The organism is Burkholderia sp. AU28863 (genome assembly GCF_002223195.1).
Taxonomy (GTDB): Bacteria; Pseudomonadota; Gammaproteobacteria; order Burkholderiales; family Burkholderiaceae; genus Burkholderia; species Burkholderia sola.
Map to the genome: position 1 here is coordinate 113,878 of NZ_NKFE01000006.1, position 111,971 is coordinate 225,848.

110 protein-coding genes and 1 pseudogene (2 of these 111 only partly in view) are annotated in these 111,971 nt (G+C 68.3%); 59 read left to right on the plus strand and 52 right to left on the minus strand.

The genetic code is table 11. The annotated features are described in order from the left end of the window. Nucleotides 1-413: the 5' end (the start) of a LysR family transcriptional regulator gene (locus CFB81_RS27085; protein ID WP_069621567.1), read on the minus strand. The gene continues 529 nt to the left of window position 1, outside the view; only the first 413 of its 942 coding nucleotides appear in the window; its start codon is at nt 411-413; its stop codon lies beyond the left edge, outside the window. A gap of 101 nt (nt 414-514) precedes the next feature. Between CFB81_RS27085 and CFB81_RS27090 the strand changes: the two genes are divergently transcribed. The 7 genes from CFB81_RS27090 to CFB81_RS27120 all read left to right on the plus strand — a co-directional run bounded on the left by CFB81_RS27090 (nt 515) and on the right by CFB81_RS27120 (nt 6,806). Further along, nucleotides 515-1,717 (plus strand): MFS transporter, encoded by a 1,203-nt coding sequence (locus tag CFB81_RS27090; protein ID WP_069621568.1) that lies wholly within the window; start codon nt 515-517, stop codon nt 1,715-1,717. Nucleotides 1,718-1,745: 28 nt separating this feature from the next. Then, on the plus strand, nt 1,746-2,069 hold the full coding sequence (locus CFB81_RS27095; protein WP_069621569.1) for an adenylate cyclase: 324 nt from the start codon (nt 1,746-1,748) through the stop codon (nt 2,067-2,069). Between the two features lie 13 nt (nt 2,070-2,082). Then, a complete protein-coding gene (locus CFB81_RS27100) occupies nt 2,083-3,033 on the plus strand; it encodes an LLM class oxidoreductase (protein WP_069621570.1) in 951 nt (316 codons plus the stop codon). A 148-nt stretch (nt 3,034-3,181) separates the two neighbouring features. Continuing rightward, nucleotides 3,182-3,988 (plus strand): 2,5-didehydrogluconate reductase DkgB, encoded by an 807-nt coding sequence (gene dkgB, locus CFB81_RS27105; protein WP_089437516.1) that lies wholly within the window; start codon nt 3,182-3,184, stop codon nt 3,986-3,988. Nucleotides 3,989-4,051: 63 nt separating this feature from the next. Then, entirely contained in the window at nt 4,052-5,167 is a 1,116-nt protein-coding gene (locus tag CFB81_RS27110) for an alkene reductase (RefSeq protein ID WP_069621571.1), read from the plus strand. A 19-nt stretch (nt 5,168-5,186) separates the two neighbouring features. After that, the gene (locus CFB81_RS27115) at nt 5,187-6,149 is read left to right on the plus strand and encodes a cyclase family protein (RefSeq protein WP_089437209.1); all 963 of its coding nucleotides are present in this window, start codon (nt 5,187-5,189) and stop codon (nt 6,147-6,149) included. Between the two features lie 138 nt (nt 6,150-6,287). Beyond that, a complete protein-coding gene (locus CFB81_RS27120) occupies nt 6,288-6,806 on the plus strand; it encodes a DUF3455 domain-containing protein (RefSeq protein WP_089437210.1) in 519 nt (172 codons plus the stop codon). Nucleotides 6,807-6,928: 122 nt separating this feature from the next. On the opposite strand, the gene CFB81_RS27125 is transcribed toward CFB81_RS27120, so the two are convergent. Next, nucleotides 6,929-7,594: an O-methyltransferase gene (locus CFB81_RS27125; protein ID WP_089437211.1), complete on the minus strand. Its 666-nt coding sequence runs from the start codon at nt 7,592-7,594 to the stop codon at nt 6,929-6,931. A 48-nt stretch (nt 7,595-7,642) separates the two neighbouring features. On the opposite strand from CFB81_RS27125, the gene CFB81_RS27130 reads away from it, so the two are divergent. The 3 genes from CFB81_RS27130 (at nt 7,643) to CFB81_RS27140 (ending at nt 10,987) form a co-directional block, all read left to right on the plus strand. Continuing rightward, nucleotides 7,643-8,320 carry a TetR family transcriptional regulator gene (locus CFB81_RS27130; RefSeq protein WP_089437212.1) on the plus strand — a complete coding sequence of 226 codons (678 nt, stop codon included), beginning with the start codon at nt 7,643-7,645 and terminating at the stop codon, nt 8,318-8,320. Nucleotides 8,321-8,790: 470 nt separating this feature from the next. Further along, nucleotides 8,791-10,179, plus strand: coding sequence for an NCS2 family permease (locus tag CFB81_RS27135; RefSeq protein WP_089437213.1), 1,389 nt, complete (start codon nt 8,791-8,793; stop codon nt 10,177-10,179). A 214-nt stretch (nt 10,180-10,393) separates the two neighbouring features. After that, complete coding sequence (locus tag CFB81_RS27140; RefSeq protein WP_069621577.1) at nt 10,394-10,987, plus strand: hypothetical protein; 594 nt, start codon at nt 10,394-10,396, stop codon at nt 10,985-10,987. A 10-nt stretch (nt 10,988-10,997) separates the two neighbouring features. On the opposite strand, the gene CFB81_RS27145 is transcribed toward CFB81_RS27140, so the two are convergent. Together CFB81_RS27145 and CFB81_RS27150 are read right to left on the minus strand one after the other, a co-directional pair. Beyond that, nucleotides 10,998-11,399, minus strand: coding sequence for a CopD family protein (locus CFB81_RS27145; RefSeq protein ID WP_089437214.1), 402 nt, complete (start codon nt 11,397-11,399; stop codon nt 10,998-11,000). Beyond that, nucleotides 11,396-11,704 (minus strand): DUF3817 domain-containing protein, encoded by a 309-nt coding sequence (locus tag CFB81_RS27150; protein ID WP_089437215.1) that lies wholly within the window; start codon nt 11,702-11,704, stop codon nt 11,396-11,398. The genes CFB81_RS27145 and CFB81_RS27150 overlap by 4 nt, the downstream gene beginning before the upstream one ends. Before the next feature lie 106 nt (nt 11,705-11,810). On the opposite strand from CFB81_RS27150, the gene CFB81_RS27155 reads away from it, so the two are divergent. The 4 genes from CFB81_RS27155 to CFB81_RS27170 all read left to right on the plus strand — a co-directional run bounded on the left by CFB81_RS27155 (nt 11,811) and on the right by CFB81_RS27170 (nt 16,089). Then, nucleotides 11,811-12,758, plus strand: coding sequence for a GlxA family transcriptional regulator (locus CFB81_RS27155; protein ID WP_089437216.1), 948 nt, complete (start codon nt 11,811-11,813; stop codon nt 12,756-12,758). A 60-nt stretch (nt 12,759-12,818) separates the two neighbouring features. Continuing rightward, nucleotides 12,819-13,739: a LysR family transcriptional regulator gene (locus CFB81_RS27160; protein WP_179236077.1), complete on the plus strand. Its 921-nt coding sequence runs from the start codon at nt 12,819-12,821 to the stop codon at nt 13,737-13,739. Between the two features lie 226 nt (nt 13,740-13,965). Then, nucleotides 13,966-14,748, plus strand: coding sequence for an ABC transporter substrate-binding protein (locus CFB81_RS27165; RefSeq protein WP_059581949.1), 783 nt, complete (start codon nt 13,966-13,968; stop codon nt 14,746-14,748). A gap of 225 nt (nt 14,749-14,973) precedes the next feature. Then, complete coding sequence (locus CFB81_RS27170; protein WP_089437217.1) at nt 14,974-16,089, plus strand: succinylglutamate desuccinylase/aspartoacylase family protein; 1,116 nt, start codon at nt 14,974-14,976, stop codon at nt 16,087-16,089. Between the two features lie 153 nt (nt 16,090-16,242). Here the strand turns inward: CFB81_RS27170 and CFB81_RS27175 are convergent, their stop codons facing one another. Beyond that, entirely contained in the window at nt 16,243-17,049 is an 807-nt protein-coding gene (locus tag CFB81_RS27175) for a MetQ/NlpA family ABC transporter substrate-binding protein (protein WP_089437218.1), read from the minus strand. A 593-nt stretch (nt 17,050-17,642) separates the two neighbouring features. Between CFB81_RS27175 and CFB81_RS27180 the strand changes: the two genes are divergently transcribed. The 10 genes from CFB81_RS27180 (at nt 17,643) to CFB81_RS27225 (ending at nt 27,215) form a co-directional block, all read left to right on the plus strand. Next, a complete protein-coding gene (locus CFB81_RS27180) occupies nt 17,643-18,803 on the plus strand; it encodes a porin (RefSeq protein WP_069621584.1) in 1,161 nt (386 codons plus the stop codon). 219 nt (nt 18,804-19,022) lie between these two features. Then, a complete protein-coding gene (locus tag CFB81_RS27185) occupies nt 19,023-19,283 on the plus strand; it encodes a DUF2866 domain-containing protein (protein WP_011548992.1) in 261 nt (86 codons plus the stop codon). 123 nt (nt 19,284-19,406) lie between these two features. Further along, a complete protein-coding gene (locus CFB81_RS27190; RefSeq protein WP_089437219.1) occupies nt 19,407-19,790 on the plus strand; it encodes a DUF6232 family protein in 384 nt (127 codons plus the stop codon). 187 nt (nt 19,791-19,977) lie between these two features. Next, a complete protein-coding gene (locus tag CFB81_RS27195; RefSeq protein ID WP_012339294.1) occupies nt 19,978-20,205 on the plus strand; it encodes a hypothetical protein in 228 nt (75 codons plus the stop codon). Between the two features lie 232 nt (nt 20,206-20,437). Continuing rightward, nucleotides 20,438-22,711, plus strand: a complete 2,274-nt coding sequence (locus tag CFB81_RS27200) for a TonB-dependent hemoglobin/transferrin/lactoferrin family receptor (protein WP_089437220.1) — start codon at nt 20,438-20,440, stop codon at nt 22,709-22,711. 49 nt (nt 22,712-22,760) lie between these two features. Then, nucleotides 22,761-23,852: a hemin-degrading factor gene (locus tag CFB81_RS27205; RefSeq protein WP_089437221.1), complete on the plus strand. Its 1,092-nt coding sequence runs from the start codon at nt 22,761-22,763 to the stop codon at nt 23,850-23,852. Next, complete coding sequence (locus CFB81_RS27210) at nt 23,849-24,766, plus strand: hemin ABC transporter substrate-binding protein (protein WP_089437222.1); 918 nt, start codon at nt 23,849-23,851, stop codon at nt 24,764-24,766. Before CFB81_RS27205 ends, CFB81_RS27210 begins: the two co-directional genes overlap by 4 nt. A 15-nt stretch (nt 24,767-24,781) precedes the next feature. After that, the gene (locus CFB81_RS27215; RefSeq protein ID WP_069621589.1) at nt 24,782-25,870 is read left to right on the plus strand and encodes an iron ABC transporter permease; all 1,089 of its coding nucleotides are present in this window, start codon (nt 24,782-24,784) and stop codon (nt 25,868-25,870) included. Nucleotides 25,871-25,889: 19 nt separating this feature from the next. After that, a complete protein-coding gene (locus CFB81_RS27220) occupies nt 25,890-26,720 on the plus strand; it encodes a heme ABC transporter ATP-binding protein (RefSeq protein WP_089437223.1) in 831 nt (276 codons plus the stop codon). A gap of 105 nt (nt 26,721-26,825) precedes the next feature. Further along, a complete protein-coding gene (locus tag CFB81_RS27225; RefSeq protein ID WP_179236079.1) occupies nt 26,826-27,215 on the plus strand; it encodes a VOC family protein in 390 nt (129 codons plus the stop codon). 31 nt (nt 27,216-27,246) lie between these two features. On the opposite strand, the gene CFB81_RS27230 is transcribed toward CFB81_RS27225, so the two are convergent. Beyond that, nucleotides 27,247-27,858: a trimeric intracellular cation channel family protein gene (locus CFB81_RS27230; protein WP_069621591.1), complete on the minus strand. Its 612-nt coding sequence runs from the start codon at nt 27,856-27,858 to the stop codon at nt 27,247-27,249. 8 nt (nt 27,859-27,866) lie between these two features. Next, a complete protein-coding gene (locus CFB81_RS27235) occupies nt 27,867-30,002 on the minus strand; it encodes a penicillin-binding protein 1A (RefSeq protein WP_089437225.1) in 2,136 nt (711 codons plus the stop codon). Between the two features lie 242 nt (nt 30,003-30,244). Between CFB81_RS27235 and CFB81_RS27240 the strand changes: the two genes are divergently transcribed. Both CFB81_RS27240 and CFB81_RS27245 read left to right on the plus strand, forming a co-directional pair. Beyond that, nucleotides 30,245-31,039, plus strand: a complete 795-nt coding sequence (locus CFB81_RS27240) for an aminoglycoside phosphotransferase family protein (RefSeq protein ID WP_089437226.1) — start codon at nt 30,245-30,247, stop codon at nt 31,037-31,039. A 148-nt stretch (nt 31,040-31,187) separates the two neighbouring features. Next, nucleotides 31,188-31,454, plus strand: a complete 267-nt coding sequence (locus CFB81_RS27245; protein ID WP_089437227.1) for a hypothetical protein — start codon at nt 31,188-31,190, stop codon at nt 31,452-31,454. A 73-nt stretch (nt 31,455-31,527) separates the two neighbouring features. Here the strand turns inward: CFB81_RS27245 and CFB81_RS27250 are convergent, their stop codons facing one another. The 4 genes from CFB81_RS27250 to CFB81_RS27265 form a co-directional block, all read right to left on the minus strand. Further along, nucleotides 31,528-32,220 carry an SDR family NAD(P)-dependent oxidoreductase gene (locus tag CFB81_RS27250; RefSeq protein WP_089437228.1) on the minus strand — a complete coding sequence of 231 codons (693 nt, stop codon included), beginning with the start codon at nt 32,218-32,220 and terminating at the stop codon, nt 31,528-31,530. Continuing rightward, nucleotides 32,217-32,669, minus strand: a complete 453-nt coding sequence (locus tag CFB81_RS27255; protein ID WP_084044525.1) for a DOPA 4,5-dioxygenase family protein — start codon at nt 32,667-32,669, stop codon at nt 32,217-32,219. The genes CFB81_RS27250 and CFB81_RS27255 overlap by 4 nt, the downstream gene beginning before the upstream one ends. 181 nt (nt 32,670-32,850) lie before the next feature. Further along, on the minus strand, nt 32,851-33,897 hold the full coding sequence (locus CFB81_RS27260; RefSeq protein ID WP_069621597.1) for an aldo/keto reductase: 1,047 nt from the start codon (nt 33,895-33,897) through the stop codon (nt 32,851-32,853). A gap of 92 nt (nt 33,898-33,989) precedes the next feature. Then, on the minus strand, nt 33,990-34,742 hold the full coding sequence (locus tag CFB81_RS27265; RefSeq protein WP_089437229.1) for an SDR family NAD(P)-dependent oxidoreductase: 753 nt from the start codon (nt 34,740-34,742) through the stop codon (nt 33,990-33,992). Nucleotides 34,743-34,907: 165 nt separating this feature from the next. On the opposite strand from CFB81_RS27265, the gene CFB81_RS27270 reads away from it, so the two are divergent. Together CFB81_RS27270 and CFB81_RS27275 are read left to right on the plus strand one after the other, a co-directional pair. Further along, nucleotides 34,908-35,483, plus strand: a complete 576-nt coding sequence (locus CFB81_RS27270) for a TetR/AcrR family transcriptional regulator (protein WP_212195511.1) — start codon at nt 34,908-34,910, stop codon at nt 35,481-35,483. 357 nt (nt 35,484-35,840) lie between these two features. Beyond that, nucleotides 35,841-36,254, plus strand: coding sequence for a hypothetical protein (locus CFB81_RS27275; RefSeq protein ID WP_089437231.1), 414 nt, complete (start codon nt 35,841-35,843; stop codon nt 36,252-36,254). A gap of 79 nt (nt 36,255-36,333) precedes the next feature. Here CFB81_RS27275 and CFB81_RS27280 read toward each other — a convergent pair whose 3' ends face one another. The 6 genes from CFB81_RS27280 to CFB81_RS27300 form a co-directional block, all read right to left on the minus strand. Then, complete coding sequence (locus CFB81_RS27280) at nt 36,334-37,170, minus strand: bifunctional allantoicase/(S)-ureidoglycine aminohydrolase (RefSeq protein ID WP_059581905.1); 837 nt, start codon at nt 37,168-37,170, stop codon at nt 36,334-36,336. 485 nt (nt 37,171-37,655) lie between these two features. Next, entirely contained in the window at nt 37,656-37,997 is a 342-nt protein-coding gene (locus CFB81_RS36285; protein WP_124503752.1) for a hypothetical protein, read from the minus strand. Between the two features lie 19 nt (nt 37,998-38,016). After that, the gene (locus CFB81_RS27290; RefSeq protein ID WP_050012159.1) at nt 38,017-38,454 is read right to left on the minus strand and encodes a hypothetical protein; all 438 of its coding nucleotides are present in this window, start codon (nt 38,452-38,454) and stop codon (nt 38,017-38,019) included. 379 nt (nt 38,455-38,833) lie between these two features. Then, a complete protein-coding gene (locus CFB81_RS27295) occupies nt 38,834-39,493 on the minus strand; it encodes an isoprenylcysteine carboxylmethyltransferase family protein (protein WP_089437233.1) in 660 nt (219 codons plus the stop codon). 156 nt (nt 39,494-39,649) lie between these two features. Further along, nucleotides 39,650-39,814 carry a hypothetical protein gene (locus CFB81_RS36290; protein ID WP_162838116.1) on the minus strand — a complete coding sequence of 55 codons (165 nt, stop codon included), beginning with the start codon at nt 39,812-39,814 and terminating at the stop codon, nt 39,650-39,652. Nucleotides 39,815-40,078: 264 nt separating this feature from the next. Next, on the minus strand, nt 40,079-40,498 hold the full coding sequence (locus tag CFB81_RS27300; RefSeq protein ID WP_089437234.1) for an HIT family protein: 420 nt from the start codon (nt 40,496-40,498) through the stop codon (nt 40,079-40,081). Between the two features lie 242 nt (nt 40,499-40,740). On the opposite strand from CFB81_RS27300, the gene CFB81_RS27305 reads away from it, so the two are divergent. Continuing rightward, the gene (locus tag CFB81_RS27305) at nt 40,741-42,162 is read left to right on the plus strand and encodes a serine hydrolase (protein WP_089437235.1); all 1,422 of its coding nucleotides are present in this window, start codon (nt 40,741-40,743) and stop codon (nt 42,160-42,162) included. Between the two features lie 77 nt (nt 42,163-42,239). Here the strand turns inward: CFB81_RS27305 and CFB81_RS27310 are convergent, their stop codons facing one another. From CFB81_RS27310 to CFB81_RS27335, 6 genes are all read right to left on the minus strand, one after another. After that, entirely contained in the window at nt 42,240-42,863 is a 624-nt protein-coding gene (locus CFB81_RS27310) for a glutathione S-transferase family protein (protein WP_069621605.1), read from the minus strand. 72 nt (nt 42,864-42,935) lie between these two features. After that, a complete protein-coding gene (locus CFB81_RS27315) occupies nt 42,936-44,435 on the minus strand; it encodes a TIGR01777 family oxidoreductase (RefSeq protein WP_089437236.1) in 1,500 nt (499 codons plus the stop codon). After that, nucleotides 44,432-45,301 (minus strand): thiol-disulfide oxidoreductase DCC family protein, encoded by an 870-nt coding sequence (locus CFB81_RS27320; protein ID WP_089437237.1) that lies wholly within the window; start codon nt 45,299-45,301, stop codon nt 44,432-44,434. Before CFB81_RS27320 ends, CFB81_RS27315 begins: the two co-directional genes overlap by 4 nt. A 94-nt stretch (nt 45,302-45,395) precedes the next feature. Beyond that, nucleotides 45,396-45,866 carry a DUF2269 domain-containing protein gene (locus CFB81_RS27325; RefSeq protein ID WP_069621608.1) on the minus strand — a complete coding sequence of 157 codons (471 nt, stop codon included), beginning with the start codon at nt 45,864-45,866 and terminating at the stop codon, nt 45,396-45,398. After that, complete coding sequence (locus CFB81_RS27330) at nt 45,863-47,182, minus strand: SDR family oxidoreductase (protein ID WP_089437518.1); 1,320 nt, start codon at nt 47,180-47,182, stop codon at nt 45,863-45,865. Before CFB81_RS27330 ends, CFB81_RS27325 begins: the two co-directional genes overlap by 4 nt. A gap of 87 nt (nt 47,183-47,269) precedes the next feature. After that, nucleotides 47,270-47,803: a GbsR/MarR family transcriptional regulator gene (locus CFB81_RS27335; protein ID WP_069621610.1), complete on the minus strand. Its 534-nt coding sequence runs from the start codon at nt 47,801-47,803 to the stop codon at nt 47,270-47,272. Nucleotides 47,804-47,965: 162 nt separating this feature from the next. On the opposite strand from CFB81_RS27335, the gene fabV reads away from it, so the two are divergent. Further along, nucleotides 47,966-49,168: an enoyl-ACP reductase FabV gene (gene fabV / locus CFB81_RS27340; RefSeq protein ID WP_089437238.1), complete on the plus strand. Its 1,203-nt coding sequence runs from the start codon at nt 47,966-47,968 to the stop codon at nt 49,166-49,168. Between the two features lie 58 nt (nt 49,169-49,226). Here fabV and CFB81_RS27345 read toward each other — a convergent pair whose 3' ends face one another. Further along, nucleotides 49,227-49,931 carry an SDR family oxidoreductase gene (locus CFB81_RS27345; protein WP_069621612.1) on the minus strand — a complete coding sequence of 235 codons (705 nt, stop codon included), beginning with the start codon at nt 49,929-49,931 and terminating at the stop codon, nt 49,227-49,229. Between the two features lie 335 nt (nt 49,932-50,266). Here CFB81_RS27345 and CFB81_RS27350 point away from each other — a divergent pair, with 335 nt between their 5' ends. Next, nucleotides 50,267-50,851 (plus strand): TetR/AcrR family transcriptional regulator, encoded by a 585-nt coding sequence (locus tag CFB81_RS27350; protein WP_069621613.1) that lies wholly within the window; start codon nt 50,267-50,269, stop codon nt 50,849-50,851. Nucleotides 50,852-50,893: 42 nt separating this feature from the next. On the opposite strand, the gene CFB81_RS27355 is transcribed toward CFB81_RS27350, so the two are convergent. Together CFB81_RS27355 and CFB81_RS27360 are read right to left on the minus strand one after the other, a co-directional pair. After that, on the minus strand, nt 50,894-51,472 hold the full coding sequence (locus CFB81_RS27355; RefSeq protein WP_089437239.1) for a hypothetical protein: 579 nt from the start codon (nt 51,470-51,472) through the stop codon (nt 50,894-50,896). A 25-nt stretch (nt 51,473-51,497) separates the two neighbouring features. Beyond that, nucleotides 51,498-52,028: a GNAT family N-acetyltransferase gene (locus CFB81_RS27360; protein WP_089437240.1), complete on the minus strand. Its 531-nt coding sequence runs from the start codon at nt 52,026-52,028 to the stop codon at nt 51,498-51,500. 199 nt (nt 52,029-52,227) lie between these two features. Here CFB81_RS27360 and CFB81_RS27365 point away from each other — a divergent pair, with 199 nt between their 5' ends. The 3 genes from CFB81_RS27365 to CFB81_RS27375 all read left to right on the plus strand — a co-directional run bounded on the left by CFB81_RS27365 (nt 52,228) and on the right by CFB81_RS27375 (nt 53,646). Beyond that, entirely contained in the window at nt 52,228-52,593 is a 366-nt protein-coding gene (locus CFB81_RS27365; RefSeq protein ID WP_089437241.1) for a helix-turn-helix transcriptional regulator, read from the plus strand. Beyond that, nucleotides 52,565-53,050: an SRPBCC family protein gene (locus CFB81_RS27370; protein ID WP_089437242.1), complete on the plus strand. Its 486-nt coding sequence runs from the start codon at nt 52,565-52,567 to the stop codon at nt 53,048-53,050. The genes CFB81_RS27365 and CFB81_RS27370 overlap by 29 nt, the downstream gene beginning before the upstream one ends. A 119-nt stretch (nt 53,051-53,169) precedes the next feature. After that, nucleotides 53,170-53,646, plus strand: a complete 477-nt coding sequence (locus CFB81_RS27375; RefSeq protein ID WP_069621743.1) for an SRPBCC family protein — start codon at nt 53,170-53,172, stop codon at nt 53,644-53,646. Nucleotides 53,647-53,661: 15 nt separating this feature from the next. Here the strand turns inward: CFB81_RS27375 and CFB81_RS27380 are convergent, their stop codons facing one another. The 4 genes from CFB81_RS27380 to CFB81_RS27395 all read right to left on the minus strand — a co-directional run bounded on the left by CFB81_RS27380 (nt 53,662) and on the right by CFB81_RS27395 (nt 58,444). Then, nucleotides 53,662-54,777 (minus strand): amidohydrolase, encoded by a 1,116-nt coding sequence (locus CFB81_RS27380; RefSeq protein WP_089437243.1) that lies wholly within the window; start codon nt 54,775-54,777, stop codon nt 53,662-53,664. Nucleotide 54,778: 1 nt separating this feature from the next. Beyond that, nucleotides 54,779-56,086 (minus strand): MFS transporter, encoded by a 1,308-nt coding sequence (locus tag CFB81_RS27385; RefSeq protein ID WP_089437244.1) that lies wholly within the window; start codon nt 56,084-56,086, stop codon nt 54,779-54,781. Between the two features lie 82 nt (nt 56,087-56,168). Beyond that, nucleotides 56,169-57,461: a CaiB/BaiF CoA-transferase family protein gene (locus CFB81_RS27390; protein WP_089437245.1), complete on the minus strand. Its 1,293-nt coding sequence runs from the start codon at nt 57,459-57,461 to the stop codon at nt 56,169-56,171. Further along, nucleotides 57,458-58,444, minus strand: a complete 987-nt coding sequence (locus CFB81_RS27395) for a hydroxymethylglutaryl-CoA lyase (RefSeq protein WP_089437246.1) — start codon at nt 58,442-58,444, stop codon at nt 57,458-57,460. The genes CFB81_RS27390 and CFB81_RS27395 overlap by 4 nt, the downstream gene beginning before the upstream one ends. A 172-nt stretch (nt 58,445-58,616) precedes the next feature. Between CFB81_RS27395 and CFB81_RS27400 the strand changes: the two genes are divergently transcribed. Further along, nucleotides 58,617-59,435 carry an IclR family transcriptional regulator gene (locus CFB81_RS27400; RefSeq protein ID WP_089437247.1) on the plus strand — a complete coding sequence of 273 codons (819 nt, stop codon included), beginning with the start codon at nt 58,617-58,619 and terminating at the stop codon, nt 59,433-59,435. A 144-nt stretch (nt 59,436-59,579) separates the two neighbouring features. Next, nucleotides 59,580-60,218 carry a 2-hydroxychromene-2-carboxylate isomerase gene (locus CFB81_RS27405; RefSeq protein WP_089437248.1) on the plus strand — a complete coding sequence of 213 codons (639 nt, stop codon included), beginning with the start codon at nt 59,580-59,582 and terminating at the stop codon, nt 60,216-60,218. A 30-nt stretch (nt 60,219-60,248) separates the two neighbouring features. On the opposite strand, the gene CFB81_RS27410 is transcribed toward CFB81_RS27405, so the two are convergent. Further along, the gene (locus CFB81_RS27410) at nt 60,249-61,232 is read right to left on the minus strand and encodes a LysR family transcriptional regulator (protein WP_084044526.1); all 984 of its coding nucleotides are present in this window, start codon (nt 61,230-61,232) and stop codon (nt 60,249-60,251) included. A gap of 101 nt (nt 61,233-61,333) precedes the next feature. On the opposite strand from CFB81_RS27410, the gene CFB81_RS27415 reads away from it, so the two are divergent. Both CFB81_RS27415 and CFB81_RS27420 read left to right on the plus strand, forming a co-directional pair. Continuing rightward, on the plus strand, nt 61,334-62,566 hold the full coding sequence (locus CFB81_RS27415) for an MFS transporter (protein ID WP_089437519.1): 1,233 nt from the start codon (nt 61,334-61,336) through the stop codon (nt 62,564-62,566). Nucleotides 62,567-62,991: 425 nt separating this feature from the next. Then, nucleotides 62,992-63,684: a phosphatase PAP2 family protein gene (locus tag CFB81_RS27420; RefSeq protein WP_089437520.1), complete on the plus strand. Its 693-nt coding sequence runs from the start codon at nt 62,992-62,994 to the stop codon at nt 63,682-63,684. Nucleotides 63,685-63,786: 102 nt separating this feature from the next. Here the strand turns inward: CFB81_RS27420 and CFB81_RS27425 are convergent, their stop codons facing one another. Next, the gene (locus tag CFB81_RS27425) at nt 63,787-64,446 is read right to left on the minus strand and encodes a glutathione S-transferase family protein (RefSeq protein ID WP_069621625.1); all 660 of its coding nucleotides are present in this window, start codon (nt 64,444-64,446) and stop codon (nt 63,787-63,789) included. A gap of 124 nt (nt 64,447-64,570) precedes the next feature. Then, nucleotides 64,571-65,641 (minus strand): rhodanese-like domain-containing protein, encoded by a 1,071-nt coding sequence (locus tag CFB81_RS27430; protein WP_089437249.1) that lies wholly within the window; start codon nt 65,639-65,641, stop codon nt 64,571-64,573. A 288-nt stretch (nt 65,642-65,929) separates the two neighbouring features. Here CFB81_RS27430 and CFB81_RS27435 point away from each other — a divergent pair, with 288 nt between their 5' ends. After that, the gene (locus tag CFB81_RS27435) at nt 65,930-66,835 is read left to right on the plus strand and encodes an HTH-type transcriptional regulator ArgP (RefSeq protein WP_089437250.1); all 906 of its coding nucleotides are present in this window, start codon (nt 65,930-65,932) and stop codon (nt 66,833-66,835) included. Between the two features lie 167 nt (nt 66,836-67,002). Continuing rightward, nucleotides 67,003-67,215 carry a DUF1059 domain-containing protein gene (locus CFB81_RS27440; RefSeq protein ID WP_069621628.1) on the plus strand — a complete coding sequence of 71 codons (213 nt, stop codon included), beginning with the start codon at nt 67,003-67,005 and terminating at the stop codon, nt 67,213-67,215. Nucleotides 67,216-67,314: 99 nt separating this feature from the next. Here CFB81_RS27440 and ltaE read toward each other — a convergent pair whose 3' ends face one another. Beyond that, nucleotides 67,315-68,328 (minus strand): low-specificity L-threonine aldolase, encoded by a 1,014-nt coding sequence (gene ltaE, locus CFB81_RS27445; RefSeq protein ID WP_069621629.1) that lies wholly within the window; start codon nt 68,326-68,328, stop codon nt 67,315-67,317. Nucleotides 68,329-68,714: 386 nt separating this feature from the next. On the opposite strand from ltaE, the gene CFB81_RS27450 reads away from it, so the two are divergent. The 3 genes from CFB81_RS27450 to CFB81_RS27460 are packed head-to-tail and all read left to right on the plus strand — an operon-like array spanning nt 68,715 to nt 71,315. Further along, a complete protein-coding gene (locus CFB81_RS27450; protein WP_012339265.1) occupies nt 68,715-70,127 on the plus strand; it encodes a cytochrome ubiquinol oxidase subunit I in 1,413 nt (470 codons plus the stop codon). Nucleotides 70,128-70,156: 29 nt separating this feature from the next. Next, nucleotides 70,157-71,164, plus strand: coding sequence for a cytochrome d ubiquinol oxidase subunit II (gene cydB / locus CFB81_RS27455; protein WP_069621630.1), 1,008 nt, complete (start codon nt 70,157-70,159; stop codon nt 71,162-71,164). Further along, nucleotides 71,136-71,315: a hypothetical protein gene (locus tag CFB81_RS27460; protein ID WP_050012191.1), complete on the plus strand. Its 180-nt coding sequence runs from the start codon at nt 71,136-71,138 to the stop codon at nt 71,313-71,315. The genes cydB and CFB81_RS27460 overlap by 29 nt, the downstream gene beginning before the upstream one ends. Before the next feature lie 121 nt (nt 71,316-71,436). Here the strand turns inward: CFB81_RS27460 and CFB81_RS27465 are convergent, their stop codons facing one another. Beyond that, nucleotides 71,437-71,631, minus strand: a complete 195-nt coding sequence (locus tag CFB81_RS27465) for a YqaE/Pmp3 family membrane protein (protein WP_034206306.1) — start codon at nt 71,629-71,631, stop codon at nt 71,437-71,439. 382 nt (nt 71,632-72,013) lie between these two features. Here CFB81_RS27465 and CFB81_RS27475 point away from each other — a divergent pair, with 382 nt between their 5' ends. Then, complete coding sequence (locus tag CFB81_RS27475; RefSeq protein ID WP_050012198.1) at nt 72,014-72,235, plus strand: hypothetical protein; 222 nt, start codon at nt 72,014-72,016, stop codon at nt 72,233-72,235. Between the two features lie 61 nt (nt 72,236-72,296). Here CFB81_RS27475 and CFB81_RS27480 read toward each other — a convergent pair whose 3' ends face one another. Together CFB81_RS27480 and CFB81_RS27485 are read right to left on the minus strand one after the other, a co-directional pair. Further along, complete coding sequence (locus tag CFB81_RS27480; RefSeq protein ID WP_089437252.1) at nt 72,297-76,130, minus strand: DUF748 domain-containing protein; 3,834 nt, start codon at nt 76,128-76,130, stop codon at nt 72,297-72,299. Nucleotides 76,131-76,282: 152 nt separating this feature from the next. After that, nucleotides 76,283-77,719 carry a DUF1254 domain-containing protein gene (locus CFB81_RS27485; protein WP_089437253.1) on the minus strand — a complete coding sequence of 479 codons (1,437 nt, stop codon included), beginning with the start codon at nt 77,717-77,719 and terminating at the stop codon, nt 76,283-76,285. Nucleotides 77,720-78,128: 409 nt separating this feature from the next. Between CFB81_RS27485 and CFB81_RS27490 the strand changes: the two genes are divergently transcribed. Further along, on the plus strand, nt 78,129-78,452 hold the full coding sequence (locus CFB81_RS27490) for a type II toxin-antitoxin system HicB family antitoxin (RefSeq protein ID WP_089437254.1): 324 nt from the start codon (nt 78,129-78,131) through the stop codon (nt 78,450-78,452). 189 nt (nt 78,453-78,641) lie between these two features. Next, on the plus strand, nt 78,642-81,725 hold the full coding sequence (locus CFB81_RS27495; RefSeq protein ID WP_089437255.1) for a heavy metal translocating P-type ATPase: 3,084 nt from the start codon (nt 78,642-78,644) through the stop codon (nt 81,723-81,725). A 143-nt stretch (nt 81,726-81,868) separates the two neighbouring features. Here CFB81_RS27495 and CFB81_RS27500 read toward each other — a convergent pair whose 3' ends face one another. From CFB81_RS27500 to CFB81_RS27510, 4 genes are all read right to left on the minus strand, one after another. Beyond that, nucleotides 81,869-82,348 carry a GNAT family N-acetyltransferase gene (locus CFB81_RS27500; RefSeq protein ID WP_089437256.1) on the minus strand — a complete coding sequence of 160 codons (480 nt, stop codon included), beginning with the start codon at nt 82,346-82,348 and terminating at the stop codon, nt 81,869-81,871. A gap of 150 nt (nt 82,349-82,498) precedes the next feature. Next, the gene (locus tag CFB81_RS36295; protein WP_174385615.1) at nt 82,499-82,654 is read right to left on the minus strand and encodes a hypothetical protein; all 156 of its coding nucleotides are present in this window, start codon (nt 82,652-82,654) and stop codon (nt 82,499-82,501) included. Nucleotides 82,655-82,829: 175 nt separating this feature from the next. Beyond that, the gene (locus CFB81_RS27505) at nt 82,830-84,200 is read right to left on the minus strand and encodes a flagellar hook-length control protein FliK (protein WP_089437257.1); all 1,371 of its coding nucleotides are present in this window, start codon (nt 84,198-84,200) and stop codon (nt 82,830-82,832) included. Between the two features lie 92 nt (nt 84,201-84,292). Beyond that, the gene (locus CFB81_RS27510; RefSeq protein ID WP_089437258.1) at nt 84,293-84,991 is read right to left on the minus strand and encodes an MgtC/SapB family protein; all 699 of its coding nucleotides are present in this window, start codon (nt 84,989-84,991) and stop codon (nt 84,293-84,295) included. 114 nt (nt 84,992-85,105) lie between these two features. Here CFB81_RS27510 and CFB81_RS27515 point away from each other — a divergent pair, with 114 nt between their 5' ends. Continuing rightward, nucleotides 85,106-86,215 (plus strand): AGE family epimerase/isomerase, encoded by a 1,110-nt coding sequence (locus tag CFB81_RS27515; protein ID WP_069621639.1) that lies wholly within the window; start codon nt 85,106-85,108, stop codon nt 86,213-86,215. Here CFB81_RS27515 and CFB81_RS27520 read toward each other — a convergent pair. Continuing rightward, on the minus strand, nt 86,188-87,807 hold the full coding sequence (locus tag CFB81_RS27520) for a methyl-accepting chemotaxis protein (RefSeq protein ID WP_089437259.1): 1,620 nt from the start codon (nt 87,805-87,807) through the stop codon (nt 86,188-86,190). The genes CFB81_RS27515 and CFB81_RS27520 overlap by 28 nt on opposite strands. Nucleotides 87,808-88,087: 280 nt before the next feature. On the opposite strand from CFB81_RS27520, the gene CFB81_RS27525 reads away from it, so the two are divergent. Then, nucleotides 88,088-88,531, plus strand: coding sequence for a PaaI family thioesterase (locus CFB81_RS27525; RefSeq protein ID WP_011353771.1), 444 nt, complete (start codon nt 88,088-88,090; stop codon nt 88,529-88,531). 40 nt (nt 88,532-88,571) lie between these two features. Here CFB81_RS27525 and CFB81_RS36835 read toward each other — a convergent pair. From CFB81_RS36835 to CFB81_RS27535, 3 genes and pseudogenes are all read right to left on the minus strand, one after another. After that, nucleotides 88,572-88,637: pseudogene (locus tag CFB81_RS36835) on the minus strand (addiction module antitoxin); the annotation flags it as partial. Nucleotides 88,638-88,678: 41 nt separating this feature from the next. Further along, on the minus strand, nt 88,679-89,731 hold the full coding sequence (locus CFB81_RS27530; protein WP_089437260.1) for a CaiB/BaiF CoA-transferase family protein: 1,053 nt from the start codon (nt 89,729-89,731) through the stop codon (nt 88,679-88,681). Nucleotides 89,732-89,817: 86 nt separating this feature from the next. Beyond that, nucleotides 89,818-90,585, minus strand: coding sequence for an IclR family transcriptional regulator (locus CFB81_RS27535; protein WP_089437261.1), 768 nt, complete (start codon nt 90,583-90,585; stop codon nt 89,818-89,820). A gap of 134 nt (nt 90,586-90,719) precedes the next feature. Between CFB81_RS27535 and CFB81_RS27540 the strand changes: the two genes are divergently transcribed. From CFB81_RS27540 to CFB81_RS27570, 7 genes are all read left to right on the plus strand, one after another. Then, nucleotides 90,720-91,502, plus strand: coding sequence for a crotonase/enoyl-CoA hydratase family protein (locus tag CFB81_RS27540; protein WP_089437262.1), 783 nt, complete (start codon nt 90,720-90,722; stop codon nt 91,500-91,502). A gap of 79 nt (nt 91,503-91,581) precedes the next feature. Then, the gene (locus CFB81_RS27545) at nt 91,582-92,802 is read left to right on the plus strand and encodes a CaiB/BaiF CoA-transferase family protein (RefSeq protein WP_089437521.1); all 1,221 of its coding nucleotides are present in this window, start codon (nt 91,582-91,584) and stop codon (nt 92,800-92,802) included. Further along, entirely contained in the window at nt 92,799-93,599 is an 801-nt protein-coding gene (locus tag CFB81_RS27550) for an enoyl-CoA hydratase/isomerase family protein (protein WP_089437263.1), read from the plus strand. Before CFB81_RS27545 ends, CFB81_RS27550 begins: the two co-directional genes overlap by 4 nt. 85 nt (nt 93,600-93,684) lie before the next feature. Next, nucleotides 93,685-94,737 carry a porin gene (locus CFB81_RS27555; protein ID WP_089437264.1) on the plus strand — a complete coding sequence of 351 codons (1,053 nt, stop codon included), beginning with the start codon at nt 93,685-93,687 and terminating at the stop codon, nt 94,735-94,737. A gap of 10 nt (nt 94,738-94,747) precedes the next feature. Continuing rightward, nucleotides 94,748-96,070, plus strand: coding sequence for an MFS transporter (locus CFB81_RS27560; protein ID WP_089437265.1), 1,323 nt, complete (start codon nt 94,748-94,750; stop codon nt 96,068-96,070). Between the two features lie 38 nt (nt 96,071-96,108). Continuing rightward, entirely contained in the window at nt 96,109-97,263 is a 1,155-nt protein-coding gene (locus CFB81_RS27565; RefSeq protein ID WP_089437266.1) for an acyl-CoA dehydrogenase family protein, read from the plus strand. 38 nt (nt 97,264-97,301) lie between these two features. After that, on the plus strand, nt 97,302-98,240 hold the full coding sequence (locus tag CFB81_RS27570; protein ID WP_089437267.1) for an alpha/beta hydrolase: 939 nt from the start codon (nt 97,302-97,304) through the stop codon (nt 98,238-98,240). 58 nt (nt 98,241-98,298) lie between these two features. Here CFB81_RS27570 and prpF read toward each other — a convergent pair whose 3' ends face one another. From prpF to prpB, 4 genes are all read right to left on the minus strand, one after another. Further along, nucleotides 98,299-99,492, minus strand: a complete 1,194-nt coding sequence (gene prpF, locus CFB81_RS27575; protein WP_069621644.1) for a 2-methylaconitate cis-trans isomerase PrpF — start codon at nt 99,490-99,492, stop codon at nt 98,299-98,301. A 26-nt stretch (nt 99,493-99,518) separates the two neighbouring features. Beyond that, nucleotides 99,519-102,113, minus strand: coding sequence for a Fe/S-dependent 2-methylisocitrate dehydratase AcnD (gene acnD, locus CFB81_RS27580; protein WP_089437268.1), 2,595 nt, complete (start codon nt 102,111-102,113; stop codon nt 99,519-99,521). Between the two features lie 82 nt (nt 102,114-102,195). Further along, on the minus strand, nt 102,196-103,368 hold the full coding sequence (prpC, locus tag CFB81_RS27585) for a 2-methylcitrate synthase (RefSeq protein WP_069621646.1): 1,173 nt from the start codon (nt 103,366-103,368) through the stop codon (nt 102,196-102,198). A gap of 40 nt (nt 103,369-103,408) precedes the next feature. Next, nucleotides 103,409-104,302 (minus strand): methylisocitrate lyase, encoded by an 894-nt coding sequence (gene prpB / locus CFB81_RS27590; RefSeq protein WP_006480320.1) that lies wholly within the window; start codon nt 104,300-104,302, stop codon nt 103,409-103,411. Nucleotides 104,303-104,472: 170 nt separating this feature from the next. Here prpB and prpR point away from each other — a divergent pair, with 170 nt between their 5' ends. Further along, on the plus strand, nt 104,473-106,455 hold the full coding sequence (gene prpR / locus CFB81_RS27595) for a propionate catabolism operon regulatory protein PrpR (RefSeq protein ID WP_089437269.1): 1,983 nt from the start codon (nt 104,473-104,475) through the stop codon (nt 106,453-106,455). A gap of 15 nt (nt 106,456-106,470) precedes the next feature. On the opposite strand, the gene CFB81_RS27600 is transcribed toward prpR, so the two are convergent. Next, nucleotides 106,471-107,130: an ABATE domain-containing protein gene (locus tag CFB81_RS27600; RefSeq protein WP_069621648.1), complete on the minus strand. Its 660-nt coding sequence runs from the start codon at nt 107,128-107,130 to the stop codon at nt 106,471-106,473. Between the two features lie 251 nt (nt 107,131-107,381). Between CFB81_RS27600 and CFB81_RS27605 the strand changes: the two genes are divergently transcribed. Continuing rightward, a complete protein-coding gene (locus CFB81_RS27605; protein ID WP_050013351.1) occupies nt 107,382-107,765 on the plus strand; it encodes a VOC family protein in 384 nt (127 codons plus the stop codon). Nucleotides 107,766-107,904: 139 nt separating this feature from the next. Here CFB81_RS27605 and CFB81_RS27610 read toward each other — a convergent pair whose 3' ends face one another. Continuing rightward, nucleotides 107,905-108,753 carry an ureidoglycolate lyase gene (locus CFB81_RS27610; RefSeq protein WP_069621649.1) on the minus strand — a complete coding sequence of 283 codons (849 nt, stop codon included), beginning with the start codon at nt 108,751-108,753 and terminating at the stop codon, nt 107,905-107,907. 648 nt (nt 108,754-109,401) lie between these two features. On the opposite strand from CFB81_RS27610, the gene CFB81_RS27620 reads away from it, so the two are divergent. Together CFB81_RS27620 and CFB81_RS27625 are read left to right on the plus strand one after the other, a co-directional pair. Then, nucleotides 109,402-110,223, plus strand: coding sequence for an IclR family transcriptional regulator (locus CFB81_RS27620; protein WP_069621650.1), 822 nt, complete (start codon nt 109,402-109,404; stop codon nt 110,221-110,223). A gap of 175 nt (nt 110,224-110,398) precedes the next feature. Further along, complete coding sequence (locus tag CFB81_RS27625; RefSeq protein WP_006480314.1) at nt 110,399-110,950, plus strand: hypothetical protein; 552 nt, start codon at nt 110,399-110,401, stop codon at nt 110,948-110,950. A gap of 651 nt (nt 110,951-111,601) precedes the next feature. On the opposite strand, the gene CFB81_RS27630 is transcribed toward CFB81_RS27625, so the two are convergent. After that, nucleotides 111,602-111,971: the 3' portion of a GNAT family N-acetyltransferase gene (locus CFB81_RS27630; protein ID WP_089437270.1), read on the minus strand. Its footprint extends 1,988 nt past the window's final position; 370 of the gene's 2,358 nt are visible here — the last part of the coding sequence; its start codon lies off the right edge, out of view — the gene reads right to left on this strand; its stop codon occupies nt 111,602-111,604.

The following is a 111,971-nucleotide window of genomic DNA, read 5'->3' on the forward strand; positions in this document are numbered from 1 at the left end:
CGCTCCAGCAGGTCGATGATGCCCTCGTTGCTGTTCAGCTCCAGCTCGACCTTCGGGAAGCGTTCGCGGTAGCCGCGCACGAGCGGCACGATCACGTGCAGCATGAACGGCGTCGCGGCGTCGACGCGCAGGCGCCCGGACGGCATCTCGCGCCGCGCGAGCATCTGCTCTTCCGCGTTCTCGACCGATTCGATGATCGCGCGCGCATCCTGCAGGAACGCGCGCCCTTCCTCCGTCAGTTCGAGCCGGCGCGTGGTCCGGCGCAGCAGCGTGGTCTTCAGTTTTTCCTCGAGCCGCGCGAGCGTGCGGCTCGTCGCCGACACGGTGAGGTCGAGCTGCAGGGCGGCGGCGGTGATCGAACCGGTGTCGACCACGGCGGCAAAGGCCTGGAGTTCATCGAGAGTGATCTTCATTGTTGATTTGAAATCAAAACAATTTGGTTTATAGACCAGTTTTTCCGCAAAAGTAAAGCCGGCACACTGCGATCCATTCCTACTGAAACCCGGATCCTGTCATGCCACTCGCGTTGCTTGCGCTGACCATCAGCGCCTTTGCCATCGGCACCACCGAATTCGTGATCGTCGGGCTGATCCCGACGATCGGCGCCGACCTCGGCGTCAGCCTGCCGTCCGCCGGCCTGCTCGTCAGCCTGTACGCGCTGAGCGTGGCCATCGGCGCGCCGCTCCTCACCGCGCTCACCGGCCGCGTGCCGCGCAAGGCGCTGCTCGCCGGGCTGATGGCGCTCTTCACCGTCGGCAACCTCGTCGCGTGGCAGGCGCCGGGCTACGAATCGCTGATCGTCGCGCGCGTGCTCACCGGCCTCGCGCACGGCGTGTTCTTCTCGGTCGGCTCGATCATCGCGACCACGCTCGTGCCGAAGGACAAGGCCGCCAGCGCGATCGCGACGATGTTCAGCGGGATGACCGTCGCGTTCGTCGCGGGCATTCCGCTCGGCACCTTCATCGGCCAGCACTTCGGCTGGCGCGCGACGTTCCTGATCGTCGCGCTGTTCGGCCTCGTCGCGTTCCTCGGCGCGGTCGCGTTCGTGCCGCGCGGGCTGCCGCAGACGCCGCCCGCTCCGCTCGCCCGCCAACTGCGCGTGCTGGCCCAGCCGCGCCTGCTGCTCGTCTATGCGATGACGGCGGTCGGCTACGGCGGCTCGCTGATCGCGTTCACGTACATGGCGCCGCTGCTCGAACAGATCGCCGGCTTCACGCCGTCGCAGGTCAGCCTCGTGCTCGTCGGCTACGGCGTATCGGTCGCGGTCGGCAACGTATGGGGCGGCAAGCTCGCGGACGCCGTCGGCCCCGTGAAGGCGCTCAAGCGGATCTTCCTGCTGCTCGCGATCGTGCTGCTCGCGCTGACCTTCACGATCCATGTGAAATGGCTCGCGGTGCTGACGATGCTCGCGTGGGGTGCCGTGGCGTTCGGCAACGTGCCGGGGCTGCAGGTGTACGTCGTCAAGCAGGCGCGCCACTTCGCGCCGGACGCCACCGACGTCGCGTCGGGCTTCAACATCGCCGCCTTCAACCTCGGCGTGGCCGGCGGATCGTCGCTCGGCGGCCTGATCGTCGCGAACGTCGGCCTCGGCCACACGCCGTGGATCGCCGCCGTCGTCACGCTCGGCGCGTTTGCCCTCACCGCGCTGAGCGGCCGTCTCGACGGCCGTCAGGGCCTGCCGGAACGCACGGCCGAACCCGTCGAACTCGCGCATTGAACGTCATCTTTTTGCAGGAGCCATCAGCATGAACGCATCGACCCAACGTCCGCCGTTCGCCGGCAAGACTTTCGAAGTCCGTTACGACGGCCTCACCGCGCTCAACGCGTACGACGAAGACGGCCTCCACATGCGCTACGAGATCACCGAAGGCCCGTACGCGGGCGCGCAGGGCGAAGTCGAATACACGTGGCAGCCGATCGCCGGCGACACCTACGCGATCTCGTGGCAGGAAGCCGATCGCGCCACCGTCGTGCATATCGACGATTTCGCCGCGGGCACGTCGCGCTCGTTCTTCACCGCGCCGTCGCTCGATTTCTACCGGCTCGACGGCAGCCTGCGCGCGGTCTGAACGGAGCCCGACCATGTCCACTTCACTCGACACGCTCGTCTCCGGCGGCTTCAGCATCGGCATCGAACTGCCGCTCGACAACGACTGGACGCCGTCCGGCAACGCGAAACGCCGGCATGACGGCCGCCACGCCGGCGTGCCCAGCCTCGAAATCCACGCGGAGCTCGCGCAACTGGCAGACACGCTCGGCTTTCGCGCGCTCTGGGTGCGCGACGTGCCGGTGTACGACCCGTCGTTCGGCGATGCCGCGCAGGTGTTCGAAACGTTCTCGTATCTCGGCTACCTCGCCGGAATCACGCACGACATCCTGCTCGGCACCGCAGCCGTCGTGCTGCCGCTGCGCGAACCGCTGCTGACGCTGAAATCGGCCGCGACGATCCAGGAACTGAGCGGCGGTCGCCTGCTGCTCGGCGTCGCGAGCGGCGACCGGCCGGTCGAATATCCGCTGTTCGGCCGCGACTTCGCCACGCGCGGTGCGAACTTCCGCGACCAGATCGCGCTGCTGCGCGACGGCGCGCGCGGGCACTTGCCGCCCGGCCTGGAAGTGCTGCCCGCCGCCCGTTCGCCGGTGCCGCTGCTCGTCGCGGGTCTCGCGCAGCAAACGCCCGCATGGATCGGCGAGCACATGGACGGCTGCCTCGCGTATCCGGGCACGCCGGCCGATCACCTGCAGCGCGCCGCGAACTGGCACGCGGTGGCCGGCGACAAGCCGTACGTGAGCTTCATCCACCTCGACCTCGCGGAAGATCCGCACGAACCGCTGCAGCGGCACCGCTTCGGCGCCCGCGCGGGGCGCATCGCGCTGACGGAAGAACTCGCGGCAATGCGCGATGCGGGCGTGCAGCACATCGGCCTGCATTTCCGCCGCAACCGGCGGCCGCTCGACGAGACGATGGCCGAAATCGCATCGGACGTGCTGCCCGCATTCCATCCGAACACGACGCCGCAGACGCGCGCCGCATAAGGGCGACCACGGTCCGGACGCCCGCGGCACGACTGATATTTGACTTTAAATCAAATATTTTTGACTTATGAAGGCGTTTATCTCATCAGTCTCACGCGCCAGAATGACGTCCATACCGCAATCGTTCCCCCTCTTTCAGGAGCACATGATGAGCAAGATTCCCGCATTCGGCCTCGGTACGTTCCGCCTGCAAGGCCAGGTCGTCATCGACTCGGTCCGCAACGGCCTCGAAGTCGGCTACCGCGCGATCGACACCGCGCAGATCTACGGCAACGAAGCCGAAGTCGGCGAAGCGATCGCCGCGTCGGGCGTGCGCCGCGAAGACCTGTTCCTCACGACGAAGATCTGGGTCGACAACTACGCGCCGGAAAAACTGGCGGCCAGCCTCGAGGAAAGCCTGCGCAAGCTGCGCACCGACGTCGTCGACCTGACGCTGATCCACTGGCCGGCGCCGGGCAACGGCGTGTCGATCGACGCGTTCATGACCGCGCTGGCGGACGCGAAGGCGAAGGGCCTCACGCGCCAGATCGGCATCTCGAACTTCAACATCGAACTGACGAAGGAAGCGATCGCGGCCGTCGGCAAGGACGCGATCGCGACGAACCAGATCGAACTGAGCCCGTACCTGCAGAACCGCAAGCTGGTCGAATTCCTGAACGCCGAAGGCATTCACGTGACGTCGTACATGACGCTCGCGTACGGCAAGGTGCTCGGCGACCCGGTGATCGGCGCGATCGCGCAGCGCCATCACGCGACGCCGGCGCAAGTCGCGCTCGCATGGGCGCTGCAACTCGGCTACTCGGTGATTCCGTCGTCGACCAAGCGCGAAAACCTCGCGAGCAACCTGCTCGCGCAGACGCTGCGCCTGACCGACGAAGACATCGCGCAGATCGCCGCGCTCGAACGCAACGGCCGCGAAGTCGATCCGGCCGGTCTCGCGCCGAAGTGGGACTGAGCGCCGCTTTCTTGATCGACCGCCCGCGGCCAGCCGGCCGCGGACACTGAAGAGGACACCACCATGACCCAGGACCCGCTTTTCCAACCGCTGCGACTCGGCGCGCTGACGCTGCCGAACCGCATCGTGATGCCGCCGATGACGCGCTCGCGCGCGAGCCAGCCCGGCGACGAAGCCAACGAACTGATGGCCGCGTATTACGCGCAGCGCGCGAGTGCGGGCCTGATCGTCAGCGAAGGCACCTACATCGCGCCGCTCGGCAAGGGCTACGCATGGACACCCGGCATTCACACGCCGTCGCAGGTCGCCGGATGGCGCAAGGTGACGGACGCCGTGCATGCCGCGCACGGCCGCATCTTCGCGCAGCTGTGGCACGTCGGCCGGCTGAGCCACACGAGCCTGCTCGGCGGCGCGCAACCCGTGTCGTCGTCGCCGCTCCAGGCGAAGGGCGTGAACGTGTTCATCGCCGGCGAGGACGGCAGCACGCCGGGCTTCGTGCAGGCGTCCGAGCCGCGCGCGCTGTCGATCGACGAGATCCGCGAGATCGTCGACCAGTACCGCACCGCCGCCCGCCACGCGATCGAAGCCGGCTTCGACGGCGTCGAGCTGCACGGCGCGAACGGCTACCTCGTGAACCAGTTCATCGATTCGAACGCGAACACGCGCACCGACGCCTACGGCGGCTCGCTGGAGAACCGGCTGCGCTTCCTGCGCGAAGTCACGCAGGCGCTGATCGACGGGACCGGCGATGCATCGCGCGTGGGCATCCGCCTCGCGCCGCTGACGACGCTGAACGGCTGCGTCGACGACGATCCGGAAACGACCTACCTCGCCGCCGCGAAGCTGCTCGGCGAACTCGGCGTCGGCTACCTGCACATCGCGGAAGCCGACTGGGACGATGCGCCGCTGATGCCGGTCGCCTTCAAGCAGCAATTGCGCGCCGCGTTCCCGGGCGTGCTGATCTATGCCGGCGCATACACCGCCGAGCGCGCCCGCGAGGCGATCGCCGCCGGCTGGGCCGACCTCGTCGCATTCGGCCGCCCGTTCGTCGCGAACCCCGATCTCCCCGAGCGGCTGCGCACCGGCGCCGCGCTCGCGCCGCACGATCGCAATACGCTGTTCGGCGGCGGCGCCCACGGCCTGACCGACTATCCGACGCTCGCGCAAGCCGCGGCATGACGATCGACAGGAGTCTCGAATGAAAGCGACGCTCGCCCGGCTCGCGCTCGCCGCGATCCTGCCGTTCGCGGCCGCGCAAGCCGCCCACGCCGCGCCGTCCGCGGCGGCGGCCGGCTGGTATCCGTCCGTCTATGGCGCCGATGACGAAATCGGTGCGGCCAACCTGCTGACGCCCGACGTCGTCAAGCAGGCGGTCGGCCTCGTGAAGGCCGGCAAGACTTATCCGCTGGCCGTGCCGGTGGACAAGCACCTGCCGGCGTTCCGCCATCGCAGCTTCCGGCTGTACAACGTGCAGGTCGGCCAGCAGGCCGGCAAGAGCCTCGGCCCCAACAAGTTCACGTTCAACGACGAACTCGTGAACGCATGGACCGGCGTCGGCACGCAGTTGAACGGCATCGGCCACATCGGCATCGACAACGTGTACTACAACGGCAACCGCGCGGCCGATTTCGTGACCGTCGACGGCGTGAAGAAGCTCGGCGTCGAGAAGGTGCCGCCGATCGTCACGCGCGGCGTCGTGCTCGACATGACCGCCCACTACGGCAAGCCGGTCGTGCCGGGCGGCACCGAGTTCACGGTCGCCGATATCCAGGCCGTGCTGAAGAAGCAGGGGCTGACGCTGCGCAAGGGCGACGTCGTGCTGTTCAACACCGGCTGGCTGGAGCTGATCGGCAAGGACGACAGGCAGTTCCTCGACGTCGAGCCCGGCATCGGCATGGAAGCCGCGAAATGGCTGGCCGACCAGGGGATCGTCGCGTTCGGCGGCGACACGTGGGCATCGGAGGTTTATCCGAATCCGCACACGCAGGACGAATTCCCGGTCAACCAGTACATGCTCGCGAAACGCGGCATCTACAACCTGGAGCTGATCGACAGCCGTGCGCTGGTGCGCGACCATGCGTGGGAATTCCTGTTCGTGCTCGGCCAGCCGCTGTACGTCGGCTCCACGCAGGTCAACATCAACCCGGTCGCGATCCGCTGATCGCGCATTCGCCCTTCGGCAATCGCGGCGACTATCGCCGCGATTGTCATTTCCGGGTTGCGGCCCACGCAATCGGCGTCTAGTGTTGACAGGGTCGACTCCACGCGACCGTCACCCGACCTGAAAGGACGCCCCGCCATGCCAAGCCGCTCCCCGACACGCGACATGCTGCTGACCCTTGCGGCCGGTCTTTCCCTCGCGGCATGCATCGCGCCCGCGCATGCCGACGACGCTGCCGGCCTCGCGCCGCCCGAGCCGGCCACGCCGGTGCTGTCGACCACCGCGAGCGGCTTGCAGGTCTACACGTGCGAATACGATGCCGAACACCGGCTCGCGTGGACATTCCAGCACCCCGAAGCGCTGCTGTTCGATGCCCGTGGCACACTCGTCGTCCGACACGGTACGGGGCCGTCGTGGGAAGCGCTCGACGGCAGCCGCATTACCGGCAAGAAGCTCGCGGAAGCGCCGAGCGCAAGCGCGGCCAGCGTTCCACAACTGCTGCTCGCGGCAACGCCGGCCGCAACCGGCACGCTCGCCGGCGTGCGCTTCGTGCAGCGGCTCGATACGGCGGGCGGCACGCCGCCAGCCGCGACGTGCACGACCGAGCATGCAGTCGGCCGCTTCCCGTACTTCGCGCGCTATGTGTTCCTGAAGTGACGCGCACGGCGTCGCAAGCGACGGGCGTCATCCCGTCGCCTCTCGCCACGCTTCCATTTAATCAGTGCTCCTATATTCTATGCGGGGGAGCGTGAAATCGTCGACACCCTCGTTCCGTCTCGTCAGCGCAGCCGCATCGACAATTCGACGTCGCCGCCGAACGGCACCGACAGATAGCCGTGTTCAGGCGCGCGCACGTAAGCAAGATAGTCGGGGCTGTATTCCGCGTTGTCGGCCACGACGAACGCGCCCGCCCTGAGCCGCGGCTCGACCAGCGCGAGAATCTCCGGATACAACGCCTTCGCCCCGTCGAGCAGCAGCAGGTCGACCGACTCCGGAAGCTCGGCGGCCAGCGTGCGCAGCGCATCGCCTTCGCGAATCTCGACGAGATCGGCCAATCCGGCCGCTGCGAGGTTGGCCTGCGCGCGCACGACCTTCGACGGCTCGAACTCGCTCGTGATCAGCCGGCCGCCGCCGTTGTCGCGCAGCGCGGCCGCGAGATGCAGCGTCGAAATGCCGAACGACGTGCCGAATTCGACGATTGCCTTCGCGCCGCCGCTGCGCGCGAGCATGTACAGCAGCGTGCCCGTCTCGCGCGACACGGGAAGCGGGTAGTCCTTCAGACGCGCATACAGATCGGCGTAGTCCGTCTTGCTGCGCATCAGCCGCGCTTGCTCGTCGCGCGACACGTTCGCGAAGGCCGGGCTCGTCGCGGGCGACGACGCGTCGGCTTCGTCGAACAGGCGCGCCAGCAGCGAAGCCAGCGGGTCGAGCATCAGGGTGGTCATGCGAATCTCCGGTATCGGGTTGAGTGCGTCAGTGCACCCGACTAGAATATGACGAACTATTCAGGTTTTACTATTCGCATTGGCAAACCGCTCATGACCGACCGCCGAAACGCCCCGATCGCCACGCGCAAGCAGCCTCGGCAGGCACGCTCGACCCGTCTCGTCGAGGACGTCCTGCAGGCGGCTATTCAGGTTTTGGCGACCGAAGGCGCGCAGCGCTTCACGATGGCGCGCGTTGCCGAGCGGGCCGGCGTGAGCGTCGGCTCGCTGTACCAGTACTTCCCGAACAAGGCGTCCGTGCTGTTCCGGCTCCAGCACGACGAGTGGCGGCAGACGCACGACATGCTGTGCGGGATGCTGCAGGACACGAAAAAGACGCCGCCCGAGCGGCTGCGCACCGCCGTTCACGCGTTCATCCGCTCGGAATGCGACGAGGCGCCGATGCGCATCGCCCTTGACGACGCCGCCCCGCTCTATCGCGACGCGCCCGAGGCGCAGGAAGTGAAGGCCGAGGGCAACCGGGCGTTCCACGCGTTCATCCGCGAAGCGCTGCCCGACGTGCCCGACGCCACCCGTGCGCTCGCGTGCGAGCTGATCCTGACGACGCTCACGACGGGCGGCAAGGCATTCTCCGAAACCGTGCGCACGCCCGCGGAAATCGACGCGTACTCGGACGCGATGGCCGACATGTTCTGCGCGTATCTCGCGCATCTCGCACACGATTGAGCGCCGTGCCGTGCCGGGACGAACGCCGCGCATGCGCGCCGGCCTGCCGGGCCACGCTGAAAGTCATTCGTAATATCGAGTGCCCCGCCCGCTTGCACCCCCGCCCGCCGACCCTGCATTCAAATAGTCGTCTTAACGGATTCGAACTAGGCGTATACACGCGTGTCGCCGCGACGGAGCCCCGTTGCACGCCGATATAAGCGCTGCGACATGCGCTGCATGCTCTTCCCCCGATGGGACGTGATGGGCCGCTCGCCTAACCTTCGCTACGGCAAAACACACGTGACGGGGTCGACCACACCACGCGTCGTCCGACGCGACACCCTCGCGATCGTTTCGATTCGCCCGTAACGACACGCACCGCGCGTCATGCGTCCCCACGACGTTGCCGATCAATCCAACCAGATACGAGACACCCTGACGACGGTTCGCCGCGAGCCGTTTCAGCATGCTGATAAAGGAGCAAGCTCATGAGTGATACCCCGGTGCAGCCGACGGTCGGCGTCGGCGCGGAAGAAACCGGCTTTGGCGCCAACGGCGCCATCGACCGGTACTTCGGCATTTCGTCGCGCGGCAGCACGCAGCGCCGCGAGATCATTGCCGGCGCGACCACCTTCCTCGCGATGGTCTATTCCGTGTTCGTCGTGCCCGGCATGTTCGGCAAGGCCGGCTTCGACACGAGCGCCGTGTTCGTCGCGGTGTGTCTCACCACCGCGTTCGGCTCGCTGCTGATGGGCCTGTGGGCGAAGCTGCCGATCGCGATCGGCTGCGCGATCTCGCTGACCGCGTTCACCGCGTTCGGGCTCGTGCTCGGCAAGGGGCTGCCTCCGACGGTCGCGCTCGGCGCCGTGTTCCTGATGGGCCTCGTGTTCACCGGCATTTCGATCACCGGCGTGCGTTCATGGATCCTGCGCAACCTGCCCGCGGGCGTCGCGCACGGCACGGGGATCGGCATCGGCCTGTTCCTGCTGCTGATCGCGTCGAACGACGTCGGCCTCGTGATCAAGAACCCGGGCGCCGGCCTGCCGGTGTCGCTCGGTCAGATCACCGCGTTCCCGGTCATCATGTCGGTCGTCGGGCTCGCCGCGATCTTCGGCCTCGAAAAGCGTCGCGTGCCGGGCGGCATCCTGCTCGTCGTGATCGCGATCTCGGTATTCGGCCTGATCTTCGATCCGGGCGTGAAATACCGCGGCATCTTCGCGCTGCCGTCGCTGAGCGCACCGGGCCACGCATCGCTGATCGGCGCGATGGACATCAAGGGCGCGCTGTCGATGGCCGTGCTGCCGAGCGTGCTCGCGCTGGTGATGACTGCCGTGTTCGACGCGACCGGCACGATCCGCGCGGTCGCCGGCCAAGCCGGCCAGCTCGACGAGAACGGCCGCATCATCAACGGCGGCCGCGCGCTGACCGCCGATTCGATCAGCTCGATCTTCTCCGGCTTCCTCGGCGGTGCGCCGGCGGCGGCCTACATCGAGTCGAGCGTCGGCGTGGCCGCCGGCGCGAAGACGGGCCTCGCGGCCGCCGTGGTCGGCCTGCTGTTTCTCGTCGTGATGTTCTTCTCGCCGCTCGCGGGCCTCGTGCCGTCGTATGCGACCGCGCCCGCGCTGATGTACGTCGGCCTGCTGATGCTCGGCAGCGTGAGCAAGCTGCACATGGACGACATGGTCGACGCGATGTCGGGCCTCGTATGCGCGGTGTTCATCGTGCTGACCGCGAACATCGTGACCGGCATCATGCTCGGCTTCTCGACCCTCGTGATCGGCCGCGTCGCCAGCGGCGAATTCCGCAAGCTCAACGTCGGCACCGTGCTGATCGCGGCCGTGCTCGTCACGTTCTATCTCGGCGGCTGGGCCATCTGAGCGCGACACATGCGCGACGTCGCCTGCAGAAGGGCGGCGCGCATCGGGACGGCTCCGTCTCCTCCACCATCGTCGTTGATGGCCTCAAGCCCGGGAACGCGAGTTTCCAGGCTTTTTTTATCGGTGCGGCGCAACGCGATGCGCTGCGCGAAAACGGCGCGACACCCATTCGCGCGCGGTGCTACGATGCCGTTTTGCCCCTTCAGGAGTCGCGATGAACCCGCTTGGCATCGTCTCCGAATCGATCACCCGGGCCTCGGCGCGCAAGCCGCCGTTCATTCCGTCGTTCGGCTTCCACGAAGTGCACGAATCGCAGCCGATCGACGCGCCGCCCGCATGCATCATCGATGTCGTCGCATCGCTCGACATGCGCGCCGATCCCGTCATCGACACGCTGCTGACGGTGCGCGAATTCCCGGCAGCCGTCGCCGGCGCGCTGCGCCACGCGCCGGGCCGCCCCGAACGCGCGCGCTTCGGCTTCGACACGTTCACGCCGCTGCATCGCGACGACACGTCGCTGTCGCTCGGCCTCATCGGACGTTTCTGGCGCCCGACACCCGACGTGCGCCCCGTCGCCGATGCCGACGCGTTCGTCCGGCACGACGACCCGCGCGATGCGAAGCTGGTGCTCCGGTTCGAGGTCGTCGGGCTCGCGTCGGGCGCGCACATCCTGCGCACCGAAACCTTCGTCCATTGCCCGAGCGCGCGCACGCGCTGGCTGTTCACACCGTACTGGCTCGCGATCCGGCTGGGCAGCGGCTGGATCCGGCGTCGCACGCTGGCGGCGATCGAGATGGCGCTCGCCTGAACGCGCCGCGTCAGAACGGCTTGATCACGGCCAGCCCGACGACGAGCGCCAACGCGACGATCACTGCGCCCGCCGCGTGCCCGAGCCACGGCGCCGGCACGACGACGAGATCGTCGCGCTCCATGCGCCGCAGCGTGCCGGCCAGGATCCCGTGCAGCACCGACAGCGCGACGACCACCGCAAGCTTCGCCGACAGCCACGCGGCGCCGAACCAGTGACCGTTCAGCGCGAGCGCGATGCCGGCGATCCAGACGATCGCGAGCGCGGGCGCCGTCACCGTACGATCCCAGCGCCGCACCGCGCGATGCACGGCGAGGTTCGCAATACGCACTGCGACGGACGACAACAACAACCCGCCGACGAACGTGACGACTGCGGCCACATGCACCGCCTTCAGCACCAGGTAGATCATGGCGCGTGCCGCCTGCGCGCGATCCAGCCGGCGCTCGCCAGCCCCGCGAACGGCACGACGGCCGACAGCACGAGCCGCGCGACCTCGCCCTTGCTCCACAGCCCGCTCGATGCGGTGCCGACCACCGCCCACCCGTACATCGCGAACGCGATGCCGTGAACCGGGCCCATGATCGACACCGCCAACGGATAGCCGGCCAGATGCTTGAGCGGCACGGCCACGCACACCAGCACGACGAGCGTGGTGGCCTCCAGCAGCGACAGGTATTGCAGGTTCCGCAACGCATTGCGATCGTCTTGTTTCATCGGCAGGGCTCCAGATGGTCCGCCGCGATTGTCGCGTGAGGTGCCGGTCCGAGCCATTGGCTAGAATGACATCTTTCAACGGATTCTGGCCACGGCCGCACACACCATGCACACGGTCGCCGTTCTTGCGTTGCCCGATGTCGTCCCGTTCGATCTGGGCGTCGCCTGCGACACGTTCGTGCGCGTGCGCGCGCCCCATGTCGAACACGCGTACCGCGTACGCGTGTGCAGCGAGCAGCCGCGCGTCGGCGGCGACCTGTTCGAGCTGCGCCCGCCGTTTCGCCTCGATGCGCTGGCCGACGCCGATACGATCATGGTCCCCGGCACGTCGGTGCCGCTCGCGCCCACGTCGCGCCGCGTGCTCGACGCGCTGCGCGCGGCGGCCGCGCGCGGATGCCGGATCGCGTCGATCTGCAGCGGCGCGTTCGTGCTCGCGGAAGCCGGGCTGCTCGACGGCCTGCGCGCGACGACGCACTGGCTCGCGGCCGCCGAACTCGCGCGTCGCTATCCGACCGTCGACGTCGACCCGAACGTGCTGTTCGTCGACAACGGCCAGATCCTGACCTCGGCCGGCGCGGCGGCCGGCCTCGATCTGTGCCTGCACATGATCCAGACCGACTACGGCGCGGCGGTCGCCGTCGACGCGGCCCGCAGCGCGGTGGCGCCGCGCGTGCGCGAAGGCGGGCAGGCGCAGTTCATCGCGCCCGAATGGCCGGCGGGCGGCGACGGGCTGCACGACCTGATGGACTGGCTGCACGCGAACCTGCGCCAGCCGCTGACGCTCGACGCGATCGCGCGCAAGGCGTCGACGAGCGTGCGCACGCTGACGCGGCGCTTCCAGGAGCAGACGGGCACGTCGCCGGGGCAATGGCTGCAGACCGCGCGCGTCCGGCATGCGCAGCAGTTGCTGGAGGTGACCGAGCTGTCGATCGAACATGTGGCGACGGAAGCCGGGTTCGGCTCGGTCACCGCGTTTCGCGAGCGCTTCGCGCGCATCGTCGGCACGTCGCCGCAGCGCTATCGGCAGGCGTTCCGCGCACGCGCCGATGCGTGACCTTCATCGGGCTCGCCAACCGAACCCGCCGCCCCCTTTCGCGCCAACCGGACCCGACCGATGACCCGCATCCGCAACCCCCTGAACATCGCGCAGCTCCAGGCGTTCGTCTCCGCCGCGCACCTGAAGAGCCTGCGCGCCGCCGCGCGCGAGCTCGGCGTCACGCAGCCGGCGATCACGCACACGATCCGCGAGCTCGAAACGGCGCTCAACACGGAGCTGCTCGTGCGCAGCGTGCGCGGCGTCGAGCTGACCCCCTGCGGCGAAGCGCTGCTGCCGCGCGCCGAGCAGTTGCTCGGCGACGTCCGCCGCACGGTCGAGGCCGTCGAGCAGGTGAAAGGCGAGATGTCGGGCCGCGTCGCGGTCGGCACGATGCCGTCGATCGCGCTGACCGCGTTGCCGCACGCGGTGACGGCGTTCCGCCGGTCGATGCCGAACGTCAGCCTGCATCTGGAGGAAGTGACGGTGCCGGACGCGCTCGCGCAGTTGCGCAACGGCACGCTCGACATCGCTGCGATGCACCATGTGCCCGCGCTCGACCGCGATTTCACGCAATTGCCGCTGCTGTCGACCGAATTCACGATCGTGATGCGCGACGGTCATCCGCTCGCGCAGGCGCGCCGGTTAGAGGAACTGCTCGACGCCGAGTGGATCGTCACCGTCGGCGCCGAGCAGTTTCCGCACAGCGTGATGGTCGGGATGTTCGAGGCGCACGGGCTGCCGCTGCCGAAACGTTTGCTGCGCTCCCCGATGTCGTTCGCGGTGACGCTGGGGCTCGTCGCGCGCTCGGACGTGATCGGCTGCTTCACGCGCCCGCTCGCCGCGATGGTCGCGCCGCTCGGCATCCGCACGGCCGAACTCGACGAAAGCATGCCGCGCTTCGACCTGTCGATCATCGCGCGGCGCGACCTGCTGCCCACGCCCGCCGTGTCGCACTTCGCCACGTGCCTGCAGCGCGCGGTCAACGAAACGCTCGGCTGAATCGTTCCTGTGTGTGAAACGGCGGTGTGTCCGACGCGCCGCCGCCGGGCCCGGTATCGGGGCTTGTCCTAGGCGCCCCGCCGGTATTTTGTCTTGATAATCTTCCGCACGTCGCGCGCCCCCATCGGGCGGGCGAAACGGACTGTCCGACGCGAAGCCGCGGCGGGCCGAAGGCTTACGGCGCGGCACAACCGCGCACCCATCGAACAAAACGAGGAGTCACCGAGTGAAAAAGATTCTTGCGGCTGTGACCGTGGCCCTGCTCGCCGTATCGGCCGGCAGCGCATACGCGAAGGACTGGTCGACCGTGCGGTTCGGCGTCGACGCAAGCTACCCGCCTTTCGAATCGAAAGGCGCCGACGGCAAGGTCGTCGGCTTCGACGTGGATCTCGGCAACGAGATCTGCCGCCGCATCAACGCAAAGTGCGTGTGGATCGAAAACGACTTCGACGGGATGATCCCGGCGCTGAAGGCCCGCAAGTTCGACGGCGTGCTGTCGTCGATGTCGATGACGCCGGCGCGTGCCGAACAGATCGCGTTCTCGTCGAAGCTGTTCAACACGCCGACGCGCCTCGTCACGAAGAAGGGCGCGAACCTGCAGCCGACGGCCGAATCGCTGAAGGGCAAGTCGGTCGGCGTCGAGCAGGGCACGATCCAGGAAACCTACGCGAAGACGTACTGGGCGTCGAAGGGCGTGAACGTCGTGCCTTACCAGAACCAGGACCAGGTCTACGCCGACCTGATCTCCGGCCGTCTGGACGGCGCGCTGCAGGACGCGGTGCAAGCCGAGATCGGCTTCCTGAAGACGCCGCGCGGCGCGAACTTCGACTTCGCCGGCAAGGACCTCGACGATCCGAAGACGCTCGGCAACGGCGCCGGTATCGGCCTGCGCAAGGAAGACACCGACCTGAAGGCGAAGATCGACGGCGCGATCGCCGGCATGCGCAAGGACGGCACGTACGACAAGATCGCGAAGAAGTACTTCGATTTCGACGTCTACGGCAAGTAATCCGGCTGAACGACGCGCTATTCCGGCGCGACGGGAACGGGCTCCGCGAGGAGCCCGTTTTTTTTGCACGCGGCGCGGACGACGTTATTTTTTCCGCGCCAACCCGATGATTCTCAACGTAAAACCGAACGCTCCGGCACCGGTTTGATGGCGGCGAGGAAGGCAACGTACAATCGATCTTCCACGCACACGGATCATTCGCGGCTGCGCCGCACTCCCCCCATCATGCAAACGCAGACCCATCCGCTGATTTCCCCCGCCGTCGGCACCGAACGCCAGATCACCAGCTTCCACTACGGCCCGCGCGGCGGCAAGAAGGTCTACATCCAGTCGTCGCTGCACGCGGACGAGCTGCCCGGCATGCTGGTCGCCACGCTGCTGCGCCGCAAGATCGCCGCGCTCGAGACGGCCGGCAAGCTGCAAGGCGAAGTCGTCATCGTGCCCGTGCCCAATCCGATCGGCCTGTCGCAACACGTGTTCGGCGATCACCTCGGCCGCTTCGAGCTCGGCTCGATGCAGAACTTCAACCGCAATTTCTACGATCTCGCCGCGCTCGTGCTGCCGCGTGTCGAAGACCGCCTCACGAACGACGCGCAGCGCAATCTCGCCGTCGTACGCACCGCGATGCGCGAAGCGCTCGACGAACAGAAGCCGCGCACCGAACTCGACTCGCAGCGTCTTGCGCTGCAGAAGCTGTCGTTCGACGCCGATATCGTGCTCGACCTGCACTGCGACAGCGATGCGGTGATGCACCTCTACACGAATCCCGATCTGTGGCCGGACGTCGAGCCGCTGGCGCGCTATCTCGATGCCAAGGCGTCGCTGCTCGCGCTGAATTCGGTCGGCAACCCGTTCGACGAAATCCACAGCTTCTGCTGGTCGGATCTGCGCAACCGCTTCGGCAACCGCTTCCCGATCCCGAACGGCGCGATTTCCGTCACGGTGGAACTGCGCAGCGAACGCGACGTGTCGTACGAGTTCGCGGAAAAGGACGCGCAGGCGATCGTCGAATACCTGATCGAGCGCGGCATCGTCGAAGGCACGCCGGCGCCGCTGCCGCCGCTCGCGCATCCGGCCACGCCGCTCGCGGGCACCGATCCGCTCGTCGCGCCCGTGTCGGGTGTAATCGTGTTCCGCACGCCGGTCGGCGTGATGATCGAGGCCGGCCAGGCCGTGGCCGACATCGTCGATCCGCTGACCGATCGCGTCGTCACGCTGAAGAGCAGCGTGTCGGGCGTGCTGTACGCGCGCCAGATCGTGCGCTTCGCGACGGCCGGCATGGAAGTCGCGCGCATCGCCGGCGCGACCGCGATCCGTACCGGCTCGCTGCTGTCGGCCTGAGCCTGCGCGCGCGGCCCGCGCGCCGGGCCGCGGCGCGCATCGCACGCCATCGGCCGCATCAAACGAAATCGCCCGCTTGCGCGGGCGATTTGCTTTCCGGAGCGTGCGTCGGCAGCCGATACCGCGCCGCCGGCCGCTGCGCGCGAAGGAAGTTCAGAACGCCGGCACGATCGCGCCGCCGAACTTCTGGTTGATGAACTTGCGAACGTCGTCCGATTCATAGGCCGCGACGAGCTTCTTCACCCACGGCTTGTCCTTGTCCTGCGCGCGCACCGCGATCAGGTTCGCGTACGGCCCGCGCAGATCCTCGATCGCGATCGCATCCTTCACCGGCGTGAGCCCGGCCTTGACCGCGTAGTCGGTGTTGATCGACGCGGCGTCGAGATCGGGCAGCGCGCGCGGCAACTGCGCGGAATCAAGCTCGACGATCTTGATTTTCTTCGGGTTCTCGGCAATGTCGAGCGGCGTCGCGTTCACGCCGTTCGCGCCGACGCCGGCCTTCAGCTTGATCACCCCGTATTTCTGCAACAGCAGCAGCGCGCGGTTGCCGTTCGACGGATCGTTCTGGATCCCGACCTTCGCGCCGACCGGCAAATCCTTCAGCGACTTGAGCTTCTTCGAATAGAAGCCCATCGGCGCGGTGTAGGTGAGCCCGACGTTGACGATCTTGTAGCCGCGCTGCTTGATCTGGCTGTCGAGGAACGGCTGGTGCTGGAAGCCGTTCGCATCGAGATCGCCGGAATCGAGCGCCGCGTTCGGCTGCACGTAGTCGTTGAATTCGATGACCTTGATCGCGAGGCCGTCGCGCGCGGCGACCTTCGTCACCTCGGTCCAGATCTGCGCGTCGGGGCCGCTCATCGTGCCGATCTTCAGCGTTTGGGAGTCGGCGTGCGCGCCGGGCGCGGCGAATGCCAGCGCGGCGGCGAGTGCGCCGAGGCCGGTCAGAATCGAACGTCGCATGGGGTGTCCTCTTGTCCCGTGTCGTTTGTTGGAGGACGGATCGTGGCACGCGGCGCGGACGCCGCAAACCAAGCTTATTTCATGTGCATATTCCGGTTCGGAATCGAACGACAGGCGAATTCGGTATAACCGCCGACGGTGCAACCGGGCAGAATTTAGGGCCTGCTTGCATAGGGAACGTGCATGCGAATGCCTGAAATCGCTCGCAGGGCAAGGAGTGAGGAGCGCCGTTGGCCGCGCCAAACAAGCGACGAACGACGCCGCCATGCGGGCGATTTCAGGCATTCCCGTGGATCGAATTTTTAGTTTGGGGTTGCCACGAGAACGGCCGCTCGCCACGTTGCGCTCCTTGCGAATACGCGAGTATTCGCGGCGTCGCGCGCCTCGCGAGTGGCCGTTCTCGTGGCAACGCATGCACGTTCCCTATGCAAGCAGGCCCTAATGTCGCATCGGCACCACACATTCGTCATATGACAGTCGCTGTCATATTCATTACGTGGCCCGCCGATAAAGTTGCGCCGGTCCGTGAAAGCGCTCCATAGAGAGCGCCGGAACCGCAACTGGACACGCCATTTATTCGCTCGGAGAATCCTTTGAACAAGAAACTGTTGACCATCGCCGCCCTGGCAGCAACGGCCGGCACGGCGCACGCACAAAGCAGCGTGACCCTGTACGGCGTCATCGATGCCGGTATCAGCTACGTGAACCACAGCAAGACCGCCAATGGCGGCAGCAGCAAGCTGTTCAAGTACGACGACGGCGTGGCCCAGGGCAGCCGTTGGGGCCTGCGCGGCACCGAAGACCTCGGTGGCGGCCTGAAGGCGATCTTCGTGCTCGAAAACGGCTTCAACAGCGGCAACGGCACGATCGGCCAAGGCGGCGCGATCTTCGGTCGCCAGGCTTACGTCGGCCTGAGCCAGGCGCAATACGGCACGGTCACGTTCGGCCGCCAGTACTCGTTCTCGACCGACATCCTCGGCTCGAACTACTCGACCGGCGGCAACACGGTCGCGGGTAACTATGCTTACCACGTGAACGACATCGACCAGCTGACGTCTAGCCGCATCAACAACGCGGTGAAGTTCCAGAGCGCGAACTACGCCGGCTTCACGTTCGGCGCGTTGTACGGCTTCTCGAACTCGACCGACTTCGCCGGCGCACCGTCGACGACGACGGGCACCACGACGACGCCCGGTTCGTCGCGTGCATACAGCTTCGGCCTGAACTACGCGAACGGCCCGTTCGCCCTCGGCGCCGCATACACGGACATCCGCTTCCCGAGCCAGTCGACGCCGGCCTTCTCGACGTCGATCGCGAATCTCGCGCTGACGAACATCCGCGACCTGCGCACGTATGGCGTGGGCGGCCGCTATGTGTTCGGCCCGGCAACGGCATGGCTGCTGTGGACGCGCACGCAGTTCACCCCGATCGCGGCCGGCGCGTCGGGCACGTTCTACAACGCATACGAAGCAGGCGTGAAGTATGCGTTCACGCCGGCGCTGTCGGCGGCAGCGGGCTACACGTACACGAACGCGACGCAAAGCGGCAGCTCGGCGCACTGGAACCAGGGCAACGTGGGCCTCGACTACGCACTGAGCAAGCGTACGGACGTGTACGGCCTCGTCATCTACCAGAAGGCATCGGGCAACAACGTGCAGGCGCAGATCGGTTCGAGCACGAGCTACTTCAACACGTCGGGCAACGGTTCGTCGAACCAGCTGGCGGCTCGCGTCGGTATCCGTCACAAGTTCTAAAGCATTCGCTTAACTGTCCGCTTCTCACGCGGATCAGGACGGCACGCAGCGCCCCGCTCCACGCGGGGCGCTTTTTTATGCGCTTTTAAGTTTCGCTTAATTCTGGGCTGAGACGATGCTCTCACCCCCCCTGTTGGCCGCCTGAGCATCGGCGGCTTTTTTTTTGAGACCCCTACGGCACCGCCATCAACTGCTCACAAAACAGGATCGGAGGCCACGATGATCGAAGATACCGTTTTCAGCCATCTGCACGCGATTCTGACGTGCCAACACTCGCTGCCGGTCCAGAGCTGCCGCGTCTCGGTGGAAATGCAGCGCCCCTGGGGCCGTCCGTATCGTCTCGTCGAGTGGACGATGCATCTCGATGCACCCGCGCGGCGCCAGATCGTGCCGGCCGAATCGACCGACGAAGAGATCGCCGAGGTCGTCGCGTCGCACGTGCCGGGCCGGCTTTACGGCGACGGCCGGCTGCAGTTCTGAACGCGTTTACGCTCCCCCGCTTCCCGTCCGCCGGCCGCGCCGCACGCATCGTGCGGCAGTCGGTCTCGTTTGACGCGGCAACGAAACCTGCTACGCTGCGCGTTTTCGTCCACGTCACACACGATGGAAAACGCATTCAACGAACGTGGCGTCATGGTCACGCGCAACGGCCTGTCGGCCGCCGGGCAGGTATTCGCACTGCGTGACATCCGCCAGGTCGATGTCGTCAAGATTCCAAAGAACCGTCTCGTGCCGTCGCTGATCTCGCTGATCGGCGCGGCCATCGCCGTCGCGGGCGGCATCGGCGCATCGAGCGCCGCGCTGGTGGTCGGCGTGATGCTCGTCGTCGTCGGCTATCTCGCGTGGGCCACCCAGGACATCACGTATCGGCTGATGGTCGAGATGCCCGACGGCAAGCGCGAAGCGCTGTCGAGCGTCGACGCCGCGTTCGTCGAACGCGTCGCGCAGGTCGTGCGCGACGCGCAGTCCGCCACCGCCGCCGGCTGATTCCATTCGCATTCGTGCACGCTTCGATTCGCGCTTGCCGCCCGCCCGCGGCGAGCGTCGGTGCGCGCGGCCTTCCCGTCGAATCGCGTGCTCTGCGCCGCGACACGCGCACCTCGCCTCCACGGCGGACGCCGACCGCCTAGTATGGAAAGAGCGGCCCGCCGCCGCATCGTCCGAGGAGGCCAGCATGAACGCTCAATCGCTGTCCGGCATGCTCCGCGCGCAGGAATTGCTGATCGTGTCGATGATCCGCGCGCTTCCCCCTGACACACGCCGTGCGCTCGTCGAGCTCTACACCGAACAGATCGCGTTCGCCGAACAGGCCGGCATCGAAAGCCACAGCGATCGCGCCACGCACGACGCGTTCATCGCGCATGCGCGCAACCTGCTGATTCGCATCGAAGCGCTGGCTTAGCGCCTGTTTCTCTCAAATTTGCGCCGCGGCTCACCCGAGCCGTGCATGCAAGTGCTCACTCGCATGAGCCGCTTTGCGTTCTTGTATTGATAATAATTCTCATTTACACTGACAAGGTTGTCAGTTGCCTTTCAAATCGCCGTTTGCCGCCTGTCGCGCGCAAACGGGCCAGCCAGGTGAACGCGTCGCCCAGCCAGCCTTCGGGCTTGTTATCGTCAATGGGAGACCACCTGTGCATTGCTATACGCTGGCGCGGCGGCCGATCTGTGCCGCGCTGTTCGGCGCGTTCGGCCTGTCCGCTGCCCCGGCTCACGCCGATTCGTCGCCGCAAGGCGCCACCCCGCCTTCCGCCGTCCTGACCACCGCCGCCGTGTCCGCGCGCGGCGATGCGGCGCTGCTCGACCCCGTCACCGTCACGGCCACCCGCACCGCCACCGCGGCGAGCCGCACGGCGGCGTCCGTGTCGGTGATCACCGACGAGGATCTCGAAGAACAGCAAGCCACCAACATCAAGGACGCGCTGCGCTACGAGCCGGGCATCACGGTGCGCCGCACCGCGTACCGGCCCGGCAGCGCCGCGCTCGGCGGCGGCCGCGACGGGGATTCGAGCATCAACATCCGCGGCCTCGAAGGCAATCGCGTGCTGCTGATGGAAGACGGCATCCGCCTGCCGAACGCGTTTTCGTTCGGTCCGCTCGAAGCGGGACGCGGCGACTACGCCGATCTCGACACGCTCAAGCGCATCGAGATCCTGCGCGGGCCGGCGTCGGCGCTCTACGGCAGCGACGGCCTGACCGGCGCGGTGAACTTCATCACGAAGGACCCGCGCGACCTGCTGTCGATCTACGGAAAGCCCTACTATTTCTCGTTCCGGCCGAGCTACGACTCGACCGATCGCAGCATCGGCGCGACCGTGTCGGCCGCGGGCGGCAACGACCGCATCCAGGGGATGATCATCGCCGACGGCCGGCGCGGCCACGAGGTCGACACGCGCGGCAGCAACAACTCGGCGAACACGCTGCGCACGACGTCGAACCCGCAGGACGTCTATTCGGAATCGCTGCTCGGCAAGCTCGTGCTGACGCCCACCGCGCGCGACACGATCAAGTTCACCGCCGAAACGGTGCAGCGGCGCGTGAGCACCGACGTGCTGTCGGCGATCAATGCGCCGGCCACGCTCGGCCTCACGACGAACGACCGGCTCGAGCGCAACCGCTTCAGCGTCGACTACGACTTCCGCGACGACGCGTTCCGCTGGTTCCAGACCGCGCACGTGCAGTTCTACTACCAGGACGCGAAGCAGGACCAGTACGCGTTCGAGACGCGCGGCAGGCAGCCCTCGCGTTCGCGCGACAATCAGTACAAGGAACGCACGTTCGGCGGCGCCGCGTTCGCCGAAAGCGGCTTCGCGACCGGCCCGCTCGCGCACAAGCTGCTCTACGGCGTGGACGGCAGCCTGTCGCGCGTGACGAACATGCGCGACGGCACTGTGCCGGGCGTCGGCGAAGCGTTCCCGAACAAGGCGTTCCCCGACACCGACTACACGCTGTTCGGCGCGTTCGTGCAGGACCAGATCGGCTACGGCCGCCTGCTCGTCACGCCGGGCCTGCGCTTCGACACGTACCGGCTGAGCCCGACCGAGAACGATCCGCTGTTCACCGGCAAGGCCGTGTCGACGAGCGCGAACGAGCTGTCGCCGCGCGTCGCCGTGCTCTACGAGATCACGCCCGCCGTCATTCCGTACGTGCAGTACGCGCATGGCTTCCGCGCGCCGACACCCGACCAAGTGAACAGCAGCTTCTCGAACCCGGTGTACGGCTACACGTCGATCGGCAATCCGAACCTGAAGCCCGAAACCAGCGATACGTTCGAGGCCGGCCTGCGCGGCAAGGCCGGCACCGGCTACGGCGTCGTGCGCTACAGCGCGGCCGCGTTCACCGGCCGCTACCGCAACTTCATCTCGCGCACGACGATCGCCGGCAGCGGCCGGCCGGTCGACCCGTTCGTGTTTCAGTACGTGAACTTCGCCGACGCGCGCATCCACGGCCTCGAAGGCCGCGCCGAATGGGTGATGCCGAACGGCATCACGCTGAAGACGGCGATGGCGTTCACGAAGGGCTCGACGCGAAACGACGGCGCGGCCAGCCAGCCGCTGAACACCGTCAACCCGTTCTCGGCCGTGTTCGGCGTGCGGTATGAACCGGGCGAACGCTGGTTCGTGCAGACCGACTTGCTGTTCCAGGCCGCCAAACGCGGCAAGGACGTCGACAAGTCGGACTGTTCGAACAAGGCGTGCTTCACGCCGCCGTCGTCGTTCGTCGTCGACCTGCGCGGCGGGTACCGCTTCAACAAGCACGTGAGCGCCACCATCGGCATCCGCAACCTGTTCGACCGCAAGTACTGGAACTGGTCGGACGTGCGCGGCATCGCGGCCGATTCGCAGGTGCTCGACGCGTATTCGTCGCCCGGTCGCACGGTCGCCGTCAGCATGAAAGTGGATTTCTGATGCGCGTTGCCAGCGCGCCCACCCCAACCGTTACTCGAAGGAGTCCGACATGATGCAATCCGCCCTTCCCGGTCAATCGGCCACGCCGGCCCGCGCGGCCGCCGCGCTGCGCGACGCATTCGTCAAGCTCAAGACCGAGCGCCAGCTACGCAACCGCGACGTCGCACAGGCGCTCGGCGTCAGCGAAGGCGAGGCGCTCGCCGCGTTCGTCGGCGAGCACGTCGTGCGGCTCGACGCGCGCTTTCCGGCGATGTTCGAGGAGATGCCGCGCCTCGGCCGCGTGATGGCGCTGACGCGCAACGACACGGCCGTCCACGAAAAGGACGGCGAATATGCGCAAATGAGCCATGACGGGCCTGTCGGCCTCGCGCTCGGCGACATCGACTTGCGCATCTTCTATCGTCACTGGGTGTCGGCGTTCGCGGTGCGCGACGAGACCGCGCACGGCCCGCTGAAGAGCCTGCAGTTCTTCGATGCGCAGGGCCATGCGATCCACAAGGTCTACCTGCGCGCGCACAGCGATCACGCCGCGTACGACGCGTTCGTCGCACGCTGGCGCGCGCCGTCGCAGGAGCCGGGCCTCGAGGTTGCGCCCGCTACGCCGAAAACGCCCGAGCGCGCCGATAGCGAGATCGACGTCGCGGGCTTTCGCGCCGCATGGGAAGCGATGACCGACACGCACCAGTTCTTCGGCATCACGCAGCGCTTCGGCGTGAGCCGCATGCAGGCGCTGCGCCTCGCCGATCCGCAATACGCGTATCCGGTCGAAACCGCGCATGCGTTGCGCCACGTGCTCGAACACGCCGCGAAAAGCGGCCAGCCGATCATGGTGTTCGTCGGCAACGCGGGCATGATCCAGATCCATACGGGCCCCGTCGCGAACGTGCGCGAGGTCGGCGCGTGGATCAACGTCCTCGATCCGGGCTTCAACCTGCATGTACGCGAGGACCTGATCGCCGCCGCATGGGTCGTGAAGAAGCCGACGAGCGACGGCATCGTCACGTCGCTCGAGCTGTTCGACCGGCAGGGCGACCACGTCGCGCTGCTGTTCGGCGAGCGCAAGCCCGGCAAGGTGGAGCGCGACGACTGGCGCTCGCTCGTCGCGTCGCTGCCGGCGGCCGCACGCGGGGCCGCGCGGTGAGCGCGCGGCCGTTCGATCCGCGCCGCCGGTCGCTGCTGGCCGGCGCGGCGGCCGGTGCGCTCGCGGGCACGCTGCCCGGCGGCGTGCTCGCCCAGGTCGCGGCCGCCGCGCCGAAACGCGTGATCGTGATCGGCGGCGCGCTGGCGGAAACCGCGTTCGCGCTCGGCGGCGCCGAGACGCCGCGTTACCGGCTCGTCGGCGCCGACACGACCTGCACCTATCCCGACGCCGCGAAGCGCCTGCCGAAGGTCGGCTACCAGCGCGCGCTGTCGGCAGAAGGGCTGCTGTCGCTGCGGCCCGATCTCGTGCTGGCCTCCGCGGAAGCCGGCCCGCCGACGGCAATCGCGCAGGTGAAAGGCGCCGGCGTCACGGTGACGACGTTCGACGAGCGCCACGACGTCGAATCGGTGCGCGCGAAGATCACCGGCGTCGCACAGGCGCTCGACGTGCGCGAGGCCGGCGCCGCGCTGCTGCAACGCTTCGATCGCGCCTGGCAGGCCGCGCGCGACACGGTCGCCGCGCGCGTGCCCGGCGGCGCGCAGCGGCCGCGCGTGCTGTTCGTGCTGAACCATACCGGCGCCCAGGCGCTCGTCGCCGGCCAGCACACGGCCGCCGACGCGATGATCCGCTACGCGGGCGCGCGCAACGCGATGCAGGGCTTCGATCACTACAAGCCGCTGACGACCGAGGCGCTCGCGGCGGCCGCGCCCGACGTCGTGCTGATCTCCGACGAAGGGCTGGCGGCCGTCGGCGGTCACGCCGCGCTGCTCGCGACGCCCGGCTTCGGCGCGACGCCGGCCGGCCGCGCGCGGCGCGTCGTGTCGCTCGACGCGCTGTTCCTGCTCGGCTTCGGCCCACGCCTGCCGCTCGCCGTCACGACCCTGCATCGACGCCTGTCGGATGCGCTCGCCTGATTCCGGATCGATCCGATGCCCGCTCATGCTTCGCCCTTCAACGCACCGTCGCCCGCCTCGCGCGCCGGCGCCGCACGCCTCGGCACGTCGCGCCGCTTCGCGCCGTTCGTCCTCGCCGCGCTCGCCGTTCTGGTGGGCGCGATGTCCGTCGTCGCGCTGTGCGTCGGCGCGTACCGCATTCCGCTGGCGGAAGCCTGGGCCGCGCTGAGCGGCGACGCGGCCGCGCAGCAGGCGCGCGCGGTGCTGCTCGACATCCGCGCGCCGCGCGTCGTGCTCGCGCTGCTGGTCGGCGGCGGCTTCGGCGCGACCGGCGCCGCGATGCAGGCGCTGTTCCGCAATCCGCTCGCCGATCCGGGGCTCGTCGGCGTGTCGAGCGGCGCCGCGCTCGGCGCGACCACGCTGATCGTGCTCGGTCCGGCGCTCTTCGCCGCCCATGCGAGCGCGGCCGCGCTGCCGGTCGCCGCGTTCGCGGGCGGGCTCGCGGTCGCGGCGCTCGTCTACCGGCTGGCCGCGTCGCGCGGCCGGCTCGCGCTGCCGTTGCTGCTGCTCGCCGGCATCGCGATCAATGCACTGGTCGGCGCGGCGATCGGGCTGCTCACGTTCGTCGCCGACGACGCGCAGTTGCGCTCGCTGACCTTCTGGAGCCTCGGCAGCCTCGGCGGCGCGCAATGGTCGACGCTCGCGGCCGTCGCGCCGTGCGTGGCGCTCGGCTGCGTGCTGCTCGCGCGCGAACGCGATGCGCTGAACGCGCTGCAACTCGGCGAAACCGAAGCGCTGCATCTCGGCGTGCCCGTGCAGCAACTGAAGCGGCGCGTGCTCGTCGCGGTCGCGCTCGCGGTCGGCGCGCTCGTGTCGTGCGCGGGCATCATCGGCTTCATCGGGCTCGTCGCGCCGCATTGCGTGCGCCTTGCGTGCGGCCCCGACCAGCGCATCGTGCTGCCCGGCGCCGCGTTGCTCGGCGCGTTGCTGACGCTCGCGGCCGATCTCGCCGCGCGCACGGTCGCCGCGCCCGCCGACATTCCGCTCGGCGTGCTGACCGCGCTGCTCGGCGCGCCGTTCTTCCTCGCGCTGCTGTGGAAGAACCGCGGCGCGCTCGGCGGCTAATCCCTTCTTCACGACGACCATGCTGACTGCCCATCACCTCGACGTCGCCCGCCGGCACGACACGATCCTGCGCGACCTGTCGCTGTCGATCGAACCCGGCCGCGTGACCGCGCTGCTCGGCCGCAACGGCGCGGGCAAGAGCACGCTGCTGAAAACCTTCGCCGGCGAGCTGACCGGCGGCGTCGCGCCGAACGGCGTGCGCGTGACGGGCGACGTCACGCTGAACGGCGAACCGCTCGCGCGCATCGACGCGCCGCGGCTCGCATGCCTGCGCGCGGTGCTGCCGCAGGCCGCACAGCCGGCGTTCCCGTTCAGCGTCGACGAAATCGTGCTGCTCGGCCGCTATCCGCATGCGCGGCGCAGCGGCGCCCGCCACGTCATTGCGCACCGCGATCGCGACATCGCTTGGCGCGCGCTCGAACGCGCGGGCGCCGACGCGCTCGTCGGCCGCGACGTCACGACGCTGTCGGGCGGCGAGCTCGCGCGCGTGCAGTTCGCCCGCGTCCTCGCGCAGCTGTGGCCGGACCACGACGCGCCGGAAACCGGCCCGCGCTATCTGCTGCTCGACGAACCGACCGCCGCGCTCGATCTCGCGCACCAGCACCGGCTGCTCGATACCGTGCGCGCCGTCGCGCGCGAATGGCAACTCGGCGTGCTTGCGATCGTCCACGATCCGAACCTCGCCGCGCGACATGCGGATACGATCGCGATGCTCGCCGACGGCACGATCGTCGCGCGGGGCGCACCGCGCGACGTGATGACACCCGCCCATATCGCGCGGTGCTATGGGTTCGCGGTGAAGATGGTGGAAACCGGCGACGGGACGCCGCCGGTGATGGTGCCCGCGTAGCGCGTGCGTGTGTCGCCTGATCGTAGCGTCGCTCGACGTCGTGCGCTGCCGATGGTGGCGGCCTTCGCTCGAGATCGTTCTTCTCTCCCCTTCAAGGAAACCTCCGTGCCGCTTCCAATGACCCGCATCATCCTGTACGTCCGCGACGTCGCGTTGCTGAAGGCGTTCTATCGGCGACATTTCGCGCTGCCCGTCATCGAGGAAATCGACGGCGAATGGGTCGTGCTCGATGCAGGCGCGATCGAGCTCGCGCTGCACCTCTCCGGGCCGGCGTTCCGTGATGCGGCCGCATCCGCAAATACGAACGCACCCGCAGCCACCAGCAACATGAAACTCGTTTTCAGGATCGACGCCGATCTCGACGCACATCGCGACCGGCTCGCCCGTGATGGCGTGACCGTGCACGCTATCAAGCGCTACGACGGCTTCCCGTACCGGATGGTCGACGGCGTCGATCCGGAAGGGAACGTCTTTCAGTTGATGCAGCCGGATTGAATGCCGGCGCGGCACGCATGGGTACGTGCGCTCAATGCTCGACGTCCGCCGCGCCGAAGGTCCGCATCTTCCAGCCGAGCCGCACCGCGAGCATCCGCATCGAGAAGCCGGCCGCGAGTGCGACGAGCGTCGCGAACCCCGCATCGATGCCGACATGCTGCATCCCGACATACAGCCCGCCCGTGACGAACGCGACGCTCGCATACAGCTCCTCGCGCAGGATCAGCGGCATCTCGTTGCACAGCAGGTCGCGCAGCATCCCGCCGCACACGCCCGTGATCGCGCCGGCCAGCACGACGATGATCGGCGCCGAGCCGGTCGATGCGCCGATGTCGCAGCCGATGATCGTGAACGCCGCGAGGCCGATCGCGTCGACGGTCACGAACAGCGTCTTCATCCTTGAGACGTGCCGTGCCGCCCACGACGCGACGGTCGCCGCGACGAGCGTGATCACCAGGTATTCGGGATGCGCGATCCAGCCGAGCGGATAGTGTCCGAGCAGCACGTCGCGCACGGTGCCGCCGCCGAGCGCCGTCACCGCGCCGACGAGCGCGAGCCCGAAGCGGTCCATCCCGCGGCGCATGCCCATCAGCGCCCCCGACATCGCTTCCGCGACGATCGCAATCAGATAGAGCGTATGCATCGCGCGCGTCAGTCGTCGGTCCGGAACAGGTCGAGCACGCGCTCGCGCTCGGCCGCATCGACGGCGGCAGGCATCGGTTCGTCGCGCTGGCCGCCGCCGGCCGGTGCATCAGATGCATCCGGCGCATCGATGGCCGTCGCGCCGCCGCACGCAAAGCGGCTGCGGATATACGCCGGCACGTCGGCCGTGCACGTGCCGCGCGTGTATTCGGCGTAGACGAAGTCGCCGTCGACGAGCGCGACGTCCTGCGGCGGCGTCGCATCGACCGGCGTGCGCCCGTCGACGGCCGTCTTCATGTAGTCGAGCCAGACCGGCAGCGCGAGCGTCGCGCCGGTCGCGCGCCCCATCGGGCGCGGCGTATCGTAGCCGAGCCACGCGACCGCGACGACGCCCGACGAATAGCCGACAAACCAGACGTCCTTCGACCCGTTCGACGTGCCCGTCTTGCCGGCCGCGTCGTCACGCCGCAACGCGAGCGCGCCGCGCGCGGTGCCGGCGCGCACGACGTCGCGCAGCATGCTGTCCATCACGAACGCATTGCGCGCCGACACGACCCGCTCGCCTGCCGGGACGGTCGCCTCGTACATCGCGCCGCCGTGACGCTGCTTCACCGACAGGATCAGGCGCGGCTCCATCCGCGTGCCGCCGTTCGCGAACGCGCTGTATGCGCTCGCGAGTTCGAGCGGCGTCACGGCGCCCGCGCCGAGCGCGAGCGGCAGCGACGCCGGATTGCGCTGCGCGTCGAAACCGAAACGCACCGCGTGCTGCTGTACGTAGCGCGCGTCGGTGGCCTGCATCAGGCTGACCGCGACCAGGTTCTTCGAGCGCACGAGCCCGCGCCGCACCGGGATGAAGCCTTCGTAGCGATTGCCGAAATTGCGCGGACGCCACGGCCGCGCCCCGGTTTCCGCGTGCGTGAGCGTGCGCTGCGTATCGTCGACGAGCACGCCGGGAAAGTAGCCTTTCTCCAGCGCCGCCGAATAGACGAAGGGCTTGAAGGCCGACCCCGGCTGCCGATACGCCTGCAGCGCATGGTCGAACACGTTGCGATTGAAATCCGCGCCGCCGACCAGCGCGAGCATGTCGCCGGTGGCCGCGTCGAGCGACACGAGCGCGCCTTCGAGGCCGTTGCGCGCATCGCGCGTCGTGCTCGACTGGCGATTCAGCGTGCGCTCGAGCGCGGCCTCGGCCGCGCGCTGGTCGCGCACCGAGATCGTCGTCGTCACGTCGAGGCCGAGCGTGTACGCGTCGTCATGGAACCGCTCGACCATCATCCGGCGCGCCCGCTCGGCGACGTACGGCGCCGCGATGATGCCGGGCGGCGGCGTGGTTGCCAATGCGATCGGCGCGTCGACGGCCGAGCGATACGCTGCATCGTCGAGCTGGCCAAGCGCATGCATCCGGCCGAGCACGTAGTTGCGCCGCGCGGTCGCGCGCGCCGGGTTGACGACCGGGTTGAACGCGGACGGCGCCTTCGGCAGCCCGGCGAGCACGGCCGCCTCGCCCGCGCTCAGCGCGTCGAGCGGCTTGCCGAAGTACACGTGCGCCGCGGCCGCGAAGCCGTATGCGCGCTCGCCCAGATAGATCTCGTTCATGTACAGCTCGAGCAGCTTGTTCTTGCTGTATGCGCGTTCAAGCTTGGCCGCCATCAGGATCTCGGCGAGCTTGCGGCTCAGCACCTTGTCGCGCGTCAGGTAGAAGTTGCGCGCGACCTGCATCGTGATCGTGCTGCCGCCCTGCCCCGGCTGGCCGGTCACGACGTTCGCGAACGTCGCGCGCGCGAGGCCGCCGACATCGACCGGGCCATGCTCGTAGAACTTCGCGTCCTCGGCCGCGAGCAGCGCGTGCCGCATCAGCGGCGGAATGCGTTCGAGCGGCACGAACTCGCGCCGCTCGACGCCATATTCGGCCAGCAGGTCGCCGTCGCGCGAGAAGATCCGCAGCGGCAGCGCGGGACGATAGACGGCCAGGTGCTCGACGGACGGTAACTGCGTCCAGATGCGATCGATCGTCCAGGCGCCGATGCCGGCGCACGCGAGCGTCAGGCCGAGCAGCGCGCCCGCCAGCGTGCGCCATACGCGACGGCGGCGCGGCGGTGCGGATGGCGGCGCGGGCGGCGGCGGGCTGGCGGTGGGGTCGGTCATGTCGGGCTCCTTCTTCAGTGCCGCGACGGCCGGCGCGAGACACGCACCGATCAGTCACGAAAGGCGCGCATTGTCGAAGGGATGGCGCGAAACCGGAACATTCTTTAGCCAAAGTTTGGCTGGCTAAATTTTATTTAGGAAAGCGCTTTGGAGCCCGCTCATACGGTGTATGCGGGTCCGCGGCATGTCGTCGCGACCGAGCGCGCCGGGCGCGTGAACCGGTTCGCTTGTACCATCGTCGGATGTTCGACCGATACCTCGACCTGTGGGGCCTCGTCCCCGACGGCGGCCCGATCCTGACCGCAAGCGGCGGCCTGCTGCCGGTCGTCTGGCATGCGCGGCCCGCGATGCTGAAAGTCGCCACTTGCGACGAAGAGCGGCGCGGCAATGCGCTGATGAGCTGGTGGAACGGGCAAGGCGCCGCGCAGGTGTGGCAGCACGACGGCGACGCGATCCTGCTCGAACGCGCGCAGCCGGCGCCGACACTGGCCGCGTTGTCCGCGGCGGGCCACGATGACGACACGATGCGCATCGCGTGCGACGTCGTCGCGCGGCTGCACGCGCATCGTGCGCCGCAGGTGCCTGCAGTCGTGCCGCTGCACGACTGGTTCTATGCGTTGCTGTCGAACGATGCCGACAATGATGCGCTGCGCCGTTCGGCGGCGGTCGCTCGTCAGTTGCTGGCGGAGCCTTCGGTCGACGAAGTCGTGCTGCATGGCGACATTCACCACGACAACATTCTTCATTTCGGCGATCGCGGCTGGCGCGCGATCGACCCGAAAGGACTGCGCGGCGAGCGCACGTTCGATTACGCGAACCTGTTCTGTAATCCTGCGCATGACATCGCGGTCGATCCGGTGCGTTTCGAGCGGCGTGTCGGGGTCGTGGCCGATGCGGCGCGGCTCGACCGGCGACGCTTGCTGCAGTGGATCGTTGCGTGGTCGGGGCTGTCGGCGGTGTGGTTGATGGAGGACGAGCAGCCGGCCGATACGCGGTTGGAGGTTGCGCAACTCGCGGCGGGTGCGCTCGGGCTGTAGCGATACGCATCGACCGTGAAAACATCCCACCGCGGATTTCTGCCGGAACGCTGCGAAGACCACGGGTATTCGGTCAGCTTCAGACGTTCGACCATACGGACTGGATCACCGACAATCTTCAGTACCGGCTAGCCTGTGGTCAATATCGATGAAAGTTTCGAGAGATTTCGGAATCGTTGTCCGGCGGGCTGCGCTAGCAGCCAAGAATGTCGACCTATCCACGGTCATGGTCGAATTCAATTTTCGGGAATATTTTGACGAATCCGATAGCCTCTTGTCGCTTGGCCCGTTCTTCGGAGGCGACGCGGCCGATGCGTGCACGAAGTCATTGGAACGGCTTGGGCTGACATACATCGACGACTTTTTCGTCTTCGAGCAGTTTGTGCCTGACTGGTGTTCGTGCGAAGCATTTTGACGTGAGCGCCGATATCGTGTTTCCACGGTCGGCTATCGGCCCGCAGTTTTCGTTCGTGGATGAGACTGCACGATCAAAAGTTCTCTACCCAAGGCCGCACCTCGATTTCCCACGACCAGGCACTCCTGTGTTGGCGCAAGAGATCGATATAGCATCGCGCGATGGCGTCTGGATCCAGTGTGCCGTCTGATGGGTCCGTGCGGCCGCTTGCTCGCACACTGCCGTCCACGATGACATGAGCGACGTGGATGCCTTGAGGCGCAAGCTCGCGGGCAGCACTCTGGGCCAGCCCCCGCAACGCGAACTTGCCCATCGCAAAAGGAGCAGAACGTGCAAATCCTTTGATGCCGGCGGTCGCGCCGGTCAACAGGACAGCGCCTCTTCCAGCAGGAATCATGTGTCTAGCGGCTTGCTGTATTGCGTGAAATGCACCCAATGCGGTGATGGACACTGCGTGTTCGACCTGAACCGGATCGAGTTCGGCGATCGGACCGCGGACCGCGCCGCTGGCGTTATAGATGACTATCTCGGGCGTCCCGATTCGCTCCGCGGTTTCTTTGAAGAGGCGCGCCACCTGACCTGCTTCGGAGGCATCGACCTGCAGCGCAACGGCGCCCGTCTCGCTCACCAGCGGTGCCAATCTATCGGGATTTCGCGAGGCGATGACGACAGGAAGACCTGCGGAGCGCAGCGCACGCGTAAGGGCAGCGCTGATGCCGAAACCCGCCCCGATGAGCAGCGCATTGCCGTAGGGAATATCGTTCATGGCTTCACCGTTGGTTGAGTGTTGGCGACGAAATCCGGCTCGGGTCTTTCATGGACGGCGAGCAGATGCCGGTTGCGGATGTCGAGCACTTCCCCCATCCAGACCGGATGGTCGAGGTGGTCGGCGAGTGGACGGCCGGTATTGGGATGAACGAGTACAGTCAGTCCACGACGATTTACCATGAGCCAAGGCAGGAAGCTGCCGACTTCATGTCGGGAAAAGGCGACCTGATACATCGGCTTTGCATGAGGGCCAATCGGTTGATCGTGCCAGCGACCGAGAACGACCGGAAAGCGTTGCGCGATGTGTTCCCGCAAGACTTCGGCGACCCGTCGTTGCTCCGGGCCGTCAAAGTAAATATGCGCGTGATAGCTGCGTATCGTTTCGAGCGGCTGTACTTTCGAGTGTTCCTGCGAGTCCGCCGGCGTCACTGAATCGGCTTCAAGCATTGGCATCTCCTTCGTTTGCACTCCCGCGCCGCGTTGGCCGCGTCGAGCAGCGCGTGGGGCACCGTTCGCGCGTCTCGCGCCGCAGCATTTGCATCAGTTCGGGTAGCTGAATTGCGGCAAAAAAACCTATACATGGCGTCTCGTGGACGCCATGCTTGCGACCTGCTATTGAAACAATGCCTCAGGCGACTGGCACTGCAGGCGAATCGAACTCGTCGGCCTTGCCGCCCGTATAGCCCTGGCGGGTTTGGGGTGCGTCGATCACCGTGTACGGAAAGATGGGAGGAATCGCGCTCGCGATGTCGAGGCGGCCGATCTGCTCTGCCGAAAGGGTGACCCGGATGGCGGCCAGATTGCTCTGGAGCTGCGCCAACGTGCGCGGCCCGATGATAGGCTGCACGCCCTTTCCGGCAACCCACGCGATGGCGATTTCTCCGGGAGTCACGCCCGCTTCGTCTGCAACGGCAATCAACGCGTCGAGGATCGCCGTACGTTGCGGGGTATTTTCGGGCTGGAACACGTTGCCGCCAAAACCTTCCCGCCTCCCGGTTTCACCATTGCGGTACTTCCCTGTGAGCATGCCGCCGCCCAACGGTGACCAGCCGACGACCCCCAGCCCCAATGCCTTGCCGGCCGGAAGAAGCTCATGCTCGCTGCTACGTTCCACAAGGCTGTATTCCAACTGAAGACCCGCGACAGGCACCGTACCGCGCAACTCGGCGATGGTTGCCGCGCGAGCCACCCGCCAGGCGGGGAAATCGGACAGGCCCGCATACAGGATCTTGCCGGCACGTACGAGATCGTCGAATCCTCGCATGAGTTCTTCAAGCGGCGTCACACCATCGGACATGTGCGCCCACAAAAGGTCGATACGGTCGGTCTTGAGTCGCTTCAAGCTGGCCTCCACGGACGCCACCATGGCTTTGCGGCTGTTGCCCGTCGTGAGAATGCCGTCCTGAGGCGTGGCGCGATAAGTGAATTTCGACGCCAGCACAAATTCGTCCCGGTGACCATCGAGCAGTTCGCCGAGAATCTCCTCGGACTCGCCGAACTGATATCCGTTGGCCGTATCGATGAAATTGCCCCCGGCTTCCGCGTAGGCTTCAAAGATGCGACGCGCCTCCGCCGGCTCGGCACCATGGCCCCAACGCGTTCCGAAATTCCCCGCACCAAGTACCAGTTCGGAGACCCTCAGGCCCGTATGTTGTCCAAACAGTTTGTATCGCATGAACGTTGCTCCTGAATGATGCTGAAATGCCGAAGTCGACACTGCCGGGAAATCGGGGCAAACCGGGCTTCGGCGACGTTTCCGCAACTGAACTAGATCTGGCTGGCGCCGCCGTCCACGGGTAAGTCGACGCCATTGATGTACGCGGCTTCGTCGGAGGCCAGAAACAAGGCGGCAGCGGCAACATCATCGGGATGCGCGATACGGCCCAGGGGATTTTGCGATGCCACATGCGCCTTCATTCCGGAAGCCGCGTTCGGATCGCCCACCAGGCCGTCGATGGCGGGCGTATCGACCATGCCGGGGCTGATGACGTTGACGCGGATTTTCCGAGCCTTCAGATCCAGCAGCCAACCGCGCGCCAGTTGCCGGACCGCCGCCTTCGTCGCGCTGTACACGCTGAATGCTTCCATCCCCCTATAGCCGGCTGTCGACGAAGTGAGAATGATCGAGGCGCCTTCGGAAAGCAGAGGAACCGCGTACTTGACGGTAAACACGACGCCCTTCAGGTTCGTATCGACGATGCTGTCGTAATGCGCTTCAGTGATCGCCGAGAGCGGCACAAACGCAGCAATGCCGGCATTCGCGAACAACACGTCCAGCTTGCCGCTCGTGTCACGAATCGTGGCGTAGACCCGCTCGAGATCGGCAGCGACGCTGGAGTCGGCCCGGATAGCCGTGACCTTGCCGGCTATTGAGCCAACGGCCGCGTCAAGCGCCTCCTGTTTGCGTCCGGTGATGTAGACGGTTGCGCCTTCCACAGCGAAACGGGTTGCCGCGGCGAGGCCGATACCCGAACTGCCGCCCGTCACCAAGGCCACCTTTCCATTCAAACGACTTTTCATTTCACTCTCTCTAAACGTTAGGTTTGCGTTTACTTTTGTACCGCTCGGTAAGTATCTGCGGATGGACAGCGCTCCGTCAAGGACTTAATATACCGATCGGTAAAAATATTGACTGGTGCACGGATGGCAATCGGCAGGCCACGGGCGTTCGACCCGGACAAGGCGTTGGACCAAGCCCTGACTCTCTTCTGGGAGAAGGGCTATGAGGGGACGTCGCTGACGGACCTGACTGAGGCGATCGGCGTCAATAAGCCGAGTCTCTATGCTGCTTTTGGAGGAAAGGAACAGCTTTTCTTCAAGGCCCTCGCCCGCTACCAGGAGCGGCTCGGCGCCTTCGCGGCGCCATCGTTGGCGCTGCCATCGGCGCGTAGCGGAATAGAGGCGTTCTTGCGTGCCCTGGCAACATTTCAGAGTGCAAAAGGCACACCTCGGGGCTGCTTGTTGGTGCAGGGCGCGCTTACCGGAAGCGACGACTCGCGACGGGTGGCTCAGGTGCTGTGTGAAGTCCGGGAGTCGGGCGTCGAGATGATCCGCAAGTGTCTGGAGGACGCCCGTAAGCGTGGGGAGTTGCCCCCGAATACCGATATCGGAGCATTGGCGCGATTCTTCGGCACTGTTTCGCAAGGCATCTCCGTTCAGGCCGCGAGCGGTGTGCCGACCAACGAGTTACATAAGACGATCAGCATTGCGATGCGGAGTTGGCCCGAGACTCCGCCGCCCAAGGCCAAAGGAACTCGGTAAGCAATTGGTTTTCAATTCGGGGAAACGTTCAGCCAGGGCGCAGGTGCTGGTTAGCTCAAGAGCGCGCGTCGCCATGTGTGACCGCAGATGATTGAACAACGGTGGTTCGCTGTCCGCTGATGATTGGCTGTTCAAGGTCGATGCCAGCCGTCGACCTCCCGCGCAAGCGCATCGTTCGATGCGCGTCACGGACGGTGCCGGACCGATAGACGCAAGCGTTAATCCCGGCCTCGCTCGAAACAGCGCCCGTCCGATCGTGGAGTAGTATTCCCCGATATCCAGGTGATTGCCCGGCGTCTACGGCGCACAGCCGACCACACCTACGTGTGGTGGCGACGGCATTGACGGAAACGCATCATGTCAACCGAGTGGAAGCACCGCGTCCGACTGTTTGTCCAGCGCTTCTGGCAGCCGACCAGCGCGTGCATGACCTGCATGCCCGGGAGCTGGGGAAACGTCATGAGCGTTACCCACTGGACTATCGCCTTTCATACGGGTCTGCTGACCGGGCTCCTGGCGGTACTTCTGACTTTCACGCCCGTCTCGAAACTCTACGCGCATCGATACGGCAATGCGGTGGTCGTAGGTGTCCTGACAACGTTGGGCGATGCCTACTCGCACACGAGCCATTACCGCATCCCCTATGTCGAGCACATCGTGACGGGGGCGATTTCGGGCCTCTTGGCGCTTGCGGCCTCATATCTCTTCGAAGACCGCGCGCGACGCCTTCGGGCGGTGTGGGCTCGGCTTGTCGGACAGCCTATCCGCTGACTTTCTGAACCTACGCCGAACCCGAAAAAAAACCGCCGGCTTACACCGGCGGGTTTTCACATCCGACCTGCGCCGCGCTTCAGCGTGCCGGATTCAACGTCAGATTCATGTGACGGTTCACGTCCTTGTACAGCAGATAACGGAACCGCCCAGGCCCGCCCGAATAGCACGCCTGCGGGCAGAACGCGCGCAACCACATGAAGTCGCCGGCTTCGACCTCGACCCAGTCCTGGTTCAGCCGATAAACGGCCTTGCCTTCCAGCACGTACAGGCCATGCTCCATCACGTGCGTTTCGGCGAACGGAATCACGCCGCCCGGCTCGAACGTCACGATGTTCACGTGCATGTCGTGACGCATGTCGCTCATGTCGACGAAGCGCGTCGTCACCCATGCGCCGTTGGTGCCCGGCATCGGGATCGGCTCGACATCCTGCTCGTTGGTCACGAACGCTTCCGGCAGCGGAATGCCGTCGACGGCCTGGTAATGCTTGCGGATCCAGTGGAAACGCACCGCGGCATCGCTGACGTTGTGCAGCGTCCAGTCGGCGCCCGGCGGAATGAACGCATAGCCGCCCGGCTTCAGCGTGTGCTGCTTGCCCTGCAGCGTCAGCTCGGCCTCACCTTCGACGACGAACAGCACGGCTTCGGCGTGCTTGTCCTGCTCGGGCTTGTCGCTGCCGCCGCCCGGATTCACTTCGACGATGTACTGCGAGAAGGTTTCCGCGAAACCCGACAGCGGGCGGGCGATCACCCACAGGCGCGTGTGGGTCCAGAACGGCAGCCAGCTCGTGACGATGTCGCGCATCACACCCTTCGGGATCACCGCGTACGCCTCGGTGAACATCGCGCGGTCGGTCAGCAGATCCGTCTGCGGCGGGTGGCCGCCGTGCGGCGCGTAATACGTTGTCTTAGACATATTGCATCCAGGCAATGGGTTGGTCCGGCCCCGGGCGCAAACGGCATCGAGCGGTTCGCCTGCGCGGGAAACGCACATGCGACGGCGGGACGTCGTTGCCGGGGTGGCTTGAAAGCGCATGCGCCTTCGGTCGGTCGGCCAGGCTTCGCGTCGGGTCCGTCCGTCGGGCGAACGCGGCGGCCCGGGTGGTCGGGCCGGCGGTCGGGCCGCGGCCCTCGCGATCATGCAGCGAGGCGCGATGGCGGCACGGCTCGACTCGGTACGCGAGCATCGCCGACGATAGCGAAGTCGATCTCGATCGACCAATTAAATGTTGCGATGGTATCCATTCGATTTCCCACTACCCAGCGGCGCCCGCGATGCGCGGTCGGGGAGGCGCTGCGGGGCGCGCCGGCTATCGGGGAAATCCTGACGGTTGCGAGTGCTCTCGCGATGGGTCCGTGCACGACAACGCAGCGTACAAGCGCCCGTCTCGATGCATCCCGTTACGAGAACCGAAGGCAGCCGATACGTGCGCGGCAGTTGACCGCTGCGGCATGGTCGCGGGATACGGTCAGGTCAGAACGAGCCGACGTGTCGAAGGAAAAGCGGATGGCATTCGGCCGCCCCTGTCCCGGGCACATTCGGACGCGGCAACTGATGTCGTCGAGAAACGGAGAAAACAGCGGAAGGAGAATGACCGGCCCGTCGATCGGGCACATGGCAGCGGCTGATGGAGCCGGAGGAGAATCGCCGGTCTGGCCGGCGAAGCGGCCCGGCAGCGTGCCGGGCTGAATCTCGCGTCGGGATGCCGACGCCGTCGGCGCGCCGGTGCGCGGGTCGCGCACCGGGTCGCGCCAGCGGCGATCAGTCCCAGTCGCGGTGGTGACGATGCTTGCGGCGATGGTAGCCGCGGTCCCCGTGATCGCGATCGTACGAGCTGCGCGACATGTTGCCGCCGAGCGCCGCGCCGGCGCCGCCGCCGACGGCCGCGCCCAGCAGGCCGCCCGTGCGGCCGCCCATCGCGTTGCCTGCGGCGGTACCTGCGCCGCCGCCGAGGGCGCCGCCGATGATCGCGCCGGTGCGCTCGCGACGGTTCGACGTCACCGCGCCGCCGGCGCCACCGCCGATCGCGCCGCCGATGACGGAGCCCGTGCTGCCGCCAACCGCGCCGCCGACCGCTGCGCCGGCAACCCCGCCGAGCGCGCCGCCGAGCGCGTTGTTCAAGTCACCGGCCATTGCCGGCAGTGCAGTCGCGCCGGTCAACGCGGCGACGACGAGAGCGGGGGCGATTTTCTTCCACATTCCCGTATTCTTCCTTGTTCGCAATTCTGGTTATCGAGGTCCGCCCGGTACGACGATCTGAATCGATCGACATCGGGCCAGGCATTGTGCCGTACCGCGGACCAATTCATTTCAACGAGCTTGCGGCGAAGAATAGCACCGGTCCCGCATTCCTGCCGTGGACATTGTGGTAACAAGTTGTTTACGAATAACAGACGATGAACGAGCGCGCCGAATCCGGCTGAAACCCTTGCCGGTATTGGCTTTGGCAAGGGTCCGGCCCTGCCTCGCGACAAGCCGGTCATGCAGGCGGCCGTACATTCGAGACACACGTGGCAACACATCTGCACATGTCGAGAGCGGGTCTCCGAACGAGGGTCCGGGGGGAAGATGCCGAGGGTCAGTACACGCCGGGCAGCAACCGCCACGTCCGCGCGCAGTACGCGTCGTACTCGGCGCCGAATTGCGAACGCAACAATGCCTCCTCCGAGCGAATTCGCGCGACGAGCGGCACCAGCGTCAGCACGACCAGCAGCACGCCGACGCCCGAACGGAACGCCAGCGCCCAGCCGAACGAATTGACGACCAGGCCCAGATAGCTCGGATTGCGGATACGGCTGTAGATACCGCCGGTCACGAGCGTATGGCCCGGCTGGATCGCGACGAGCCCGCTGAAGCGCTTGCCGAGCACGAACACGGGCCACATCCGCAGCACGCCGCCCGCGAGGTACAGCACGACGCCGATCCAGCGCACCGTGTCGCCGCCGAACGTCCAGACGTCGAGCCGGTCGGTCAGCGCGGGCAGGTACGCGAGCAGGAAGCCGCTCACCGCGAACGCCGCGAGCACCCAGCGGTTGTCGCGACTCTCGCGCTCTCCGCTGCTCAGGTTGCCTTCGGTGAACAGCGCGGTGACGGCCATCGCGAGCGTCGCGAGCGCGACGACGGTCAGCTGTGGATGCGAGAAGAATGCAGCGAACCCGCCGATGCCGAGCACGGCGAGCCCGAGATAGACGAGCGTGGACAGGCTCGACAGAACGATGACCTTGGGGGTGGCTGTCATGACGGCCTCGCGGGGATACGCATTCCTGTGAAGTATAGGAACTGCGCACCCCGAGTGCCGTGCAGCACCGTCATGCGGCGCGCGAACGCGCGTGCCTCGTCCTGCCGACGGCAGCCGACCGGGCCGGTATGGCCGCGGCCGGCGTGCTGCGACAGCTCAGCGGATGTGGAAGTGGCCGCCGATGCCGACGGTGACGGGTGGCGCGTAATACGCGGGCGCATACCCGTAGTAGGCCGGCGCGGGCGCGTAGCCGTACGGCGGCGCGACGTAGCAGCCGGACAGGCCGCCGATCAGGGCAAGCGTGATGAGAAGTCTGGACATGGCTCGGTTCCCGGCGCGAAAGACGAATGGCATCTCGCGAAGGCCGCGCCGCCGCGTGTCGCCGCACCACGCGACAGCCGGCACGAAGAGGCGATCCGCCCCTCCTGTCGCTCGATGAAACAATGCGCGGAGTCTAGCGCCGGGCCCGCCCGGCCGAGTTTCCCGGGCGGTTACACGTGTTACCTGGTGTGACCGCAGAAACAGGTTCTGGCGGCGCAGCGGCCGGCCGGTGGGCGGCCGCTGCGCCGGGGGCGGACGGGGTTGTTACACGAAGCGGGCACGAATGCGCTGCGCGAGCGCTTCGAGCGTCGCGGCGTCGGCGATGTCGCGCGCGTGCATCCGCAGCTCCGCGCCTTCCCAGCGCGGAATCACGTGGAAATGCACATGCGGGACCGTCTGGCCGGCTGCCGCGCCGTTGAACTGGCCGATGAACACGCCGTCCGGCTCGAGCGCCGCGCGCACCGCCGCCGCGACACGCTGCGTCATGCGGATGCCGGCCGCGGCCGCATCGCCGGACAGCTCGAAAATCTGCGCGGCCGGCTCCTTCGGGATCACGAGCACGTGACCGTCGGCCTGCGGCATCAGATCCATGATGGCGAGCGTCGCGTCGTCTTCGGCGACCTTCACGCACGGCAGTTCGCCACGCAGGATTTTGGCGAACGGGTTGTTGTCGTCGTAGGACATGGCGTTTTCCGATCTCGATTGGACAGTGGGACTGGGACAGCAATGCCGGACGATTATCGGCCGACGGCCCGCCCGATATCAACACGCCCGACGCGCGACGCGTGCCGGATTGTGGAGCGGGCGGCAACGCGCCTGCATGCGGCCGTCGTCACGCGTCACGCAACCGCGATTGCAACGCATCGCCCGAACCTGCGACACTGCCGCATCGTTGCCGGCCGGCACGCCACCGAGGACGCTCGCGCATGACGATCCCCCTCAAGAAGCTGATTCTGCGCGGTATCGCGCTCGCGCTCGTGGCCGCGATCGGCTATACGGGCATCATGCTGTCGCGGCTCGCGCCGATCGCGACCGGCTATGCGGCCAAGGCGCTGTGTTCGGGCGTGTTCGTGTCGGGTCGCCCGGCCGCGTCCGTGATCGACGTCGACATCATGGCCGGCGTCCATCCGCTGCTGAAACTGGTACGCCCGTCGCTCGATCCCGACCATCATCGCGCGGTGGCGACGTTCGCCGGCTTCGCCGAACGCGAAGCCGACTTCCGGCCCGGGCTCGGCTGCACGCTCGCACTCGGGGCCCCGACCGGTGCGGCGGCGGCCACCTTGCCGGCCGCGTTGCCGCCCCTCCCCGATCCACCGGTCGCGCCGCCCGACCCACCCGCACCGGCCACGCCGCCCGCCGGCATCGACGCACGCAAGCTGCAGACCGCGCTCGACCGCGCATTCGACGAACCCGATCCGGCGCGGCCGCGGCGCACGCGCGCGGTCGTCGTGATGTGGCGCGGCCAGGTGATCGCCGAACGCTATGCGCCCGGCTTCACGGCCGACACGCCGCTGCCCGGCTGGTCGATGACGAAGACCGTGACCGCCGCGCTGGTCGGCACGCTGGTCGCACGGCACAAGCTGTCGCCGGACGCGTCGGCGCTGCTGCCCGAATGGCGCGGCAGTGGCGATCCGCGCGCGGCCATCACGCTCGATGAGCTGCTGCGTATGACGAGCGGCCTGCAATTCAACGAGGACTACGACGACCCGCTGTCCGACGTCGCGGTGATGCTGTTCACGCAGCCCGATACCGCACGGTTCGCGTCGGCGAAACCGCTTGCCGCGACGCCCGGCGCGCAGTGGTCGTACTCGAGCGGCACGAGCGCGATCGTCGCGCGCGTGATGCGCGAAGCGCTGGGCGGCAGTGACGGCGACTATCTCGCATTTCCGCGCCGCGCGCTGTTCGCGCCGCTCGGGATGCGCAGCGCGGTGTTCGAGCCCGATGCGTCCGGCACGCTCGTCAGCGCGTCGTACCTGTATGCGAGCGCGCGCGACTGGGCGCGCTTCGGGCAGCTTCTGCTGCAGGACGGCGTGTGGAACGGGCAGCGGCTGCTGCCGGAAGGCTGGGTGCGTTACCTGACGCGCGCGACGCCGCAGTCGTCGCGACAGGAATTCGGCGCGCAGCTGTGGGTGAAGGTGCCGGAGCCGTTCAACGATCGCGATCCGCATGCACGCGCGATGCCGGCCGACGCGTTTCATGCGGTCGGCCATGAAGGCCAGTTCGTGAGCGTGGTGCCGAGCCGCGAGCTGGTGGTCGTGCGGCTCGGCCTGTCGAGGCCGGAAGCCGCGTGGAATCACGAGGCGTTTCTCGCGCGCGTGCTCGACGCGGTGCCGGCGCCCGGTGCGTGACGACGCGCCCTTGCCCGCCGTACGCGCTACGGCGGCGATCATGGCGACGCCGCCGCTTCAGCGCTATCCGCGCTGCACTACGGATTCGCGCTGCCGCCGTACTGCTTGAACCCTTCGCGCGTCGCGAGGCGTTCGATGTAGCGCGACACCGCCGGCAGGTCCGGATGCTCGAACGGCGTGCCGAACCAGCGGTTCACCGACAAACCGATCGGGATATCCGCGAGCGTGAACGTGTTTCCGGCCACGTACGCGCCGGTCTTTTCGAGCTGCGCGTTCAGCACGCGCATGTGCGTCGTCCAGCCCGCGATCGACCGCGCGATGCCGTCCGGATCCTGGTGGTCGGGCGACTTGCGCACGAGGCCGAGGAATGCGCCGACCCACGAGCGGTTCAGGTCCGAGCCCTGCCAGTCGATCCACTGGTCGACGCGCGCACGCGCCTGCGGCTCGGCCGGATACAGCGCATCGCCGCCGTAGCGATTCGCGAGGTAGCGGATGATCGTGTTCGATTCCCACAGCACGAAATCGTCATCCTTGATGACGGGCACGAGCGCGTTCGGATTCAGCGCGAGATAGGCCGGATCGTGGGTCGTGCGGAAGCCCGCGCCCCAGTCTTCCTGTTCGAACGGCAGGTTCAGCTCGGTGCACAGCCACAGCACCTTGCGAACGTTGATGGACGGAATCTTGCCGAGGACGTGCAGCATGCAGTCTCCTTGAGAGGTCGGGTGCGGAGCGTTGGGCGCGCACGGCACGCGCCCAACGCGTTCACGCCGAATTTATACACGACCTCGCGGAAAACGGCAGACCGCGGGCGCGAAATCGGTGTGCGGCCGATTCGTCAGGTCGCGCAGCGCGTGCTCGGCCGTCGGGAAGCGGAACATGAATCCGTCCTGATGCAGCCGTGCCGGCACCACGCGCTGCCCGTCCAGCAGCAGCTCGGCCATCTCGCCCATCGCGGCGCGCAACGGCGCGGCCGGCACGTGCAGGAACGCCGGGCGGCGCAGCACCTTCGTCACGACCTGCACGAACGCGCGCTGGGTCAGCGGCACCGGCGCGACCGCGTTGTAGACGCCGCGCATGCCCGTGTTGGACATCGCTCGCGCGACGATCCGCAACACGTCGTCGCGGTGAATCCAGCTCATCACCTGCGCGCCGTCGCCGAATCGTCCGCCCAGCCCGACGTAATGCGGCAGCAGCATCGGCCGCAACGCGCCGCCCGGGCCGAACACGATGCCCAGCCGCAGCACCACCGCGCGCACGCCGTGGCGCTCGAGCGGTTGCACGGACTGCTCCCACTGCCGGCACAGCTCGGACATGAAGCCGGTGCCGGTACTGCTGCCTTCGTCGAGCCGTTCGTCGCCCGGCCGTACGCCGTAGTAGCCGATCGCCGACGCCTGGATCCACGTGCGCGGCTTGACCTCGGCGGTCTCGACCCAGCGCGTCAGCGCCTGCGTGACGCCGGCGCGGCTGGCGAGCAGCAGCGCCCGCCGGCGTTTGCTCCAGCGTGCGCCCAGCACCGGCGCGCCGGCGAGATTGACGACCGTGTCGAAGCGCTCGTGCGGCTGCAACTGGTCGACCGACGTCACGCTGCGCACGCGGCCTTGAAACAGGTAAGCCGCGCGCAACGGATCGCGCGCCAGCAACGTGACCATATGCCCAGCATCGAGCAACTGGTTCACGAGCGCTTCGCCGATGAAGCCGGTCCCGCCGGTAACGAGTACGTTGCCCGGCCGCTGCCCGGCGAACGGGTTGGCGGCCGGCGCGCGTGGCGCGATGCGGCACGCGGCGATCCCGTCGCGCACGCCCGACAGCGTCACGCCGACGGCGAACAGGGTGAGCAACCAGCCGCGCCAGCCGAGGTCGATCGGCTGCAGCGCGGTCGGCGCATGCGCCCATACGGCGAGTTGCATCGCGATCATCCCGAACAACGCGCCGCCGTTGACGGCCAGCAGCGTATGCAGCACGCGCTCGGTCGCCGGCAGCTTGCGGCTCTGGTCCTCGACGACGAAATCCCACAACGTCAGCACCACTTCGACGAACACAACCGCCGCGAGCGCCGCGACCCACGCGCCGTGAAACGCGACGTTCGCGATCGACGCGAACACGAGGCCGTACAGCACGGACCGTACCGCGTGAATCGCCAGTTCGAGCCGCGCGCGGGGGCGGTGCGGCAGGTCCTGCGTGAGTTCGTGGTGGTAAAGCGTATCGAATGCGCCCATCGCGCCCTGCACGATCAGCAGGTTGAGCGCCCAGTCGAAAGCCGGCAACGTGTTCATGCGGTATCCCTCCTCCGCAACCAGACCAGCGGCGGCACCATCGTGACGAGGGCGGCAACGTCGATCGCCACGTGCCCCCACACCTGCGCCTGCCACGACAACAGCATGTCCTGCGGCGCCCAGATCGACAGGCCGGCCAGCAGCCAGCCCCACACTTGCCGTTTCCGCAGCCGGTTGCCGAGATGGACGAGCGCGAACATCCAGACCGCGGCGCACTGCACCGTCGCGCCGAGCAGCGACATCCACCATATCTGCTGGACGCGCGCGGCTTCGGGCGCCGCTGTCGACCAGAAATGCCGCTCGATGTCGCGGTGGTACGCGTCGAGCCAGGATGCGCCGGCGATCCACGGAATGGCCGCGCCGACCAGCAGGTGCGCGATAGCCGCTGTGTACATCGCGCTCACAGCGACGCGGCGCAGGGAGTCGCGCGGCGGGCGATTCGCCGCCGCGCTTTCGGCGTTCCTGCCGATGCTGCACGCGCCGCCTTCGCAGCAGGCTTGCGCGCGATACCCGAGCCAGCGCGATACGGCATATCGGTTGCGTGCCAGGCGGCGATACAGCGGCGCGAACACGGCACGCATCGCCGGCACGCGAAGCAGCCAGGCGAACCCGCGACGCCCGACCAGCGCATGGGCGGCGGCGATGCCGTCGATGCCGGTCAGCATGCGTCCGTCGGGCAGACGCGCATGCAGTTCGCGATTCAGCGCGGGCAGGTCGACACCCAGCGGCGCCGGATCGAAACCCGGTTCGGCGATGTCGACGAACGCCAGCCGATGTCGCGCGTCGCGGGCGTCGAGACGCCGGATTTCCGCGACGCATAACGAACATCGCCCATCGAAGTAGAGAACCAATTCACATGCGTCCACGCTTCGCACTCCTTGTTGTTATCGCAAGCATCATGAACCGATCGATCGACTGCTTTCACGCGTGCGCCGCCGCTCCCGCGCGACGGCGACAGGCTTACATCGGCTTGACTACCATCAGGAAGTAGACGGTCAGCATCGCGAAGAACGCCGGATAGCCAAGCAGTTCCCAGCGCTTCGCATAGCGCCAGTAGCGCTCGGGCAACGCGGCATCGCCGTTCGCGTGCGCGAGCTTCGCCATCGATGCAAGTTCGAGTTGCAGCCACACGACCGGCAGCCAGCACGCACCGGCGACCGCATACAGCACGATCGACGCGAGCAGCCACGGCGTATGCCACGGCCAGCCGGCCGTGTGCGCGAGCCACAGCCCGGACGCCGGCTGGAAGACCACGGCCGGCGTCGTGAACCACCAGTCCGCGCGCACGACGAGCCGCGACACGGCCGCGATCGCGGGTATCGACCGCGTGCGGTTCGCGAAGAACAGATAGAACGCGGTGCCGAACCCCGTGCCGACCAGCAGCACCGAAGACAGGATGTGAAGCGCCTTGATGACGAGATAGGTATTCATGCGTGTTCTTCTTCTGAATAGAGGATCAGCAGGATGGCGAGCATCGGCACGTTCTTGAGCACGGGGCCGAACGGCTCGGCCAGCAGGCCCGGCATCGTGACCGCGATGACCGCCGAGTACGCGACGATCAGCGCCGCCTGCGCGGCCCACAGGCGCCGCGACGGCGCGACGACCGTCGCGATGCCGAACGCAAAATCCAGCGCGCTGGCCGCGTAAAGCGCGATCAGCGCGGGGAGGCCCGTCAGGTGCGCAGGCGCCAGCAGCGCAAGGCTCGCGTGCAGCGGATGGATGAAGGCGCTCGCGATCGCCGTCCAGATCCACACGATCGCGAGCGCGCCCAGCAGCAACGGGCGCCGCCACATCGCGAGCGCGTCGCGGCGCAGCGCGGCGGCTTCCGCGCCGATGAAGCTGCCGAGGCCGCGCGGCGGGCGGCCGAGCACAGCCGCGGTGGCCGCCGGGTCGCCCGTGTTGCCGCCGCGCAGCATCGTCCACGTGTCGCGCGTCAGCATCGCCCCCGGCAGCGTGCCGAGCAGTGCGGCCGCCGCGCCGACCAGCGGGCCCGGCAGCGTCACGCGGGCCGCCGGCGGAAATCCGAGCGCGGCACGGTAGCCGGCCAGCATCTCGCGGTATTCGACTTCGTCGCTGCCGACCACGTCGATCACCCGGCCGCCGGCCGCTCGCGAATCGCCCGGCTGTACGACGAGCCGCGCCACGACTTCGGCGAGATCGTCGACATGCACCGGGCGCAGCCGCTGACGGCCGCCCGCCGGCAATACATGTACGGGCAGGCTCGCGAGCATCCGGAAAAACCGCGCGGACGCGCCGGCCGCCCCGTGGACGAGCGCTGGGCGCACGATGCGGAAGTCGATCGGCAGCGTCTGCAGGAAGCGGTCAGCCGCCTGCTTGCTCGCGAAGTACCGCGTGTCGCCGCGTTCGACCCCGAGCGCCGAGATCTGGATCACGCGCCGCACGCCGGCCAGGCAGCACGCGGTAAAGAGCGCGCACGGCGCGGCGCGATGCACGGCGTCGAGCGTCGCGCCGCGTCGATCGGCCAGCATGCCGACCGCGTTGATCACCACGTCGACGCCCTTCAGCCGCGCGAGCCACGCTTGCGGATCGACGTCCCGCGCGAAGTCGATCGCGACGTCGTGCGGGCCGGCCGCGCGGCGCACGCCGCGCAGCACGCGATGCCCGCCGGCTTCGAGCCGCGCGCACAGCGCCTGTCCGATGAAGCCGTTCGCACCGCAGACGAGCACGGTCATGCCGCGCACGCCGGTGCGATCGGGCGGGCAGGTAGACGGCAAGGCTGCGTTCATGTTCATCCTTTATTTACAGTTATTTCTGTACAGACAGAAATAACAACCCCGAAAAAGCGGGCTGCGTGCCCGCTCTGCCGTTACCGCTTACTTCGATGGCTTGCGCCTGACCGTCTGGCTGATCTTCGCGCCGATGCCGAGCGCCTTCATCAGCGTATCGGGCTTGAGCCGCAGCATTTCGTCGGACCAGGTCGTGAGCGTCTCGACGAACTGCAGCGTGTCGCGGATGCGCTGTTCGGTCTCGCGGCTCTCGTTCGCGATGTCCGGATTCGTCAGGCAATCGCGCAGCACCGTGAGCGTCGGCTCGATCTCGCGCTGACGCCGCCCTTCGACGATCAGCTTGAACAACTCCCAGATGTCGGTCGACGTCTCGAAGTGGTCGCGGCGGTCGCCCAGCACGTGCACGACCTTCGCGAGCCGCCACGCCTGCAATTCCTTCAGGCTCGTGCTGACGTTGGAGCGTGCGACGTTGAGCGTCTCGGCGATCTCGTCGGCCGCAACCGGCCGTCCGGCCAGGTAGAGCAGCGCGTGAATCTGCGCGACAGTACGGTTGACGCCCCACCGCGAGCCCATTTCGCCCCAGTGGAGAATGAATCGTTCGGCAATCGGTGTGAGTTCCATGGTGGGGAATTTAGTTTTTTCAGTTATTTCTGTCAAGAGAGAAACAACCAGGCGATCCGGCGCCTTCCGGCCGTGCCCGCCCGCCATCGGCCGCTTCCTTTACAATGCGCGGGATTTTTCCGATTTCAGGCCGTCCGCGCCTTTCTGACTAGAGGTTCTCCCATGATCATCAAACCGCGCGTGCGTGGCTTCATCTGCGTGACGACTCATCCGGTCGGCTGCGAAGCCAACGTCAAGGAACAGATCGATTACGTGACTTCGCACGGCCCGATCGCCAACGGCCCGAAAAAGGTGCTCGTGATCGGCGCGTCGACCGGCTACGGCCTCGCCGCCCGGATCTCGGCCGCCTTCGGCTCGGGCGCGGACACGCTCGGCGTGTTCTTCGAGCGCGCCGGCAGCGAAACGAAGCCCGGCACGGCCGGCTGGTACAACAGCGCCGCGTTCGAGAAATTCGCCGCCGAAAAGGGGCTGTATGCGCGCAGCATCAACGGCGACGCATTCTCCGACAAGGTCAAGCAGGTCACGATCGACACCATCAAGCAGGATCTCGGCAAGGTCGATCTCGTCGTCTACAGCCTCGCCGCGCCGCGCCGCACGCACCCGAAGACGGGCGAGACCATCAGCTCGACGCTCAAGCCGGTCGGCAAGGCCGTCACGTTCCGCGGCCTAGACACCGACAAGGAAGTGATCCGCGAAGTGTCGCTCGAGCCGGCGACGCAGGAAGAGATCGACGGCACCGTCGCGGTGATGGGCGGCGAGGACTGGCAGATGTGGATCGACGCGCTGGCCGACGCCGGCGTGCTGGCCGACGGCGCGAAGACTACCGCGTTCACGTATCTCGGCGAGCAGATCACGCACGACATCTACTGGAACGGCTCGATCGGCGAAGCGAAGAAGGATCTCGACAAGAAGGTGCTGTCGATCCGCGACAAGCTGGCCGCGCACGGCGGCGATGCGCGCGTGTCGGTGCTGAAGGCCGTCGTCACGCAGGCCAGCTCGGCGATCCCGATGATGCCGCTGTACCTGTCGCTGCTGTTCAAGGTGATGAAGGAAACCGGCACGCACGAAGGCTGCATCGAGCAGGTGTACGGGCTCCTGAAGGACAGCCTGTACGGCGCGACGCCGCACGTCGACGCAGAAGGCCGCCTGCGCGCGGACTACAAGGAGCTCGATCCGCAGGTGCAGGCGAAAGTCGTCGCGATGTGGGACAAGGTGACGAACGAGAACCTGTACGAGATGACCGACTTCGCGGGCTACAAGACCGAGTTCCTGCGCCTGTTCGGCTTCGAGATCGCCGGCGTCGACTACGACGCGGACGTGAACCCGGACGTGAAGATCCCGGGCATCATCGACACGACGGTCTGACGGGCCGATCCGCCGCCGCGCGCACGGCGCGGGCGGCGGGTTCGCCCTGCCGGCGGCTTCAACGCGGCGCCGGTTCTTCCAGATAGACGCCCGACGACAGCGTGGCCTTCACCTGCCGCGTGAATTCGTCGGTCGACACTTCCTCCGCCCCTGCCTCGACGGCGTCGTACGCCTGGCGCACGACGTCGGACGGCGTGGCCTTCGGCACGTCGAGGCCGGCAGTCAGATCGGTATCGATGAAGCCGGCATGCAGCCCGACGACCTGCGTGCGCTGCTCGCGCAGCGAATGGCGCAGCCCGTTGGTCAGCGCCCATGCAGCCGATTTCGATACGCCGTAGCCCGACAGGATCGGCCGGTTCACCCAGCTCGCGACCGACAGGATGTTCAGGATCGCGCCGCCGCCGTGGGCCGCGAGCGTTCCCGCAAATGCGCGCGACATCGCCAGCATCCCGAACACGTTGGTCTCCAGGTGCGCGCGCAATGCATCGACCGCGCCGTCGTCGGTCAGGCTGCCGAGCCGCGCGATGCCGGCGTTGTTGATCAGCAGCGTGACGTCGCGCGCCGCCTCGGCCGCCGCGGCGACCGCCGCCGGATCGGTCACGTCGAGCTTCACGGGCACCACGCCCGGCAGCGTCACGCTCGCCGGATCGCGTGCGCCCGCATAGACCTTGCGCGCACCGCGCTCGAGCGCCTGCTTCGCGAACTCGAGGCCAAGCCCGCGGTTCGCGCCCGTGATGAAAACGACTGCACCTTCGATCTTCATGACCCTTCCTTTCGGAGATTGAATCCCGTGCGCGCCGGTTCGCCACACGCTCGGAATCCGGTGAAAAACCACGCTGCCATCGCGTACCGAACCGTTGCACCGCCGGCCGCCAGCCGGGCCGTCCCGCCGTCCGCGCCTCGCTCTGGACCCGGACCGACTTCGATCCACGCCGCGCCGGGTTGCTTCGCTTCGTCCGCGAAGTCGGCTACACTTGAACCTCAATGTCGATCACCATCGTCTTTGCGATGCATGGTGCCAGCGCGAGGCCGACACGTCAATGGTGGTCGCCATTGTGTTTTTCAATCGACGCAATTGCCGGAAAGAGGGAGGGATCGATGGGCGTCTCGAGACAACAGGCAGCCGACAACCGCAACGCGATCGTCGCGGCCGCCGAGCGGCTGTTCCGGGTGCGCGGCGTCGATGCCGTCGGGCTGACGGAATTGATGAAGGAAGCCGGCTTCACGCAGGGCGGCTTCTACAATCATTTCAAGTCGAAGGACGCGCTGGTCGCCGCCGTGGTGGACAAGGCCATGCAGGATCGCGCGGATTCGCCGAGCGCCGGCAGCGTCGCGAAACAGGTGACGGCGTACCTGTCGGGCGCGCATCGCGACAACGTCGAAGCCGGCTGCCCGCTGTCGGGCTTCGCGGGCGATGCGCCGCGGCTGACCGATGCGGCGCGTGCCTGCTACACGCGCGGCGTCGCCGCGTATCTCGACCGGCTGGAACGCATGGTCGCCACGGAAGGCCCGGCCGCGGCCGACCCGCGCGGCGACGCGATCGCCGTCCTCAGCCAGATGGTCGGCGCGCTGGTGCTGTCACGAGCGGTTGCCGGCACCGATCCCGCATTCGCCGACGAGATTCTCGATGCGGCGCGCCGCGCGCTCGTGGAGCAGCCGGACGGCCCGGCCGGGCCGGCATAGCGGCGCGGCGCCGTTCGCACGCGACCGCATCGCCATCGCTCGCTACCGGGCTGCCCGCGCGGCATCCCACAGCGGCTGCGCGCCGCGCGCCGCGTTCCACGCGGCAAACTGCGTGCGCCACGACTCGAACGGTTGCGCGAGCGGATGGCGCGGATCGTCGCTGAGCGAATACGCCATCCCTTCGATCAGCCAGCGCGGCTTCGTCACGACCGCGACGTTGCCGAGCACTTCGGCCTGGCGGTGATGGATCAGTTCATGTGCGAGAAAGTAGGTCTGCCAGCCGCGCGGGGCGACGATCACGCCGAAATCCCCGAGCGTCAGCGCCGCGCGCGAGCCGAGGCCGAACGCGTCGGCGCACGCGCGTGTCGAGCAGAACACGACGCGCGGTGAAGCCCGAAACGCGCCGACGGCCGCCGCCGCGCGCGCGTAGCCGTCGCGATAGAGCTGCCGCGCCTCGTCGAGCTTCGCGGCGTCGTCCGTGCAGATGTCGGCGCTCGGGCACGACACGCCGGGAACCAGCGCGGGCGCGACGACGCGCAGCGGCTTGACGAGCGCATACGCGGCAATCGGCAGCGCGACGAGGAAGCCCGCGAGGGCGAAAGCGAGATGGGAGCGTTTCATCGAGGCGGCGGTTTGACGGATGCCATTATGCGAGCTGCTTGTGGAAAAACGTCGTCGCGCACAGCGCGCCGTCGGGCATCAGCGCAAAGTTCGGCACGATGCCGACGCGCTGCCAGCCGGCCCGTTCGTACAGCCGCTCGGCGTCGCCACCCGTCACCGTGTCGAGCACGAGCACCGTCTTGCCGGCGTCGCGCGCGGCCGCGTCGGCCGCCGCCATCAGGCGCGCCGCGACGCCCTGCCGGCGCGCGTGCCGCGACACGAGCATCTTCGCGATGTCCGCGCGGTGCGGCTGGTTCTCGGGCTGCGCGGTCACGACCTGCACGGTGCCGACGATCCGGCCGGACGCATCCTCGGCGACGAGCAGGATGCGCTCGTCGTTCGCGACGCCTTCGGCCACGCGCGTCCAGAATGAGACGGCGGTCGGCCGCTCGATCGGCAACATGAAGCTGACGGATGCGCCGCCTTCGACGCAATCGATCAGCACGTCGGCCAGCGCGTCGACACAGGCCATCGCTTCGCTCGCGCCGACGCGGCGGACGGTAACAGGTTCGGTCATGCCATCTCCGGTAGTCAGGTGGGCCGCACGCGCGGGTTCGGGGCGGGCTCGGAACGAACGCCGGCCGGGCGTCGAAGCGCGCGCCACGACGGCAGGTATCCGACAACGCGGCGCGCGGTCGGCGCGTGTTACCGCCCCATCATCGTACGCGACGAAAATTGTCGCTGCAGCGGTGTCGACATCGCCTACACTTAGCCGAATGGATAACCTTCACCCGCACATCAGCGCCGTGTTCCATGCGCTCGCCGATCCGACGCGCTGCGCGATCGTCAGCGCGCTCGGCCATGGCGAGCGGACCGTCTCCGCGCTGGCCGCGCCGTTCGACATGGCGCTGCCGTCGTTCATGAAGCATGTCGCCGTGCTCGAGCGCAGCGGCCTCGTGGAGACCCGGAAAACCGGCCGCTCGCGCACCTGCGCGCTCGTCGGCAGCCGGCTGACCGAGGCCGAGGCATGGCTCGCCGCGCAGCGCGCGCAGTGGGAAGCGCGATCCGATCGTCTCGTCGAATTCGTCGAACGCCGTCACCAGGAGGAGCAAGATGTCAGCCAGCCACGTCGAACCCGCTGAAGCCCACGACCTCGTCATCACCCGCACGTTGCGCGCGCCGCGCCACGCGCTGTGGCGCGCATGGACCGACCCCGAACTGCTGAAGGAATGGTGGTGCCCGAAGCCGTGGACCACCGAGGTACGCGCATTCGACCTGCGGCCGGGCGGCGCTTTCCATACGTTCATGCGCGGCCCCGACGGCGGCACGAGCGACAACCCCGGCTGTTTCCTCGACATCGTGCCGGAATCGCGCATCGCGTTCACGTCGATGCTCGCGGGCGGCTGGCGGCCGCAGACGCCGTGGCTGGGCTTCACGGCGATCGTCACGATGGCCGACGACGACGCGGGCAGCCGCTACGAGGCGCGCGTGATGCATCCCGACGCGGCGACGCGCGAGCGCCACGAAGCGCTCGGCTTTTTCGAGGGCTGGAACACCTGCATCACGCAACTCGACGCGTTCGCCGCCACCCTGCGCTGAACGCCGCTTCGCGTGCGGTCATTGCATGCCGCCGCGCCCGCGCCTAGCATTCCTGAAGGAAGCATGACGACACGCCGGGCGCCGGCGTGCACCGTCTCGCACGCTTCGCGGGAGGCGACATGTTGCACACGCACACGCATTCGACCCGGGTCAGCCGGCACCTGAACGCCCCGCGCGGGCGCGTCTATCGTGCGCTGCTCGACCCGCACGCGGTCGAGCAATGGAAAGTGCCCGACGGCATGACGTGCCGCGTGCACGCGTACGACACGCGCGAAGGCGGCGCGCTGCGCGTGTCGCTGAGCTACGACGCGCCGTCGGCCGGCGCCGGCAAGACCACCGCGCACACCGACACCTATCACGGCCGCTTCGTCACGCTCGTGCCCGACGAGCGGATCGTCGAGATCGATGTATTCGAAACCGACGACCCGATGCTGCGCGGCGCGATGACGATCACGATCACGCTGTCCGACGAAGCGGGCGGCACGCGTGTGGACGCGGTGCACGACGGCGTACCGCCCGGCGTGCCGGCCGCCGACAACGAGACCGGCTGGCAGATGGCGCTGGCGCGGCTCGCGGCGCTGGTGGAAGCGGGTTGACGCTCCGCACGCGCGTCAGCCGAGCCGGTAAGCGTGCGTGACCGTGCCGCGGAACAGCGCGTCGCGCTCGTCCGCGCCGGCCTGCGCGGTCAGCCGCTTGAATGCGTTCCAGCCGTTCACGAACGAATACGAGCCCTTGTCGACCGGGAAATTGCTCTCGAACATGCAGCGCCCGGGGCCGAACGCGTCGATACAGGTCATCATCCACGGCTTCCACGCGTCGGCGAGCTGCACCGACGACGGCGGCCTCGCGCCCTTCTGGAAATCGAACCCGTTGATGCGCATCCCGAGCCCGCCGACCTTCACGTACACGTTCGGCAATTGCGCGAGCGTGCGCATCGACGCCGACCAGCGCGCGAACACCTCCGGCCGCTTGTCCGCATAGCTGCCGATCCGCACGACGCCACCGCAATGATTGACGATGATCCGCGTCTCCGGGTTCGCTTTCGCGAGATCGAACAATTCGGGCAACTGCGGGAAGAACAGCCACGCGTCGTACGACAGCCCGAGCGGCGCGAGCTGCGCGACGCCGGCCCGGTACGCGGGATCGAGCAGCAGCCCGCGCGGCACCGCCGACAGCGGATTCGCGAGCGTCGGATCGGCATCCCACGTGCTCAGGTGCCGCACGCCGCGAAACCGTCCGCGCCCGGCTTCGACATGCGCTTCCAGCACGTCGCGCACGCGTTCGCCGAGCCGCAGGTCCGCATGACCGACGATGCCTTTCGCGACGGCCACGGGGCCGTGCTGCAGCGGCTCGGTCACGCCGGCGACATAGGCCGTCTCGCCCACCGGCTTCAGTTCGGCCGGGCCCGAATCGCGATAACGCGTCTGCGCCTGCATGTAGACGGACGCCTGGATGTTGTGGCCCGAGCGCGCGTCCTGCAGATAGTCGTCGAGCATGTAGATCCAGCCCGGCCGTTCGTAGAAGTGATGATGCGCATCGACGATCGGCAGGTCAGGCTCGAGTGCGGGTTCGAGCGCCGACGCGAGCCAGTCTGGACGAACCGCGAGGTAGTTGCTTTGCGTCATGCGTGGAGCTCCGTCGTTGGCTGCCGTCTCGGCAAGCGCGGGCAGCGCGAACGATGCGGCGGCCGCGCCGATCAACCGGCGCCGTTTGATCGAAAAGGTCATGTCATTCGCTCCGGTCGAAAGCGACCAGCGACAGCGTGAGCAACGTCGTGATCGCCAGGACGATCGCAAGGCCGAGCATCCCGGCCGTGAAGGTGCCGAAGCTGTCCTTCAGGTAGCCGACGAGATAGGGGCCCGCGAAGCCGCCGAGCGCGCCGATCGAATTGATCAGCGCCAGCCCGCCGGCCGCGGCCTGGCCGGACAGGAAGCGCGACGGCAGCGTGTAGAAGATCGTGCGGCCGGCGATCGTGCCGATCAGCGCGAGCGTGATGCCGACGAGCGCCGGCCCGAGCGTCAGGAAATGCGTCGACACGCCGAGCGCCACCGCGCCGATGAACAAGCCGATCGCCAGGTTCGCGATCGGGCCGCCGCGGCGGTCCACCCGCTTCGCCCACCACAGCAGCGCGATCGTGGCGAACAAGTAAGGCACCGCGGAGAGCCAGCCGGTCTGCATCGTCGACATCCCGTGCGCCTTCAGCATTTGCGGCAACCAGATGCCAATGCCGTACGAGCCCATCGTGAAGCCGAACGAGATCAGCGCGAGCACGTACACGCGCACGTCGCGCAGCGCGACGCCGAAGCGCTTCTTGCGCCCGGCCGCCGCGCCTTCGCGCTCGAACGCGCGCTGCAGCGCGGCGCGCTCGTCGTCCGACAGCCACGCGGCATTCGCCGGCGAATCCGACAGCAGCTTCAGCACGAGGAAGCCGAGCGCGCACGCGGGCAGCCCTTCGACGATGAACATCCACTTCCAGCCGGCGAGCCCGAGCGTGCCATCGAGTTGCAGCAGCCACGTCGACAGCGGACCGCCGACCAGCGACGACAGCGGCGTCGACACGGTGAACCACGCGAGCACGCGCGTGCGGTAGCTCGCCGGAAACCACACGGCGAGGAAGAAGATCACGCCGGGAAAGAAACCGGCCTCGCCGACGCCGAGCAGCAGCCGGATCGCGTAGAAGCTGGTCGGCCCGGTCGCGAGCGCGGTCGCGGCCGCCATCAGCCCCCACGTGATCATGATGCGCGCGAGCCAGCGGCGCGCACCGAAGCGGTACAGCGCGAGATTGCTCGGTACCTCGAACACGCAATAGCCGGCAAACATGATCCCCGCACCCCAGCCGAACTGCGTCGCCGTCAGCCCGAGATCGCGGTTCATCGTGAGCGCCGCGAAGCCGACGCTCGTGCGATCCAGATAGTTGAAGAAATACGCGAGCGCGAGCAGCGGGATGAAGCGCCACGCGGCCTTGCGCACGGCCCGTTGCTCGATCGACGCGTCGGCCTCGCGATCGGCGGCCAGCGCCGGGGAAGCGGATGTCATGGTTGTCTCCGTGGATGCGGCGATCCTCCCCGCGCGGCGCGCGGCCGGGACGCCTTTGTTCGTTCGATGAATCGCGACTGCGCTACGCGCTCGCCACTTCGTTCGCCGACGGCGCGCCGCCCTGCCCGTCGCCGTGCGCGGCGACGTCCGCGCCGTACCGCCCCGCGACGACGCCCGCATCGATCAGCGCGCGCGCGTCGTCCGGCGTGTAGCCCAGCTCGCCGAGCAGCGCGCACGTGTCCTGGCCGAGCGCGGGCGGCGCCGAGCGCAGCCGCAGGCGTTCGCCCGCGAGCGTCAGCGGCAGCAGCGCGGTGCGCGTGTCGACCGGCCGCCCGGCGCTGCTCGCGTCGGCCGGCAGCGTCACGGCTTCGAGGCCGCCCGTGGCGAGCAGATGCGGATCGTCGAACAGGTCCTGCGGCTTCGTGATCGGCGCGTACGGCAAGCCGGTCGATTCGAAGATCGCGCCGATCTCCGCGGCCGAGTACGGCGCAAGCCGCGAACGCAATTCCGGCAGCAGCCATTCGCGCGCCTGCACGCGCAGGTTGTTGGTCGCGAGCCGCGGATCGTTCTTCAGCGCGACCAGGCCGAACGCATCGCAGAACACCGCCCACTGCGTGTCCGACACGACCGCCAGAAAAATCTGTTCGTCGTCCTTGACGGAGAACACGTCGTAGACGGCCCACGCGGAAATCCGGCTCGGCATCGGCGACGCGGCCTGCCCCGTCACCGCGAACTGCATCATGTGCTGCGCGACGAGGAACACGTTGTTCTCGAACAGCGAACTCTGCACCTGCTGGCCGCGGCCCGTGCGCTCGCGCTGCGCGAGCGCGGCCATCGCGCCGATCGCGCCGAACATGCCGCCCATGATGTCGTTGACGCTCGCGCCCGCACGCAGCGGCCGCCCTTCCGGCCCCGTCATGTATGCGAGGCCGCCCATCATCTGCACGACCTCGTCGAGCGCGGTGCGATGCTCGTACGGCCCCGGCAGGAAGCCCTTGTGCGACACGTACACGAGACGCGGATTCAGCGCGTCCAGCTGCGGATAACCGAGCCCGAGCCGGTCCATCGTGCCGCTCTTGAAGTTCTCGCTGAAGACGTCGGCCGTCGCGACGAGCCGCTGCACGATCTCCAGCCCGCGCGGATCCTTCACATCGACCGCGACGCTCTTCTTGTTGCGGTTGAACATCCCGAAGAAGCCCGCGCCGGAACCGCGCAGCGCGCGCGTGCTGTCGCCGGCGATCGGCTCGATCTTGATCACCTCCGCGCCGAGATCCGCGAGCAGCATCCCGCACGTCGGGCCCATCACCATGTGCGTCATCTCGATCACGCGCACGCCTGCGTACGGCAGCGCGGCGGCCGGTTGCCGGTCGTTCATCGCGCGACTCCCGCCACGCATCCTTCCGGCTGCGCGGTCGACGGCACGCGGCCATCCGCATAGCGGAAGCCCTTCGGCAACCCTGCGTCGGGCACGTGGCCGTACAGCGCGTCGGACGGCAGCGCCGCATGCAGGATCGCGCGCGCGGCGAGCAGCGCGTCGACGTCGACGCCCGTGTCGTATCCCATCGCCTCCAGCAGGAACACGAGATCCTCGGTGACGATGTTGCCGGTGGCGCCCGGCGCATACGGGCAGCCGCCCAGGCCGCCCTGGCTCGCGTCGAGCGTCGTCACGCCCGCGTCGAGCGCCGCGACGACGTTCGCGAGCCCCTGCCCGCGCGTGTTGTGGAAATGCGCGCCGCCGGCCTTCTCGCCGACCTCGCGCCGCAGCCGCGTGAACAGCCGGCGCACCTGCGCGGGATTCGCATAACCGCTGGTGTCGGACAGGCCGATCTCGTCGACTCCGCATTCGGCCATCGCGACGGCCATCGCGATCGTCTCGTCGTCGGAGACCGCGCCGGCGATCGTGCAACCGAACGCCACCGACACGCCCGCCTCGATCTGCACCGACGGAAACCGCGCGTCGCGCAGCGCGACGATCGCGCGCACCTCGTCGATCATCTGCGCGGGCGTCTTGCGGATGTTGGCCAGCGAATGCGCTTGCGTCACCGAGACCGGCAGCGTCAGCTTGTGCACGCCCGCGTCGAACGCGGCCCCGGCACCGCGCAGATTGGGCGCCAGCGCGGCGACGTGCAACCCGGGAATCGCGAGCGCGTGCGCGACGACTTCGCGCACGTCGGCCATCTGCGGCAACAGCGTGGCCGGCACGAACGACCCGACCTCGATCTCGCGCAGGCCGGCCGCGGCCAGCGCGGTGATCCAGCGCAGCTTGGCGGCCGTCGGCATCACGGTCTTGATGCTCTGCAACCCGTCGCGCGGGCCGACCTCGCTGACCAGCACCTTCGGATTTTCGGAAACCTTCATTCGACACCTCGTCGTTCTATCTGAAAGAACATAGTTCTGCTTGACAGAACTTTAAGCGTGCGTCGAAAGGGCGATAAGCGGGGTATACCCGTGAAAATGCGATTTTCTGGAACTTGTGTTCTGTCAGATAGAACGATATAGTCCGCCGACCACCCTTCGAAGGAAGCAGGCCGTGCCCAGGAATCCAGCAGATCACGCCGGCGACGCAGCCGATCCGGCGATGGAAGAATCGTCCAGCGGCGTCGCGGTGCTCGATCGCGCGTTCGCGATCCTCCGTGCGTTCGGCCAGACCGACGATCGGTTGACGCTCGCCGAGTTGTCGCGCCGCACCGGGCTGTACAAAAGCACGATCCTGCGTCTGCTCGCCGCGCTCGAGCATGGCGGATTCATGCGCAAGCTCGACGACGGCCAGTACGCGATCGGGCACGAACCGTTGCGGCTCGCCGCGCTGTACCAGCGTTCGTTCCGCGTCGGCCCGGTGGTCGAGCCGCTTCTCGAGACGCTGAGCCGCGAACTCGGGGAAACGGCATCGTTCTACGTGCGTCAGGGTGACGTGCGTTCCGTGCTGTATCGCGTCGAGCCCGCGCGGGCGGTGCGCGTGTCGATCCGCGTCGGCGAGGAGTTTCCGGTCGGCCAGGGCGCATCCGGGAAGGTGCTGCTGGCCTTCACCGACACGCAGGACGCCCGCTGGAACGACGTGCGCGAACAGCTGTGGGCCGCGTCGTATGGCGAGCGCGACCCGGAAACGGCGTCGGCTTCCGTGCCCGTGTTCGGCGCGGCCGGCGAATGCGTCGGTGCGCTGACGGTATCGGGCCCGAAGTCTCGGCTCGCCGCCGCGCCGGCGATGACGGCGGCGCTCGCGATGCTGCTGCCGCTCGCACAGAAGGCGACCGTCGCACTCGGCGGCGCGGGCGCGCGCTACGACGCGGCGGCCGTACGCGACAGTCTCGCGCGGCTCGCGTCGTCGGCGGACGGCACCGCCCGGTCGTAGGGAGCCGGTTCACGCGGCACGCGATACGACAGCGCGAATGGCGGCCGCATGCGACACTGGCCGCCGATGCGCGCAGCGCGCCGTTCGCAGGCGACGCACCGCGCGTGCAACCGACCACCGGATCCGCCCGAGGAGACACCCGCGATGAACGCCGCGCGCACCGCCAGTTGGTATTTCGATTTCGTTTCGCCGTTCGCCTACCTGCAACAGGAACAGTTCGACCGGTTGCCGCCCACCGCCGCGTTCGAGCCGCGGCCGGTCGTGCTCGGCGCGCTGCTCACGCACTGGGGGCAGAAAGCGCCCGCGGAAATCGCGGCCAAGCGCGTGTTCACCTATCGGCATGCGCAATACCGCGCGGACAAGCTCGGCATTGCGTTCCGGATGCCGCCCGCGCATCCGTTCAATCCGATCAAGCCGCTGCGCCTCGCGATCGCGATGGGCGGCTCGCGCGACGCCATCCGGCGGATCTTCCGGCATATCTGGCGCGACGGCCAGGACGTATCGACGCCGGCAGGCTTCGCCGCGCTGTGCGAAGCGGTCGGCTTTCCGGAGGGCGTGACGGCCGTCGAGGCCCAGCCGGTCAAGGATGCGCTGCGCGCGAACACGGATCGCGCGATCGCCGAGAACGTGTTCGGCGTGCCGACCTTCGCGCTCGACGGCGACTTGTTCTGGGGCGAGGACGCGACGGACATGTTCGTCGACTGCGCGACGTCGCGCGCGTGGCTCGATTCGCCCGAAGTGCGCCGCATCAGCGCGCTGCCCGAAGGGATCCGGCGCGGCTGAGCGCGAGTCGCCGCCACGGCGCCGCCCGCTTCAGCCGTCGCGCCCTTCGACGAGCGCCGGCACAGCCTCGCGCATCATCGCGGCGAACCGCACGAGCCGCGACGGATAGAACTGCGCATGCGGATAAGTCAGGTAGACGGGCAGCGGCGCGGCCTGCCATTCGGGCGCGAGGTGCACGAGATCGCCGCGCGCGAGATCGTCGGCCAGCATCCACGACGATCCGACGCACGCGCCGACGCCCAGCAGCGCCGCGCTGCGCAACGCATACAGGTTCGCGGTCGTGATGCGCGGGCGGATCGCGATGCGCCGCGTGTCGCCGGTGACCGCATGCGTCAGCGCGAGGTCGGTGCGGTAGTACGTGCGCAACGCGAGCCACGGCAGCGCGGCGAGCGCGTCCGGATCGGCCGGCACGTCCGCGCCGTTCAGCACGGACGGCGCGGCGACCACGAAACGCGGCACCTTCGTCAGCCGGATCGCGACCACGCCCGGATCGGTCGGCTCGCCGACCTGGATCGCGCAATCGATGCCGCTGCCGACGAAATCGCGCACCTCGTCCTGCAGCAGCCACTCGACCGACACGCGCGGGTAGTCGCGCAGGAACTGCGCGAGCGGCGCAACGAAACGCTGCTGGCCGAACGCGTGCGGCACCGCGACGCGCAGCAGCCCGGCCGGCTCCTCCTGCGCGCCGCGCAAATCGGCCTCGAACGCCGCCCAGCTCGCCAGCAGCTCCTTCGCCTGCTTGAAGCACCGCTCGCCGTCGACGGTCAGCCGCATCGTATGGGTCGTGCGTTGCAGCAGCCGCATGCCAAGCGAATTTTCCAGTGCCTGCAGCCGCCGGCTGATGGTCGGCTGCGTCGTGTGCAGTTGCACGGCGGCCGCCGACAGGCTGCCGGCCTCGACTATGCGCACGAAGGTTTCCATCAGTTCGAAACGATAGCCGGCGCCGTCCACCGGCACCGCCTGAATCCGCCGAGACCCGCCCGCAGCGGGAGAGGGAGAAGATTTTTCGGTCATTCGTCGAGCGTATAACAAATCTGCGCGAGGCGGCACTACCGTCGCCGGCCGCGTACCGCCACACTCGCGTCCATCCCATTCTTCAACCGAGGATGTACGCGATGTCCACCCCGACCCCTCTCGATGTCGCGCCCCGCGCGGCGCACGCTGCGGCCCGTCCGGCCGCCCATTCGATGCCCGATCGCCGGCTCGTGCTGCTGCTCGCGGCCGCCGCCGGTCTCGGCGTCGCGCCGCTCTACTACGCGCAGCCGATGCTCGGCGCGCTGGCACCCGATCTCGGCGCGTCGGCGCGCGCGATCGGCTTCGTGCCGACGCTCACGCAGCTCGGCTATGCGCTCGGCATCCTGCTGCTCGCGCCGCTCGGCGACCGCTTCGACCGGCGTCGCGTGATCGTGACCAAGGCCTCTGCGCTGGTCGTCGCGCTGCTGCTGGCCGCCGTCGCGCCGTCGCTCGGGCTGCTGCTCGCGGCGAGCTTCGCGATCGGCCTCGCCGCGACGATGGCGCAGGACGTCGTGCCGGCCGCCGCGACGCTCGCGCACGACATGCATCGCGGCCGCATCGTCGGTACGGTGATGACGGGATTGCTGCTCGGCATCCTGCTGTCGCGCGTGGTGGCCGGGTTCGTCGCCGAGACGGCCGGCTGGCGCGCGATGTTCGCGCTCGCGGCCGCCAGCGTCGCCGCGATCGGCGCCGTGGCCGCACGCGGGCTGCCGCGCTTCGAGCCGACCACGCGGCTGCCGTATCGCGCGCTGATCGGCTCGCTCGGCGCGTTGTGGCGCGAGCATTCGGCACTGCGCCGCGCCGCCCTCGCGCAGGGGCTGCTGGCCGTCGGATTCAGCGCGTTCTGGTCGACCCTCGCGGTGATGCTGCACGGCGCGCCGTTCCACCTCGGCAGCGCGGCCGCCGGCGCCTTTGGCCTCGCGGGCGCCGCCGGCGCGCTGGCCGCGCCGATCGCCGGGCGCCTCGCCGACCATCACGGCCCCGAGCGCGTCACGCGGATCGGTATCGGCATCGCGACGGTGTCGTTCGCGTCGATGGCCGCCGCGCCGCTGATGTCGCCGCATGCGCAGCTCGTACTGCTCGCCGCCGCGACGATCGGCTTCGATCTCGGCGTGCAGGCCACGCTGATCGCGCACCAGTCGATCGTCTACCGAATCGACCCCGCGTCGCGCAGCCGCCTCAATGCGGTGCTGTTCGTCGGCATGTTCATCGGGATGGCGGCCGGCGCGGCGATCGGCAGTGCGTTGCTCGCGCAACTGGGCTGGAACGCGGTGACCGCGCTGGCCGTCGCGACGTCGCTCGCCGCGCTCGTCGTGCGGGTGTGGCGCAACTGACGTCGGGCATCGCGCAACACCGGCGGGCAAGCCCACGCGGCTTGCCCGTTTTTTTTATTTTTTGATCGGCGCGCATGACGCTGCGCCGCCCGGCAGATTCGCGCCGCGACAGCACGGCAATCGTTCATCCGGCACAAGGTCGGCACCGATCAGCCGAATTGCCCAGTTCACCCAAATATTTTTCCGACATCCGTGCCCGCGCGCACGCAAACATCGGACGATTTGTCCCTGCCGCACCGCTCGGCGCTTGCCCATCCGTCCCCACCACGCTGCCCCGTTTTATCAGGGGAATCCCGGTATTTTTTCGCATTTTCTTCGAAATAACGGGTGACATACTTGCCCCCCGTTGCGCTCCGTGCGAGTGCGCTTTCCGATCCAGCCGGCCGCCTGTCATGCGCTGCGCGTCCGCCCGGGTCGCACAGGACATGAACAATTTCGACACCACGATCCAGATCTTCCTCACCCACGTGACGTTCGGCCCGTTGATGAATCACGCGATCCGCGTCATTGCGGGCCTCTACACGTTCAAGGGCTTCGTGCTCATTCCCGTGCTGTGCTGGCTGTGGTTCCAGCCGGGCCCGAACCGCGAGCGGCAACGCGAGCTGGTGGTCGCCACCGTCGCGAGCGGGCTCGTCGCGCTCGCCGTCGGCCGCGTGCTCGCGCAGGTGCTGCCGTTTCGCGTACGGCCGATCTACAACCCCGACCTGCACCTGCACTTCCCGTCGGCCGGACTGCGCGCGGCGACGCTGCAGACCTGGAGTTCGTTTCCGAGCGATCACGCGATGCTGTGGATGGCGATCGCGACCGGCATCTTCATCATCGCGCGCCGCGCCGGCATCGTCGCGCTGCTGTATTCGGTCGTGTTCATCTGCCTGCCGCGCGCGTATCTCGGCTTTCACTATCCGACCGATCTGATCGCGGGCGCCGCGATCGGCATCGCGATCGCGTGGCTGCTGACGCGCGACGCGATCCGCTCGCGCTTCGCGCCGCAGGTGCTGGAGATGATCCGGCGCTTCCCCGCACCCGCCTATACGCTCGCGTTCCTGCTGTGCTTCGAGTTGATCACGCAGTTCGACGAACTGCTGACGCTCGCGCAGTCGGCCACGCGCACGATGTGACGGGCGCACGCGCGATGCTGCCGCTGCTGCTGTCGTTCCGTCGCCCCGGCGCGCGCTGCCGGCCATGCGCGGCCGCCGCACGGCGGGCGACGGTCGCGCCCGTCAATCGCGATCGGGCGCGCCGAGCGGAAAGAACGAACGGTACGGCCGCGCCTCGTCGACCGCGCGCGCAAACGACGGCCGCGCGAGCAGACGCTTGCGGTACGCGATCACGTTCGCGAACGCCGGATCGATCCGGTGCGTCCAGTCCGCATAGAACAGGAACGGCGCCGCGCCGCAATCGGCGAGGCTGAAACGGTCGCCGGCCGCCCATTCGCGATCGGCCATCGTCCTGTCGAGCCACGCGTACGACGTGTCGAGCATCGCGCGCGCGTCGGCCACCCCGCGCGCATCGCGCTCGGCTTCCGGCCGCAGCGCATCGAACACGACCTTCTGCTGCGGCGTCGCCACGTAGTTGTCGAAGAAGCGGTCCATCGTCCGCACCTCGAGCGCGGCGCGCGGATCGTCGGGCAGCAGGCGCACGGGGCCCGGATGGTTCAGGCCGAGATACTCGATGATGATCGACGCCTCGATCACCGTGCGGCCCGCGTCGACCAGCACCGGGAAGCGCTTCAGCGGCCACAGCCTGGTCAGTTCCTGCATCGGCTTCGGATCGTCGTGCGCGAGCACGCGATACTCGAACGGCGTGCCGTTCTCGTACAGCGCGGTCAGCACCTTCTGGCAGTAGGACGAAAACGGATGGGCGTAAAGCGTCGGCATCATCGTGGAGGCTCCCGGGGTTTCGCGCCGCGTCAGGCGGCGCCACATGATCGGATACCTTGACGACGCGCGACGCCCGGCCGTTTCGACATCGGCCCGATATTTTTTTGAGGAACCGCCTCGGTCGCTACGAGCGGCCGTCCATCACGACACGCCCCTCGGCGCGCCAGCGCAGCATCCCGCCGCCGAGATTCGCGACCGCGTCGAAGCCGGCCTTCTTCAGGATCACGGTGGCCTGCGCGGAACGCCCGCCGGCCCGGCACACGGTCACGACCGGCCGGTCGCGCGCGAGTTCGCCGGTGCGCGCGGCGAGTTCGCCGAGCGGAATCGGCGTCGCGCCGGGCAGATGGCCGAGCGGGCCCGCGAATTCGTCCGGTTCGCGCACGTCGACGACCTGCACGGTCGGCAGATGATCCTCGAGCCATTGCGGATCGATTTCCCAGAAGCCGGCGAACGTATAGACGAGCGGCGCCCAGTCGGCGGCCGCCTGCGCGTCGGGCGCGTTCGCGGCGACGCCGCACTGCAGGTTCGCCGGCACCGCGACGTCGATCTGGCGCGGATGCGCAAGCCCGAGGTTGCGCATGTAGCCGGCGAAATCGTCTTCGCTGAGATCGCCGCCGAGGCGCGGGTTGAAGCGCCGCTCCTCGCCGACGCTCGTCACCGTGAGCCCGCGATAGTCGTGCGCCGGATACAACAGGCATGTGGCCGGCAGCGTGAAGAGCCGGCCGTGCACCGCGCGATACAGCGCGCGTGGGTCGCCCTGCTGGAAGTCGGTGCGGCCGGTGCCGCGAATCAGCAGGCAATCGCCGGTGAACGCCATCGATTCGTCGTCGAGCACGAGGCTGATGCAGCCGCTCGTGTGGCCGGGCGTCGCGCGCACCGTCAGGTAGTGCGCGCCGAACGCGCAGCGGTCGCCGTCGTTCAGGTAGCGGTCGGCACCTTGCGCGCCGCTCGCCGCCGAGATCGCGATCGCGCTGCCCGTGCGCTGCTTCAACAGCCACGCGCCCGTCACGTGATCGGCATGCACGTGCGTGTCGACGGTCGCGACGAGCCGCAGCCCGAGTTCGTCGAGCAGCGCCGCGTCGCGGCGCACCTGCTCGAACACGGGATCGATCAGCAGCGCTTCGCGCGATGCGCTGTCGGCGAGCAGATACGTGTACGTCGACGATTGCGGGTCGAAAAGTTGCCGGAAGATCATTGCTCTGTTGCTCCGTCGCGTGTTCTTCGGTGGGGTGTCGTCGGATCGGCGTGCTGCATATCGTCGTCGGGCACCGGCGTCGGCATGACCGCATCGCCGCCGCGCGAGCGGCATCGCGCCCATTCAGACAGCGTAGATCAAAATGCCCGCGCCGCCACGCATCCTCTACGGCAACCGATTCCATCGACGAATCTCGTACCGCGGGACGATTCGCCGCGCCGGAACGGCGACCCACGCTGCCTTACACTACCGCCTGTTCTCGTCCCCGATCACAGGAATGCCCCCGACATGTCGATGACGATCGATCCGAAGCAAGCCGCCGCGCTGCTGGCCGTCGCCGACACCGGCAGCTTCGAGCAGGCAGCCGTGCGCCTGCACGTGACCGCGTCCGCCGTCACGCAGCGGGTCCGCGCGCTGGAAGCGAGCCTCGGCACGCCGCTCGTGCTGCGCACACGGCCGTGCCGCCCGACGGTGGCCGGGCAGCGCGTGCTGCAGCACCTGCGCCGCGTCGCGCTGCTGCAGGCCGACCTGCAAAGCACGCTCGCGGCCGAGCGCGAATCGCCGATCTCGGTCACGATCGCACTCAATTCCGACAGCCTCGGCACGTGGTTCCTGCCGGCACTGACGTCCGTGCTCGCCGGCGAGCGAATCCTGTTCGAGCTGATCGTCGAGGATCAGGATCACACGTTCGCGTTGCTCGAAAGCGGGATGGCGGTCGGCTGCGTGACGACCGAGCCGAAGCCGATGCGCGGCTGCATCGCGACGCCGCTCGGCACGATGCGCTACCGGCTGCTCGCGGCCGCCGCGTTCGCGGTGCGCTGGTTTCCGCGCGGGCTGAACCGCACGAGCGCGCGCCACGCGCCCGTCGTCGCATATTCGCGGCGCGACACGCTGCAATCGTCATTCCTGAAGGAGAAGTTCGGCTTGCCCGGGGGCGCGTACCCGTGCCACTACGTGCCGGGCACCCATTCGCACTTCGCGGCGGTGCGGCACGGGCTCGGCTACGCGATGGTGCCGGAGCCGCTGATCGGCGCCGCGCCGCTCGATGCGCAGGGGCTCGTCGATCTCGCGCCCGCGCATCCGACCGACGTCACGCTGTACTGGCACGCGTGGACCGTGCAGTCGCCGACGATGGCGTCGCTGTCCGCGCGGGTGGTCGAAGCGGCGCGCCGGCTGCTCGCGCCGTTGCCGTAACGCGCCGGCGGGCGCGAACTGGCGCGGGCGATCGACGCTGCGGGCGCGGTACGCACGACGACGAGAAAGTCGGCCACGCCGCCTATACTTCTCGCATCGGCCTCGCGAACGCGCCGCGCGGCCGATCATCCAGGTCCGGCCGTTCCCTTTCATGTGAGGAGAACATCATGTCCCGCCGCTATATCGATTGCCGCGAGTTTCCCAGCGCGATGCATTGCTCGGTCGCGATTTCCGCCGACTCCGACAACGAACTGCTGGAGGCCGCCGTTCAGCACGCGGTGTCGGTCCACCAGCACACCGACAGCGCCGAACTGCGCACGCAGCTGAAATCGCTGTTTCACGACGGCACGCCGCCCGCCGACATGCCGCGGCAAGCTTGATCCGCCGTCACTGCAACGATCGACGGACCACGCGCCGCGTCACCCCTTCCTGTGTTGCGTCATGCCGCGCCGGCCCGTCGCCGGCCGGCGCGTTCCGCTTCATGCGCGACGCTGCGCGAAATACGCGCCGACCGCGCCGACGAAGGTATCGATGTCCGCGCGCGACACGTCGCAATGCGTGACGAAGCGCGACGCATACAGCATCTGCGTGAGGATCCCGCGTTCCTTCAGCCACGCCTCGAGCGGCGCGCAATCGGCTTCGGGGAATTGCGCGAACACCATGTTCGTCGCATGCGACAGCACCTTCACCGAATCGATGCGCGCGAGACCGGCCGCGAGATGCGCGGCATTCGCGTGATCGTCCGCGAGCCGCTCGACGTTGTGATCGAGCGCATACAGGCATGCCGCCGCCAGAATGCCCGACTGACGCATCCCGCCACCCAGCACCTTGCGCCAGCGCTGCGCGCGCTCGATCAGCGCACGGCTGCCGACCAGCACCGAGCCGACCGGCGCACCGAGCCCTTTCGAGAAGCAGATCGACACGGTGTCGAACGGCGCGCACAGCTCGGCGATCGGGCGATCCGATGCGACGGCCGCGTTGCAGACCCGCGCGCCGTCGAGGTGCGTGGATAGCCCGCGGCTGCGCGCGAGCGCGACCGCTTCGTGCACATAGCCTTCCGGCAACACCTGGCCGCCGATCGTGTTTTCGAGCGCGAGCAGGCGCGTGCGCGCAAAGTGATTGTCGAGCGGCTTGATCGCCGCGGCGATCTTCGCGAGCGGCAGCGTGCCGTCCGGCGCGTTCTCGATCGGTTGCGGCTGGATGCTGCCGAGCACGGCCGCGCCGCCGCCTTCGTACTTGTAGGTGTGCGCGAGCTGGCCGACGATGTACTCGTCGCCGCGCTCGCAGTGCGACATCAGCGCGGCGAGGTTGCTCTGCGTGCCGCTCGGGAAAAACAGGCCGGCCTCCTTGCCGGTCCGCTCGGCCGTCACCGCCTGCAGGCGCAGGACGGTCGGGTCGTCGCCCCACACGTCGTCGCCGGTTTCGGCGGCGGTCATGGCGGCCAGCATCGCCTGGCTCGGACGTGTCACGGTATCGCTGCGTAAATCGATCATCGCTGTGCCCTGGGTAAACGCGAGCCGGAACCGAGGCGCCCGGCCCTGCCGAAACGAGACTGAGAGTGTACGCAATTCGCGCGGCGCGTGCCGGCCGTCGCCGCGCACCGCGATGCCGCACGCGCGGCGTCGTTCCAATGACGCGACGCGCCATATTGACGCACGTGCGGCAGACCGCCACGCCGCGGCCGCAGGCGTCGCGAACGGCCTTCTTGATACGAATCAACGATTTATCCGGAAATCGCGCGCGACGGGCTGGACATCTGCGACGAGTTGGCGCATTTCGCGGTGCAACATCGCAGCCCATACTCCAGCCAACCCCGACGCCTGTCCGCCGGGGTCCGCCGGCACCCGCCGGCGGGTATCGTCAGCCTCGGTCATCTGGTATGGACACCGCACTCTCGGCCCTCGATCTGGCCCGCCTGCAATTCGCGTTCACCGTCTCCTTTCACATCGTCTTTCCGGCGCTGAGCATCGGCCTCGCCAGCTTCATCGCCGTGCTCGAATATCGCTGGCTCAAGACCGGCAAGCAGTACTACAAGACGCTCTGCCTGTTCTGGTCGAAGATCTTCGCGGTCGCGTTCGGGATGGGCGTCGTCTCCGGCGTCGTGATGAGCTATCAGTTCGGCACCAACTGGTCGGGCTTCTCGAGCTTCGCCGGCGCCGTCACCGGCCCGCTGCTGATGTACGAGGTCATGACCGCGTTCTTCCTCGAAGCCGGCTTCCTCGGCATCATGCTGTTCGGCTGGAACCGCGTGAGCCCGCGCGCACACTTCGGCGCGACGCTGATGGTCGCGATCGGCACGCTGATCTCGACGTTCTGGATTCTCGCGTCGAACAGCTGGATGCAGACGCCGCAGGGCTTCGAGATCGTCGACGGCCGCGTCGTGCCGACCGACTGGTTCGCGATCATCTTCAACCCGTCGTTCCCGTACCGCCTGTTCCACATGGCGATCGCCGCGTTCATCGTCGCCGCGCTGGTGGTGGCCGCGACCGGCGCGTGGCACCTGCTGAAGGGCCGCCGCGACAAGGGCGTGAAGAAGATGTTCTCGATGGCGCTGTGGCTGCTGCTCGTACTCGCACCGCTGCAGGCCGTGATCGGCGACCAGCACGGCATCAACACGCTGAAGCACCAGCCCGCGAAGATCGCCGCGATCGAAGGGCTGTGGGAAACCGAAAAGGGCGGCACCGCGCTGAACCTGTTCGGCATTCCGGACATGCAGGCGGAAACGACCCGCTACGCGGTGAAGGTGCCGCACCTCGGCAGCCTGATCCTCACGCACAGCTGGGACGGAGAGATCCGCGGGCTGAAGGACTTCCCGCCGCAAGACCGCCCGAATTCGACGGTCGTGTTCTGGAGCTTCCGGATCATGGTCGGCCTCGGCTTCGCGATGATCGGCCTCGCCGCGCTCGCGTGGCTGCTGCGCCGCCGCGGCCGCCTGTATGAATCGAAGTGGTTCCAGCGCTTCGCGCTCGTGATGGGCCCGACCGGTTTCGTGTCGCTGCTCGCGGGCTGGGTGACGACCGAGGCCGGCCGCCAGCCGTGGGTCGTGTATGGCGTGATGCGCACCGCGCAGGCCGTGTCGCCGCTGTCGGTGCAGCAGGTCAGCCTGTCGATGATGACGTTCGTGATCGTGTACTTCCTCGTGTTCGGCACCGGCGTGTACTACATGCTGAAGCTGATGAAGGCCGGCCCCGCGCTGCCCGACGTCAAGCACGACGATAAACCGGACACGCGCCCCGATCACACCGCGCGCCGCCCGATGTCGGCCGTCGACGAGCTGATCGAGACCGTCTGAGCCCACCCCATTCGCAAACGAGAAAACCTATGGACGTCACCGTAATCTGGGCCGCGATCATCGCATTGGGGCTCTTCATGTACGTCGTGCTCGACGGCTTCGACCTCGGCATCGGCATCGTCTTCCCGTTCTTCCCGGACGAAAAGGAACGCGACCTGATGATGAACACGGTCGCCCCCGTGTGGGACGGCAACGAGACGTGGCTCGTGCTCGGCGGCGCCGGGCTGTTCGCGGTGTTCCCGATCGTCTATTCGACCGTGCTGTCGGCGCTGTACCTGCCGCTGATCTTCATGCTGGTGTGCCTGATCTTCCGCGGCGTGTCGTTCGAGATCCGCGCGAAGGCACGACGCACGAAGCAGCTGTGGGATCTCGCGTTCATCGGCGGCTCGGCCGGCGCGACGCTGTTCCAGGGCATCGCGCTCGGCGCGTTCCTGCAGGGCATCGACGTGAAGGACGGCGTGTACGCCGGCGGCGCGTTCGACTGGCTCACGCCGTTCAGCCTGCTGACGGGCCTCGGCCTGATCGTGACCTACGCACTGCTCGGCTGCTGCTGGCTCGTCGCGAAGACCGAAGGCGACCTGCAGCGCCGCCTGCATCGCGTCGTGTGGCCGCTGACCGTCGTGCTGCTCGGCTTCATCGCGGTGATCAGCCTGTGGACGCCCCTGCAGGATCCCGCCATCGCGCAGCGCTGGTTCGATTCGGGGCTGTTCTGGCGCCTGCTGCCGGTGCCGTTCCTGGTGGCCGCGTGCGCGGCGTGGATGCGTCGCGCGGTGCGCGACCGGCACGACATGACGCCGTTCGTGCTCGCGCTCGCGCTGGTGCTGCTCGGCTACGTCGGCCTGCTCGTCACGCTGTTCCCGTATGCGATTCCGCAGACGATGACGATCTGGGAAGCGGCGGCGCCGCGTTCGAGCCAGACCTTCACGCTGGTCGGCGCAGCGGTTATCCTCCCGATCATCATCGCCTACACGACGATGGGCTATTGGGTATTCCGAGGCAAGGTGCGTCATGAAGACCAGCATTACTACCACCACTGATTCCACCGCCGGCCAGCCCGGCGCGCCGCGGCCGCGGATGCGCGGCTGGATGTGGTTCGTCGTTCTGTGGGCGGGCGGCGTGATCGGCGCCGTCACGCTCGGCTATGCGTTCAAGATCTTCATGAACCTGACGCTGTTTGCGGTGAAGTAGGCGGAGCGGCCGCCCGGGTCGAACGATCGACCGGGCGGCCGTTTTGTCGTGGATGGCCGATTCCGGCAGGCTCGCAACGACGAATCCCGCCAGTCGGCCGGTGACGCGAGCCGCTCCCCTCCTACCCCCGCCCGCGCAACGCCGCCTCGATCTTGCGATCGGTCTTGTACTGGCTCAGCGCATACACCGACCAGATCGCGGCCGGCAGCCAGCCGATGATCGTGAGTTGCAGGAGCAGACAGATGATCCCGGCGATCGGGCGGCCGATCGTGAAGAACTGGAACCACGGCAACAGCAGGGCAAGCAGCAGGCGCATGAACGATCCTCTCGGCGCGTCGTTGAACGGGAATGCGTGACGAATATGCCGGTGCATGCGCCGGAATTCAAGCCACGCACCGGGCATCGCGGCACGGTCGTCTACCCGGCGCCGCGTTCCTCTTCCGACGCGCCCACGCGATGCCGCTGACACACCGCCGCCCCCGGCGCTGAACGCCCGATACCGAGCCCCGGCAGCAGGCGCGCGTTCTCGGCGACGACCGCCTGCAGCAGGTGCGGGTCTGCGTCGAGCAGCGCGAGGATCGTCGGCGCGACCTGCTTCGTGCCGACGAAATCCTTTACCGTGCGGCCGGATTTTTTTTCGGGTTGGCCCGCGACTATTGGCGTGGCATAAAGGGTTTTCCCTGACCCGGAGCACGAGTATGTCGACCCTGGAAGCCCTCCGGTTCGTGCTGGACGATGCACGTACCCCCGAAATCATTCGCCATCACGTCGTCGACGCGCTGCAGTACGCGTTGCGCAACCACGGACCGGTGTTCACCACGAAGGAAGTCGAATGGCTGACGCAGTGGGACGACGCGCGTCTGCCGCTGGCCGCGAGGAAGGAGCTGGACAAGCGCGAGCCGGCCGTCGCCAGCCGCTGAAAAAAAGCCGCCGCGCCCGGCGGGTGCGGGCGCGGCGGCGGATGACGGATGGTGGTAAGGCTTACTGCAGCCCGAAGTCGACGCGGGTCGTCGCGCCCTTGTCCGAGATGCCCTTCGCGTCGAGCTTCGGCGCGACGACGAACATGCGGCTCGAGTCGATCTTGCCGTCGAGATACTGGCGCACGGCCTGCGCGCGCTGCTGCGCGAGCGCCCGCAGCGCGTTGTCGTCGGCCGGCGCGTGATCGGCGAGTGCCTGCTTCATGTCCGCATCGGGCAGCGTCTTCTGCAAGCCCACCAGATTGCGCGGCTTCTTGAAGTCGGCGGCCTTGTACGCGCGCGTCAGGTACTTCGAGTATTCGGCCTTGTCGACCTTCACCGACATCGGATCGACGCTCTCGCCCTGGCCGATCACGTCCTTCAGCTTTTGCTGGCGCACGAGCCGCTCGACATACGCGTCGCGCAGCCCCGGCGTGTCCTGCGCCGGATCGACGCGGCCGATCAGGTCGAGACGGATCGACGGCTTCTCGGTCAGCATCTTCACGACGGTGTCGAGCTTCTTCTGCTGCGCGTCGGTCAACTGGTACGAGCCCGGCGCGAACTCGACATAGCCGAGATCCTCGCCGCCGCTGCCGCCGAACGCATTCGCGAGCAGCGTGAACGGCGACGTGACGGCCTTCGCGATCAGGTTCAGCACCGCGTGCCAGATCAGCCCGCCGACACTGAATTCCGGATTCGACAGCGAACCCGACACCGGCAGGTTCACGTCGATCTGGCCGCGCGTGTTCTTCAAGAGCGAGATCGCGAGCTTCACCGGCAGCTTCGTCGCCGTGTCGTTCTCGACGTGATCGCCGAACGTGAGCTGGTCGATGAAGATGTGGTTGTTCGCCGACAGCTGGTCGTTCGCGAGCTGGTAATGCAGGTCGACGTTGAGCTTGCCCTTCGTGATCGGATAGCCCGCGTACTTCGCCGAATACGGCGTCAGGTTGGTCAGCTCGATGTCGTGCGCGGTCGCCGTGAGGTCGAGCGCCGGCTTCTCGATCAGCGGGTTCACCGAGCCCTTGATCGAGATCGGCCCGTTGCCCGCGAGGTTCGCGGCGACGTCGACCGGCGCAGACGTCGTCGAATCGGTGCCGAACGCGCCGACCGTGCCCTTGATCGCGACGAGGTTCGCCGTGTAGTTCGGCTTGATGAAGTTGTCCGTGTACGTGACGCGTCCGTTCTGCAGCAGCAGTTCGCCGAAGTGCATCCGCACCGGGTTCTGCGGCTGCGGCGCGGCCTTCACGACCACCGTCGCCGACGCGGCGGCCGGCACGGACGCCTGCTGCGCGGCCGCGGCCGAGGCGGCCTGCGCGGCGGCCGGCGGCGTCACGCCCGGCGACAGCGGCACCGGCTCGCCCTTGCTCGCGTCGCGCGTGAGCGACTGCGCGGGGCCCGTCTCCTTCGCGACCACGTCCTTCAGGTTCAGCCGGCCCTGCGCGTCGAGCAGCACGCGGCCGTAGAAGTTCGAGAACGTCACGCGCGCGGCGTCGACGTCGGTGCCCTTCTCGTCGTAGCTCGCCTTCAGGTTCGACAGCGCGAGCGAGCGCCAGCCGGCGAACGGGTCGGACGTCGCCTTGTCGAGCATCCGCACGTCGACCAGCGCGACGTCGCCGCGATAGACCGCCCGCGGCGTGTCCTTCACCTGCGCGAACGTCAGGCTGCCCTGCGCGTTGAGCAGCGCGCTCGCGATCGTCGCGTTCAGCGCGCTGCCGAAGTACGGCTCGAACGCGGCCGCGTCGAGACGGTTGCCGTTGATCTTCAGGCCGAGCTTCAGCGGCTGCGCGGTCACGTCGCCCGTCACGTTCAGCGAACCCTTGCGATTCAGCGTCGCCTTCAGCTGCACGGGCAGCGGCTTCGTCAGGTCGTCGCTCACCTTCTGCACCGACAGCTCCAGCGGCTTAATCGCCAGCTTCACCGGGCGCGGCGTCGACAGGTCGGTGAAGTTCGCGGACGCGTCCTTCACGTTCAGCGCGTCGATCCGGTAGTGCCACGACGGCGCGGCGGCCTGCGCCTTGCGCGCGACCGTGCGCGGCGGCACCGCCGCCTGCGCGGGTTCGCCCAGCGCCGCGAGGTCGATCTTGCCGTCCTTCAGGCGCTTCACGTCGAGCGCGAGGCCAGTCGCGTCGACGCTCGCGATTTCCGCGGTGCGCGCGGCGACGTCGACCTTCGCGATCTTCGCGTTCGCGTCGGGCAGCACGATCGCGGGCGCCTTGCTGTCCGGCGCGGCGAGCTTCAGCGATTTCAGGCTGACCGTGCTGTCCGCGACTTCCGCGGCGAGCGGTGTCTTGCCCCAGTCGGTCTTCGCGTTGACGGTCGCGCCGAGCGTGCCGTCGAGCACGCGCGCGCGCGTCGCCTCGCCGAGGTACGGCTGCAGCGCCGGCAGCGCGAGCGCGGCGACCGTCAGCTTCGTGTCGGCCTGCTTCGCCGCGAGATTGAACGTCCCTTCGGCGTTCACGTCGCCGCCGCGCGACAGCGACGTCGACAACGTGTATTTCGCCGGCGTCTTGCCCTGCAGCGTGAAGCCGTCGAGCGTCGCGGCGAGCTTCGTCAGCGACAGCGCGGTCGGCGTCGCCGGCACGCGGTCGTCGACGTTGATCGTGCCGCCGTCGATCGCGACGTGACGGATCGTCAGGTCGAGCGGCGGCGCTTCCTTCGCGGCGGCGCCTTCGGCCTTCGCGCCGCTGGCTGCGGCGACGGTCGCGCCGGAAGCCCCGGAAGCCGCGGACGCCCCGGCAACGGCGACGGCCGACGCGGCCGGCTTGCCGGCTTCGGCCTTCGGCACGGCGGCCGGTTGCGCGACGAGCTTCTCGACGTTCAGCACGCCCTGCTTGTCGCGCGACAGGTCGACCACCGGCTGGTCGAGCCGGATCTCGTCGAAATGCATCGCGTTGCGCAGCGGTTCCAGTCCGGTCGCCGCGACGTGCACGCCGCGCGCGGCGAACAGCGGCGCCGACGCGCGGTCGGTCACCTTCGCGTCGTTCAGGTCGACGGTGCCCGACACGCGCAACGCGGGCGTCTCGCCGCTCATCACGAAATTGACCGTGAGGTTGCTGCTCAGCAGGCCGCTCGTCACGGCCACCGGCAGCTTCGCCGGCACGTACGAGATCAGCTTCGGCACGTCGAGGCGGTCGAACTTCAGCGCGATCTCCGATTCGCGCGACTGCGCGAACGGCTTGGTCTTGCCGTCGATCGAGATCGGGCTGCCGTCGAAGCGCGCGCGCAGCTTCGGCTCGACGAAGATGTCGGTCTTCGAGGCCAGCGTCGCGATGTACGGAATGCCGAGCGTCCAGTTGTCGACCACGTGCTTTTCGTTCAGCAGGCGATCGTCGAAATCGATCCGGCCGTCGTTGACCTGGATGTTCGACACCGAGAACTGCGTCGGCTTGCTGTCGGGTGTCGGCGACGGCGACGAGAACTTCTCGATCAGGTCGGTGAAGTTGAAGCGCTGCGCGTCGTAGCGGACGACGTGAAAGCGCGGCGAGTCGAGCCGGATTTCGTTGACGATCGGCGCGCCGCGAAACAGCGACGACCACGACGGCCTCACGACGAGCTTGCCGATGTCGATGAAGTCGCCCTGGCCGCCGCGCTCGCCGAGATGAATGCCGTCGGCTTCGAGATTCAGCGTGTACGGGTTCAGCGCGATGCGCTGGATCGTGGCCGGCCGGTCCAGTTGCTTGCTCAACTGCTGTTCGGCGACATGGCGGATCAGCGGCGGCGCCGCGAAGAAGCCGAGCAGTCCGAACAAAACGACGAAGATCAGCAGGCCGATGCCGATACGCCGGGTCCGGCGCGAGCGTGCTACGCCACCGAGGGCATGGAGGGTCGAGGGTAGGGTTTCTTTGTCTGCGCTTGCCATGCTTGAATGCCTCGGGAATGGATGCCGGGCCGCACCGGACAAACCGGGCGGCCGCGCACGCTATCCCGAAAGTATAGGCTCAGGAGGTGACGGTACGGCGGTCGGGCGCCGCCGCCGCGCCCGCCGGTCGGACAACGGCGGCGGTCAACCGTTCATTTCCGGACGACGACGGGCGGCATCCACGACCCGTCGCTCGCCTGCGGCTTCGGTGCGTACAGCCGCAACGCAAGCGCGAAATCGGTACGCGGCGCGGGCAGCCAGTTGGCCGCATGCGTGCCGCCCGGCGACGCCGATACGACGATGTCGACCGAGCCGTCGCGGTTGCGGCGCAGTCGATCGCGATCGCCGAGCGAGCGCCGCGCCGACCCGACGTCCGGCAGCGCGCCGTTGGTGGTGTACGGCGTGAGCGTCCAGAACGCGCGCACCGGCGGCAGCGCGCCCGGCGCGAAATGCAGCACGTAGCGGTTCGCGCCGTTCAGCGCGTGGCCGTCGCTGTCGACGCGGGTGACCGCGAGCGTCTCGTCGTCGCGCGTTGCGGTGCCGAACTGCGTATAGGCGGCGTACGCGCGCAGCGCGTAGTCCTGGCCGTACTTGCCAGCCGTATCGCCGATCCAGGTCCAGCCGTTCGCGCTCAGCAGGTTCGACGGCGGCGTCGCGAGCCGCGCGCGCGCCTCGGCCACGCCGGCCGTGGCGGCCGTGAGACGGTCGCCCGTCCACAGCACCGGATAGCCGGCCGTCACGCCGATGTCGCCGAGCGATTCCTGTGCGTGCGCGTCGTCGACCGGTGGCGGATTGTCCTGCAGCGCCCGTGCGAAACGCGTGAAGAACGCCTTCGGGTCGAGCGCGGCCACCTGCTCGGCCGGCGTGCCGCCGCCTACCGCTTCGGACGGCGCGCTGCCCGCGTGGACCGCGACCGACGCGCCGCGCTCGGCGCCCGTGTAGACCGACAGCGGCACCACGCGGATCGCGCGCTGCAGTTTCTTCACGTTCGTCAGGTCGCGCCCGCCGCTCGTCTGCAGCCGCACTTCGAGCCACGCATTGGCGGACGGCACGTCGACCCGCACCACGCCCTTCGGCAGCGTGCCCTGCCATTCCTTCGCGGCGAAGGCAATCGTTTGCGATCGCCCGGCGCCACGCGCGCCGCGCGCCGCGACGCTCGACGACGACCACAGCACGTTCGTCCACATGTCGAGTGCACGCGCGTCCCAGTAGCGGCCGCGCGTGTCGGGCAGCGTGACGATCACGGGTTCGGCGGCGACGTCGAGCCAGCCGGTCGAGTCGAGCGTGTCGACGCCCGGCAGCGGCGGATTGACCGCGCCGACGGGCGGCAGCGCCTGCGCATGGCGCAGCGTGTTGAGCGGCGCCTGCCCCGGTTGCGCGCCGTCGCCGCCCGTCGCCGCTTCCTTCGCGACGTCCATCAGCACGAGCGGATACGCATAGATATAGGAGTCGGCGACTTCCGCGCGCATCCAGCCGGTTTTCCGCTGGATCGCATCCGGTTGCGACGCGCATCCTGCAAGCAACGCCGCAATGGCCAGCGACGCGCACGCGCGTCGCAGAGAAACTGATTCTCGCTGGTTTTCAATCATCGATTACTGGCCGAATATCGTTCTTTTCAGTCAACGCCTTGTTCGTCTCGCGAACGGCGAAGCAAGGCACCCCAGCGTGCCCGAATGACCGTTCATGACGTTTCGTAACGGTGGGCGCTGATGTCAGGCCGGTATCATAGCGCCTAAGGGCATCCCCCAATATGCCGAATAACGGGTAAAACGCTAGCCGAACCGTCAAAAAATCTGAAAGAGTTCACGGGATTCACCAAGAATCTGGAACGATGCGCCGCTCCGGAATAGCGATTGGACCAGCACCGGTGGCGAGGAGGGATTAATGGTGTCATTATTGACACCATTAGTGATGGCCGGTGGAATGATCGGGGAAAGTAAAGGCTTGTCAGGTGCGGCAGGGTCCCGACGCGCTCGATCGACCGAAGGAACAAAAATCATGACCCAAGACCACTTTACGTACCGCGTAACGTGGTCCCCGGAGGACGGGGAGCACGTCGGCCTCTGCGCGGAGTTCCCGTCTCTTTCGTGGCTCGATGCAACGCCCGAGGGCGCACTGGCCGGCATTCGCCGGCTCGTCGCCGACGTCGTGGGCGAAATGACGGCGAACGGCGAGAAGGTACCCGAACCGATCGCCGACCGAACCTACAGCGGCGAATTCAAGGTCCGCATCCCGCCGCAGGCGCACCGTGCGCTGGTCATCCAGGCCGCCGAGCAGGGCGTCAGTCTCAATCGCCTCGCGAGCGCGAAGCTCTGCGCCTGAGCGCGCACGCGCCCGTTCTGGCGCCATCGCCTGCCTGTCCGTTCGGAAGCCGGGCAATCGCTTTTCCCGTGTTGTGACACCCTGTGCATCGGCATGCGTCGCATCGTCGCCGGCGCTTGACCTTACCATCATGGGAATGTTGATACTGGAACCATTCGCGGTACGAACCGCGCTTTTGGGGAATCCGACATGACTGAACCACTCGCGTCCGCGGCGCTGCAAACGATCGAACTGGGCGTCGACGGCATGCATTGCGGCGGCTGCACGGGCCGCGTGCAGCGGGCGCTGGCCGCCGTGCCGGGCGTCGTCGATGCGGCGGTCGATCTCGATGCGCATGCGGCGACGGTCACGGCGCAGGAAACCGTCACGGCGGGCCAGCTCGTCGACGCCGTCCGGGAGGCCGGCTATCGCGCGGCGGTGCGCGAGGCGCCGGTCGAAGCCGGCGCGGCCACGCATTCGGCGCACGCGTTGCGCGACGAAACGCCGTCCGTGGCCTCCGCGCTTCCTCCTGCCGCCGCGACGATCGAACTCGATATCGACGGGATGACCTGCGCGTCGTGCGTGTCACGCGTCGAAAAAGCGCTGGCGAAGGTGCCGGGCGTCACGCGCGCATCGGTCAACCTCGCCACCGAGCGCGCGACGGTCGATGCGTCGGCCGGCGTTTCGGCCGGCCAGTTGGCGGACGCCGTGAAACAGGCCGGTTATGGTGCGACGCCGACGGCGTCGGAGATCGTCGTCCCGGCCGCCGCCACTGCATTGCCCGCCGCGCCCGCGCGCGCAAGCATCGAATTCGACATCGACGGGATGACCTGCGCATCCTGCGTGTCGCGCGTCGAGAAAGCGCTCGCGAAGGTGCCGGGCGTCACGCGCGCATCGGTCAACCTCGCGACCGAACGCGCGACCGTCGACGCGTCGAACGCCGTCTCTGCTGCACAGCTTGTCGACGCGGTAAAACAAGCCGGCTACGGCGCGACACCGGCCGCCGTCGCGGCTGCGCCCGCCACTTCCGCTGCCACGCCCGCTTCCACCGACGTCGAACTCGACATCGGCGGCATGACCTGCGCGTCCTGCGCCGGCCGCGTCGAGAAGGCGCTGGCCGCCGTGCCGGGCGTCGCACGCGCGACGGTCAACCTCGCGACCGAACGCGCGTCGGTGCACGGCGCCGGCGCGCTCGACGCCGCCACGCTGATCGCGGCGATCACCACAGCCGGCTACCATGCATCGCTTGCCGCCGCATCACCCGCCGGCGCCACGGCCACCACCGACTTGCAACCGGCCCGCCCCGCGCAGGACCTCGACGCCCGCAAGCGCCGCGAGGCGATCCGCGAACGCAACCTCGTGATCGGGGCCGCCGTGCTGAGCGCGCCGCTCGTCGCGCCGATGCTCGCCGCGCCGTTCGGCATCGACCTGATGCTGCCCGGCTGGCTCCAGCTCGTGCTCGCGTCGATCGTGCAGTTCGGCTTCGGCGCGCGCTTCTACCGCGCGGCCTGGCATGCGGTGAAGGCGCGCACCGGCAACATGGACCTGCTCGTCGCGCTCGGCACGTCGGCCGCGTACGGGCTGAGCCTGTGGATGCTGCTGCGCGATCCCGCGCATCCCGGCCATCTGTATTTCGAGGCGTCGGCCGTCATCGTCACGCTCGTGCGCTTCGGCAAGTGGCTCGAATCGCGCGCGAAGCGCCAGACCACCGAAGCGATCCGCGCGCTGAACGCGCTGCGCCCCGACCGCGCGCGCGTCGTCGAGCACGGCGTCGAACGCGACGTGCCGCTGTCGCAGGTGCGCGTCGGCACGCACGTCGGCATCCGGCCCGGCGAGCGCGTGCCCGTCGACGGACGGATCGTGTCGGGCCGCTCGCACATCGACGAATCGCTGATCACCGGCGAGAGCCTGCCCGTGCCGAAGGACGACGGCGACGCCGTCACGGCAGGCTCGATCAACGGCGAAGGCGCGCTCGTCGTCGAAACCACCGCGATCGGTGCGGAAACGACGCTCGCACGCATCATCCGCCTCGTCGAATCCGCGCAGGCCGAGAAGGCGCCGATCCAGCGGCTCGTCGATCGCGTCAGCGAGGTGTTCGTGCCGGCGATCCTCGGCATCGCCGTGCTGACGCTGGTCGGCTGGCTGATCGCCGGCGCCGGGATGGAAACCGCGATCCTCAACGCGGTCGCGGTGCTCGTGATCGCGTGCCCGTGCGCGCTCGGTCTGGCGACGCCCGCCGCGATCATGGCCGGCACCGGCGTCGCGGCCCGGCACGGCGTGCTGATCAAGGACGCGCAGGCGCTCGAACTCGCGCAGCGTACGACCGTGATCGCATTCGACAAGACCGGCACGCTGACCGAAGGCAAACCGTCCGTGACGGCGTTCGACGCCGTTGGCGTGCCGCGCGCCGAAGCGCTCGCGCTCGCGGCGGCCGTGCAGCGGCAGAGCGACCATCCGCTCGCGCGTGCGGTGGTCGCCGCGCATGACGCGGGCGTGGCCGCACATGGTGGCGCGGCGGAGCCGGTCGTCGCGACGCAGGCGCGTGCGGTGGCGGGGCGCGGCGTCGAAGCGCACGTCCGCGGGCAGCGGCTCGCGCTGGGCAGCACGCGCTGGCGCGACGAACTCGGCATCGCGGTGCCGCCGGCGCTCGACGCCCGCGCGGCGGAACTCGAGCGCGCCGGCAACACGATCTCGTGGCTGATGCGTGCCGATGCGCCGCGCGCGGTGCTCGCGCTGATCGCCTTCGGCGACACCGTGAAGCCGGGCGCCCGCGACGCGATCGCGGCGCTGTCGGCGCGCGGCGTCGCGAGCGCGCTCGTGACGGGCGACAACCGCGGCAGCGCGGCGGCCGTCGCGGCGACGCTCGGCATCGGCGAAGTGCACGCGCAGGTGCTGCCCGACGACAAGGCGCGCGTCGTCGCCGAACTGAAGCGCACGCACGGCGGAATCGTCGCGATGGTCGGCGACGGGATCAACGATGCGCCCGCGCTCGCCGCGGCGGACGTCGGCATCGCGATGGCGACCGGCACCGACGTCGCGATGCACACGGCCGGCATCACGCTGATGCGCGGCGACCCGGCGCTCGTCGCCGACGCGATCGACATCTCCAAACGCACGTACCGCAAGATCCAGCAGAACCTGTTTTGGGCGTTCGTCTACAACCTGGTCGGCGTGCCGCTCGCGGCGCTCGGCTTGCTGAATCCGGTGATCGCGGGCGCGGCGATGGCGTTTTCCAGCGTCAGCGTCGTGACCAACGCGTTGCTGCTGCGGAGATGGAAAGGCCGCGCGCGTTGATGCGGAGGGCGGTGAATGGCGAATGGCCGGACGGGCCGTTCGGCGTTCGACCAACAGGAAGGATCGGAACGCATGCCGGCGTTGGCCCGCTACACGGCGTGCCGAACCGGCAGCATGTGACAACGCCTCGCCGGCTGGCGGATTCAGTCCGACACGACCGGTTTGATCAGCGTCGTGGTGATCGCCGCGAAGCCGCACGCGCGATACAGCGCACGCGCCGCCGCGTTGTGATTGAACACCGACAGCCCGATCTCGGTGACGCCGTACCGGCGCGCCTCGGCGTCGAGCGCATCGAGCGCACGTGTGGCCCAGCCCTGGCGGCGCCGGGACGGGACGATGTCGAGGTCGTAGATGAACAGCGTGCGGTTCGGCCCTTCGGGGACGATCGCGTACCAGAGGTCGCCCACCGTGTCGCCGCTGGCGCCATCGATGAGCGTGACGAGGGTCTGGCCGGCGGTCAGCAGACCGTCCGGCAGCAGCGTGTCGAAACAGGCGCGCGCACGATCGGTCGCGTCTTCGACAGCATTTTGCCCGGAGGAAACGAGGTCGCGCGCGTAGCCGTCGATGGCTCGCGTGCGGTACGCGTGGAATTCGCCGGCCGTCATCGGCCGCATCTGCAGCATGGCCCGGTCGCCGTGAACGGAATCGGACTTCCAGTGTAGCGGCACAGTCGCACCGGCGCGCGATGCGGCGGCGGAAAACGGGCGGCAGGTGCGGCGGACGCCGCGCCGAATCAGCGAATCAGCGAATCAGCGAATCAGCGAATCAGCGAATCAGCGACGGTACAGGACGATCGGCACGAGGTGCGCACGGCGCACGCGCTCGGCTTCCGCATGACGCGCAGCGTACGAGTAGTCGGCGTCGAGCGGCAGGTGCGGGGAGACGAAGAGGTCGTCGATTTTTTGCAGCAGGGCGAAGATGAAGCTCATGTGAGACTCCTGACAGACGTGGCTAGGGTTTTCCCTTAGATGGTCTCCATTCTAAGGGTTTTCCCTGAACTCTGCCAGCGAGCTGCATCGGTTTGCCGCACGTGCGCAACAGCTGATCGCCGGTGCGGAACGGCGATCCTTGCTCCGTCGGGCTTCCAGGATGGGGTCGAAACGATTAGCGCGCGCGGTGAGTCCGCTTCCCGACGGCCGCCTCGCGGTTCGCGTTGCGCTGAAGCCGGTCGACTTGCGACAGAAGCGCTTCGTGGTGCTCCTCGAGCGTCATCAGCGTGGCCTGCTGCGTCGACAGATCGGCCGCGAGGCGATCGATCCGTTGCTGCTTGGTGGCGACGTCCTGCTTCAGGCCCGCGATCTGGCGCGTTTGCAGCACCAGCGCGACGAGCCCCGCCAGCACGACGACCGCCAGCGCGAGCAACAGGCGGTTGACGCGACGCATTTCGCGATCGGCCGAGCGCGTCAGGCCGTCCACGTCGGTCTGCAGCGTGGCGATCCGGTCGGTCAGCGGGCGCAGGTGCGTGTCCGGATCGAAGGCCGGCGCGGCCGGTTGCGTACGCTCCGACGATGGCTTGGTCACGAACGACGCGGCGGATGCCACCGGCTGCGCGACCGGCGGCGGTGAAGCGTCGGGCTGCCGAGTCGTGTCGCGGGGCTTCGCGGAATGCGGGGCGATCGCCGGTTCGGACGATCGTGCCGGCTGTGCCGGCATCTGCGGCTCGACCGGTGCAGCGACGACCGGCGGCGGGTTCAAGTCAGCCGCTTCCCGCTTCGAATCGATGCTCGTCGAAACCGGTGCGGCTTGCGCCGCCGTCGCTTCGCTTGCGCCGGCAGCCGCCCGGCGCTTGCCGCCAGACGACGAGCGACGCTCCTTCACCGCATCCCCCGACGATTTCCCTTCGCGGGATTTGACGGCTGCCGCCTCGACGACAGGCTTCGCGACTGCGCCCTCTGCAACTCGCGATTCCGCCGCCTGCACCACAGCGCCATCGGCGGTTTGCAGCGTCGCCACCGCGTTCGCGGCGCCGTCGACCACGGGCACGTCGCGCTGCGTTACGACGCCATCGCCCGCAGGCAAACGGGCTGCCTTCGTTGCAAGGCCCTCTGCCGATGCGCCGTCGACGTTCGCGGCCACGTTGCGTTCAGGCGTCGAAACAACCTTAGCCGCTACATCCGTCGGCGCCGCGCCTTCAGGTTCCGCATGCGTTGCCACAGCCGCATCCACATCCGCAGGCGGGGTGAACCCGTCCAGCGTGGCCTGTCGCCCGTCGTCGACACCGGCCGCCGCATCGGCTTCCACGCTCGCTTCGTCGCGCGCCGCAACCGGCATGCGCTCGCCCGGCTCCAGCACCGGATCGCCGAACAGGTCGAGCGTCCGTTCGTCGCGCGGCGCGTCGCCGGCCGGTGCGCTGCCGGATCGTGCCGTCGCCCTGGCGGACGTGCTGCCGGCGGCAGCGGCCGAGCGCCGGCGCGAACGGGCCGACGAACGGGTGGAACGGGAGCGGGAGCGCGGCGCGGAAACGGATTCGGTCATGGAAATCGGATAGCGGGGCCCGCAGACGCGAACCCGGATGTCGAACGGAATCGGTGATCGGCCATTGTCGCACGCCCCGCAACCGATTCACGCTATTCGTCGCCCCCCATCCCGTTCCCGCCGTCGAAACGCGTGACGCCCGGCAGCGCGCGCAGCTTGGCGCAGATCGCCTTGTATTCGAGTTCCGACACGCGCGCCAGCGCGATGCGCACCTCGTCCTGCTCGCCCGTGTCGTCGGCACGCTGCACGATGAACTGCTTCACGCGCGCACTGTCGGGGCCGAGCGCCGCGTGCAGCGAATCGAACGTCAGCGTGCCGCTCGCCACCGTGAACGCGAGCTGACGCCGCTGGCGCACCGTGAAATAGCGCCGCTCCAGCGGCTTGATGCCGGCCAGAATGATCAGGATGATGATCGTGGCCGAAATCGACGCGACATAGAGCCCGCCGCCCACCGCGAGGCCGATCGCGGCGACCGACCACAGGCTCGCGGCCGTCGTCAGCCCGCGCACGATCTCGCCGCGCAGCAGGATCGACCCCGCGCCGAGGAAGCCGATGCCCGACACGACCTGCGCGGCGATCCGCGACGGATCGAGCACGACGTGGTCGCTGCTGCCGAGCACGTCGGCGAAACCGAACGCCGACACGATCATGATCAGCGTCGAGCCGACGCACACCAGCATGTGCGTACGCAGGCCGGCCGCCCACGACAGGCGCTCGCGCTCGAAGCCGATGACGCTGCCGAGCGCCGCCGCGAGAACGAGCCGCATCACGAGTTCCAGGTTGCTGAGCATCCGATTTATCTCCTTTTTTGGTGCCGGCCGCGCGGAATGTTTTATCCTTGGCCCCGGCCGCGCCGATTCTCCGGGCCGCGCCGACACGTTTCGATCCAAGCGCTCAACCCCGCCATGCCCGTTTCCGACTCCGCTTCCGCCCAGGCCGCCCAGCTGCGCCACCATTTCGCGCACGTCGTCTTGCCGATCTGGCGGGGTTCAGGGTTCGACCCAGCATTGCAACTGCCGTTCGAGGCCGTCGATCCGGCCACCCATGCGCCGCTGCCCGTGACCCGTTATCGCGCAATGGCGTGCGCCCGGCAACTGTTCGTGTTCGCGCAGGCCGGCGACACCGCGCATGCGGCCACGCTGTTCGACGCGCTGTGCCGGCACTTTCGCGACGCGCGCCACGGCGGCTGGATCTACAGCGTCGACGCGCAGGGCGCGCCGCTCGATACGACCAAGGATCTCTATACGCACGCGTTCATCGTGTTCGCGTGCGCCGCCTGGCATGCGGCGTCGGGCGACGCCGCCGCGCGCACGGTGGCCGAAACCACCGCCGCGCTGATCCAGGACCGCTTCGCGCCGCGCCACGGCGACGCGTTGCTCGATGCCGCGCGCCACGCCGATTTCTCGTCATCCGGCAGCGGCGCGCTGCAGAATCCGCTGATGCATCTGACCGAAGCCTGGCTCGCGGCCGCCGATGCGTTCGGCGACCCGGCGTTCGACGATGCGCTCGCGCACACCGCGCAGGCCGTCGAGCGCACGTTCGTCGACGCGGCGACCGGCTGCGTGGCCGAGTTGCCGCTCGGAGCGGCCGACAACCGTTTCGAGCCCGGCCATCAGTTCGAATGGTTCTATCTGGTCGATGCGGCCGGTGCGCGGCTCGCGCAGACCGGGCTCCCCGCCGCGCTGTCGCGCGCGTTCGCGTTCGCCGAGCAATACGGCGTCGATCCGCAGACGGGCGGCGTGTGCGCGGCGCTCGACGCGCAAGGCGCGTGCATCGACGGCACGCAGCGGATCTGGGCGCAGACCGAATACCTGCGCGCGCTCGCGACGCACGGCGGCACGCCGGCCTCCGCGCCGCTCGCACGCCAGATCGAGCGGTTCGCCGCGCGCTTCCTGCATCCGCGCGGCTGGTTCGAGTGCAAGACGGCCGACGGGCAGGTGTCGCGCGCCGACATGCCGTCGACGACGCCCTACCACCTCGCGACCGCCTACGCGGCGCTGCCGGCCGGTTCGTAACCCGTCGCCGCGAACGACGGCGCCGCGCGATCGCCGCGCGCGGCGCGTCCGTCGCCCAGTTCGAACACCGACACCGCCTGCATCAGGTGCGCGGTCTGGTCGTTCAGCGACGCGGCCGCCGCCGCGACTTCCTCGACCAGCGCGGCGTTCTGCTGCGTCAGCTGATCCATCTGCGTGACGGCCTGGTTCACCTGCTCGATCCCGACGCTCTGCTCGACCGACGCCGAGGTGATCTCGGACATCGTCTGCACGACGCGCGTGATCGACGTCGACACCGTCCGCATCGCTTCGCCGGCGCGCTCGACGAGCTCCGCGCCGCCGTTGATCTGCGCGACCGAATCCTCGATCAGCGCCTTGATCTCCTTCGCCGATTGCGCGCTGCGCTGCGCGAGCGAGCGCACTTCGCCCGCGACGACCGCGAAGCCGCGGCCCTGTTCGCCGGCCCGCGCGGCCTCGACGGCCGCGTTCAGCGCCAGGATGTTGGTCTGGAACGCGATGCCGTCGATCACCGAGATGATCTCCGCGATCCGCCCCGAGCTCTGCGCGATGCCGCGCATCCGGTCGATCACGCTGTCGACCACGCCGCCGCCGTGGCTCGTCGCCTCGAGCGCCGCGTCGGCCAGCGCGCTCGCCGCGCGTGCGCTGTCGGTGTTCTGACGGACGGTTGCCGTCAGCTCCTCCATGCTCGCGGCGGTTTCCTCGAGCGACGCGGCCTGCGTGCCGGTGCGTGCCGACAGGTCGGCGTTGCCGCCCGCGATCTCGCCCGCGCCGAGGTGGATCGCGTCGGACGCCTGGCGCACCGTGCGCACGGTGCCCGCGATGCTCGTCTGCATCGTGGCGAGGCCGCGCAGCATCCGGTCGATCTCGAACACGCCGCCCGCCTGCACGGCTTCGTCGAGCCGGCCCTGCGCGATCCGCTCGAAATGGCGGCCGGCCTGCTCCAGCGGCGCGACGACCGCGCGCCGCGCGGCCGCGTAGATCGCGACGCTCGCCGCGAGCATCGCCACCAGCAGCACGATGCCGACCGACTTGAACCACAGCATGCCGCCGTCGATGGTGTCGAGCGCCGCGCGGCTCGACGCGCCGCCGTAGTCGGTGAAGCGATGCAGCTCGGCGATGTACGCGTCCTGAAAGCCCTGGGTCGGCTGGTCGAGGAATGCCTGGATGTTGTCGGCGTCGAGGAACTGCACGAGTTCGCCCAGCGCGCCGCGCAGCGCGCGATAACGCTCGGTGAGCGCCGCGACGCGTGTACGGTTGGTGTCGTCGACCGGCTGCGCGGCCGTCAGCACCGCGAACGCCTTGTCCGCTTCCGCGAGCGACGCGCCCGCATGGCGGATGATGTCTTCGGGCTTGGGGCCGCCGCGCACCATCCGCGTGCCGGCCCGCGACAGGTTGATGCGCGCGTCGAGCAGTTGCTCGGTCGCGCGGCTGGCCGCGTCGACCTGCGTGATCGCGACGGTCGACAGATCGTCGACGCCGCGGCGCGTCGACGCGAGCGTCCAGAAGCCGAGCGCTTCGATCGCGAACAGGAAGAGGCAGAACACGGTCAACACGCCGAGCAGACCCGACGCGAGCTTGATTTTTCCGAACATGGGGGAATTCCTGAAGAGCGGACGATGAGGCGATGCCCCGGCATTAGCGGCATTTCTTCGTCGGACTTTAGGCGGAATGGCCGGCCACGCGGGTCAATCGCGTGCGTCGCTCGCGCATTCGCGTCGAATCGCCCGCAAACGCGGAGATCTTGCGTATTCGGCGCAATAATCGCGTCGCATCGCGCCGGGATTTGCACGAAATGCGGACGAATTTCCTTGCTTATCCGGAGCCCCCTTCCTAGAGTTCAGCGCAAGCGGGCACTCATTTCGAAGGAAAGCGATGACCGACATCACGGACCACGCGCGTGGCGCATTGCGCGCGCAGCCGTTCAGCATGCTGCTGGGCACGGAGCTGATGCATATCGGCGACAACGAAGTGTCGCTGTGTCTGCCGGTGCGCGAGGAATTGCGGCAGCAGCACGGTTTCGTGCATGGCGGCGTCATCAGCTATCTCGCGGACAACGCGCTGACGTTCGCCGGCGCGCTCGTGCTCGGCCCGCGCGTGATCACCGCCGAATACAAGATCAACTACCTGCGGCCGGCCGTGAACGGCACGCTCGTCGCCCGCGCGAAGCTCGTCTACGCGGGCCGGCACCAGGCGACCTGCCAGTGCCATGTGTTCGTCATCGACGGCGACCACGAGCGGCTCGTCGCGATCGCGCAAGGCACGATCAACCGCGTCGGCGACGGCAAGATGCCGGATGCGCCGGAGGAAACGGCGTGAGTTGCCGAGCCCGGGCGTCGATGCCGCGACGCGTGTCGCGCTAGCGTTTCATCGCAGCCAGATAAACCGCATCACGCTCGCGGCGGCCGACCGCGACCACCAGCACGGGGCCGTCGACGAACGGAAGCCACCTCCTGAAAGACAGCCCTAATCGGCGTCATCCCCCGCCAACGGCAAAAACCGCGGCGCCACCCGCGCCCGCACGTTCCCGTGCTCATCCGTCCGATAGATCCCGCGCGCCGCGTTATGCGGATGCGAGACCGCGTCGGCCACGCTCAGCACCGGCGCGAAACACGCGTCGGTGCCTTCGAGCAGCGCGCGCCAGTGCGCAGACGGCTGCTGCGCGAACACCGCCGCGAAACGCGTCTTCAGCGCGGGCCAGCACGCGCGGTCGTACTGCGACGCGGGATCGACGTCGGTCAGCCCGAGCCGTTCGACCAGCAACGCATAGAACGGCGGTTCGAGCGCGCCGATCGTCACGCATTCGCCGTCCGCGCAGCGATACACGTCGTAGAACGGCGCGTCGTGGAACAGGCTCGGCTGCGCGCCGTCGAGCTGCCCGTTCGCGCGTGCCCACAGCGCGAGCGAGCCGAGCATCGACACGATGTCGACGATCGCGCCGTCGACCACGCGCCCCGGCCCGCCGCCGCGCACGTCGAGCAACGCGCAGACGATTCCGAACGCGAGCCCGAGCGCGCCACCCGCATCGCCGACGACGGTCGGCGGCAGGCCCGGCCGGCCGTCGCGCGGCGCGGACAGCGACAGCAGCCCGGTCAACGCGACGTAGTTCAGGTCGTGCCCGGCCGCGGCCGCGAGCGGGCCGTGCTGGCCCCAGCCCGTCATGCGCCCGTAGACCAACTTCGGATTGCGGCGCGCGCAAACGTCGGGCCCGAGGCCGAGCCGCTCCATCACGCCGGGCCGCAAGCCCTCGATCAGCGCATCGGCCTGCGCGATCAAATCGAGCGCGGCGTCACGCCCGGCCGGCGCCTTCAGGTCGAGTTCGACGATCGTCTTGCCTTCGCGCAACAAGTCGCCGTCGCGGGCCTGCAGCGCATCCGGCGCGCTCGTGCGGCCGGACGGGCGCGCGATCAGCGTGATGCGCGCGCCCATGCCGGCAAGCATCCAGCCCGCGAGCGGGCCGGGGCCGAGACCTTCGAATTCGACGATATGGATGCCGGAAAGCGGCGCGTTCAATGACATGACAGCCTCGCTGAAATGCAGTCGGGACAAGAGCGGCGAAACCGCCCGATTCTATGCGAATGCCTGCGTGCGCCGGCCTCGGCCGGCTAGCCCGCCGCCGCATCCGTACGCTGCGCGTCCAGCGCCTCCCGCATCGCCCGCACGATCGCGTCGCGACGCGCGCCGATCCGCTCGACGGGCCCGGCCACGCCCATGGCCAGCGGCAGGCCGTTCCAGCCGTCCGCGATCACCATCGAGATCATCGCGGCGCCCTGCGTGACCGTATGCGCCGAATAGGAATAACCGAGCCGGCGCGTCTGTTCGACCTTGTCGAGCACGACGTCCTCGTCGATCGTCCTGCCCGATTTCCCGATCCGGCGAATGCTGCGCGATACGAGCCGGCGGATCGTGCTGTCCGGCTGAAGGCTCAGCAGCGCCCAGCCGAGCCCCGACATGCAGATCTCGCGACGCGTGCCGATCGGCGCGTAGAACTGGATCGGAATCGTATGCGAGCCCTCGACCGCGTCGATGTACTGCACGTACAGGTCGCTCTGCACCGCGATCACGACCGCCTCGTGCGTGCGCAGCGCCAGCCGTTTCGCGACGGCATGCCAGTGCCGCCGGCTGCCGGCCGCGGAATCGACGAGCGCTTCGCCGAGGTTGACTAGCCGTGCGGTCGGCGCATACGCGTGGGTTGCGTCGTCGTACGAAAGATAGCCGAGCGCCTTCATGCTGGTCAGCAGCGCCGCCGCGCTCGACCCCGGATACCCGCAACGCGTGGCGATCTCGCGCACGCTCAGCGGCCGCTGCAATGCGCTGAAGAGTTCCAGCACCTCGAACACGCGCGCCGCGCTCTTGACCACATTTCCGCTCATCCCGCCCTCTCCGCTGCAACCGGGACGGGCCTTCCACATATGTGGAACGGAATTTCCCGCCGCCAACCGTCGTGACGATACTAGGCTTCGGCCTGCGGCGTGAAGCCCCGCGGCACAGAACACACGGAGACATCATGGCAGCCTTTCTGATCCGTGAACGGCAGGGCCCCATCCTGACCGTCACGATGAACCGTCCCGAAACCCGCAACGCCATTTCGGACACCGATGCGATCGATGCGCTGACCGAATGCTGCGACGACGCGAACCGCGACGACTCGATCCGCGTGCTGGTCCTGACCGGCGCCGGCACGACGTTCTCGTCGGGCGGCAACGTGAAGGCGATGCGCGCATTCATGGAATCGGAGTCGCACGACCTTGCCGCGATCCGGTCCGGCTACCGCCACGGCATTCAGCGCCTTGCACGGGCGTTCCAGCAACTCGAGGTGCCGGCCATCGCAGCGGTCAACGGCCCGGCGATCGGCGCCGGCACCGACCTCGCGTGCATGTGCGACATCCGCATCGCCGCCGACCGCGCGCGCTTCGCCGAGAGCTTCATCGCCCTCGGCCTCGTGCCGGGCGACGGCGGCGCGTGGTTCCTGCCGCAGATCGTCGGCGCCGCCGTCGCCGCGGAAATGTCGTTCACGGGCGATGCACTGGACGCCCAGGCCGCGCTGCGCTGCGGGCTCGTGTCGCGCGTCGTGCCCGACGGCGACCTCCTCGCGCACGCCCATGAACTGGCCGGCCGCATCGCCCGCCACTCGGGCACCGCGTTGCGCCTGACCAAGCGCCTGCTGCGCGAAAGCCGCCATGCAAGCCTCGACACGGTTCTCGACCTGTCGGCGTCGTACCAGGCGTTCGCGCACGCGACCCCGGAACATCGCGCGGCGGTCGACGCACTCTTCGCCGCACGCGGCTGAACCCCGACGCATCACGGCCGTGCAGCCGGCGCGTGCCGGTCTGCCGGCGCATCGCATCCCCATCGAAGGAGACATCGTCATGACCAGCAGTAACGAAGGCGCGCTCGCGGGCGTGCGTGTGGTGGACCTGAGCCGCGTCTATGCGGGGCCGTTCTGCGCGCAGACGCTCGCCGACCACGGCGCGGACGTCATCAAGATCGAACCGCCGCAGGGCGACGAAACGCGCGACTGGGGGCCCGCGATGCCGAACGGCCTCTCCAGCTACTACTGGGGGCTCAACCGCAACAAGCTCAATCTCGCGCTCGACCTGTCGCATCCCGACGGACGCGACGTGCTGTTCCGCCTGATCGAGAAAACCGACGTGCTGGTCGACAACTTCAAGCAGGGCACGCTCGAACGCTGGGGCATCGGCTACGAAGACTGCCTGCGCGAGCGCTTTCCGCGCCTCGTCCACTGTTCGATCTCCGGATACGGCACCGACGGCCCGCTCGCGCGGTTCCCGGGCTACGACGCCGTCGCGCAGGGCCTCGCCGGCTTCATGTCGATCAACGGCGAACCGGGCGGCATGCCGCTCAAGGTGCCGTTTCCGGTCGTCGACTTCGCGGCCGGCATGAGCGCCGTATCGAGCGTCCTGCTTGCGCTGGTCGAACGGACGCGCTCCGGCCTCGGCCAGCACGTCGACATCGACCTGTTCAGCACGGCGCTGTCGATGCTGCATCCGGTCAGCACGAGCTGGATGGCGACCGGCGAGGTTCCCGTCGCGACCGGCAACGTGTACGGCGCGATCGCGCCGTACGGCGTCTATCCGTGCAAGGACAAGCCGGTCGCGACCGGCGCCGGCAACAATCGCACGTTTGCGCGGCTCGTCGAAGCGCTCGGCGTGCCGGAGCTGGCGCGCGATCCACGGTTCGCGACCAACGCGCAGCGCGTCGCGCATCGCGATGCGCTCGACACGCTGCTCGGCCAGTTGACCGCCGAGCTGTGTGCCGACGAGGTCGTCGAGCGGCTGATGCACGCGGGCGTCGCGACGGGGCCGGTGAACACCGTCGCCGACGCGTTCGGCCATCCGCAAACCGCTCGCAACGCGATGTTCGTCGACACCGACACGTACACCGGCGCGGGCATCCCCGCCAAGCTTTCCCGTACGCCCGGATCGATACGCCGGCCGCCGCAGCCGTTCGCCGCCGACACCGACGCCGTGCTCGACGCGTTCGGTATCGACGCGGCGCGCCGGGACGCGTTGCGGCAGGCGGGCGTGCTCCACGACACGCGCGCGAATACTGCCGGGAGCGCGTCATGACCACGCCGGGCGCATTTTCCTCGCTGACGGACGACGACGCCCCGTCGATCCTGCGCAACGACGACGACGGCATCGCGTGGCTGACGATCCATCGCCCGCACGTCGCCAACGCGCTGTCCGCCGACGCGATCCGGCGCCTGTGCGACGAACTGGTCACGCTCGACGACAACCCGTCGATCCGCGTCATCGTGATCCGCGGCGCGGGCGAGCGCGCATTCAGCGCGGGAGTCGATCTCGGCGATCCCGAGATTCGCGGGATGCGGCCGATGCGCGGGCTCGCCCGCAACGTGCACGAGCTGATCCTGGAACTGCGCAAGCCGACCATCGCGGCCATCAACGGCTTCGCCGTCGGCGGCGGCTTTGAAATCGCGCTCGCGTGCGACCTGCGGATCGCCGCCGATCACGCGACCTTCGCGCTGCCCGAGGCGCGCGTCGGGATGGGCGCGAACTTCGCGAGCGTGCTGCTGCCGCGCCTGCTGCCGCGCGCGATCGCGATGGAGCTGCTGTTCACGGGCCGCCGCCTCGACGCGGACGAGGCGCAGCGCGTCGGCTTGCTGAACCGCGTCGTCCCCGCCGCCGCGCTCGACGACACCGTGCGCGAACTGGCGCGGACGATCTCCGAAAACGCGCCGCTCACGATCCGTCGCATCAAGGAAACCGCGACACGCAGCCAGGGGCTGCCGGTGGCCGCCGCGCTGCGGCTGGACGTCGGCCCCGACGTCTACGCGAGCGAGGACCGGATCGAGGGCGCCCGCGCGTTTCTCGAGAAACGCAAGCCGGTATTCAAGGGGCGCTGAACCGACGCGGCACGGCGGCACCCCGCGCGCAACCGCTCCCAGAACGCGGGCGCGCCACAACAAGACATGGAACGGAGACACCTTCATGCAACGGAAAGCATTCCTGATCGGCGCGTGCGTGCTGAGCGCCACGTCGGCGCACGCATCGTCGGTCACGCTGTACGGGATCGTCGACAGCTACGTCGAATTCGACCGCGTCGGCAGCCTGTCGAGCCTGCGGCAAAGCGGCGGCGGATCGTCGACGAGCCGCATCGGACTGACGGGCGTCGAGGATCTCGGCGGCGGCACGTCGACGAAGTTCGTGCTGGAAAGCGGCTTCTCGCCGGCCGACGGATCGTTCCAGGGCGGCACGCTGTTCTACCGGCAGGCCTACGTGTCGCTGCAGAACACGCGCTACGGCGACCTTCGGCTCGGCCGCCAATACACGCCCGCGTTCTACATCGTGTACGACGGCGATCCGTTCGGCCTCAACGAACGGCTGTCGCCGCTCGCGCTGCTCGCGACGTCGACGGACACGATCACGAGCAACACGACGCCGCCGATTCCGCGCTTCAACCAGGCGGCGTCGTATCTGAGCCCCGACTGGAAAGGCCTGCGCGTGATGGCCACGTACGGCTTTCCGACGCCCAACGCGCTGTCCACGCAGGCCGGGCGCAACTACGGCGCCGGGCTCCAGTACCGGATCGGCGGGCTCTATCTCGGCGCCGGCTTCCAGGGCGACACGTCGGCCGGCAACCTGGCGCCCGTCGTCTCGCCGTCGACGACGCGCCACTACGTGTTCGCGGCCAACTACGCATTCGCGCGCGTCAAGCTGTACGCCGCGTTCCTGTACGGCGTCGGCACGGCGGCGCACCTGCCAGCGTTCTCGACCGCGAGCGCCGGCGCGTCGATCAACGTCGGCGCGCTCGATCGCGTGCTCGTCTCGGTCGTGCGTCGCGACGTGAAAGGCTCGGCGAACGACGCGACCGCGCTCGGCATCGGCTACGACCATCCGCTGTCGAAGCGCACGTCGCTCTACGCCCGCTATCTGTACGTGAAGAACGGCGGCGACGCCCGCAACACGGTCGTCGTCGGCCTGCAGCCGCAACCGGGCGGCACCGGGCAGGTGTTCGCGCTCGGCATCGCCCACCGCTTCTGACGGAGTGTCCATGACCCCGACCCTTTCCACGCACGCGGCCGCCGCCGGCGATCACGCGACGCAGGCGCTCTACCGCCGGATCTCGCGCCGGCTGCTGCCGTTCCTGATCCTCTGCTACACGCTGTCGTTCATCGACCGGATCAACATCGGTTTCGCGCACGCGCAGATGGCCGCCGAACTACACTTCTCCGACGCCGTCTACGGGCTCGGGGCGGGCATCTTCTTCATCGGCTACATGGCGTTCGAGATTCCGAGCAACGCGCTGCTGGCGCGGATCGGCGCACGCAAGACGATTGCCCGGATCATGGTGCTGTGGGGGCTCGGCTCGGCCGCGACGATGTTCGTCACGACGCCCGCGCAGTTCTACGCGTGCCGCTTCCTGCTCGGCGTGTTCGAGGCCGGCTTCTTCCCCGGCATCCTGTTCTATCTCGGCGCGTGGTATCCGCCGCGGCAGCGCGCGAAGGCGTTCGCGCTGTTCATGACCGCGCTGTACCTCGCCGGGCTGATCGCCGGCCCCGTGTCGGGCGCCATCCTCTCGTTCTTCGACGGCGCCGCCGGCCTGAGCGGCTGGCAGTGGCTGTTCCTCGTCGAAGGGCTGCCGAGCAGCGTGCTCGGCCTCGTCGCGCTGCGCTTTCTCGACGACCGGCCGGACGACGCGCGCTGGCTGTCGGACGCCGACAAGGCCGCGCTGCGCGCCGCGCACGTGCACGCCGAAGCCGCCACACCGGACGCGAACGCGGCACGGCCGCTGCTTGCCCACCGCGATTTCTGGCTGCTGTGCGCGGCGAATTTCGCGATCGCGGCCGCCGGCTATGCGCTCGTGTTCTGGATGCCCGTGATCCTGCATCGCGGCGGCCTGCATGGCGCGATGCGGATCGGGGTGCTGTCCGCGCTGCCCTACCTGTGCGGCATCGTCGGCATGCTCGCGATGGGCTGGCGCACCGAGCGGCGGCGCGAATGGCGCGGGCACGGCGCGGTCGCGATGCTCGCGTGCGCGGCCGCGCTCGCCGGGCTGGCGAGCACCACCGGCACATCGCACCTGATGATCGCGCTCTGCGTCGCGGTCGCCACGCACGCCGCGGCGCTGCCCGCGTTCTGGGTGCTGCCGGGGCTCGCGCTGCCGAAGCGCTCGATGGCGATCGCGATCGCGGCGATCACGATGTCCGGCGCGATCGGCGGGTTCGCGAGCCCGTTCCTGATGGGCGTGCTCAACACGGCCACCGGGTCGATGCGCGGCGGCCTCTATTTCAACGCCGCGCTGCTCGCGGCCGGCGCCGTCGCCTTGCTCGGCACGCTGCGCACCCGCGCGGTGTCGCGCACGAACGCCGGCTGACGGCATCGACCTCCCTTTATTCACCCTCATCGACTCCCATGAATTTCGACCTTGAACTCGAACACCGGATGATCCGCGACCTCGTCGCACGTTTCGTGCAGGACGAGCTGATCCCGCTCGAAGCAGCGGTCATGGCCCGCGAGGCCGACGGCCAGCGCTTCGGGCTGCTCGACGAAGAACGCGCCCACCTCGACGAGCGTTCCCGGCAGCTCGGCCTGTGGGGCCTCGACGCGCCGCTCGACGCCGGCGGCTCGGACCTGCCGGCCGTCGCGATGGTCGGCGTCAACGAAGCGATCGGCACGACCGTGACGCCGTACATCCTGCCGCCCGATTCGCCGAACCTGCGGATGCTGTGCGACGTGGCCGACGACGCGCAGCGCGCGCGTTATCTCGAACCGTACGCACGCGGCGTCACGCGTGCCGCGATGGCGATCTCCGAGCCGGGCGCAGGCTCGGACCCGGGCGCGCTGTCGACGACGGCCGTGCGCGACGGTGACGGCTGGGTGCTGAACGGACGGAAGATCTGGATCAGCCACGCGCCCGAAGCCGACTGGACGATCGTGATGGCGCTCACCGATCGAAGCAAGGGCAAGCGCGGCGGCATGTCGGCGTTCATCGTCGACCGCGGCACGCCCGGTTTCATCATCGAACGGCGGATCCCGATGATCGGCGGGCTGTCGACCTACGAAATCGTGCTGGACGACTGCCGCATTCCCGCCGCGCAACTGCTGGGCCAGGAAGGTGCCGGCTTCGCGCCGATGCAGGCACGGCTCGCGAACCGGCGGCTGGAGATGGCCGCATGGTGCATCGGCCGCGCCGAGCGCGCGGTCGCGATGCTGTGCGACCATGCGAAACAGCGCAAGACCTTCGGCGTGCCGCTCGCGGAACGCCAGGCGGTCCAGTGGTGGGTCGCCGACGCGCTCACGCAGATCCACGCGTGCCGCCTCATGACCTACGAAGCGGCCGCGCGCGTGGATGCCGGGCAGGATGCACGCACGCAGATCTCGATGGTCAAGGTGTTCGCCACCGAAATAGCGTCGAGCGTCATCGATCATGCGATGCAGGCGCTCGGCGCGATGGGCATGACGAAGGAAATGCCGTTGCAGCAGATGGCCAGCGAAGCGCGGCTGATGCGCATCTTCGAAGGCCCGACCGAGGTGCACCGCTGGGTCATCGCGCGCAGCGCGCTCTGACCGCGGTGCACCGCCCATCTTCACGATGGAGCCATGCGTTGGACACCCTGCATCTCGTCGACCCCGAAATCCGCCCGCTGCTCGAGACCTGGCCGACCGTCACGCTCGGCATCGACAACCTCGCGCAGTCGCGCGAACGCGTGCTGCCGCTGCCGCCGCCCGACCTGGCCGGCAGCACGCTCGAACACCGCACGGTGCCCGGCCCCGCCGGTGCGCCGGACGTCCCGGTCCTCGTCTACCTGCCTGACGATCACGCGCGGCCACTTCCGGCGATCGTTCACCTGCATGGCGGCGGCTTCGTGCGCGGCAAGGCGAAGGATCTCGAGGCGGTGCACCGGTCGCTCGTGACGCAGCTCGGCTGCGCGCTGATCTCGATCGACTACCGGCTCGCGCCTGAAACCGTGTTTCCCGGCGCGATCGAGGATTGCTACGCGGCGCTCGCATGGATCTTCCGCCATGCCGATACGCTCGGCATCGATGCGTCGCGGATCGGCGTGGCGGGCGAGAGCGCGGGCGGCGGACTCGCCGCCTCGCTGGCGCTGCTGGCCCGCGACCGCGGCGAATACCGGCTCGCGTTCCAGCATCTGATCTACCCGATGCTCGACGATCGCACCTGCACGCGCACGCCGCACCCGCATGCCGGCGAGTTCGTCTGGCACGCGGCCAACAACCGGTTCGGCTGGACCTCGCTGCTCGGTCACGCGCCGGGCATCGACGGCGTGTCGCCCTACGCGGCCGCCGCGCGCGCCACGCGGCTCGACGGCCTGCCGCCCGCGTTCCTGTCGGTCGGCTCGCTCGACCTGTTCCTCGACGAAAACCTCGACTATGCGCGGCGCCTGCTCCGCGCGGGCGTGCCGACCGAACTGCACGTGCTGCCCGGCGGCGTGCACGGTTTCGACATCGTGCCCGGCGCGCGCATCGCCGAAACGGCGCGCCGCCTGAGCCACGACGCGTTGCGCCGCTTCCTGCACGGCTGACGAAAACGACGCGGGCGGCCGAAGCCGCCCGCATCTGCGCCGATACCGCCGGCAACGATCAGAACGCATCCCCCGGCACTCGCACCCAGCCTTCCATCAGCACGCGCGCGCTGCGGCTCATGATCGCCTTGGTGACTGTCCACTCGCCGTTCTCCTGCTGCTGCGCTTCCGCGCCGACGCGCAACGTGCCCGACGGATGGCCGAAGCGCACCGCGTTGCGTTCGCCGCCGCCCGCCGCCAGGTTGACGAGCGTGCCGGGGATCGCCGCGGCCGTGCCGATCGCGACCGCCGCCGTACCCATCATCGCGTGGTGCAGCTTGCCCATCGACATCGCGCGCACCAGCAGGTCGACGTCGCCCGCATTCACGCGCTTGCCGCTCGACGCGACGTAGTCGGCCGGCTTCGCGACGAACGCGATCTTCGGCGTGTGCTGCCGCGTCGCGATTTCGTCGAGCGTGTCGATCAGGCCCATGCGCAGCGCGCCGTGCGCGCGGATCGTCTCGAATTTCTCGAGCGCCTTCGCGTCGCCGTTGATCGCGTCCTGCAGCTCGGTGCCCGTATAGCCGATCGCTTCCGCATCGACGAAGATCGTCGGGATGCCCGCGTTGATCATCGTCGCCTTCAGCGTGCCGATGCCCGGCACGGCCAGATCGTCGACGAGGTTGCCGGTCGGGAACATCGAGCCGCCCGCGCCTTCTTCCTCGGCGGCCGGGTCCATGAATTCGAGCTGCACTTCGGCGGCCGGGAACGTGACGCCGTCCAGTTCGAAGTCGCCCGTCTCCTGCACCGCGCCGTTCACGATCGGCACGTGCGCCACGATCGTCTTGCCGATGTTCGCCTGCCAGATCCGCACGGTCGCGACGCCGTCCCTCGGCACGCGCGCCGGATCGACGAGCCCGCCGCCGATCGCGAACGGGCCGACCGCCGCCGACAGGTTGCCGCAGTTTCCGGTCCAGTCGACGAACGCCTTGTCGATCGCGACCTGGCCAAACAGGTAGTCGACGTCGTGCCCCGGCCGCGTGCTTTTCGACACGATCACCGTCTTGCTGGTGGACGACGTCGCGCCGCCCATCCCGTCGATCTGCTTGCCGTACGGATCGGGGCTGCCGATCACGCGCAGCAGCAGCGCGTCGCGCGCGGCGCCCGGCGCCTGCGCGGCATCCGGCAGGTCCTGCAGCCGGAAGAACACGCCCTTGCTGGTGCCGCCGCGCATGTACGTGGCGGGAATCCTGATTTGAGGAATGTGAGCCATGTTTGCGTTATCCCTGTTTGAGCCGGTCAGGCTGCCTGCGACGATTCGAGGAAGTCCTGCGCGAAACGCTGCAGCACGCCGCCCGCTTCGTAGATCGACACTTCCTCGGCCGTATCGAGCCGGCACGTCATCGGCACCTCGACGCGCTCGCCGTTCCTGCGGTGAATCACGAGCGTCAGGTCGGCGCGGGGCGTACGCTCGCCGATCACGTCGAAGGTTTCGGTGCCGTCGATGCCGAGCGTCGTCCGGTTCGTGCCCGGCTTGAACTCGAGCGGCAGCACGCCCATCCCGATCAGGTTCGTGCGGTGAATCCGCTCGAAGCCTTCGGCGGCGATCGCCTCGACGCCCGCGAGCCGCACGCCCTTCGCGGCCCAGTCGCGCGACGAGCCCTGACCGTAGTCGGCGCCGGCCACGACGATCAGCGGCTGCTTGCGATTCATGTACGTCTCGATCGCTTCCCACATCCGCATGACCTTGCCTTCCGGCTCGACGCGCGCAAGCGAGCCCTTCTTCACCGCGCCGTCGACGATCGCCATCTCGTTGATCAGCGTCGGGTTCGCGAAGGTCGCGCGCTGCGCGGTCAGGTGGTCGCCCCGGTGCGTCGCGTACGAGTTGAAGTCTTCTTCGGGCAGGCCCATCTTCGCGAGGTATTCGCCGGCCGCGCTGTTCGGCAGGATCGCGTTCGACGGCGACAGGTGGTCGGTCGTGATGTTGTCGCCGAGCACCGCGAGCGCCCGCATGCCCTTCAGCGTGCGCTCGCCGGCCAGCGCGCCCTCCCAGTACGGCGGGCGGCGGATGTACGTGCTCTGCGCGCGCCAGTCGTACAGCGGCGCCGCGCGCTCGCCGGCGTCGGCGCTGCGCGCGAACATCGGCTCGTAGACCTTGCGGAACTGCTCGGGCTTCACGCTCGACGCGACGATCGCGTCGATCTCCTCGTCGGTCGGCCAGATGTCCTTCAGCGTAACGGGCTTGCCGTCCTGATCGTGACCGAGCACGTCCTTCTCGATGTCGAAGCGGATCGTGCCGGCGATAGCGTACGCGACGACAAGCGGCGGCGACGCGAGGAACGCCTGCTTCGCATACGGATGAATGCGGCCGTCGAAGTTGCGGTTGCCCGACAGCACGGCGGTCGCGTACAGGTCGCGATCGACGATCTCCTGCTGGATCTTCGGGTCGAGCGCGCCCGACATCCCGTTGCAGGTCGTGCATGCGAACGCGACGATGCCGAAGCCGAGCTTCTCGAGTTCCGGCAGCAAGTTCGCTTCTTTCAGATACAGCTCGACCGCCTTCGATCCCGGCGCGAGCGAGCTCTTCACCCACGGCTTGCGCGTCAGGCCCTTCGCATTCGCGTTGCGGGCGAGCAGCGCCGCGGCGATCACGTTGCGTGGGTTGCTCGTGTTCGTGCAGCTCGTGATCGCGGCGATGATCACCGCGCCGTCGGGCATCTCGCCCGGCTTCTCTTCCCACTGACCGGCGATCCCGCGTGCGGCGAGATCGGACGTCGGCAGCCGCTTGTGCGGATTCGACGGGCCCGCCATGTTGCGCACGACGCTCGACAGGTCGAACGTCAGCGTGCGCTCATATTGCGCATCGGCGAGCGTATCGGCCCACAGGCCGGCCGCCTTCGCGTAGGTCTCGACGAGCTTCACCTGCTCGTCGCTGCGGCCGGTGAGGCGCAGGTAGTCGGTCGTCTGGCCGTCGATGAAGAACATCGCGGCCGTCGCGCCATACTCGGGCGCCATGTTCGAGATCGTCGCGCGATCGCCGAGCGTGAGGCTCGCCGCGCCTTCGCCGCGGAATTCCAGATACGCGCCGACCACCTTCTCCTTGCGCAGGAATTCGGTCAGCGCGAGCACGACGTCGGTCGCGGTGATGCCGGGCTGGCGCTTGCCGGTCAGCTCGACGCCGACGATGTCGGGCAGGCGCATCCACGACGCGCGGCCGAGCATCACGTTCTCGGCTTCGAGCCCGCCGACGCCGATCGCGATCACGCCGAGCGCATCGACGTGCGGCGTGTGGCTGTCGGTGCCGACGCAGGTGTCCGGATACGCGACGCCGTCCTGCACCTGGATCACCGGCGACATCTTCTCGAGGTTGATCTGGTGCATGATGCCGTTGCCCGGCGGGATCACGTCGACGTTCTCGAACGCCTTCTTCGTCCACTCGATGAAGTGGAAGCGATCCTCGTTGCGGCGATCCTCGATCGCGCGGTTCTTCGCGAACGCGTCCGGGTCGAAGCCGCCGCATTCGACGGCGAGCGAGTGGTCGACGATCAGCTGCACGGGCACGACCGGGTTCACTTTCGCGGGGTCGCCGCCGCCGTCCGCGATCGCGTCGCGCAGGCCCGCGAGATCGACGAGCGCCGTCTGCCCGAGGATGTCGTGGCACACCACGCGCGCCGGGAACCACGGGAAATCGCGTTCGCGCTTGCGCTCGACGATCTGCTTCAGCGAATCGGCGAGGATCGCCGGATCGCAGCGGCGCACGAGGTTTTCGGCGAGCACGCGCGAGGTGTACGGCAGCGTGTCGTACGCGCCGGGTGCGATCGCGTCGACCGCGGCACGCGCGTCGAAGTAGTCCAGCGACGTGCCGGGCAGGGGTTTGCGGTTGGCGGTATTCATGATGTGGGGCGGAATTCGGGGTAAGACGTGCCGCGCGCGCCGACAGCCCCCATCGCGGGGCGCCGGCGTGCGCGGCCGGCGATCAGCGCTTCTCGATCGGCACGAACTGCAGGTCTTCAGGACCGGTGTAGTTCGCGCTCGGGCGGATGATCTTGTTGTCGATGCGCTGCTCGATGATGTGCGCGCTCCAGCCCGACGTGCGCGAAATCACGAACAGCGGCGTGAACATCGCGGTCGGCACGCCCATCATGTGATACGACACCGCGCTGAACCAGTCGAGGTTCGGGAACATCTTCTTCGCGTCCCACATCACCGATTCCAGACGCTCGGCGATGTTGTACAGCTTGGTGTCGCCCGCTTCCTTCGACAGCTTGTGCGCGACGCCCTTGATCACCTTGTTGCGCGGATCGGAGATCGTGTAGACCGGATGGCCGAAGCCGATCACGACTTCCTTGTTCTCGACGCGGCGGCGAATGTCGGCTTCGGCGTCGTCCGGCGAGCTGTAGCGGCTCTGGATTTCGTACGCGACTTCGTTCGCGCCGCCGTGCTTCGGCCCGCGCAGCGCGCCGATCGCGCCGGTGATCGCCGAGTAGATGTCCGAGCCCGTGCCCGCGATCACGCGGCCGGTGAACGTCGACGCGTTGAATTCATGCTCCGCGTACAGGATCAGCGACGTGTGCATCGCCTCGACCCACGACTTCGACGGCGTCTTGCCGTGCAGCAGGTGCAGGAAGTGGCCGCCGATCGAGTCGTCGTCGGTTTCGGTTTCGATGCGCTTGCCGTTGTGCGAGAAGTGATACCAGTACAGCAGCATCGAGCCGAGCGACGCCATCAGGCGGTCGGCGATGTCGCGCGCGCCCGGCAGGTTGTGGTCGTCCTTCTCCGGCAGCACGGTGCCGAGCACCGACACGCCGGTGCGCATCACGTCCATCGGGTGAGCCGACGCCGGGATCTGTTCGAGCGCGGCCTTCAGCGCGCTCGGCAGGCCGCGCAGCGCGCGCAGCTTGGTCTTGTACGCGGCCAGTTCGGTCAGGTTGGGCAGCGTGCCGTGCACGAGCAGGTGCGCGATTTCCTCGAACTCGCACGATTCGGCGACGTCGAGAATGTCGTAGCCGCGGTAGTGCAGGTCGTTGCCGGTCTTGCCGACCGTGCACAGCGCCGTGTTGCCGGCCGTCACGCCCGACAGCGCCACCGACTTCTTCGGCTTGAATGCGCCTGCGGCGGCCGGTGCTGCTGCGTCTTTCGTCTCGCTCATGTTTTCCTTCTCCAATGGGTATCGGGGGGTGCGGGCCGCGTTACTTCTTGCCCTGCGCGAACAGTTCGTCGAGCTTGCGCTCGTATTCGTGATAGCCGAGGAAGTCGTACAGCTCGGCGCGCGTCTGCATCGTCGGCACGGCCGCCTTCTGCGTGCCGTCGCGGCGCAGCGTCTCGTAGAAATTCAGCGCGGCCTTGTTCATCGCGCGATACGCGCCGCAGCAGTACAGCGCGATGTCGACGTTCGCCTCGCGCAGCTCGTCGACCGTGAACAGCGGCGTCGAGCCGAACTCGGTCAGGTTCGCGAGGATCGGCACCTTCACGGCGGCCTTGAAACGGCGGTAGTCGTCGAGCGTCTTCATCGCTTCCGGGAAGATCATGTCCGCGCCGGCTTCGACGTACGCGACCGCGCGCTCGATCGCCGAGTCGATCCCTTCCGCGGCGGCCGCGTCGGTGCGTGCCATGATCACGAACTGGTCGTCGGTACGCGCGTCGACCGCGGCCTTCACGCGATCGACCATTTCGTCGATCGGCACGACTTCCTTGCCCGGACGATGGCCGCAGCGCTTCTGGCCGACCTGGTCCTCGAGGTGCACGGCCGCGACGCCGGCGTTGATGAACGAGCGGACCGTGCGCGCGATATTGAACGCGCCGCCCCAGCCCGTGTCGATGTCGACCAGCAGCGGCAGGTCGGTCGCGTTGGTGATCCGGGTCGCGTCGATCAGCACGTCTTCCATCGTGCTGATGCCGAGGTCGGGGATGCCGAGCGAGTTCGCGGCGACGCCGCCGCCCGACAGGTACACGGCCTTGAAGCCGACGGCCTGCGCCATCTTGGCCGCGTACGCGGTGATCGCGCCGACCACCTGCAGCGGCTGCTCGGCCGCGACTGCCGCGCGGAACTTCGCGCCGGCGCTCTGAAGATGCGTATTGCTCATGAACGGCCTCCTGATGGAATGCTCGATAACAGCAAGGACCGGGCCAGCTTGCGAAACGTCGCTAACCCACTGATTCTTAAGCCACCGCCGTGTGCGTGGCACCGCCCGGCGATTTCAATTTAGCGATTTCATGTTTCAAAAATGAAATCTCGCGCGCATAATCGGCCGTCATGGACCTCTCCTCGACCAAGCCCGTCGGCCCGGCCGACCGCACGGTACGTCCGCGCATCTGGGCAATGGGCATCAGCCGGCTGCGCGAGCTGTTTCGCGAGATCGCCGGCGAATTCGACGAACGCGCGGACGTGCGCATCGTCACGCGCGCCTATGAAGATGCGCTGAGCGCGCTCGCGGAGGCCGGCGCCGCGCGGCCCGACGTGATCGTGGCGGCCGGCTCGAACGGCGGCTTCCTGAAAACGCGGGCGCAGGTGCCGGTGGTGGTCGTGTCGCCGACCGGCTTCGACGTGATGCAGGCGCTCGCGCGCGCGCGGCGCGACGCCGCGCGGATCGCGCTCGTCAGCGCCGGCGAGACGCCGCCCGAAGTGCGCCGCTTCGTCGCCGCGTACGGCCTCGACGTGCAGTTTGCGTCATATCAGTCCGCCCAGGAAGCGGAAGCCTGCGTGCACGACCTGCGCGATCGCGGCATCGAGACGATCGTCGGCCCGGGCCTCGTGACCGATCTCGCGGCCAGCGTCGGCATGGGCGCGGTATTCCTGTATTCGCATGCGTCGGTGCGCAAGGCCGTCGAGACGGCGCTCGAAGTCGCGTATGCGACGCACGCCGAGGCTTTCCGCCGCCAGCGGCTCGACACGCTGCTGCAGCACCTGCGCGACGGCGTGGTCGCGCTCGACGCGCACGGCCGCGTCGAGGCGATCAACGAACGGCTCGCGTCGGCGCTCGGGGTCGAACCCGCGGCGGCCGTCGGCCGCGCGCTCGTCGACCTGCGGCCCGAGCTGCGCACGCTGCGCGGCGAGGACGGCGACGCGCTCGCGACCGTGCGCGGGGTGCGCTACGTCGTGCACCGCGGGCCGCTGGTCGATCGCGGCGTCACGTCGGGGAGCGTGCTGACGTTCCAGGAATCGCGCGCGGTCGAACGGCTCGATCGCGCATTGCGTTCGCAGCCCACCACGCAACAGTTCGCCGCACGCTATGCGCTCGACGACGTGGTCGGCGCCTCGGCGCCGATGACGCGCGTGCGCGCGCTCGTGCGCCGCTACGCGAAGTCCGACGCGACCGTGCTCGTGCTCGGCGAAAGCGGCACCGGCAAGGAAATGATCGCGCAGAGCCTGCATGGGCTGTCCGCGCGGCGCAGCTATCCGTTCGTCGCGGTCAACTGCGGCGCGTTTCCGGAAGCGTTGCTCGAGAGCGAGCTGTTCGGCTATGAAGAAGGCGCGTTCACCGGCGCGCGGCGCGGCGGCAAGACCGGCCTGTTCGAGGCCGCGCACCGCGGCACGCTGTTTCTCGACGAGATCGGCGAAATGCCGCCGTCGCTGCAGAGCCGGCTGCTGCGCGTGCTGCAGGAGCGCGAGGTGATCCGCCTCGGCTCGACCGAGCCGATCCGCATCGACGTGCGCGTGATCGCCGCGACGCACCGGCCGCTGCTTGCGGCCGTCGAAGCCGGCACGTTCCGCGCGGATCTCTATTACCGGCTCAACATCCTGAACATCGGCCTGCCGCCGCTGCGCGAGCGCGCGGCCGACATCCCCGCGCTCGCGGCGACGCTGCTCGTGCAGGCCGCGCGGCGCGAGCCGCGCCTCGCCGATCGCGTGCGCGACACCGACGACGCGCTGCGCGTGCTCGCCGCGACGCAAGCGACGCTCGCGCGCTACCGCTGGCCCGGCAACGTGCGCGAACTGCAGAACGTGGTCGAGCGGATCGCGGTGGAGCTGGCCGAGGAAGTCGACGAAAGCGATCCGGCCGCCGCGTGCGCGGCGCTCGCCCCCGGCGCGCTGCAAGTGATCGCGCCCGAGCTGTTCGCCGCGCCGCGCGACGCGGCCGGCGCCGACGATGCACCGACGCTCCAGGCGCGGCGCCGTCGCGCGGAAGCCGACGAGATCCGCGCGGTACTCGACGCGTGCGGCGGCGATCGCGATCGCGCCTGTGCGAGGCTCGGCATCAGCAAGACGACGCTGTGGCGGAAGTTGTCGGCGAAATAGGTGCGGGCCGCGCCGTCATTCGGCTTTGTGATAGTGGCGATACGCCTTCGCGCGATTGCCGCACGACGACATCGAGCACCAGCGGCGGCTGCCGTTCTTGCTGTCGTCGATGAAGAGCCACTGGCATGCATCGTTCGCACAGCGCTTGACCTTCGCGAGCCGCGCGCCGCCGAGCAGGTCGATCGCCGACCACAGCACCGGGCTCAACAGCCCCGCGAGCGTCGCACCCGACGCGTCGATCCGCCACGCATAGCGGCCGTCGACGCGCGCCAGCGCAACCCGCGGCGGCGCTTGCGCGAGGAAACCGCCGAGCAGCGCGAGATCCTCGGCCTGCGGCTCGCGCTGCTCCGCCTGGGCGTGAAAGAGCCGGTATAGCGCCTCGCGCAACGCGAGTGCGTGCGCCAGCATCGCCGGCTCGTCGCCGTTCTCTTCCCCTTTCTCCTTGTCGGGCACGCGACATGCGTCGGTCAGGCCGGCCGGCACGCCCGCCTGCTCGCGGCACCACGCGAACAGGTCGTCGATCGTGCCGAAAGTTTCGGTCGGCGGGTCGCTGCCGCGCCAGTACAGCGTGTTCGCGAAATCGAGGCTCAACGTTTCGGCCGGCGCCGGGATCAGGCAGTCCGTCGTGACGGAAGGTTGCGTTTTACTCATGACGCGATCGTATCTAACCACCATGCCGGTTGACAAGCGTCCGAGCGATTTCTAACATAACCGGCATGGTGGTTAAAAACTGGCTTGCTGCACCGACGCCCCTTCACTACAAGGAGACACAGATGATCGATCGCTTTTCGTTCAGCGTTATCCACACCGCCGTCGGCCGCCGGTACGACGACAGCACGCTCGGCGCGCTGCGCTACAAGCGGCTGGCATGGTGCCTGTAAGCAGGTTTGCCGCACTGACGTCCCCCTCAGTTCAAGGAGCCACAGATGATCGACCACCTTTCGTTCGGCGTTGCCCACATCGACCGCAGCCGCACCTTCTACGACAGCGCGCTCGGCGCACTCGGCTACAAGCGCCTGTATAGCGACGACGGCGCCCTCGGCTACGGGACGACCGAGCCCGAGCTGTGGTTGCAGCACGCGGCCCGGCCTGTCGTCGCCGATCCCGATTCGGGGTTGCACCTGTCGTTCAAGGCCGCGTCGCCGGTCGAGGTCGACGCGTTCTACCGCGCCGCGCTCGAGCACGGCGGCAAGGACAACGGCGGGCCTGGCAAGCGCGAGCACTACGGCCCCGGTTATTACGCGGCGTTCGTCGTCGACCCCGACGGCTATCGGCTCGAAGCGCACTGCGAACTCGACAACGTCGTTTGATCGGATTCGCGCGGACGCGCACGAGCGACAGGGGCCCGATTCCGCCTCGCGCGGAATCGGGCCCCTGGTTTTTGGCTACATCGTCGTCAGCTGCGCGCGGGTAGCTGCATCCTCCAGCCGGTCCGCGCCGCGCACGCGCTTATTGCGCGTCGCGCGTGCTCTGCAACTGCTCGCCGAGTCCTTCGATCCCGAGGCGCACCACTTGGCCGGCCTTCAGGTATACCGGCGCTGGCTTGATACCCATGCCGACGCCCGGCGGCGTACCGGTCGTGATCACGTCGCCCGGCTGCAGCGTCATGCAGGTCGACAGATAAGCGATCAGCTGCGCGACGGTGAACACCATCGTGCGCGTGTTGCCGTTCTGATAACGATGGCCGTCGATTTCGAGCCACAGGTCGAGACGCTGTGGATCGGGCACTTCGTCGCGCGTGACGAGCCACGGGCCGAGCGGGCCGAACGTGTCGAAACCCTTGCCCTTGTCCCACTGGCCGCCGCGCTCGATCTGCCATTCGCGCTCGGAGACGTCGTTGACGACGCAGTAGCCCGCGACGTAATCGAGCGCGCGCGCTTCGTCGACATCCTTGCACTTCGCCCCGATCACGACGCCCAGCTCCACTTCCCAGTCGGTCTTGACCGAACCCTTCGGGATGTCGATGCCGTCGTTCGGGCCGCAGATCGAACTCGTCCACTTGCCGAACACGACCGGTTCCTTCGGCACCGGCATGCCGGCTTCGGCCGCGTGGTCGGCATAGTTCAGGCCGATGCCAATGAACTTGCCGACGTGACCGACGCACGCGCCGATGCGCGGCTCGCCGGACACGAGCGGCAGCGCGGCCGGATCGAGCGCGCGCAGCCGCGCGAGACCCGCGTCGGACAGCACATCGCCGGCAAGATCCGCCACATGCGCGGACAAGTCGCGAATCCGGCCGGCCGCATCGAGGATGCCGGGCTTTTCCTGGCCGGACGGGCCATAGCGAAGCAGTTTCATCGTGCTTAACCTCTGTTGTCGAATGGGACAGGATACCCGCCGACGCGGCCTTTCGCGGCCGCGCGCCGGACTGATCGTCGATCGTCGATGGCACGCGTAGGCGCTGCGTGAGGCATGCCGTCGACGCGCGAGCGTCGTGCGGGCGCAGCGATCGTGGCGCCGCACGACAGTACGGCGCGCATCGAACGGGCGCCCGCCGGGCTGCGCAGCGGCGACGACGGGCCGGCATCCGCGACGCGTGCCGGCCCATGCCGGCCGGCTGCACGCGCGGCCGCGCCGCCGCTGGCCCGCAAGCCTTTGTACCATCGGCCGCGCGCCGTGAAATGACACGCGACGGATACCGACTATTGGTGCGACTGCCGGCGCTGCGGCGCAACACGCGCCGCGCCAGCGTCGAATCGACCGGCCGTCGCTCGCCGGAGCGCCTGCCATCGGGGCATGAATACTGGCTATTCGGGGTGCCCCTGTCATCGAAAACGTTTGCCCATCCGTTCTTGTCGGGTAATGATCGGTAAAAAGACGCTGCATTGCACACTGTATGTTTATTGCTAAGCTCGTACGGATGGCTTTCATTGCCATACGCGGAGCAGAACCGGCCAGCGTGCGTCGCCCACCGATCGACGGTAATCCCCCAACTTCACATCGACAATGCAGACAACCAACGACCCGCTTCCCGGCTGCGACGCACGGGAATCGATGGCCGCTCTTGATCGCTATCGCGCACCCGCGCTCGACAAGGGCCTCGACATTCTCGAACTCCTGTCCGAGCAGAAGGAAGGACTCACCCGCACCGAAATCACGAAGGAGCTCGGCCGCAATGCGAGCGAAATCTACCGGATGCTCGAACGCCTCGTCGCGCGCCGCTACGTGATGCGTTCGACCGGCGGCGATCGCTACACGCTCAGCCTCAAGCTGTTCGCGCTTGCGCACCGGCATCCGCCGATGAACCGGCTGATCGCCGAGGCGCTGCCACCGATGCAGCGCTTCGCCGATGCCGCCGAGCAGTCGTGCCACCTGTCCGTCTACGATCGCGGCAACCTGCTCGTGATCGCGCAAGTGGACGGGCCCGGCCCGTGGGGCGTGTCGGTCCGGCTCGGCTCGCGCGTCGGCCTCGCCGACACGGCGTCCGGGCGCATGATGCTGGCGTTCCAGAGCGCCGAGCAACGCGCGCACATGCTGGCCGAGCATCGCAAGGTCAAGGGCGAAGCGCCGCTGAACGAGCAGGAGCTCGCGAATGCGTGCCAGTCGATCCGGCAGTCCGGCTATCTGCGCCAGGACAGCCGCCAGGCGTACGGCGTGACCGACCTGACCGTGCCGATCCTCGGGCCGGCCGGCCATGCGATCGCGGTGCTGACGTGCCCGTACATGCGCCGGATCGATGCGCACCTGGCGCCGTCCGTGGACGTGGTCGTCGACGCACTGCGCGACACGGCCGCCCATCTGTCGATGTGCCGCACCGAGACCTGCTGACACGCGGGTTCCCGGCAATGCGCACCGGCCACGGCGCAGCGGCGCCGGCTCCGGTTGCGTGCGACGCCCGTGCGGTGCCCGACGCGCGATGCCGCATCGGGCGCCTGCGGCGCTACGCTAGAATAGCGGCCCTCTCAAAAACTACGGCGGCCGGTTGTCGCGGCCGTCGTGTCCGATGGATGTCATGGCCAAACTTCTGAACGATCAAGAATTCCAGCGTTTCTCCGAACTTCAGCAGAAGCAGGCAAGCTTCACGATCACGCCCGAGGAAGCGGACGAGCTGCGCGATATCGTCGCGCGCGCGCAGAAGAAGCGCGACGATCGTGCCGCCGCGATGCAGGCGATCGAGAACTACATCGAGCAGTTCGACATCACGCCTGACGAACTCTTCTCGCCCGAGCAGATCGGCGACGCAGCGCGCACCTACGGGCTCATCACGGCGACCAAGAAGGAACGCACGCTGCCGCCGTCGATCACGTTCAACGGCAAGCCGTACCAGTGGACGAAGACGCTTCCGGACGACGTGCGCGGCGCACTGTTCGACGCGTTCACGTCCGGCGAGTCGGTCAAGCGCTTCATCGCGATGCCGAAAGACACCGCGCGCTGTGCGCTGACGATCGCCCGCCTCGAGCGCGAAACCGGGGCGGTCTATGCCGATCCGCACCTCGAGGAACTCGCGATTTCGCGCGACCAGGTGAACGACGCGGCGTCGAAACTCGCTGCATGAATGTGACCACGGGCACGGTTCCTGCGTGCCCGCACCCGCGCGTCACGCCGGCCTTGGCCGGCGCCGCGCCCGTGGGAGCCGTGCTTTCCCATGCTCCCGAAAAAGCTCACCTCGGCATCCTGCAAGCACTCACCGCGGCCTCCCGAAAAGCCTCACCTAAGGCCCTGGAAACGCGCGCTGACGTCTCCCGAACGTCCTCACCGATCGCTCCCGCAAGGGCTCACCGACACGTCCCGGAAAGGCTCACCGGCCTCTCCCGCAGGTGCTCACCGGCCGCTCCCGGGAAGGCTCACCGAACGCTCCCGTATCGGCTCACCACGCTGTCCCGGAAAAGCTCACTCGCCGCTCCCGAAAAGTCTCACCTTGCAGACGGCCTTGAATTGGCGAGACCGGAATACGGCCACGAACGTGTACACGCCCATCGCTTGAAACGGCTGCGGAAGGTAACCATCGCGGCACGCTGCGTGCATCTCCGGACACCGTGCGCGCGTCGCGATATCACCGCGATCGACAGATCCGACACGTTGGCAGACGTTTCACTGCGGAGACCGATCTGGGATTATTTGCATTCCCGATTGAAATGGCGGCATGGCGACACGTTGCAGTATCGATGGCATGCGCCGCCGTCAGCGTCGAACCACGGATCGACGCCTACGGCTGCAACTTCATCCTGAAACCCACGACGCCGGGCTCCTCCGTCGTCGACACCGCAAACCCGCACGATTTCGCGAGCGAGATCATCGCCGAATTCTCGCGCAGCGCCTCGCCGACCATCCACGCGGTGCCGCGCGAGCGTGCGTAGTCGATGATGCGGGTCATCATCAGCCGGCCGAGCCCCTTGCCCTTTTGATCGGGGCGTACCGCGATCGCGAACTCCGCCGTCTCGTTGTCGGGATCGGCGACCGCACGCACCACCGCGAGCGTGTGGTCGCGCCCGGACACATCGGTGAACGACACGATGAAAGCCATTTCGCGGTCGTAGTCGATCTGCGTCATGCGCGCCACCTGCGAATGATCGAAG

Bases quoted from the DNA above. Each gene is read 5' to 3' on its own strand.
- CFB81_RS27090 (WP_069621568.1), top strand. From the start codon at position 515: ATGCCACTCGCGTTGCTTGCGCTGACCATCAGCGCCTTTGCCATCGGC.
- CFB81_RS27095 (WP_069621569.1), top strand. From the start codon at position 1,746: ATGAACGCATCGACCCAACGTCCGCCGTTCGCCGGCAAGACTTTCGAA.
- CFB81_RS27100 (WP_069621570.1), top strand. From the start codon at position 2,083: ATGTCCACTTCACTCGACACGCTCGTCTCCGGCGGCTTCAGCATCGGC.
- dkgB (WP_089437516.1), top strand. From the start codon at position 3,182: ATGAGCAAGATTCCCGCATTCGGCCTCGGTACGTTCCGCCTGCAAGGC.
- CFB81_RS27110 (WP_069621571.1), top strand. From the start codon at position 4,052: ATGACCCAGGACCCGCTTTTCCAACCGCTGCGACTCGGCGCGCTGACG.
- CFB81_RS27115 (WP_089437209.1), top strand. From the start codon at position 5,187: ATGAAAGCGACGCTCGCCCGGCTCGCGCTCGCCGCGATCCTGCCGTTC.
- CFB81_RS27120 (WP_089437210.1), top strand. From the start codon at position 6,288: ATGCCAAGCCGCTCCCCGACACGCGACATGCTGCTGACCCTTGCGGCC.
- CFB81_RS27125 (WP_089437211.1), bottom strand. From the start codon at position 7,594: ATGACCACCCTGATGCTCGACCCGCTGGCTTCGCTGCTGGCGCGCCTG.
- CFB81_RS27130 (WP_089437212.1), top strand. From the start codon at position 7,643: ATGACGAACTATTCAGGTTTTACTATTCGCATTGGCAAACCGCTCATG.
- CFB81_RS27135 (WP_089437213.1), top strand. From the start codon at position 8,791: ATGAGTGATACCCCGGTGCAGCCGACGGTCGGCGTCGGCGCGGAAGAA.
- CFB81_RS27140 (WP_069621577.1), top strand. From the start codon at position 10,394: ATGAACCCGCTTGGCATCGTCTCCGAATCGATCACCCGGGCCTCGGCG.
- CFB81_RS27145 (WP_089437214.1), bottom strand. From the start codon at position 11,399: ATGATCTACCTGGTGCTGAAGGCGGTGCATGTGGCCGCAGTCGTCACG.
- CFB81_RS27150 (WP_089437215.1), bottom strand. From the start codon at position 11,704: ATGAAACAAGACGATCGCAATGCGTTGCGGAACCTGCAATACCTGTCG.
- CFB81_RS27155 (WP_089437216.1), top strand. From the start codon at position 11,811: ATGCACACGGTCGCCGTTCTTGCGTTGCCCGATGTCGTCCCGTTCGAT.
- CFB81_RS27160 (WP_179236077.1), top strand. From the start codon at position 12,819: ATGACCCGCATCCGCAACCCCCTGAACATCGCGCAGCTCCAGGCGTTC.
- CFB81_RS27170 (WP_089437217.1), top strand. From the start codon at position 14,974: ATGCAAACGCAGACCCATCCGCTGATTTCCCCCGCCGTCGGCACCGAA.
- CFB81_RS27175 (WP_089437218.1), bottom strand. From the start codon at position 17,049: ATGCGACGTTCGATTCTGACCGGCCTCGGCGCACTCGCCGCCGCGCTG.
- CFB81_RS27185 (WP_011548992.1), top strand. From the start codon at position 19,023: ATGATCGAAGATACCGTTTTCAGCCATCTGCACGCGATTCTGACGTGC.
- CFB81_RS27190 (WP_089437219.1), top strand. From the start codon at position 19,407: ATGGAAAACGCATTCAACGAACGTGGCGTCATGGTCACGCGCAACGGC.
- CFB81_RS27195 (WP_012339294.1), top strand. From the start codon at position 19,978: ATGAACGCTCAATCGCTGTCCGGCATGCTCCGCGCGCAGGAATTGCTG.
- CFB81_RS27205 (WP_089437221.1), top strand. From the start codon at position 22,761: ATGATGCAATCCGCCCTTCCCGGTCAATCGGCCACGCCGGCCCGCGCG.
- CFB81_RS27215 (WP_069621589.1), top strand. From the start codon at position 24,782: ATGCCCGCTCATGCTTCGCCCTTCAACGCACCGTCGCCCGCCTCGCGC.
- CFB81_RS27220 (WP_089437223.1), top strand. From the start codon at position 25,890: ATGCTGACTGCCCATCACCTCGACGTCGCCCGCCGGCACGACACGATC.
- CFB81_RS27230 (WP_069621591.1), bottom strand. From the start codon at position 27,858: ATGCATACGCTCTATCTGATTGCGATCGTCGCGGAAGCGATGTCGGGG.
- CFB81_RS27235 (WP_089437225.1), bottom strand. From the start codon at position 30,002: ATGACCGACCCCACCGCCAGCCCGCCGCCGCCCGCGCCGCCATCCGCA.
- CFB81_RS27240 (WP_089437226.1), top strand. From the start codon at position 30,245: ATGTTCGACCGATACCTCGACCTGTGGGGCCTCGTCCCCGACGGCGGC.
- CFB81_RS27245 (WP_089437227.1), top strand. From the start codon at position 31,188: ATGAAAGTTTCGAGAGATTTCGGAATCGTTGTCCGGCGGGCTGCGCTA.
- CFB81_RS27250 (WP_089437228.1), bottom strand. From the start codon at position 32,220: ATGAACGATATTCCCTACGGCAATGCGCTGCTCATCGGGGCGGGTTTC.
- CFB81_RS27255 (WP_084044525.1), bottom strand. From the start codon at position 32,669: ATGCTTGAAGCCGATTCAGTGACGCCGGCGGACTCGCAGGAACACTCG.
- CFB81_RS27260 (WP_069621597.1), bottom strand. From the start codon at position 33,897: ATGCGATACAAACTGTTTGGACAACATACGGGCCTGAGGGTCTCCGAA.
- CFB81_RS27265 (WP_089437229.1), bottom strand. From the start codon at position 34,742: ATGAAAAGTCGTTTGAATGGAAAGGTGGCCTTGGTGACGGGCGGCAGT.
- CFB81_RS27275 (WP_089437231.1), top strand. From the start codon at position 35,841: ATGTCAACCGAGTGGAAGCACCGCGTCCGACTGTTTGTCCAGCGCTTC.
- CFB81_RS27280 (WP_059581905.1), bottom strand. From the start codon at position 37,170: ATGTCTAAGACAACGTATTACGCGCCGCACGGCGGCCACCCGCCGCAG.
- CFB81_RS27290 (WP_050012159.1), bottom strand. From the start codon at position 38,454: ATGTGGAAGAAAATCGCCCCCGCTCTCGTCGTCGCCGCGTTGACCGGC.
- CFB81_RS27295 (WP_089437233.1), bottom strand. From the start codon at position 39,493: ATGACAGCCACCCCCAAGGTCATCGTTCTGTCGAGCCTGTCCACGCTC.
- CFB81_RS36290 (WP_162838116.1), bottom strand. From the start codon at position 39,814: ATGTCCAGACTTCTCATCACGCTTGCCCTGATCGGCGGCCTGTCCGGC.
- CFB81_RS27300 (WP_089437234.1), bottom strand. From the start codon at position 40,498: ATGTCCTACGACGACAACAACCCGTTCGCCAAAATCCTGCGTGGCGAA.
- CFB81_RS27305 (WP_089437235.1), top strand. From the start codon at position 40,741: ATGACGATCCCCCTCAAGAAGCTGATTCTGCGCGGTATCGCGCTCGCG.
- CFB81_RS27310 (WP_069621605.1), bottom strand. From the start codon at position 42,863: ATGCTGCACGTCCTCGGCAAGATTCCGTCCATCAACGTTCGCAAGGTG.
- CFB81_RS27315 (WP_089437236.1), bottom strand. From the start codon at position 44,435: ATGAACACGTTGCCGGCTTTCGACTGGGCGCTCAACCTGCTGATCGTG.
- CFB81_RS27325 (WP_069621608.1), bottom strand. From the start codon at position 45,866: ATGAATACCTATCTCGTCATCAAGGCGCTTCACATCCTGTCTTCGGTG.
- CFB81_RS27330 (WP_089437518.1), bottom strand. From the start codon at position 47,182: ATGAACGCAGCCTTGCCGTCTACCTGCCCGCCCGATCGCACCGGCGTG.
- CFB81_RS27335 (WP_069621610.1), bottom strand. From the start codon at position 47,803: ATGGAACTCACACCGATTGCCGAACGATTCATTCTCCACTGGGGCGAA.
- fabV (WP_089437238.1), top strand. From the start codon at position 47,966: ATGATCATCAAACCGCGCGTGCGTGGCTTCATCTGCGTGACGACTCAT.
- CFB81_RS27345 (WP_069621612.1), bottom strand. From the start codon at position 49,931: ATGAAGATCGAAGGTGCAGTCGTTTTCATCACGGGCGCGAACCGCGGG.
- CFB81_RS27350 (WP_069621613.1), top strand. From the start codon at position 50,267: ATGGGCGTCTCGAGACAACAGGCAGCCGACAACCGCAACGCGATCGTC.
- CFB81_RS27355 (WP_089437239.1), bottom strand. From the start codon at position 51,472: ATGAAACGCTCCCATCTCGCTTTCGCCCTCGCGGGCTTCCTCGTCGCG.
- CFB81_RS27360 (WP_089437240.1), bottom strand. From the start codon at position 52,028: ATGACCGAACCTGTTACCGTCCGCCGCGTCGGCGCGAGCGAAGCGATG.
- CFB81_RS27365 (WP_089437241.1), top strand. From the start codon at position 52,228: ATGGATAACCTTCACCCGCACATCAGCGCCGTGTTCCATGCGCTCGCC.
- CFB81_RS27370 (WP_089437242.1), top strand. From the start codon at position 52,565: ATGTCAGCCAGCCACGTCGAACCCGCTGAAGCCCACGACCTCGTCATC.
- CFB81_RS27375 (WP_069621743.1), top strand. From the start codon at position 53,170: ATGTTGCACACGCACACGCATTCGACCCGGGTCAGCCGGCACCTGAAC.
- CFB81_RS27380 (WP_089437243.1), bottom strand. From the start codon at position 54,777: ATGACCTTTTCGATCAAACGGCGCCGGTTGATCGGCGCGGCCGCCGCA.
- CFB81_RS27385 (WP_089437244.1), bottom strand. From the start codon at position 56,086: ATGACATCCGCTTCCCCGGCGCTGGCCGCCGATCGCGAGGCCGACGCG.
- CFB81_RS27390 (WP_089437245.1), bottom strand. From the start codon at position 57,461: ATGAACGACCGGCAACCGGCCGCCGCGCTGCCGTACGCAGGCGTGCGC.
- CFB81_RS27395 (WP_089437246.1), bottom strand. From the start codon at position 58,444: ATGAAGGTTTCCGAAAATCCGAAGGTGCTGGTCAGCGAGGTCGGCCCG.
- CFB81_RS27405 (WP_089437248.1), top strand. From the start codon at position 59,580: ATGAACGCCGCGCGCACCGCCAGTTGGTATTTCGATTTCGTTTCGCCG.
- CFB81_RS27410 (WP_084044526.1), bottom strand. From the start codon at position 61,232: ATGACCGAAAAATCTTCTCCCTCTCCCGCTGCGGGCGGGTCTCGGCGG.
- CFB81_RS27415 (WP_089437519.1), top strand. From the start codon at position 61,334: ATGTCCACCCCGACCCCTCTCGATGTCGCGCCCCGCGCGGCGCACGCT.
- CFB81_RS27420 (WP_089437520.1), top strand. From the start codon at position 62,992: ATGAACAATTTCGACACCACGATCCAGATCTTCCTCACCCACGTGACG.
- CFB81_RS27425 (WP_069621625.1), bottom strand. From the start codon at position 64,446: ATGATGCCGACGCTTTACGCCCATCCGTTTTCGTCCTACTGCCAGAAG.
- CFB81_RS27430 (WP_089437249.1), bottom strand. From the start codon at position 65,641: ATGATCTTCCGGCAACTTTTCGACCCGCAATCGTCGACGTACACGTAT.
- CFB81_RS27435 (WP_089437250.1), top strand. From the start codon at position 65,930: ATGTCGATGACGATCGATCCGAAGCAAGCCGCCGCGCTGCTGGCCGTC.
- CFB81_RS27440 (WP_069621628.1), top strand. From the start codon at position 67,003: ATGTCCCGCCGCTATATCGATTGCCGCGAGTTTCCCAGCGCGATGCAT.
- ltaE (WP_069621629.1), bottom strand. From the start codon at position 68,328: ATGATCGATTTACGCAGCGATACCGTGACACGTCCGAGCCAGGCGATG.
- CFB81_RS27450 (WP_012339265.1), top strand. From the start codon at position 68,715: ATGGACACCGCACTCTCGGCCCTCGATCTGGCCCGCCTGCAATTCGCG.
- cydB (WP_069621630.1), top strand. From the start codon at position 70,157: ATGGACGTCACCGTAATCTGGGCCGCGATCATCGCATTGGGGCTCTTC.
- CFB81_RS27460 (WP_050012191.1), top strand. From the start codon at position 71,136: ATGAAGACCAGCATTACTACCACCACTGATTCCACCGCCGGCCAGCCC.
- CFB81_RS27465 (WP_034206306.1), bottom strand. From the start codon at position 71,631: ATGCGCCTGCTGCTTGCCCTGCTGTTGCCGTGGTTCCAGTTCTTCACG.
- CFB81_RS27475 (WP_050012198.1), top strand. From the start codon at position 72,014: ATGTCGACCCTGGAAGCCCTCCGGTTCGTGCTGGACGATGCACGTACC.
- CFB81_RS27480 (WP_089437252.1), bottom strand. From the start codon at position 76,130: ATGGCAAGCGCAGACAAAGAAACCCTACCCTCGACCCTCCATGCCCTC.
- CFB81_RS27485 (WP_089437253.1), bottom strand. From the start codon at position 77,719: ATGATTGAAAACCAGCGAGAATCAGTTTCTCTGCGACGCGCGTGCGCG.
- CFB81_RS27490 (WP_089437254.1), top strand. From the start codon at position 78,129: ATGACCCAAGACCACTTTACGTACCGCGTAACGTGGTCCCCGGAGGAC.
- CFB81_RS27495 (WP_089437255.1), top strand. From the start codon at position 78,642: ATGACTGAACCACTCGCGTCCGCGGCGCTGCAAACGATCGAACTGGGC.
- CFB81_RS27500 (WP_089437256.1), bottom strand. From the start codon at position 82,348: ATGCTGCAGATGCGGCCGATGACGGCCGGCGAATTCCACGCGTACCGC.
- CFB81_RS36295 (WP_174385615.1), bottom strand. From the start codon at position 82,654: ATGAGCTTCATCTTCGCCCTGCTGCAAAAAATCGACGACCTCTTCGTC.
- CFB81_RS27505 (WP_089437257.1), bottom strand. From the start codon at position 84,200: ATGACCGAATCCGTTTCCGCGCCGCGCTCCCGCTCCCGTTCCACCCGT.
- CFB81_RS27510 (WP_089437258.1), bottom strand. From the start codon at position 84,991: ATGCTCAGCAACCTGGAACTCGTGATGCGGCTCGTTCTCGCGGCGGCG.
- CFB81_RS27515 (WP_069621639.1), top strand. From the start codon at position 85,106: ATGCCCGTTTCCGACTCCGCTTCCGCCCAGGCCGCCCAGCTGCGCCAC.
- CFB81_RS27520 (WP_089437259.1), bottom strand. From the start codon at position 87,807: ATGTTCGGAAAAATCAAGCTCGCGTCGGGTCTGCTCGGCGTGTTGACC.
- CFB81_RS27525 (WP_011353771.1), top strand. From the start codon at position 88,088: ATGACCGACATCACGGACCACGCGCGTGGCGCATTGCGCGCGCAGCCG.
- CFB81_RS27530 (WP_089437260.1), bottom strand. From the start codon at position 89,731: ATGTCATTGAACGCGCCGCTTTCCGGCATCCATATCGTCGAATTCGAA.
- CFB81_RS27535 (WP_089437261.1), bottom strand. From the start codon at position 90,585: ATGAGCGGAAATGTGGTCAAGAGCGCGGCGCGCGTGTTCGAGGTGCTG.
- CFB81_RS27540 (WP_089437262.1), top strand. From the start codon at position 90,720: ATGGCAGCCTTTCTGATCCGTGAACGGCAGGGCCCCATCCTGACCGTC.
- CFB81_RS27545 (WP_089437521.1), top strand. From the start codon at position 91,582: ATGACCAGCAGTAACGAAGGCGCGCTCGCGGGCGTGCGTGTGGTGGAC.
- CFB81_RS27550 (WP_089437263.1), top strand. From the start codon at position 92,799: ATGACCACGCCGGGCGCATTTTCCTCGCTGACGGACGACGACGCCCCG.
- CFB81_RS27555 (WP_089437264.1), top strand. From the start codon at position 93,685: ATGCAACGGAAAGCATTCCTGATCGGCGCGTGCGTGCTGAGCGCCACG.
- CFB81_RS27560 (WP_089437265.1), top strand. From the start codon at position 94,748: ATGACCCCGACCCTTTCCACGCACGCGGCCGCCGCCGGCGATCACGCG.
- CFB81_RS27565 (WP_089437266.1), top strand. From the start codon at position 96,109: ATGAATTTCGACCTTGAACTCGAACACCGGATGATCCGCGACCTCGTC.
- prpF (WP_069621644.1), bottom strand. From the start codon at position 99,492: ATGGCTCACATTCCTCAAATCAGGATTCCCGCCACGTACATGCGCGGC.
- acnD (WP_089437268.1), bottom strand. From the start codon at position 102,113: ATGAATACCGCCAACCGCAAACCCCTGCCCGGCACGTCGCTGGACTAC.
- prpC (WP_069621646.1), bottom strand. From the start codon at position 103,368: ATGAGCGAGACGAAAGACGCAGCAGCACCGGCCGCCGCAGGCGCATTC.
- prpB (WP_006480320.1), bottom strand. From the start codon at position 104,302: ATGAGCAATACGCATCTTCAGAGCGCCGGCGCGAAGTTCCGCGCGGCA.
- prpR (WP_089437269.1), top strand. From the start codon at position 104,473: ATGGACCTCTCCTCGACCAAGCCCGTCGGCCCGGCCGACCGCACGGTA.
- CFB81_RS27600 (WP_069621648.1), bottom strand. From the start codon at position 107,130: ATGGTGGTTAGATACGATCGCGTCATGAGTAAAACGCAACCTTCCGTC.
- CFB81_RS27605 (WP_050013351.1), top strand. From the start codon at position 107,382: ATGATCGACCACCTTTCGTTCGGCGTTGCCCACATCGACCGCAGCCGC.
- CFB81_RS27610 (WP_069621649.1), bottom strand. From the start codon at position 108,753: ATGAAACTGCTTCGCTATGGCCCGTCCGGCCAGGAAAAGCCCGGCATC.
- CFB81_RS27620 (WP_069621650.1), top strand. From the start codon at position 109,402: ATGCAGACAACCAACGACCCGCTTCCCGGCTGCGACGCACGGGAATCG.
- CFB81_RS27625 (WP_006480314.1), top strand. From the start codon at position 110,399: ATGGATGTCATGGCCAAACTTCTGAACGATCAAGAATTCCAGCGTTTC.